The organism is Brasilonema sennae CENA114, from assembly GCF_006968745.1.
GTDB lineage: Bacteria > Cyanobacteriota > Cyanobacteriia > Cyanobacteriales > Nostocaceae > Brasilonema > Brasilonema sennae.
Genome location: NZ_CP030118.1, coordinates 1,590,022 through 1,705,364, shown reverse-complemented (window position 1 = coordinate 1,705,364; position 115,343 = coordinate 1,590,022). Strand labels below are relative to the sequence as shown.

Here is a 115,343-nt window from a genome sequence, read left to right as displayed (position 1 = left end):
TCGCGCAGCGTGTGCCAAAGGCACTCAGCGAAAATATGGTAGCCGTGGGAGCGTCAAAAGTTATCATCTTGTTTGTCCTTGATGCGTATCGGCAGAATTATAACCATATTTCTCATGCCCAACGCTTAACACCTTGGGCTAATCATTGTTAAGTACTGCAACAATAAAAACAGTCGTACCTGTAGTCTGCGGGTGCATCTTTACTCCTTGTACTAATTATTCATCTGTCATGACCACCTCTGCTTCCACTCCAGCATTTACTTCAACAAAAACGTGGATTTGGCAAGGTTTTCCCATTTCCTACCAAACCCAAGGAACCACTGGACCTGCTGTTATCCTCGTGCATGGCTTTGGTGCTTCTTGGTGGCACTGGCGGAAAAATATCCCTGTGCTGGCAGAACACTGTCGTGTCTATGCCATTGATTTGATTGGCTTTGGTGCTTCCGCTAAACCAAAGCCAAATGAAAAAATAGCTTACACAATTGAAACTTGGGGACAGCAAGTCGCAGATTTTTGCCGTGAGGTCGTGGGTGAGCCAGCTTATTTCGTTGCTAACTCCATCGGCTGTATTGTGGTGATGCAAGCGGCGGTGAGTTACAGTGAAGTCGCCTTGGGAGTTGCGTTACTTAACTGTTCCTTACGACTGTTGCATGATCGTAAGCGGGCAACTTTACCGTGGCATCGCCGTTTTGGAGCGCCAATACTCCAACGTGTACTATCTGTCAAATTAATTGGTGACTTCTTTTTCAATCAAGTCGCCAAACCCAAAACAGTGCGGAAAATTCTCTTGCAAGCTTATGCTGATTCACAAGCAGTTACAGAGGAGTTAGTAGATATACTGACAACACCCGCCCGCGATCCGGGGGCTGTAGCTGTTTTCCTTGCCTTTACCTCTTATTCCTCAGGTCCATTACCAGAAGATCTTTTACCTCAACTGTCGTGTCCCGCGATTATGTTGTGGGGAACTGTAGATCCGTGGGAACCTGTCGAGTTAGGTAGAGAGTTAGCCAATTTTGCGCAAGTGCAGAAGTTTTTTCCTCTAGAAGGCGTTGGACATTGTCCTCAGGATGAAGTTCCTGAGGTGGTAAATCCAATTATACAGGATTGGATTTTCAAGCTAACACGATAACATCAAAAGCCCTGAATTTTCTGCATAAATGAACAAAGCCAAATTCATGCAGATGGGGAAGTGTTAATTTATCTAGTTCCAGCTATGGTTCAACAGGGTTCTGATTGATTTGTGTTTGCCGCAACCAGTCCTTACCCACTTGGATACTAATATCAGAACCAAGATTACCGGTGCTTTCTACCCGCACTTCTCCAAACCCTAAAGTGTTGCGAATTGATTCGGCCGTGTTACCATCTCCTTGTTGGGCAACAATATGAGTTTCTTCTAGAGGTTCACCCCAGCTTTTGGCTACATAAACGTTGGTATAGCCAAGTTTTTGCAAAGCTTTTATCAATGTTTGGAGATTAGCTTTATCGTTACCCGTGCTGTTTTGAATTGCGACTCGCAAAGATCTTGGATTTACTACACCAGATACAGAATCTGTTTGTTGCACATCAAAGTACTGAGCCATCATGCTATGAATGCGCTGCCTATCTGGCATCCAGTAGCCCCCTTTTTGTTGGCCGAACTGGCCAGGTAGCATTAACATTTGCATATTGGAGCGATTTGTTCTTACCCCAAAACCAACTAGTGCTAATAGCTCCTCAAGTGTCAAGTTAGTATCAATGTGTTCTTTGACGACGTTAAGAACTTTAGGCAATTGAGCTACGGTTGCTGGGTTGACAGATTGATCCATCAGTGCTCGCATCACCATTTGCTGCCGCTGAATCCGACCAATGTCGCCATTTTCATCATGTCGGAAGCGCAAAAGTTGCAGTGCCTGATCGCCATTGAGATGCTGTTTTCCTTTCTTTAAATTGATGTATAAGTGCTGAGAGTCATCTTGATATTTCATATCCTTAGGTACGTAGACTGTAACTCCACCCAAAGCATCAATAAGCTTAGCAACTCCCAACACGTTAATCCGCATATAGCGGTCAATTCCTACATCATCTAACAAGCTACTCACAGTTTTGGCGGTTAAAGCTGGTCCACCAATCACATTTGCGGAATTAATTTTTTTTATACCATGCCCATCTATTTGTGTCCGAGTATCTCTGGGAATAGAAAGCATCATCACTTTTTTGTGCTCTGGATCAAATTTGGTCAAGAGCATAACGTCAGCAAGACCATCAAAAGAGTTGACTTGGGGCAGATATCTCAGATTTTTGGTTTGAGCAGGAGGATTTCGCACATCAGGGGGAAGTACGCTCATCCCCATGATTAAAATATTCACGGGGCGAGTTAATTGTGAAAATTTCAGTCCATCTCCAGCAATGCGATCGCTATCAAACACCGCTGCTTCATCTGGGCTTAAAGAAGCTTGCATTAAAGGAGTACCTGTTAAAGAAACTGCTAACAGTGCTCCTGCTGTTGCTGATACCATTGCAATCCCGCTCATAGCAACCCAAAACCACAGCCAACGTCCAGATTTGTCAGTGTTGGCATTTTTATCACTTGAGTTGCTAGTATCTGTAGAATAGTCGTCTTGCGCCGAAGTTCTTTGAATAGTCACGCTACTCCTCACACTTATCTGAATAAAATCTGGAGAATCTGTTGCTATGGAAACAGACAAATTAACCCATGATAGCTAACTCTTAGATTAACAATGATAAATTTTACACTTCAGTATGCTCCACAACACTTATTGGAGTAATTCTCCTATTTTTTCAGAAATCCGGAGAGGTTTTATTTGAAGTATGACAATCTCAAAAGAGATTTGACTAGACCTGTTAATAATAAAATGCATATTTTTTAGTAAATTAAGTAAAAACACTGTTAAGTCTTTTGATGACTAAAGAATTCTGACAGATATTTGTCAAGCGCTGTTTCGACAAAACGACTCATGGGCGTGGCTATCGCTTTAATCTGCTCTTAACTAAAGGAACAATTAACCAGATATTAATCAAAAACTACCCAGATGTGAGAAAGTTAGGAACGATTTGTAGATGCAATATTAAAAACTTTGAAGTTGCCGCCCCAGTTGCTAGTAAAAAGTAACCCAAAAGCCAGGAAAATACTAAAGTGATTGACAGATAAGTAACTCGAACTTGTTCCCGGCTTTGCTGATGATGGTAGAGTGTCCATAGTGAGGATAAAAAGTCTGTGACCGGAATCAGGTAGATAACCACCTGTCCACCAGAGGTGGGGGAGTCTTGAGAATGGTGAGAATTGTCAGATGATTCAAGAATTTTGATGATTGCTGAGTGCAATCCGAAATAAGAGGGATGAATCATAATGGTGTAGTCAGAGATAATAAGGTTGATAGAAGAATTTTATTTAGTTGTATCCAACAATTGGCAGATGCAGACACGCAAGCTCTTAAACTGGTGGGAAACACTTACACCCGTAGCACGATTCTTGACAATAACTCTATTCGCTCCACTGCTAGTGCTTAATGGTTGGGCGATTAGCGCAATTTTTCATTACTTTCACTCCCTAATTGTTATTTTAGTCGGGGCGTCAGTGCTAGCATTTCTGCTAAACTACCCAGTTAGCTGGATGCAGCGCCAAGGTGCTAGGCGAGAGCAGGTTGCTATTTTAGTCTTTCTACTCGCTTTGTCAGTTTTACTGGCGTTGGGTGTCACCCTTGTCCCGCTTGCTCTGACTCAGGCTCAGCAACTGGTGGCGCGTATACCAGAGTTAATAGATTCTGGGCGATCGCAGTTGATGATGCTGAACGAGAAAGCAGACAGCTTTGGTTTACCCGTCAACCTTGATGCTTTAGTTTCACAAATTAACGACCGTGTCAAGGGACAATTGCAGGCGATCGCTGGACAAGTTTTAAATTTGGCTGTTGTTACAGTCACCAGCCTGCTTGACTTTATCTTGACAATGGTATTAACTTTTTATCTCCTACAGCACGGAGATGAACTGTGGGAAAGTTTAGTATATTGGCTACCTGTTAAATTCCGTGAGGCTTTTTCAGATACAGTACGCCTGAGCTTTCAAAACTTTTTCATTAGTCAGTTAATTTCATCCACCTGTATGGCATCAGCCCTGATTCCCATCTTTTTGTGGCTGAAAGTTCCATTTGGCTTACTATTTGGTTTGACCATTGGTATCATGGCACTTGTACCATTTGGTGGTTCTGTAGGTATTGCTCTAACGACTTTGATAGTGGCACTACAAGACTTTTGGATGGGCACAAGGGTATTGGCTGCTGCACTTATTGTTCAGCAAATTCTGGAAAACTTTATTGCTCCGAGAATTTTAGGGAGTTTTACAGGTTTAAACCCTGTTTGGGTGCTTATTTCAGTTTTGACAGGCGCAAGAATTGGTGGACTTTTGGGTGTGATCGTAGCGGTACCCAGCGCTGTTGTACTCAAAACAGTTTTAAGCGCTATACGTCCTTACTCTTCTGTATCTAGTGGCAGTAATGTAGAAGTACTTCCTCAAGGAAGTTCAGAATCTAGCAATACGAAAAATGATGAGACTGCAGGGGATAGTATAACTGCAGATTCAAAGGCTCATTCTACTGAGGTAGCTGCACCCGTTTCAGTTGAAGTATCGCCTTCAACTGCTCAAACAAATCATCCTGGGGCAAATCCTTCTAAGACTGTGGCTCCACAATGGAACCCATAAACAATATGCTTCCTGTTTGATTATCCCGAATCGCACAGAAGAAGGGACGCTCAACAATCATTTGGAATGGCTCTTTTGGTGGCAAGAGCGCTGATAATGGCACCATTTGCACAGAAGTAGCAGCAGCAGCTTCTGTACCTTCCTCATTGACTTCAACAAAAGTTTTATGCTTGACTTCGCTTATTTTTAAATCCTTACCCATCGCGGAAAAATTTGCCTGATCGCTGAAAGCTTCACCCATACCTATGGCTGTTAGAGGATTTTTCAGCGTGACGTCATAGTTCATCTTAAAACGGGGTAAGCGAATAGACCCCTGTTGTTTGCTAAACTGAGCCATCCAATTTTCCCAATTCTCTGCATTTAGGTTTTGATAAAAACTTTGTAGATTAGAGTTTTGTTTGGGCAAGAAAATATAAAAGCTCATTTTAGCATCTTTTCCATACGGTAAGCTAACTGCCTGAAATTGTTGATTTTCAAAGTATCTATAGTCACCTGATTGTGACATCATTGGGTGTTGTTTCTGTTCACCTGACTGGAGATAAAAAGGATATTCTGCTGTTTGCTGTTTATCAAATTCATTTGTCCAGCTACCTTTAAAATAGATAGCGTTGATAAGAAATAGAACTTGGTCAGGTTGTATTTTTTCAACGATATTAGTGATTTTACCGCTTGTGTTCTGATTAACCCAGTCATTAATCACGTTCAAAGAACTCGCATCTGTGAAGTTAAGACTGGCAATTTTAGCTGTGTAAAAATCTCTATTTCGTTGCAGAAAATCTGGTTGAAAGCTAGCTTTTCTATTTCCCCAAAGCGAATTAGCAATTGTCAGCTGCACCTTTGGATCTGAGTTTTCTAATAGTTTTTTTAACACCACGTTAGAGGAATTAATTTGTTCTAAGTTCAACTCCTTAAACTCCAGTGCTTTAGCCATTGCTTCTTTTGTGCTGCCACTCGCGCCATTGTAGGTCATGGCAAGGGCGATCGCCACACTAGAAGGTGAAACAAAAATGTTTTTGCCACTATCGTTTTTCAAGACTTCTGAAAACAGTTTGAAGCCAAACTTTGTGTTGGCTGTAATAAGTTTACTATCAGGATTTAATGCTGGCTTCGATACTGGAGATTCTGAGCGAGGTGAACCCGACTGGGCAAATGCACTCGTGCTACTATTAACTTGAGAGCATCCTATAACACCCATTAGGACAACGCTCGCAGCCGCCAAAACGTAACGTCTGCCTAAACGAACTCCATAACGTCTTTGTAAGAAATTTTCCCCAGCATTGCTAAATTTATGCTTCATTTTACCACCATTGTCGCCAGAGTCTTTATTTTGACTATCGCATCTGGTGTGAGGTAATATCTGACCCGTTACAGTTTTGGCAACAGTGATTGTACAGTTTGAGGTTTTTTCCTGATTACGAATTTTGCTAATTAGTCAATAAGTATTAGTTCTTAGCTTTGATTTTTGACCACTGTTTGTGGCCCAATTTCCTACCTGACGGGTACACTCCACCAAGCTAAAGCGTAAGCCTGAGTTGCTTCGTTAACTTTCTTGCGAAATTGAACACGGATTTTGTACTGACCTGTTGCGGGAACAGGGCAAAAAATATGTTCAACACTGTCAACTTCACTGATTGAGGAACAGACAGCGTCAGCATTTCCATTTTTATCATCAGCTTTGACCAGATAAAGGTCGAGGTTGTTTAAGGCGCGATCGCGAAAATATTCTCCTGCGTCAAACTGACCGTTTTTATTCCTGTCGTTTAGCTCTACTAACCTATCCCAAGTTAAGGTGATAGAAACAAAACTCCCCTGCCTTAAGGGTTTTGCTAACTTATATTCTACAGATGCTTCTGCATTGACTGTGCGATAGTCCCAACCAAGAACTGGTACACTTTGCGTTGGATTCCATTCACCAGCGCTAAATTGTTGGTAAGCGCGAAACGCGTTCAAATGACCAGTTCCCATTTGGGAATCTAAAGGAATTTTTGGGTCTTTATATGCTTCAGTTGCCAACCAGTCTTTATTTTGTTTATCGATGAGCGTCCGCGTCATTCCTAAGCGCAAACCGTCGCCACTGTCTTGAATTTTATCAGCTGAGTTGAGCAGTACTGCTTTCATCACTTCATGTCTGCGAGATTCTATACTCCAGTTGGGTTGTTTTGTGCGCAGTTGTTTATCACCAAACTCCTGCAACAGAGCAACTGTAGCAGTCACCTGAGGCGCTGCAAAGCTTGTCCCCGTGACTTTATTCTTTTTCCCATCTGCATTTCGCAAGCCGATGTTATTCCCTGGAGCAACTATACCAATAGCACGACGTGGACCAAGATTCATCTCTTTTCCAGCAAGCCGCGTCACTAGTCCTTCATCAACAGCCGCCAAATTAGAAACATCAACTTTATTATAAATCCCTCCTCGACGGGATGAAAAAGCTACGTTGAGTCCGTTATAATTATCTGTAGGTATCGGAATGCCGCCCTTTCCCTGATTGCCTGCAATTATGTAAAGACTATTGTGGATGCGACTAGACCAGTCAATACATAAGGTGAGTAAGGCGTTGCCATCTAAAACAGCCTGAGGTCGTGGGTCACGGTTTAAAGGTTCGCCAAAGCTAAAGTTAATTGCGCGGATGTCTCCCCCATTTTGTAGTGCTACGTGCTGTGCTGACAAGCACTCTTGTGGTTGACCTAAGCTTTTTCCATAACCCACAGCAGATGAGTACAATCGTGCTCCTGGAGCTACTCCAGGAAATGCTTTATCTGTACTGACCATCATACTAGCGACATTGTAGGCGTGGGGGTCAACACCGCTATTTGACTTTGCAAGTTCATTGCGTAGGAATGCTCCTGCTATAGATACTGAGCGATTTTTAGAGACGGCTTTATCCAACCCAAACCTACCTGGACGCCCAATCTCTACCTGACCAATAGCAATCTTGCGGCCGATTAAATTATATGGGAGTTGGTGTAGTCTTAGAGCATCAATACCATTAGTGCCAAAAGGAGATTCCACAGCAGCAAGTACTGGCGCACTCAAGCAGCAAGCACCTAATCCCCAAATTATCCAAGTTTGTTTGTTCGCCATAGTCAGTTAGAAACCATGAGTTGTTATAAGATTCCTATTTAATTTGTGAACGCAACTCAGTACAGTTAAGCGTTCCTTGTTACCTACCTTAACTAGTAAATTCATAAACAAAACCGAATTCTACATTTGTTTGTTGTCAGAAAGTACTACTAACGACTAATTAATCCCCAGGAAGGAAAAAGTGGGGATCAGATAGATGAGCGTTTGCTCAAGTTTTGTTACAATACTGACAGATGAGGACGCTTTAAAACCCACGAGCCATGACCCAAACACAATCTAAAAAGCCCATTGTAATAGCTCCATCCATCCTATCAGCAGATTTTAGTCGTCTAGGAGACGAAATACGTGCTGTAGATCAGGCTGGCGCAGATTGGATTCATGTCGATGTAATGGACGGTCGCTTTGTACCTAATATTACGATAGGTCCTCTGATTGTGGAGGCGATTCGCCCAGTGACACAAAAGCCTCTGGACGTCCACTTGATGATTGTAGAGCCAGAAAAATACGTAGAAGATTTTGCGAAAGCAGGGGCAGATCACATCTATGTTCATTGCGAACACAACGCTTCACCTCACCTGCACCGCACGTTGGGACAAATCAAAGAAGCTGGCGCAAAAGCAGGAGTGGTTCTTAACCCCGGTAGTCCTTTGGATTTGATAGAGTATGTTCTAGAACTGTGTGACTTGGTGTTGATTATGAGCGTCAACCCTGGTTTTGGCGGTCAAAGCTTTATTCCTGAAGTTGTGCCAAAAATCCGCAAGCTACGTCAAATGTGCGATGAACGTGGTCTTGATCCTTGGATTGAAGTTGACGGGGGACTCAAGGCAAATAATACCTGGCAAGTTTTGGAAGCTGGGGCGAATGCGATCGTAGCTGGTTCAGCTGTGTTTAAGGCAAAGGATTATGCTGAGGCTATAGAGGGTATTCGCAACAGCAAGCGTCCTAGTCCACAACTCGCAACGGCTTGAACTATTAATTGACGAATAGTCATTAACTCAATTTTTCTCGTTCCCAGCCTCAGGCTGGGAATGCATAACTTGAGGCTCTGCCTCAATATAATCATTATAATCATTGGGAGGCTCAGCCGGCTGAGCCTCCCTTTAGGTCTTCCCATGCAGAGCATAGGAACCAGAGAAATAAATTTCTAAATATCCCCGTTTTATATCAGTTTCTTGCCCAACGGGTTCCCTTCCAAATACTGATAAATAAAGTTCCTGCAACCACAGCACCAAGATTCCATTTTACAGAAGTTTTAATCAAGCTTAACCCTCGAAGAGACTGAGTTGCTTCTGCTTGAGTTTTTATCTCTTGTTTAGCTTTTGAGACATCTGATAACAATTGCTCTTTTAATTCTTGAGGATTTTTATCTATTTTGCGACCTTGACTCTTGAAAAATTTATCTATCTGTTCGGGTGAGGCTTTAGTTACTTGCTGTTCTAATTGTTCAGCTTGATATATTTGTTGAGTCGATACAGTTTTTACTTGAGCGGCATTTTGACTGTTTAATCTAATGGTACTTACTAGTCCTAAAGGTATTAATAGAAAAAATAATATTCCCAATAATAAAGTTAACCAAGATAAAAACTTTAAAACAGGAATTTCCAATTTTGTTCGTGAATGTAACTCCCCAAAAAACACTAAAACTAGTCCAATTAAAGGCACTGGAACTTTTTCAACTAGCATCCCCATTGTTTGAAATTCCCATACAGGATTCATAAAGTTGGGCGGAATAAACATCTCAATGATGTCGAACAATGCCAATAATAATAAACCATAGCCCAGCGATCGCACTATTGTCATCGAGCCTTGCTGACTGAAGGCAAAGTCTTGTAGTTCTTGAACGACTGGAATAAATTTATCGCTATTTGATTTTGTCATTTTGCGAACCGAGTAATACAGAAAAAGTGACGATAATTTAGGACTTGGGAAAGCGTGGTTCCCACCATCGATACCAAGAAAACCAAGCGTTTTCTAAAACTTGGTAAGCTGCTTCTGGAGAAGAATTTTTGAAAGGAACTGATAAATGCGCCCAAAGACAACGGTTGTCTTGAAGTTGTTCCTGACTCAATATCCAGGACAATAAACGTTTCGGCTGGATTGCGTGGGTATGTAGATTTTGATTAAATTGTTCGTTAGTAAATGTACTGCCACCTTGAGGGTTGATACAGGCACTCAAGTAAGCTCGTTGCTTTTCTACTCCCAAACCATAGTAGCCGACTCCTTGTTGCTGACGTACAACTGCAGGGGAAGAGATAAAGGTAAAATCTCGCAGAAGCTGAACAACATCTCCATCCTTCAAATAACGCATTTCAATATCTAGAACCCAATTCTTGTTTAGGTATTGATAATGCTTTTGAGCTATGACTTTGTAAACCTTTTTTGTTGGCTGTGGTAGTGGACGACTGATAGTGAATTGCCATTGTGGTAAAGGAACCTCTTGAGGAAATGTAAACGCAGGCACTGTCTGTTTGTCTTTTGTGGGAAGAAACACTATAGTTCCTAAAACAAACAGGACACCACTCAGAGTGAATGCCAAAAGTGATATGCGTAATTGTTTCCAAATCATCGCTTCCAAATCATTACTTTGATGACTCCGTGGCGTCTTTATTTCTTAATTCAGACCTTCCAAGGTGAAACCAGCAAAATAATCCAAAAAGTAACACGGCAATCAGCGAAAATACCAGAGAACCATCTCCCTCATGCCAGTAATCAAAGACTTCCATATGTCCTTGCGCTACCAAGATAGCCATCAGAGCGACTCTTAAAGCATTCACAATAAACGCCAATGTGCCAGCTACAAACGGGATCAGAATTTTGTACTTCAAATTTTGAGGAAACATCAAGAGAAAAAGTAGGGCTAAGCCTACTAGTTGGAATATAAGCTCTATGCCAGAACAGCCAGAATAAACTTCTACGCTTCCAGTCGGAAGATAAATTAGAGTTCCATTTCGAGCAACTTCAAAACCTGTGTACCAAAGAATTAAAGTTGTAAATTTGGCAGTTAATAGGGATATATCAAGCCATGAAGATAATAATTTAGGTAAACTCAGAAAAAATAAAATGAATAATTCTGCTTTGTATTGCTTTAATCCCTTAAAACCAGAAGCCAACAGAGCAAGACCAATTGCCAAAATCACTGGTGAGAGGTACAAGAAAACACCAAAGCTTGTGAGGGATATACTTTTTATGAGTAACAGCGCAATTAGTGTTAGACCAAAAAAACTAGAGAAAATTTCACTTTCTAGATTTAAACTGTAGCGCTTTTCCCAAACTAAGGAAGATATAGCCGCCCAAAATAGAAAAGTCATGCCTAACAAGCTAGAATTATTAGCTTTCCAAAGCACAGCCAAATTAATTGCAATTAAGCCTGCTCCTATTGCTAATAGCCAGATTTGGGGGTATTTGAGTTGTGAGACTGTGAATTGAGAAGCTTTCATATCATGATGAATATAGCTCTTAGCCAGGGGTGTATTACCCCTGGCAAGTGATGAGATGGGTGTAGGAGATAGATTTTATTTAAGTTTTCCTACACTTTTGCAGTCTCTTTTTGTTGCTGCTTGTTGTATTTACGACGCAGAGCAACACCAAAACTACCTGCAGCTAAGGAACCTAATATGGTTAGAGGTTCGGGGACAGGTTGTTCTGAGGCAATTTCACGTCCTATTTTCTGTGTGACAGCATTTCCAAAGTCCGAGAAGTTATTTGCAGCAATGAGGAAAGAGCCAGAACCTCCAATAACATTGTTTCTGTAATAGGTATCTAGATTAGCCTCACTACCAAGAATTGGTAGACCGTTGATGACAATTCCTGCGTTAACTGCGTTATCTCGTGCTGCTCTGAGGTTTGCGTCTGAGGTAACATTTTCTGAACCATCACCTGACACATCAATAACTCTTCTGTTCCCAACATAATCATTATTGTCGAGTAGATTTCGAGCAAAATTAATGCCATTAGCAATACCAGTGCTACCGCTAGATGGTCTTGAAGTTGCTGCGATCAAATCAGCAAATGCATTAGCACTAGCAGCATCACTAATAAATGTCCAAGGCACTGATTGTACAGCACCACTAGACCAGTAGGATAGAGTCGCTGCAAGACCCCCTGGTAAAGCTGAAATTTGATTCTGAATTGTCGGATTTCTGAATGCGTTTACGTAACCTTGTTTCTGCAAGTTGAATTCATTGGTGTCAACGCTACCTGAGACATCGACAGAGAGCACTAACTCTGTGCCAACTACAGTGGCGGCAAAAGATGCTGACGGGGACAGCACACCCAGCGTCAACGCGGCTGTCCCCAGACCGATGACAGCCGCTCCCCATGTATACTTGTTTTGAAAGTATGTAGGCAAGAAATTCAGAGTTGCTTTGCCTATGCCTTGTCTGCTCCCACTTCGATTAACACTCGTCTGTCCGATGCTCAGTGTTCCTAAAGCAACATATTTTGCCTTAGAACAAACTTTACGTAACTTTCTTCTAACCTGAAATCTTGTCATTGGGCTCACTCCTACAAGTAGGTAAAAGTTGATGGTAGATTTACCCTGGAGTGAGATTTGCTCTTCACCTCAAAATAGTTGCACACAACAGTGCTGGGACGGGTTAGCGTTAACCTGTCACACACCTGATCACAAAACATCTATCAAACGCTGATCGCAAGTTCTATACTTGCCTCTCTTTCTGAGGTACTAGGGGTGTCTTCAGTAATGCTTCTGAAATTGCATAGTAATGAGTCTCACTGTTTAAGTAAGCAAAATCAACTATTTCTAGTTGTCTTAACACAAAATTTAAATTGAATGTTGTTATTACGTAAACATTAGATAGCATGAATAGTGAGCTTAGATCAAGCTTCTAGATGATTCATCACCTAGATTACTAGATAAAAATTTGGTAAATTTACCACTATCAAATAAAAAAGATGGGCATTATTGCCCATCCTACTACAAACTTAAGAACTCAACACTCAACTTTTATCGGTTATGACTCCCTAACCATTTAGCTGCAGCAATTCCCAAAATGGCTGCTACAACAGGATTGCTGAGAAACCTGATAATACCCGGTTGCTCTGCCAACACTTCGCGGAAGATCTCGGGATGGTTGTAATAAAAAACGAAGCCCGCGTTAGCGGACTTCGTTTGCGCGCTTTGATAGCGCAGGTAACTATAAGTTTTTAAGTTTAATAGCGTAGGTATTTGTTAAAATAAATACGCCATTACAAACGATCAAACCTAGTAGAAAAAGCATTAGTTCTATTTAAGCGCGTCTTTTACGTCATCTTTAACGTTTTCAACACCATGACGTACTTCGCCTTCTGCTTGCTTAGCCTGACCTTTCGCTTTATCTTCTGGATCGCCAGTAACGTTTCCTACTACTTCTTGAATTTTACCTTCAACATTTTTAGCTACAGCCTTTGCACGATCTTCTAAACTCATTTAGCCCTCCAGGAATCCTATCAATTACGTTTTAATGTTGATGATTAACTTTGAGCTTGTTTTTCATCACTCTTCCAAATTAGCTGAATTTTGTGACAACAGCCTTCCACCTCCAGATATATTAATCTCCTATGCTAAAAGAGAGAGGAAGACTTACTACTAACTATTCCTTTAACACTAGTTAGTTATGAAAAACTTTTGATGCGACTATATGGCAATCTGACTTAAAAATGGGTGTAAGGTGTAAGGGTGTAGTACAACGCGGCGTAAATAGGGCAACCATTTAAAATCCCTAAAAACCTCATCCCATAATACTTCTGACTTTTGACTTCTGACTTTTGACTACCGCCTTGCGGTAGTAGGGGTGTAGGAGAAAGACATTATTCATGGCGAGGTTTGTGAGATTTTCTCAGCAATGCTGACTTGAAAATAGAACGGGCTGCGCCCTTGCACTGTACAGCAACTCCTGACTTAGAAAAGGCTGCACGCTTACACTCTACAGAATAAAGAATCAATTTTCATCTGTTCTAGTGTTCTGTTCTAATGTCAGGAAGTACATGATGGCTATTTAATAATAATGTTTTATGAATAACTCTTAATGCCCCCTATTTGATTAATCAAAAACCCGGCATCTTTACGAAAACCGGGTGAATAAAGTTATGTGTACAGTTTTTATTTAATCAAGAAAGCCCATGAGAGATTCGGGATCGTCAATAGTATTTGATGCTATTGGGCGATTTCCCATGGCAGAGTATGTTTCATAAATGACGAGATCACTTGTACCAACTGGACGAGTTCCAGACTGGTTCATAGTGTGAGCAACTTCAAATAAGTGACCTGTAACTGGGCGTATACCCATTACATTCCTTGTCTCTACAACTTGCAAATCACTGGAGCTGACAGGACGTATTCCACCGACAGGTAGTGTATTATCTACTTCAACTTTACCTAGTAGTTCTATCCCTTTTTGCTGGTCACCACTGTGCTCTACTTGGTCCCAACTTTTACCCTGATTATTTTCCACTGTAGTTTCTCCGTTAAGCTTCAAATTTTTTCGCCGAGGACTTCTTGCTTCACCAGAGCTATTTATGCTCATTCATTCTCACCTGGTGCATTGTTAACTAATTTTACAAGATTCTGAGAAAGTTAAATTTTTCCTTAATATCTTTAGTTTAACTTTAAAAATATCGTGTAGGTATAATTATTTTGTAAGACTTATATTTTCAATATAAATCTAATATTTTTGTTAATTAAAATAAAGAAATGTTGCAGGTCTTATCGGTTACAGATTTCAAACTACAGATGAAACTTATTTATACAGTCAAAGCACCGATTGGATCGAAGTTGTTAGCATATTAAATAGAAGCAGCTAAATTAACTTCTATGACGCAATTTCACCTTCAACCTCCCTTTCAAGCAACAGGCGATTAACCACAAGCGATCGCCCAACTTGTCGATAGTATTTAGGCTGCTGATATTTTTAGTATTTTGGGCAATCATCTGATCAATAAGGTTGCAAGTGATGTGGAATAGTGGGCATCGCATCCTCAAAGCCCTAAAAACTAGCATTTGCAAACATGCGCTACTTTCAGCGTTGCCCAATAGCACTACCGTCACAAACAATGTTTACTTCAAGATTAGTAAAATATTTCCAGCTTTACAGAATATAGCACATTTTTGCTTTTAAGTATCAAATCATCTATGTAAGTACAGTACGGTCATCCAGTGTCAATAATTTTAACTGGATTCTGTTGGTACCTGCGAATAAACACTTAGATTTATTTGATCAATCCGGAATCATGAGTTACCTTATTGTTGTATAAATCACATTAAATGGCTTGTAGCTGAATAATCGATTGACGCTATAACCCTTGCTGCGTATTTTTTTGGGCATTTTTTCAGTGTATCAAGCCGATGAGTAATATAGAGTAGGTATGTAATTATGACGAGCCATCTGATAATCTATGATGAGCACAGACAACCACGTAGACTGAGCGAAAAAATCGGTGGTGGTGGACAAGGAGACATCTATCCACTGGCAGAAAATCCCAGTATTGTAGTTAAAATATTTAATCAAGAGAAATTGCAAGAAAGAGGACGTGAACTGAGGGAAAAAGTTTTCGTTCAAATTCGTGTGTTAGAAGACCTGATTAGCAGTCCCTATGTAACTTGGCCGCAAATAGAGGTTTTTGACAGCAACGACCAGTGGATGGGCTATGCCATGAAAAAAGCTAAAGGAATACCACTGAGTAAGTTAGCTCACCCGATGCTCTATTTAAAATACTTTCCAAACATAGATAGAAAAGGCATAGTGCAAATCTTGCTACATCTTTTAGATACCATTGACATTTTGCACAAAAAAGGAATCTACGTTGGCGACATTAACTTAGGGAATTTTCTTGCAGACCCTTCTACGTTTAAAGTTTATCTGATTGATACAGACAGCTATCAAGTCAAAAATGCTAGGACTTCCCAAATCTATCCTTGCCCTGTAGGTAGACCAGAGATGACACCCGTAGAACATCATGGCCAGCCGACAAGATTATCAGAACACTTGAAAGCGACTTATTTTCGTTGGCTATCTTGATGTTCCAATGCTTGATGTTGGGACAACATCCTTACAGTCAAGTTGGTGGTGGAAATCCGGTAGAAAATTTGCGAAAAGGTAATTTCCCCTATGGAAAAGGAGGCGCCAGACCAGGGGAGGTAGAAGCTGTACCACCAGGACCTTGGTTTATTATCTGGAGCCACCTGTCATTTAAGGTCAAAAACCTTTTCATTAGAACGCTGAAGGAAGGTGTTCGCGACCCATCAAGTAGAGCATCTATCGCTGAATGGCGAGATGTACTTCAACAATACTACTTTGCTATCCAACGAGGGCATATGACTTCAGAAATCAGACCAACAGAACGAAAACCCAGTCGAGATTGTGAAGATAGGATTGCTTAAAAATATTTTGTAATTGCCTTTTTTTTTGAATTATTTCTTGGAATTGAATTGATTTGGAGACAGCAATATGAGGATGTATCTCAATAACTCATATGGTGATTTAATTGAAAATCCAACGCCCCGTTGTGCATGTATGTTGGTCTTGGATGTCAGTGGTAGTATGTCTGGTGATCCAATTAGTTTACTCAGTAAAGGTGTAAATCAGTTTATTCAAGAAGTCTGTCAAGATGATTTTGCAAGCCTTGCTGTAGAAGTAGGAATCATTACTTTTGGTAGTACTGTAGATGAAGTAACTCCTATCCAATCGATTTTGGGAATTAGTACACCGACTTTTTCTGCTATGGGAAGAACACCGATGGGTGCAGCAGTTTCGAGAGCGATTGAAGTTTTAGAAAACCGCAAGCAGCAATACCAAAAACATGGTGTTCCCTATTATCAACCTTGGATTGTACTGATGACTGATGGTGAACCAACTGATGAATACCTCAAGGCTGCGGCTCAACTGCGCGAACTAGCAGAAGATAGTAAAATGCTGGTGTTTGGGATTGGTATAGGTGACCACTGTAACTTGAAGAAACTTGCTGAGTTTTGTCCCGCAAATCGTCCTCCAAAAAAATTAGCAGAGTATAGATTCAGGGAATTTTTCCAGTGGCTTTCTCAAAGTATGGCGAAAGTCAGTGTTTCGACTCCTGGAACTGGTGTTGAATTACCAAATACTAAAGGCTGGGATACCATTCAAATTTAACAGTTATCAGTTATCTCAGATCTTGCACCTCGACTTTAGTACGCCTTGAACTTAAGTTCAAGGCTGCATAGCCAAAGTCCGTTAAAACGGACTGAAAGACTCAGCCAGTCCGTTTTAACGGACTTGAACTTTGAGCCAAGAAATTTATTTCTTGGCGGACGAGAATTATGGTGCAAGATCTGATTTATCAGTTTCACTGTTTGAAAAAGGTAAATGGCTCTACACTGAGCATTATTTATTGCTCATGAGTCATCAAAAAGTGATGAACAACAAAGTTTCATGTAGGGTTGACGCTCTACAGAAAATTGTAATTAATTTACAAAACAATGGAGGCGAAAATTATGGCTAAAAAAGTCAAAAAAACAGATAAAAAAAAAGAAAAGTCTTTACGCTTGACAATTCAAGATTTTAGTGAGATTCAAAGAAAGTATCCTGATAGCATAGAAGCACTCAATTATGCTAATCATTATAAATCTAAAAATATTGCCTATATTAAGCTGACGGAATTGCATAATCAGCAAAAAAAATTAGGCAAAGATATAGTTCCAGACGTACTGATTGAGGAGATGACAAGTAACTGGGGAGATGATCACTTTCGGAGAAAAATTCAAGACAAAAATAAGGCATTCTCTTCAAAAAAGGAAGTGCCATGTGTGGAAGATAGTTTTTCAAATTTAGAAGAGATGAATGAGGCTGCAATCTTGACAGCAAAGAATGAAAAGAGTAATGCGGATCTCACAGATAATCAGACACACAAACCATTAGAAGATATCATTCCACAACAAGAAATTTCCACTGAAGAAGACAAAATACCAGAGAAAACAGAGTGGCGAGGTATTTATGCTACTACTATTGGTCGTTCTCATCTTCACTCTCATCCACAAGTACCATGTCAAGATGCAGCAAAAGCTATATCAAAGCCGCGAGCAGGTATTTTTGTGGCTGATGGTGCTGGAAGTGCGAGACTATCTCATTTCGGTTCTAAGGCTGTTGTTGAGGGCTTGGGTGAGTTTACTCATTCAATAGAATCTATTCATCAAAACATTTTAGACCGAGAACAAATACTTAATTGTAATGAAAGTAATGAAGGTAAAGAGTATGCGTATAAGTTTATAAAATATGCAATTGAAAGATTACGAGAACTTTCAGAACAAAAAGAATGCCGGGTTGACGACTTGAAGTGTACGTTACTGATGACGGTGTTAGGCAAACATTATTTATTTTGGCTGAAAGTCGGAGATGGCTTTATTGTTGTTGAAAAGGATAACAAGCTGGAGTTACTTGGTTCTGTAGGAAAAGGAGAATTTGCCAACCAAACTACATTTCTTAGCGAACGCTTGAAAGACGAAGCTATATATTATGGTTTTTTACCTGTTCAAAATGTGACGGGTATTGCTGCATTTACAGATGGTGCAGCAGAAACTTTAGTGAGTATGGATGGTTCTAGAATAGCAGGTGCGTTAAGTCATTTGGTCTTTAATAAAACTGGCATTGATGGCACTTTGAGGTAGCACTCTTTTGTTCTGGCTGACACGGGTAGCAGGTGCAGCGATGTAAAGATTGCCATTATCATCCTTCGCACCATGACCGGAGAAGTAGAACAGCACCAAGTCTTCTGAACTGCGGTTAGCAAAAAGGTTGTATATGGCATCTGCCATTGTGTCTTTTGTCGGATTCAATAGCAGGGTGATATCAGTTTCAGCAAAACCCCCTATGTCTGGATGCTGCAATACACGCTTCATTTCCCTAGCATCTCTGGTAGCGCTGGGCAAGGCTGACAGCCCTTGTTGATGATAATTGCTGACTCCAACCAGTAATGCTACCTTCTTCGCCATCTCTGACTCCTTATTCTCCAACAAATTCCTGGGCGGCTTTAATAGCTGCTATCAACTCAGCTTGGCTACTGGCTTTGGCTTTGAGAGTTTTACCATTAGCCGTGACTTCGATCTCAATCGTTTTCCCTAGTAGGCGATCGCCCAAAAGCCTCATGAAAGATTGAATCTTTGTTTTATTAACCTTAGCCGTCAGCACCCCCAGTAAATATCCACTTACAGACTTTGAGCCTTCTGGGGAATTCTCTACTGTCACAAGACCTGCATCTTCTACTTCAACCTCTTGTTTAATATCTTGTAGGAGATTCTCTGTTTTCTCTTGCAGTTCTGAATCTTCGAGACGATCATCTAAAAGCGTGAGTTTCACCTGAACATTTGACATGCAATTTATTTCTCCAACTGGTGGTGACTGAATTTACGGATTAATCAACGAATCCTCTGATGCTTACCTCTGACTTTGCCCTCAGCAAAATTCCCAGCACCCTCACTCTTTCCTCAAGCTCAAACACCCGCGTTAACACCTTAACCTTGGTAGTATGAGTTTCATATGGGGCTTTGCAGAAATTTTCCACCAATTCTCACGCCTTTGAGGGGGGGTGAGGAGGTGATTTTAACTTCTAAGTTATTTATGCTACACTAGTATTTCGTGGAGAGCTACGCTGAATGCCAATTTAAATGTAGATGCTAGACATGATGGTCTTTTTAGACACTTGACATATTATACCAAATTATACCAGTGGGTTGTCTACCCGTTATTGGTTGTTAAGAGCGGGTTTTGTTGAAAGGTTATTGATTTGTCTGGAGCAATAGAGGGGTAAACTTACACCACTTATATAAAGATTGCTTAGCATATAAAATAGAAGCAGCTAAATTAACTTCTATGACGCAATTTCATCTTCAAGCTCCCTTTCAACCGACAGGCGATCAACCACAAGCGATCGCCCAACTTATCACCAGCGTAAATAATGAAAATAGGTATCAAACTTTACTGGGAGCTACGGGAACAGGAAAAACTTTTACTATCGCCTCAGTGATTGAAAAAGTGGGGAAACCCACTCTCGTTCTTGCTCACAACAAAACTCTCGCCGCACAACTGTGTAACGAGTTGCGAGAATTCTTTGCTGAGAATGCAGTTGAGTATTTTGTTAGCTACTACGATTACTATCAGCCAGAAGCATATATTCCTGTCAGCGATACATATATAGAAAAAACGGCTTCGATTAACGATGAAATTGATATGTTGCGACACTCAGCAACGCGATCGCTCTTTGAACGCCGCGATGTAGTTGTTGTTGCATCTATTAGTTGCATCTATGGTTTAGGAATGCCCTCAGAATACCTGAAAGCTGCGATTCCCTTTCAAGTCGGTTTGGAAGTAAACCAACGGGAAATACTGAAAAACTTAGTATCCATTCAGTATAGCCGCAACGATGTGGAGTTAGGTCGCGGACGTTTTCGCGTCCGGGGTGATGTGTTGGAAATTGGTCCTGCGTATGAAGACCGAATTATCCGCGTGGAATTCTTTGGTGATGAGATTGACGCTATTCGCTACGTTGACCCTGTCACAGGTGAAATTATTAAGAGTGTAGAAGCGGTGAATCTTTACCCGGCGCGTCACTTCGTCACTCCAGAAGAAAGGTTAGAAGAAGCTTGCGATGCGATCGCAGCAGAACTCAAACAGCAAAAAGCACAATTAGAGGAAGCTGGGAAATTACTAGAAGCGCAACGCATAGACCAGAGGACGCGCTATGATTTGGAAATGTTGCGTGAGGTGGGTTATTGCAATGGTGTGGAAAACTATTCCCGTCACCTCGCAGGACGCCAAGCAGGGGAACCACCCGAATGTTTGATTGATTATTTCCCCAAAGATTGGCTGTTGGTCATAGATGAATCTCATGTCACTGTACCGCAAATACGCGGAATGTATAACGGCGACCAAGCACGGAAAAAAGTGTTAATTGAGCATGGGTTTCGTTTACCCAGTGCGGCTGATAACCGTCCATTGAAGGCTGAGGAATTTTGGACAAAGGTGAATCAGTGTATTTTCGTTTCCGCTACCCCCGGAAATTGGGAACTAGAAGTTTCTGAAGATCATGTCGCACAACAAATCATTAGACCAACTGGAGTTGTTGATCCAGAAATCATAGTCCGTCCGACAGAAGGGCAAATCGATGATTTGTTGGGCGAAATCAAAGATAGAGTTGACCGCCAGGAACGAGTGCTGATTACAACACTGACTAAGCGCATGGCAGAAGATTTAACTGAATATCTGCAAGACAACAGTATTCGGGTAAGGTATCTGCATTCGGAAATTAATTCGATTGAGCGAATTGAGATTTTGCAGGATTTGCGCGATGGTAGCTTTGATGTGTTGGTTGGTGTGAACTTGCTGCGGGAAGGTTTGGATTTACCAGAAGTTTCTCTGGTGGCGATTTTGGATGCTGATAAAGAAGGCTTTTTGCGTGCAGAACGTTCTCTGATTCAAACGATTGGAAGGGCTGCGCGTCATGTGCGAGGACAAGCGATTATGTATGCGGATACCTTAACTGATAGCATGATCAAAGCTATGGAAGAAACCGAGAGGCGTCGCAATATTCAAATGGCTCATAACCGGATGCACGGAATTACACCGCAACCAATTGTGAAGAAAAAATCGAGTAATGCGATTTTGTCCTTCTTAGAAGTGTCGCGGCGATTAAATGCAACTGAGTTAGATACAGTTGAGCAACATATAGATGAATTTCCCCTAGAAGAGATTCCAGGGTTGATTACTCAACTGGAAGCACAGATGAAAGAAGCGGCGAAAAAACTAGAGTTTGAAGAGGCGGCGAAATTGCGCGATCGCATTAGGCTGCTGCGGGATAAGTTGCTGGGACGCTAGATGCTTGCGGAGATATCTCGTACATTTCGCTACTGCATAACTGAGTCTTTAAACGAACTTATCGTTTCTGAAAGTGCTTCCCACAGGATTTGAACATCAATCTGTTGAGTGCGCCAGTTGGAGAATGCAGCTCGAATTGCTGGCACAGTTCCATAAACAGTTGGTGTTAGGAAAACCTTTCCACTATCGTGCAACATTTCCAGGAATTTTTTAATGGTGTCTAATCGAATCTCTTGCCCGTCAACTGACAAGGTAAAGCAGACGACATTCAGACGAACAGGAGCCAAAAGCTTGAAATCTCTACAACTTCTTATTTTCTCACCTAACAGTTGAGCTAACTCACAGTCTCTCTCGACGATGTCTTGATACCCCTGTGCACCATAAGCTATCAAGCTAAACCATGCAGGAAGTGCCCTGAATCGGCGTGAGTTTTCTGGAGTTAAGTGAACAAAATCAGGATTTTCAGCCGGGACTCCAAGATAAGCTGCATTATTTTGAAAGACTTCGAGTTGGAGATTTCGATGCCGTGTAAATTGCATAGCTGAATCATAAGGAACATTCAGCCACTTGTGAGCATCAATGGCGATCGAATCCGCAGTATCCAGTCCTTGTACCAGATGGCAGTATTTAGGTGAACAAGCTGCAAATCCACCAAAGGCAGCGTCTACATGTAGCCAAAAATTAAACTCTTGCTTGAGTGCTGCAATTCCCACTAAATCGTCAAAATCAGCGGTATTAACGGTTCCTGCATTTGCCACAACAATACATGGCTCCTGGCAACGACTCAAGTTTTTGGTGAGTTCGTCTAAGTCAATGGCTTCTCGTTCGGGTAAACAAGGAACAATTTGTAGATGACTTTTACCCATTCCAAGCATAGAAAGCGCTTTGCTGATGCACGAATGAGGTGAACCGCTGAAGATTTTGATAGCGGGCAAAGCATACAGTCCATTATGAGTAATATCGATCTTCAGCTGTTGAGCAATCCATTGTCTGGCTAATGCTAAACCCACAAAATTGGACATTGTCGCACCTGAGACAAATGTTCCGGAGTGGGAGTCTGATATCTGGAAGAGTTGGCGAAGGAAACTGATTGTCTCTCGCTCAACTTCAGGCGCAGAGGAATCTTTCGCACCGATGACATTTTGATCAAAGATACTCACAAGCCAGTCACCTGCAATCGCCGCAGGTGTAGAACCGCCAGTCACAAAGCCCAAGTAACGAGGACCGCTACTAGCAGTAATCCCTGCACCATACTTGTTGTTAAACGCCTCTAGAGCTTTCTCTGTACCAATCCCCTCTTTGGGCAAGGAAGCTATGTCATAGTTTGGAGGCACAACTCCAACGGGACGTTCGTTCAAACCTTGCAAAAATTGGGTTGCATGACTCAGAATTTTTCCGAGTATCGGGTTAAGGCGTGTGACATCGGTTTTTAAATTTCTATCCACTTTGTTTCACAAGCTGTGACTTTTAGTTACTAAGCCTACACAGAAATTTATTGTGTATGCAAATTTGATATCACTGTCCTTCGATCACCCTCAGCCATTTTTATTTTGATCGCTAACTGAACCGTGTGATAAAGTTACGTTACTTTTTTGGATTTTTAGCGCTAAATCAAGGACTTTCGTTTTAATACTGAGTGCTTATTTAGCATAATCTGTCTTAGCGCAAAATGTGGGTAGAAGAATTTTTGATGACTGAATTCAAAGTAACTATGACGATTACGCATCAAACTTATCCGATATGTTCATATCATCTCTTCAATCACCAGTCCAACAATGATATTTATTAAAAATAAACGTTTTAATGGGTAGTAAAAACGTGAACATCTCAAGTGAACGTGGCAGTGGCAGATATACATAAATAGATGTCACATACCTGAAACGTTAAAATGCCTTCTCCATTAGATTGGGGAAGGCATTTATTTTGAGCACTCAATTGCTGAATGGGATTCAAAAGATATATTAATATACCCCATATGCACGGACTGATAGTGTTTCAGGCACTGCAAAATCCTCCGACAACCAGATATTTTCCAGTTATTTTGATAGTTGCTAAAGTAGAGACACAAGATTTTAATCAATTTGAACAGTTAAACTTTGCAGGGGTAATTGCAAAGCTTTTTGACCTTTAAACTTAGCAGTGTAAGTGGCTGAAACACTGAGATGCTAATATCCAGCAATATAGATATGTAGCTAGCTTTCTAAAAATTTATTGCTGTCCTTCGATCACCCTTTGTTGCTCAGTATAAGAATCTTGTGTAGGTTCTTGTTGAGATTGTTCCTGTGGAGGTTCTTGTGGCTGAGGAGTGAGATATTCCTGCCATGCTCTAATTTGTTCTCGTGCAGCACTATAGGCATCAGTTCCTCTTGGAATCAGTCTGGCTGTCTCAATAGCTCTAGGAATATTAGATTCTCCTTGAGCACGAGCTATATCCAACAATTGCTGACTCCATTGGTCAATCGCGATACTTACATCACTGCGTAGGATGCTATTATCCGGTACTCTGTTTGCTAGCCTAATTGCTTGTGCCAAAGCTTCTGGAGTTCCGGTAACTGCGATTTCTCGTGCTTTGTTCCAGTTTTGTTTTGCACGAATTTGTCCTTGCCACTGATCTATAACTGTTTGTGCTTGACCAGAAAGTGCTCGTCCTGAGCGGATTTGTTGAGCTGTTGCAATAGCAGAGGGTAAATCGCCACTGTCAGCCAAGTTTTTTGCTTGGTCTAAGTAGGGCTGGTCTTGAATAGTTTGAATCTTTGCTGTCCAATTCCCAATTTTTCTTCGTGCTTCTGGATACAATGCACGACCTCGTTGAACTTGACTTGCCTGTGCGATCGCCGCTTGTAAAGAGTTAGCATCCTCAAGCATTGCCATTTGATCAGCTCGATCCAAATACGGACGGTCTTCGATTGTCTGTATTTGAGCAACCCAACCACCAATTTCTTTTTTTGCTTCCTCTGCACGAGGGTTGCCTTCTGAAATCAGTTGTGCTTCAGTGATAGCTGCTGCAAAATCTTTCACTGAACCAAGACTAGCCAGGTTTCTTGCTTTTTCCAAATGGGCGACATCTTGAATTTCTAGTTGCCAGCTAGCAATAAGTTCTTGCGCTTTTTCATATTTTGGTCTGGTTGCCTCTATTTGTTGAGCTTGGGCAATTGCTGTTTCTAGACCGGCTGTTGTCCCTAACCATGCACTCCTCTGTGCTTCAGATAAGGCAATAAAGTCTTGTATGTCCTTTTGATGTCCAGTGCTGGGGGGAATTTTTTGGGCTATCAAGATAGCTTGGTCTGGATTTCGTCCGTCCAGTTTTGCCTGTGCCAACTCAAGCATTTTATCTCCAAATTCCGAAAGAGCTTGCTGGGCCTTGGGATAAACGTAACTGTCTTTGCGAATCGACTCTGCCACCTTAATGGCTTTGAGGAGATTATCGACTGTTTTGTTTTCGGCTAAAGTTTTCGCTTTTCCTAACTGCTCACCATCTTCTCGGGCGCTGACAATTAATCGATTCAACTGGTCATATTTCGTCATCGACCAGTATGTATTATCTACACGCAACAATCTAGAAGCTAGCATGAACGCTTGATGCCATTTTTCGTCACGCATTTGGGCTTCTGCTTCAGTGTAGATGCTTTCTGCGCTTGACCAGATGGATTGCCATTTGGAAATTTTTGCTTCCACTAATCGATAAGCCGATTCCTCTTTTGGAACCTGGCGAGCTGTTGCGATCGCTTCGTCTAGCCGACCTGCCTGGAAACTCTGGTCTGCTAGTTGTAGAATCTCCCGTGACCAATCTTCTATTAAACGGTCAATTTCTTCACGAAGCGGGTGATTTTTTGGCAGTTCTTTGACTAGGGCGATCGCTTGCAGAAGGTCTTTTACCGTTTGCTTAGAAGCTGCCAACTGAGCGCAATTTAGCCGTACCGAAGCACTAGCCAATGGCCAGAAAATCGATGGGCAGTTAGGCGCAGATGGCAGCTTGAGTAACATTGCTGTTGCCATAAAGGCTATTCCGCTAGGAACCAACGCTAACAATAACGTCCACAACACCCACGATTTCGTCCATTTAGGCAATGTCCAAGAACTTTTACTGACTGGTACTATTTCTTGCGACTCTTTATCTAGAGACAGTTGATCCGAATCATTTTCTTTTGAGCGTTTCACAGACTCGATGATATAACTGCTTGTTGCGACTCCAGACGTTTGTGTTTCACTAGATTCTTGCCTTCGGTATCCTCTAGTCATATTGTTATCTGGCTCTCTTGCTTTGCCTGGTAACCAACTTTCTGGCATATCCCGCTCTGTCATCTCTCACACCAAAATAAACAATTAACTTTAGCGATCTGTTATAGCTCCAAAGTTTCGTCCCTGCCATCGTAACTTCCCTTCTGGATGAAGTTACTTCTTACATGATGATATGTCCTCCACTCATATCATGTATATCCTAGATAAAAAGTTTTCTTTTATACTTTACACCCCAGCCGACGCTTCTGCTTGCAAATCTACGACCAATTGAGCCAAGTCATCTCGACTTGCCTGGTAAACTGTACCACAAAAATCGCAAGTTGCCTCAGCCCCATTATCTTTTACAATCATGTCTTGCAGCTCGGCTTCACCCAACATCTTGAGTGCTCCTAGCACGCGGTCAAAGGAGCAACCGCAGTGGTAACGTAAAATCTGGGTTTCCGGAAAGATCGTAACTCCCATATCTCCCAGCAAGTCACCAAAGATGTCTGTCAAGGATTTTCCTGCTTGCAACAAAGGTGTAAATCCTGATAGTGCGGCGACTCGTGATTCCAAAGTTTCCACTAGAGCTTCGTCTCTAGCGGCTTTGGGTAAAACTTGTACTAGTATTCCTCCGGCTGCTGTCACTCCGTTTGCTCCTACGAACACGCCTAATACTATCGCTGAAGGTGTTTGTTCCGAACTGATGAGGTAATGAGCCACATCGTCCCCAATCTCACCAGAAACGAGTTCCACTGTACTAGAGTAAGGATACCCGTATCCAATATCGCGGACAACGTAAAGAAAACCTTTTCCTACTGCACCACCAACATCAAGCTTACCTTTGCTATTGGGAGGCAGTTCTACGGATGAGTTTCCTACATAGCCACGTACTGTTCCATCTAATCCTGCGTCTATCAATATACCACCCAAAGGTCCATCACCTTTGACGCGGATATTGACTCTCGACCCAGTTCGTTTCATACTAGAAGCCATTAGCAACCCTGCTGTCATCGTTCGACCTAGCGCAGCCGTTGCCACATAAGAAAGCTTATGTCTATTTCTTGCTTCTTCTGTCAAGCGTGTTGTTATTGCACCTACTGCACGAATACCGCCTTGTGCTGCAGTGGCGCGAATTAATTGATCCGCCATGAAAAAAAACCTATACCTTTAATTTCTTACCGAAATTTCCTGTGCAAAAAGCACCGAAAGATAATTATCTTAGTATAACAAAACTTAACTTAACTTAAATAGGTGGGTGATGAGTGGGTTGGAATGAGTGACAGTAACTTAGTGAATACATGTTGTGTTTGCATATCTTTTTTGCTTACTGTGTAAGGGTGTTGAAAGAAATTACAACTTTTTAATCAGCAATAAGCGAAACCTCACGATATGGTTTTTGGTTCTTCTTCCTGTTGGCTAGGAAGGTGTCGCTAATGAGACTTTGTAGAAATCTTTTGGAAATCCTGGACTTCGCCACATCAAGAAGCCCCCACCATAAACGGTACTCCGTTTTGGTGGTAAGTACTTCACTGCGGTTCGTTATACTAAAAAGACACTATCTCGCGCTTCCCGTAATCCTCGAAAAATGTTAGGTAATTATCAACAAAGCCAAATACGGATAGAAGTGGATGCATCCTTCAGTGCAATTCGCGACAGTCTGCTGCGTCCTACGGAACTAGAAAAATGGCTGCCCACAGGTCGCTTTGCTACTGGAATGCCAGAAGAACTCCATTCTGGAGTTGAGTATACTACCCAGATTGGAGCACTCTCGATTCATCATCAAGTAGATGTGGCACGTCCTAACTGTTTACGCTTGTTACTCTCTCAAGGAATAGATGGGTTTCATGAATGGTACTGGGGAGAAGGTTGGGTACAGTCTCGTTTAGAGGGAGTGACAGTTTTACCGCTTTCTTTGGGACAAACTTTAAGTTTGTTGAGTTTGCGTCAGTTTCTGGTAACAAAAAAACCTTGACAAAAAACCCAGCTTCTTAAAAAAGCTGGGCTTTTACAGTCTAGGATTTCAAATTTTTAGGAGGGATTTTGCAGTTGAACAGTACGTATCGATAGCTGTTGTGTCCGGTTACCCCTTTGCACTTTCAACTGCAATTGCTGACCAACACGACTATTTTCTACAATGTCAAGCAACTGTGTGCCTTTTGTGATGGGCTGTCGATCAACCTCAAGAATCACATCTCCAGGACGTATTCCCGCAGTTGCGGCTGGTGAATTGGGCACCACTTGCATGACTAAAACGCCATCAATTTCTGGCAATTGAATCGGAGAATTAGGGTTAGAGTTGAATTGTCTTGCCAATTCAGGCGTTATTTCTTGCATTTGCACACCTATAAATGGGTGAGCAATTGTTTCTCCTCGTTCCAGTTTAGTAGCAACTGTTTTAGCTTTATCAATAGGGATGGCAAACCCAATACCGGTTGCGTCACCACGAATGGCTGTGTTGATACCAATGACTTCACCTTGAGCATTCACCAGTGGTCCACCAGAGTTACCTGGGTTGATAGCGGCGTCGGTTTGAATGAAATCTAGGCGTTTGTTACCAATGCCAACTACACTACTGGAACGTCTGAGGGTACTGATAATTCCTAGAGTAACGGTGTTATCTAATCCTAAGGGGTTACCAACTGCGATCGCCCAGTCACCCACTTGTACCTTAGTTGAAGAACCCAAGGGTGCAATTGGTAAATCAGCACCAGCGTTAATTTTGACTACCGCCAAATCAGTCACTTCATCAACGCCTTGTACCTTTCCTTCAAAACTGCGTCCATCTTTGAGACGAACAGTCACCTTATCAGCCTTATCGACCACATGGGCATTCGTCAGAATTAACCCACTCTTATCAATGATAAAGCCAGAACCAAGACCACGTAATTGCTCGGGGGGCAACTGCTGTGGTGAACCGTTACCAAAAAATCGCCGGAAAAAGGGATCGTCAAAGAATGGATCAGAGCGTCGGGTAATTGTGCGCTCAGTGTCTATCCTCACAACTGCAGGTCCAACGCGATTTACTGCTGCTGTCACAAAGCTACTGCTACCAATAGCAGCAGTGGCTGGTGATTTCTGAGCAATAAGTTGTGGTGAGGCAGCACTGACAGAACTCGGTGCTGGTTCTGCTTGAGAGGGTGAGACTTGCAAAGTGCCAACAGTTAGCAAAACTCCCAAAATTACGGCTAACACATGAGTACTTAGTTGGCGTATTGACCGGAGTCGTTTGGAAAATCGCATAACCACAACCTTATATTTCAGCCTAATTGTTGTTTATACAGTGAAAAATCTCTCTATAGCTATTTTTACAGGTAGACTTGACAATTACTATCCATTGACGTTTGTTTCTGGCTTCATATTTCTATATTTCTCCCAAATACTTCAAAATAGGGGATTTGTTCTTGAATTTACTACTCCATCTGTGCCCACCCCCTCCTCTCTGCTCTAGGGTAGGATCTTATTTATTCGCAGCACCTATATGAAAACTTATGAATGGATCGAACAGATCAACAAAACAATCCCCACCCACATCACAGCAGGATGAGGATTTACTCTTTGACGATACAGACAAAGATCATACACCGCATATTCACAATCATGGACACTCGGCTCATGCTCACGTTCATAGCGAAGAATCTCTCCGGCGAATCGTCAATCGCCTTTCGCGTATAGAAGGGCATGTTCGTGGTATTAAGACAATGGTACAGCAAAGTAGCCCTTGTCCTGATGTTTTACTACAAATTGCTGCAGTGCGGGGAGCACTGGATCGGGTAGCACGGATTGTCTTGGATGAACATTTAACAGAGTGTATAGCAAGAGCTGCAAAAGAAGGCAATATTGAAGTTGAACTCGAACAACTTAAAGCTGCTTTGGATAGGTTTTTATAAACACACATGCTTTCCAAATCAAAAACTAGTGAAGATTATCAGTTTCACTATTCGTTCAGTGGTGATCCAAATAAACCACTGATTCTTTTTTTGCACGGATTCATGGGAAACAGTCATGAATTTGAGCCAGTAATTTTCTTAATATGTGATAAATTTTACTGCTTGACAGTTGACCTTCCGGGACATGGAGAAACTAAAGTTTTGCGTGGTGATGAGTATTATACAATGCCAAAAACTGCCCATGCCCTCATCAGCTTACTGGATAATTTAAAAATTACCCAATGCTTTTTAGTTGGATATTCAATGGGAGGGAGATTAGCTTTATACCTGGCTCTGCATTTTCCTCACCGTTTTCCTAAAGTTGTTTTGGAATCAGCCTCTCCTGGTTTATTAACAAAAGCAGAACGAGTAGAACGAGTTAAACGTGATGAGCAAATCGCCAGGAAATTAGAAAGAAGTGTTTGCAGAAATGATTTTGCTGCCTTTGTCTCTAATTGGTATAATCAAGAGATTTTTGGCTTGCTTAAAAACCATCCCCAGTTTCATCGCCTTCTAGAAGTCCGGTTGCAAAATCATCCAATTGAGTTAGCTAAATCACTACGGTTTATGGGTACTGGATGTCAACCTTCTTTGTGGAAAATGCTGATAAAAAATAAAACGCCTGTGCTTTTATTAGCAGGGGAATCGGATGAAAAGTTTATAGATGTCAATACAGAGATGACTAAAATTTGTGAATCTTGCCAACTAAAAGTTATTCAGACGTCCGGACATAATATTCATTTTGAAAATGTTAAGGCTTTTGTTGAGAATATTCAAGATTTTTTATCTAAGGATAACATTTGAAAACCATTGTCACCCACATCTTGGATCTTTGACGATAATCAATAAATATGACAAAAGAAAAAAAGAAAATATATGAAATAACTTCAGATGATTGAGTTATACTATTCAATGATAAAGAAATAGTCAACTTGTAGCAAACTTCAAACCAAGCAAGTTATGGAAAACAATCAATTATCTAATACTCACATTGAAAGTTTTCAACCCTTGTTAACTCCAGATGATTTGAAATCGAGATTACCTTTAACCGATTTAGCCAAAGAAACAGTTTTGAAATGTAGAGATGAGATAGAAAAAATTCTAACTTTTCAAGACAGAAGAAAGTTCATAGTAGTTGGTCCATGTTCTATCCACGATACAAAAGCAGCAATAGAATATTCAGAAAAACTTAAAATTCTTGCTGATCGAGTAAAGGATAAACTGTTGCTGATCATGAGGGTATATTTTGAAAAACCAAGAACAACAGTAGGATGGAAAGGATTAATTAATGATCCTGATATGGATGATTCTTTCCATATCGAAAAAGGTCTATGCATGGGACGTACCTTACTGCTAAAAATTGCTGAATTGGGATTACCCATCGGTACAGAAGCACTCGATCCTATAGTACCGCAGTACATTAGTGAACTTATTACGTGGTCTGCAATTGGAGCACGCACAACCGAATCACAAACTCATCGCGAAATGGCAAGCGGACTTTCAATGCCAGTGGGTTTTAAAAATGGCACTGATGGTAATATTAATGTGGCTTTGAATGCTCTCCAATCAGCTCAGAAACCTCACAACTTTTTAGGAATTAATAAAAAGGGACAGGTGAGCATCTTCAAAACCAGAGGAAATGCCTACGGTCATGTTATTTTGCGAGGCGGTAATGGTCAGCCTAACTTTGATGCAGCGAATGTCAAACAGGTGGAAGAAAAATTAAAAGAGGCAAATTTATCGCCGAGAATTGTTATCGACTGTAGTCACGGCAATTCAAGTAAACAGTATAAATTACAGAGTTCTGTCTTTGAAAAGATTATTCAACAAATAGTGGATGGTAATACATCAATAGTTGGCATGATGTTGGAATCCAATTTGTATGAAGGTCATCAACAGATTCCTAGCGATCGAGAACAATTACAGTATGGTGTTTCTGTTACAGATGGGTGTATTGGTTGGCAAGAAACAGAAGAAATTATTTTGGCTGCTCACAAAAACCTAAAATAGAAAGGTTGTGTTGCAAAAAGTTCTACCAATTCCAAAAACCAATGATCAACCGAGAGCTTTTTATGACACTGATTTTCCTGATGCCTTTAATTCTTCTCTCAACATTTTCTGATAAATCTGTGGTAAAGACTTGCTCACAGAATTAGTTTCTATACCATATCCCAAACTTGTCCAAGTAGGAGACAACCGGCGCAAAACATCTGGTAACTTTTCTTGACGTAGCTGTTGAGAAATATCAGTTCTCCAAAATCGAGAGTCACTTAACCAACGATAGACAACTACGTCTTGATACTCTGGTTCAAAACTATAAGAAGCCCAAAACAAAAATCGTCCTGGGCTTGGGTGATAACGTGATGCTATATTATACCATGTGAGATTAATAATTTGATATCTACCTGCTGCTGTAGAACAATTACCTTTGTTCACACCTGTAACAATAGTGACGCATATCTCAGGATGGCGGCTAAGGTTGTTAACGTGCTGTCCACCATACAACACTGAATAAGGACGGTTGCCACTTGCTTCACTTGCTGAGATGGTTCTCATCAAAGCACGGATATAAGGATCGCCCCCTTTCATAACTAAGGGAGGCTGTTTGTTGGCAAAGGTAGGATCGACATGCGATCGCAAATCTCCAAATATTGACCACTGCAACAAACATACGAAGCCAAGAAGTGCGGCTATTGGTGCTATGAGTTGTTCAACGCCGCCTTTGCGTTCTAAGCTTTTGTTCAGAGTCCGACTCCTTAAAAAATTAGCTGTTATTGCCATCAAAATATAACAACAATCTTCCACGCACTCATTCCGGAAAATAACCAGAAAATTAGTCAAAAGTCAATAGCCATTAGTGATTAGTTATTCGACTCTTGACCCCTTCGGGGTCAAGAGTCGCAGGTGACTGGCTGACTAAGCTGGCTCACTGCTTTGTACTAAGACTTAAGCGACATTAGCAAACAGTTCTCCAAAGCTTTTTGCGGGAGCATTTTCTTTGGCAACAATCTCGACAATTTTATTTTTTGCTGCGGGTTCAAACAGCGCTTCAACAGAAACCTGGGCTACTTTTTGTCGGGGAATGCTACCCTCGAACAATGTATCAGCGCTTTGCATCACGATTTGGTTGGAATTATCTTCATTCTTTAAACCACCCGGTCGGACAATTGTATAGTTTAGACTGCTTTTCTGGATGTACTCCTCAGCTTGCTTTTTCCAATACAAGATTAGCCAGAACAAGTTTAGGGGATGAAAAAACTGAGACGCAGCCAAAGAAGAAACTAAGACAATATGCTCAATTCCTTTAGCCTTTGCCGCATCTACCAAATTTTTAGTCCCTTCATAATCCACTTTATAAGGTCCTGTTGGATCAAAGCTTGGTTTTGCGCCAGTGGCACACAGTAGCACTGTGCTATCTCCCAAAGCAGCAGACAAGCTTTCTGGCTTTAACACATCCCCCACGACTAACTCGGCTTGAGCACCTAGAATACTCCTTGCTTTTTCTACATCCCTGACTAAAGCACGAACGGGAATATTCCGCGCTATGAGCTGTTGTACTATCCGGCGACCTGTTTCACCTGTTGCCCCTGCTACAAATGCTTTCATGAGAAACGCTATCCTGGAAAACTAGTATCTGTTTTTCAGTTTCCTATTTTAAAGATTCTGACCAAGATTTAGATGAACCACATGACAGATGATTAAGATTCCGTCAAAATGGAAATTCAGTACGAAATGTTTTATCTACCAGCCGAATTATTAATTTAGACAAACACTCTGACTATAAAAGAACGCTTTTATGGTTTCAAAGCACCCGGATTATCAATCCTTTGACACAACAGAAGCAATCTTATCTATGACATCGACTCAAAAAGCTGGAGACGTAACTCAAGAAGCAATAGGAACATCAACACGGTTTCACGGTCGTTATAAAGACCATATGGAAATGTATGCCACAGCTGGAACTGTTGCTGAATACCTCAATAATCACGGCTCATGGTTTTCGCGCTGTGCTGATCCCATGAAGGTGGAAGCATTAGGGAAAAATGGCTATGCCTTAGTTATTGGTCGTTTTGGCTCTTTTGGTTACGAAGTAGAACCAAAAATCGGTTTGGAATTATTACCTCCAGAAGAAGGAGTTTATCGGATTTGCACTATTCCCATTCCTGACTACCAAGCCCCTGGGTATGATGTGGATTATCGTGCTGCGCTACAGTTACAAGAAAATGTGGGAAGTAATTCTTCCACCTGCTTAAGTGAAATGACACAAGTTGAGTGGGAATTGGATCTCAGTGTTTATATTCATTTTCCCAAGTTTATTCAGCGACTACCCAAGTCTTTAGTTCTATCTACAGGTGAACGGTTACTTAACCAAGTTGTCCGCCAAGTTTCGCGCCGCCTAACTCGCAAAGTACAGGAAGATTTTCACCAATCCTTGGGCATTCCTTTTCCAGATGGTACCAAGAAAAAATAGTCACCGATCACATGTGCTTTAAGTTTCAAAGTATGCTCCGTCGAGCATACTTTGTTTTAAGTAGCGTGCCCTATGGGCATATGTTTGAGTAGGCAGAGTCAACACCGATTTGTTTTTCACCTATGACCCTTCGGGTTCGCCAGATGCCTGGCTGTCGGGAAAACCCCACATGCTATCTCCCAAGGGGAGACGCAATCATGCGAACAAGCCGGGAAACCCGGACGCCAGACGCCTACGGAGGGAGACCCTCCTGCAGCGCGGGCTCTCCAACGCAGTGGCTCCCCTCCCGCAGCACTGGTCTCACTAATGACTCATGACTATGCTCCAGTGATAAGTTTGTTGACAATTTCCATCCCACTGAGAGCTTGCAATGCAAAAAGAGCTACAATTACAAAATTTAACAAAATATGTGTTACACGCGCCCAGTTTGCGCCTTTTTGCATAAAAGGAGACAGGGAAGCTGAAATGGCAATTAGAGTTGTCATGCCAAGTCCTATGAGTAGGTGAGGCCCAACGAACAACTTACCATTGTTGATGTAAGTGACAGCCATCGCAGCAACAGCGCCTGTTACCATCAAGGCTAATATTACAGAGCCGATTTGGTAATGCTTAACGTTGTATTTACCTTTGATTAATTCTTTCTTTTCTTCACCTTGAGCATTTCTTGTCCGTTGGACTTGTAATCCCAGATATCCTGCATACAAGGAAAGTAGTAATAACACCCACATGATGATTGGGTGAACGAAGTTTAACGAAAACTTTACTGATGGTGAAAGTTCCATACCTAGTGTCCCTCTTCTTAAATCTTCATAAAAATTAGCATAACGCTTATTGGTAATGGGGAAATGGGATGATGAGAAGATGGGGAAAACACAGGACGCGCAGACGCGGGGACGCGAAAACGCGGAAAATCATCAGTGACTAATTGACGAATGACTAATGACTAAAAATAACGATGTCTTGCTGCTATCGGCTGTGAAAAATGGTGATATCAAGCAGGTGCAAGCACTGCTTAATGATGGTGCCAACGTAGATACGGGCGATCGCGATGGCACTACACCCTTGATGTTTGCTGCTCATTTCGGCTACACCGAAATTGGGCGATCGCTTCTTGATGCAGGTGCTGATTTCGACTTGAAAAGAAAGCGCTATAGGTTGACGGCTTTGATGTTAGCGGCGAGTGCTAACCAACTTGACATTGTAAAACTTTTAATTTCCAAAGGTGCGGATGTTAATGCGACCAATGAAGATGGTAGCACTGCTTTAATGGTTGCCGCCTTAAAAGGAAACGCTGATGTGATGCGAGTCTTACTTGCTGCTGGTGCCAAAGTTGATCTTAAAGATAAAGATGAGGACACGGCTTTTCAATTAGCAATACGCGCTGGACATGCTGAAGTTGTCAAATACTTACTAGAAAATAATGCAGATGTCAACTCCCAAAATGAAGAGGGGGAAACGGCATTGATGATTGCGGCAGATTTAGGACATTTGGAAGTTGTGCAAGCGCTGTTAGCAGCAGGGGCTGATGTTCAGGCGAGAAATCTTGATGGTGGTACGGCTTTATCAGCGGCGGCGGCGGCGGGATATAGTGCGATCGCAGCCGAAATACTCGCTCGCGGTGCTGATGTCAACGTCCAAGATCAAGATGGGGAAACAGCCTTGCATCTTGCTGTTGTTGAAGGTTATACCGATGTAGTAGAAGTCTTACTCAGCAAAGGAGCAAACGTAGAAATTAAGAATCATTTAGGAGATACACCCCTACTCGTGGCAGCTTTGCAGGGACACAGCCAAATTGTCGAAAAATTACTGCGTCAGGGAGCAAATGTAAATGAAAAAAACTTGGGTGAGCAACCGTTGATGCTAGCAGCAATCCAAGGATACACTGAAATAGTGAAAGCCTTACTAGATTATGGTGCTGATGTCAATATTCAAGGAGATGATGGAAAAACGCCTTTAATTAAGGCAGCAGAACGTAACCATCTAGGCGTGATACAGCAGCTTCTAGCAAAAGGAGCACAAGTAAATCCAACAGACTCAGCAGGTGCAACAGCACTGATGTGGGCAGCTTCGCGGGGTTATGACGAAGCAGTGCAATTGTTACTCAAAGCCAGGGCAGATGTGAAAATTAAAAACGAAGGTGGTTATACAGCTTTAATGCTTGCAGAGTTTAATCAGTATCCTAGCGTGGTGCGAAGCCTCTTGGCAGCAGGTGCACAGGAATAAGTAGGGATAAGTCCTACTCCCATTCCTCAAGGAATGCTTCAAACCGCACCAGCGCCGAAGGCATATTCTTTCGTCCAAATCCAATGCGAAAGTAGTTACCCGGAAAATCGTAAATGCGCGAGGGCATAAGAAGCACGCCTTGCTTATGTACAAGAGCTTCTACCAGTTCATCAATCGGGCGATGCGCCTTGTAGTGAACGAATCCGACACACCCTCCTTGAGGACGAACCCATGAGAAGCGATCGCCATGTCGGTGGAAAAAGTCGTCAAGGAGTCCAAGGTTTTTATCCACTATCTCGATGTTGCGACTCAGAAGAGCGTCTTTGCTTCGCAGAGCTATAAGCGAAAGTACTTCCGACGGTGCGCTGTTGCAGATTGACGTATGGTGTTTGGCTATTTCTGCTTGATGGAGGAGGTCTTTGTCTTGTGTGACAATCCACCCAATTCTTAAACCAGCAAGTCCGAACGCCTTACTCATGACGCCGAGGCTGACACCCCGCTCGTAGCGAACCGCAATTGGGAGACCCCATGTTGTCGAAGATAGACCTAGAAGGCGGTATACCTCGTCGGAGAAAATGTAGATTCCCCGTTTTCGGGCGAGATCGATAAGTGCCGATGCTTGATCATCCGTAAGTACCGCGCCTGTCGGATTATGAGGGAAATTTATGATAATGAGTCGCGTACTCGGCGTGAGAGCATCTTCGATGGCTTTGATGTCGATCTGCCACTTGTTCTCTTCCTTGAGTCGCACCGCAGTGACACGCGCTCCGAAATGACGAGGTAAGTCTTCGAGGGACTGATAGCAAGGAGTCAGAACAATTACGTGGTCGCCCTCTTTCACGAGAGCTTGCATACTACAAAATATTCCGTCTTCTGCACCTGCATAACACACTATGTTCTCTAAGTCAAGACCTTGATAGAGCTTGGCTATCTCGTTACGGAGAATCGGAAGACCTTTGACCTCAGTGTAACCAAGGTGGAGTCTGCTCCATAACAACTTCGATTCATCGTCAGCCAGCGAAAGAATCTCTTCGAGGGATCGAGATTCGGCATCACTGCAACACAGAAGATAGGGAGCGTTGAATTCCCATTGCGACAAGTATTCTTCCAGACGAAACACTGGCAATATCATGTTTTCCCCTGTCTTTCTTTCTTTCTTTCATTTGTCCGAAGTCCAATCTAGTAGCTCCAGTGCTTCTAAAAGATCGTCGAACAGGTCTACTTTAGCATTAGGTATTTCCTAAAAAGCGGCGCTGCTCTGAGCAACGCACTGCCTCGTCTTTGCGGTTTATTTTTTCATTATTCTGCGTAAGTCCTGGTTATTTATGATGGTAATATGTGAAGATGAATCCGATTATCTACCTGATGAAAAAGTATTGATAACTGTTCACAAATCAAAATCATTTTGCACTTGCTTGAATTAGATTTAATGTTGAATTTTGAATTTTAGCGTAGCGTGCCGTAGGCAGCAAATTTTGAATTCTTAAAGACCTATGCACGCAGTTTTTTATAGTTATCAAAAGCGGCTGTTTCCATTCCCTGGATGTAATATTGGTCAGGATCAAAGACTCCATGTGTTGTGATCATCATGGCATGAATTAATGCCTTTGCTTTGAGCAGTATTTCCTGAAACTCCATCTGGGGATCGCTAAGCGCCACAATACCGCCGCCAACGCCGATAGTGGTTTGCTCAGGAGTCAGCACAGCGGTACGAATGACAATATTCAAATCGGCTGAACCGTTCAATCCCAAAAAGCCGACCGCCCCTGAGTAAACTCCCCGTGCTGACTGTTCTAATCGATCAATAATCTCCAGGGTTCTAAGCTTGGGGGCACCTGTCATAGAACCGCCAGGAAAGGCGTTGCGAATGCAGTCTGTAGCGCTCATATCGGCGCGTAAATGACCGCGAATCGTCGTCACCAGTTGATGCACCGTGGCATAGGTTTCCACATCCATCAATTTGGGAACATGCACAGTGCCCACTGCACAAACCCGTCCGAGATCATTGCGAAGCAAATCCACAATCATCAAATTCTCCGCCCGGTCTTTTTCGCTGTTGTGCAATTGTTCACGCAAAATAAAATCTTCTTTGGGTGTTTTTCCACGTCGCAGCGTCCCCTTGATCGGCTTTGTTTCTACCCAACCTTGGCAATCAATCCGCAGAAATCGCTCTGGAGACGAGCATGCAATTGCTAGATCGCCAAACCGCAAAAATGCAGCGTAGGGAGCAGGATTGATGCGGCGTAATGAACGATAGAACGCCAGTGGATCGGGAGTCGTGTCTGTCTGAATTTGGTTTGTCAAACAAACTTGATAAGTTTCTCCTTCCTGAATTTCCTGCAAGCATGTTTGAATATCATCAAGGTAAGTCTGATGCGATCGACTTAATCGGAAGATAACAGGGGTCTGTTTCTTCTCAGGAACAATTGGCGACAGGGGAGCAAGCTGGTCAATCTGTTGTCTGATCCATTCAAACCACACTTCTGCTGTTGCTGTTTGTCCCTGCTGAATTAGACACAGTAAATAAAGGGTTTGCTCCTGATGATCGATCGCAATCATCCGATCAGCCAACAGGAACATTGCATCGGGTAAGGCAGAGGGGTGGTTTAATTGAGATCCGCACTCTGCTTTTAATTCATAGCCAAAGTAACCCACAAACCCGCAGTTGAAATCAAAGGGTAAATCATCAGATGGGCAGTGTCGCCGTTCAATTTCCTGGTGGAGATACTCAAAAATCCCCTCTGTCCGATAGCTTACGGTATCGGACTGTGTAAGTGTGAGTTTTTGCGATCGCGTCCGATAGTGAATCAGCAGACTGTTTTCGCCACTGCTATCTCCCATGAACGAGAAGCGAGAAAGATTCGGTTCAACACGACTGCTATCTAGCCAGAATGCATTTGCTGCTTTGCCAAACAGATGTACAAACATTTGCTCAGTATCGGGGCACAGATTCAGCTTGCGCGTACAAAGTTCAAATTCCTGTTGCTGTTTTTGGCCCGAAGAACTTGAAGGCATTGGAGCAGTTTCACTATCTACTGTCCAATAGTGTTTTCTGGGACTTTTGCCTCGATCTTTGGCAAATTTTAGAGTCATTTCTTTAAAATTCTCTAATAAGGTTTGTCCATACTGAGTACAAATTGACTCTGGATGAAACTGCACACCCCATAGCGGCAAAGATCGATGGCGCAGTCCCATCACAAGGTTGTCCTTTGTCCACGCCACTTTTTCTAAACAGTCCGGCAGGTCATTTGAAACCAGCAAGGAATGGTAGCGCACAACAGAAAAGGGAGAAGGAATTCCCTTAAACAGCTCAGTTCCAATGTGATAAACAACGCTCGTCCTACCATGCTGAACTTCAGGCGCATGAATAACTTTTCCCCCATACTGATAACCAAGTCCCTGATGTCCAAGGCAAACGCCTAGAAGCGGTACCGGTGTATTTTGAATAGCTTGACGACAGATACCAAAATCTTTTGGGTTCTCTGGACGACCAGGACCTGGTGAAATCACAATGTTATCAAATTCCCAGTGTTTGAGTTCATCCCATGCAACTTGGTCATTGTAAATTACAGTTGGATATTCTCCATTGACTTGTGCAATTAATTGGTAAAGATTAAAGGTATAAGAGTCATAGTTATCAATAATCAGGGTTTTCACGTTGCCATCCTCAGGACATTAGCAAGAGTTAGTCGGCAGTAGCACAGTACGAAGTTATACTGGCTTGAAAACATTAAGTTCATAAATTTCTGTAAATAAATCTTTTATAAATGTAGTTAATCTTGGTACCTCATCTGTAGAGGAAAATGAGGTCTTATGTTATACATTACTTTTGTCAAATACAGCACATGAATCAAAACAACAATTTACAGCAAACAGATGATAGTTTGCCTTTATGGTCTGCCGAAGATGTAGATTTGTCTAGTTTTAATGCCTTGAGAAGTCCGGATGATAAGCAAGGTAAACCAGTCAACGACATGAGGCAGTTGTTCCACAAGCAAGTCATCATAGATGATGAGACTGTTCTCGATGTGGAAACGATAAAAGTTCCAGGGTTTATCGGTATCGCGGACGAACAGAAAATTACAGATCCGAATGGAAGCAGCGTTTCCGGACACGAAGATATTGTGCAGTATCTTGATAAGTACGGTTTACTTATCTGTACTTTCCAATACAATAAAGACCGATATGGTAAAGCTATTGACCTGCGCAAACCACCAGAGGATCATGAGTTGTCAGATTTGGTGGAAATTTTTATTAAAAATGAAGGGCATCATTCTGGTGCTATTGTACCTGCATTATGGAACGGTGGAAGAACAAAGGCTTTTGGTAGCTTGAATGAACCAGACACTTACCATGACGGGCTATATGGACACGATGGGTTTATTGCTGTCGCTCAGCGATTAGTTTTTCCGGAATTTGTTACCCCACAACAAGCGCGTGGCTATACCGACAGCATGATCTGTTGGATGGCTTTAATGAACCCGTTTGTGGAATTCTCAGAAAATGATTTTAATGGAAACGATCCAACTCACGTGTGCGATGGCCCAACTCTCAAAGAATTTTTGCAAAACTGCGCCCTTGCTAGTCTTGGTTCAAAAGAGGCAATTGATTTCCTCAATAATTCAGAAAATAGAGCCTATTGTGCTGAGTTTATTTATATTTGTCTGAATACTCCTGTCTACCCGTTTAATAAGCAAGGGTTGACCTTATTATTGGATGGTGATAAAGCAAAAGCAACAGAAATACTCAAAATTCGCGACAAACAAAACAGCAGAAAGAAAAATATCCTCAGCAAAACCAGCGAAAACCTTCAATTCAAAGAGTTTAACATTCAAATGCCAGTGGTACCGGAGGACTTGCCACCTCTCGACGTTCTGATGGCAAAAAATGGACAACCACCTGAACCTAACAGCATTCCCTTCCCTCCTTTCACACTTTCTCAAGTACTGCGCCGTGCTTTCCGTACTCTATTAAAGCGCCAAGAAGATGTAAATAATACCAAAATTGCCAAAGCACAAGCCCAAATGCTAGGGTATTTAGAACCTTTAATTCTAAGACAATTGGGTATCATTACACCTCCTAGGGAAACAGAATCTCCTAATGAAGGTCTGATTTCCAGAATTCCTTTGGAGTTTTTCTCGGTTTCTCCTGCGCCTAATGATCCAAAAGTCAAAGCCGTTCGCGAGTTCATTGCTTTTGTACAAGAACAACTACAACGTAAGTTTGACAGTTATGAAGAATTTGACTTGAGTTTTGACCAAGTGATGGCAAAAGCAGATGAGTTGATAGGTAAAGATGGTGTCACTTATTTTATCCCGCCGCGTATTTACGTTGATTTGGGACAACATGAGGGTGATAACAATTTACCCAAAGGTTGGGGTTTTAGGTTAGAAACTATGGGGGCACTTATTTATCGGGGATTTATTCGGGGAACTGGTTCAAGTTCTTTGCCATCTCATGGAGGTGCTGATCCTGTAACTAACACACCGTCACATGAGAGAGATCATCAACCAAGTAGCAAGCAACCACCGAGTTCTATGGGTGGGAATAGGATGCACTAGGGGAACTTCACGACAGTTGATCGAAAGGGCTATTGGGGAAGTTTTTAGAGAAAATCAACTGGCAGAGAATGCAATTGCAGGTTTTGCGACTATTAATAGTAAATCTGAAGAATTGGGTTTACTAGAACTTTGCCAGCACCAAAATTTGTTTTTAAAAACCTTTCCGCCGGATGTTCTGAGTCAAGTCTGTGTCCCTAAGCCATCTCAAGTGGTTGGAAAAAAAGTAGGAACCTGTAGTGTGGCAGAGGCGGCGGCTTTGTGTGCAGCCTCTAACTTCACTTTTGTTGAGTCTTCCCAGATAATGGTGATTTCTGTAGGATTAGGGGTGAAGTTAGTCGTTCCTAAACAAATTTTCAGTTTGGAGGGGCTACCAGGAATGGTAACAATCGCTGTTGCCCAAGCCCTATCTTAGATTCTTACTTGACGACTAACACAGAACAATTGGCATCTTCCACCACTTGAGAACTCACAGAACCCTGGACAATTCGGTTCATACCAGTTAACCCGCGACTGCCAATGATAATTAAATCAGCTTTATAAATATTTGCAAGGCGAATAATCTCTTCTGGTGGGTTACCGGTAACAAGTTCTATATTGCTTTCAACTGGTAATAGTGTTTGGTAAGATTGCAGCTGTTTTTCAATATGAAAATAAGAAAATGTTAATGACTCTGGCTGAGGACGATCAGCGGGTAGTTCCATCTCCGATTCGGATGGAGAAAACACATGGCAGAGAATAACTTTGCTGTCTTTTTCCAGAACCAGTTGTTGTAGAGTGTGAATGACTTTGTCTGCAAGTTCGGAATCATCTAGAGCAACCAAAATAGTCTTTAGCACCGATGTCCTCTCCACAAGAGTAGACTTTTTACTTGACTTTTTCCGACTATCTGTTAATTATATCTTTCTTAAGAATATTGAAACTGTAATTTTATATGGATCACAAATATTGACTTGTCAAACGAGCTTGACAAATCGCCCCTTAGTTCTCGTACAAAAATTACCTTTTTATTGAGAATTATTCATGAAGGTATAAGGGTTAAATTATTCGTGAGGGATGACTGGCACAAATGTTGAAAAAGACTTGAGTCAGGAATAGCTATATAACTCACAAATGAAATAAGTTAATGGCTATACTCACTAGATCCAAGCTGTGGACATAATTTTGTATAGCCTTAAACTTTCAGTTTGAACCCATAGGCTGAGTTTTGCGTAATGTCTAAGGAAAAAATTAATAATTCAAATTCAAAATTACTCTTGCTTTTGGACTCGACGTCTGACAGAATCAGCATGAGAAGGCAAGCCTTCAGCTGTTGCCAGTACATCAATTGCACCAGCCACTTTTTCTAGTGCGGTTTGAGAGTACTGAATAATACTAGAGTGTTTCATGAAAGTTTCGACTCCCAATGCTGAGGCATAACGAGCCGCACCAGAAGTTGGTAAGGTGTGATTAGGTCCAGCTAAATAATCTCCTACGGCTTCTGGTGTGGAATAGCCCAAGAAAATAGCGCCCGCATTCCGAATCTGTTGTAGTAACTTCCAAGGATCTTCTACTTCCAACTCTAGGTGTTCGGGGGCAAATTCGTTTGAGAGTTCTGCTGCGGCTTCCAAGGTTTCTACAATCACTATTAAACCGTAGTGAGCGATCGCCTTTTCTGTAAGCAAGCGCCTTGGGTGATCCACAAGTTGTCTCTCCACGGCCACTTGTACGTTTTTTGCTAAAGCTGCATCCGTGGTCAGCAAAATTGCTGCTGCCATCGGATCATGTTCTGCTTGCGCTAACAAATCAGCGGCAATGTGTACAGGATTTGCGAATTCATCAGCAATAATGAGGACTTCGCTTGGTCCAGCTAAGGAATCGATGCCGACAGTACCATAGACGAGTTTTTTCGCCAAAGTGACGTAAATATTGCCTGGTCCTGTGATGACATTAACTTTAGGAATCGTTTCTGTACCATAGGCTAAAGCGGCGATCGCCTGTGCGCCTCCGACGCGATAAATTTCTTGTACTCCAGCTTCTTGTGCTGCTACCAACACTGCTGGGTTAACTGCTTTGTCTGGTCCTGGTGGTGTGACCATTGCCACACGCGGGACACCAGCTACCTTTGCCGGTATTGCGTTCATCAATACCGTACTTGGATAGGCGGCGCGACCACCTGGCACATATAACCCTGCTTTATCTACTGGTGTGTAGCGCTTGCCTAACACGATCTCATCATCGCCAAATTGTACCCAACTTTTGGGGACTCGCTGGCGGTGAAATGCATCGATTTGGCGGCAAGCAAGCCTGATTGCCTGGAGCAATTCCTTTGATACCTGTTGGTAGGCTGCATCCAGTTCTGAGCCTGTCACGCGCAGTTCATCTGGCTTGAGGGTTTGCTTATCGAATTCGGCGGTGTAATGCAGTACAGCGTTATCGCCTTGGCGCTTCACTGCTTGCAACACTTCCCGCACTGTTGCTTCTTTGTGAAGTACCTGTTCATCATGGGTGCGATCGCAGATCCGTTGTAGTTCTGCTCTAACGTCTGCCTGCTGAGTAATAATTCGCAGCATGGAGTAAGGACAATGCCAACTTGAGAAAATTCTTACCTGAGAATGAGTTTTGCTTTTAACCTCAAAGGGCGTGAAGCTAATCTAACTCTCTTCTCTAGCTTAACCTGGATTTTTTTGATACTTCCATGGCTTTAGGCACATGGTTCATCTCATAAGGCAACAAAACGAGGATATTTTTACTTGCCTTTTTTCGGACTTAACAGTAAGAGAGCCAAATAGACTCTTGGTACCAGCGAGTAGGGATACTAGTTCCCTGTCTCCTAGTGACTTTCACTCCTAAAGTTTACAGTCGGTCAACTATATGCTTATTCATCCGCTCCCCTTTTCGAGTCTAAGTAGAAACTGATTATGATTATTGGCTATTTTTACTTAACTTATCAACATATTTACAGAAGCGATGTGCTTAATTGCTGTATGTTAACTTTTGAACTCTAAACGTTCACATAATTCTATTGAGAGCAATAAATTTCTCTTTGGGAGGAACTACATTGACAGTGTTCACTCATCATAACCCTTCCTTAACTAAAGTTAGGAAATTTTAACAAGGATTTTGAATTCATAATTTGTAGCATAGCATTTTATCTTAGCACATTTAGAGAATTAACAACAAGCATGAACAACTGGGTTTTCATGAAATTGTAGACAAAAGAGAGTTGTTTCATTCAAGGATATATGCTTACAGGCTGTCTGTGTTCACTTAGTTTAAAAATATTTTTGTCAGTTAAATAAGGAAATGAGAAGTATGAATTTTTTTTATACAAGGAAACGGAAAAACTCAAAATTTCATCACCAGTTACTCATGGTGTCCGTAACTACGGTAATATTTATTGCGAGTATCATGAGTGACTTGCCTGCTCAAAGCCAGGTAAATGAGATAAATAATGAAATAGTTATGGAATTACCACTTTCAACTCGTGGCGCAAAAATTATCGATGCCAAAGGACGACAAGTTTTGCTAAGAGGTGTTAACTGGTTTGGCATGGAAACAGAAACTCATGTTCCGCACGGGTTGTGGAAGCGAAATTATAAGGAGATATTGGCACAAATAAAGACACTTGGCTATAACTTAATTCGCTTACCTTACTCTGTACAAGCGCTATTGTCACCTAAGATTAGTGGTATTGATTTCAGTATTGGTAGCAATCAAGAATTAGAAGGTAAAACTCCAATAGAAGTGATGGATTTAATTATTGAGGAGGCAGAAAGTCAAGGGTTACTCGTTTTACTTGATAGTCACTGTTTGAGTGATAAACGCATTGCCGAATTGTGGTATGAAGACAATTTTACAGAAGCAGACTGGATTAATACTTGGACAATGCTAGCCAATAGATACAAGAATCAAACCAACGTTATTGGTGGTGATCTAAAAAACGAACCTCACGGAAAAGCGAGCTGGGGTACTGACGATTTAGCAACAGACTGGCGACTTGCAGCAGAACGGGCAGGAAATGCAATTCTTGAGGTTAATCCTAACTGGCTGATTGTTGTGGAAGGAGTAGAAAAGAATGTTCCTACACAAAAGCTGCCTAACCATTGGCACGGTGGTAATTTAGAAGGAGTGAAGCGCTACCCAGTGCGTTTATCTCGTCGCAACAAGCTTGTCTATTCACCTCATGAATACGGCCCCGGAGTTGCGGAACAGTCTTGGTTTTCTGATCCAAAATTTCCGAAAGATCTTATCAATCGCTGGCAAATAGGATTTCATTATATTTCTAGTCAAAATCTTGCACCCATTTTTGTTGGTGAATTCGGTGGAAGGAAAGTAGATACAAATTCTAAAGAAGGAATTTGGCAGAACGAATTTGTGCAATATATTAAACAGAAACAATTAAGTTTTGCTTACTGGAGTTTAAATCCTAATAGTTCTGATACAGGGGGTATTTTATTAGATGATTGGCAAAATATTGATATTCCGAAACAGCAACTACTGTCCCAAATGCTGCCAGTTAGTTTTTCTCAAGTAGCACCTGTCTTAGTGGAAGAGGATACAGAAAAAATTATTCCCTCTACTTCCGCATCACAAAATTCTTTATCTTCTCTTGACCGTATTTCTTCCTCTTCTTCCCAACTAGCTGTTACTTCTGATATTTACGCAAATTGGCAAACAGGATTTTGTGTTAGCTTCAAAATCATGAATCAGGGAAATACGAAGGTTAACAATTGGCAAATAACATTTGATATGAAACAGGCTGCTATTAATAATTCTTGGAACGCTAACTTTAAACCTCAAGGAGCAACACAATATGCCGTAACTCCACTAGAGTGGGGACGGGTAATTGACCCAAATCAAGTACGTGATGTTGGTTTTTGTGCTAACAAAGTTGGTTTAGACTACCAACCGAGGGAAGTCAGAGTCAAGAGTCAAAGGTAAAAAGATAAGACTTTTTCTGGGGTAAGTAGTTGTTCAATTTTAATAATTTCTACAGAATTTTCTGTACGTGTATTACTGACACGCCGGGAATAATAACCTTCTTTTTCTGTGGTAAGTACTTGTTCTGTGTGAAGAGTTTTCACCTTATATGTACGTATATCACTGACACGCCGGGAATAATAAATTTAAATCGGGTAATTCGTGACGTAGGGATCAGGCAGCTATGCTGAAACTAACTAGGTGTAATCAGGAAAAGCGAACTGGAAGCAATGAGAACTGTAGGGCAAAGCCCTTGCCGTGGGGCGGATAGCATGCTTATCAAATCAGCTTTTTGTCAATTTTTAACTGTTTAGTTATTTCTACCACTCAGCACAAGTTATCAATTTTCTGAGGCTTTGTTATGTAAGCACCAAAGCCTTAATATCTCCGCGTAAAGGTAATAGTTTTCAAGAACTATTACAACTTTGCAATCAATATACTATAGGAATCCGGTTTGATTTGGTGAGACCAGTGCTGCGGGAGGGTTTAGCCAGGCATCTGGCGTATCTCCTCCACCAGACGCTCTTGCAACGCCGTAAGGCGTGCGCTCTGCGCACACCCAATAGCCGTAAGGCGTGGCGTTAGCCATAGGGTGAATTAACTTGTGGAAGTAGAGAACGCTTAACAGAAAGTGTACCTAGCTTCGTTAAAAATCAAAAATGAGTTCTATATCGCCAAAAACTTTGAAAAAAATGATAAAAACTCCTCAACATTGCTATCAGATTGCCCAAAGATCAAAGCAGGATCGAGAAATCTGCCTGCAACAGTCGCAAAAAATCAGAAAATTTGTGCCTTTTGAGTTAAAAAAGCAGGATATGTCAGACTGTTTTCTGATTTCTGAAAAACTCTATGGTCGCCAACATGAAGTTGAAACTCTACTGGCTGCTTTTGAGCGAGTAAAAAGCAGTGGAACAACTGAAATGATCTTAGTAGCTGGTGCCGCTGGTGTGGGCAAAACAGCAGTTGTTAAAGAAGTTCACAAAGCGATGGCTTCGTCAGGCATGACACGGACAATAAGTCAGAGACTTGACGCTACGCGTATCGCGCAACCGCGTAGTTACTTTATCCAAGGGAAATGTGACATATTACAACGTAACATTCCCTTGTCAGCATTGGTACAAGCTGTTGAGGACTTAATTGGACAATTGCTAAGTGAAACTGATGCTGAAATTCAACAGTGGAAAAGTAAGATTTTGTCAGCGTTAGGTGAACAAGCTCAAATCATTATTGATGTTATCCCTAAACTGGAACTCATTATTGGTAAGCAACCCTTAGTTCCTGAGTTATCTGGTATTACTCCCCAAGATACCTTCATTTTATTGCTGAAAAATTTTCTAAAATTATTTACAAAAAAAGACCATCCCTTGGTTATCTTCCTCGATGATTTGCAATGGGTAGATACATTTAATTTGACATTTATTAAATCATTGATGACTGGGAATTCAGATACTATAAGAAATAATAATCACTGTGATATTACGTTAAATAATCATACAAATCAGGATGACAACGAAGGGGGTTTACTTTTCATTGGTGCTTACCGTCATAATGAGATTTTAAAAACACATCCGCTATGTGTAACAAAAAATGAGCTAAAAAAAACAAACGTAAAAATTAACACTATGAATCTACAGCCATTAAATCAGGCTAATTCAAATCGTCTCATCGCTGACATCCTGTGTTGTTCAGAAGCGCTTGCTATTCCTCTCAACCAAATGGTATTTGCAAAAACTAAAGGCAACCCCTTCTTTATTCGTCGATTCCTTAAAGATTTATACGATAAGGGGCTAATGCAATTTAATTTTGATGTTGGTCATTGGGAGTGTGATATTACTCAAGTCAAGGCGTTAGCTTTAACAGATGATGTCATAGAAAGTATGAGAATTCAAGTAGAAAACTTACCAAAACATACTCAAGAAGTATTGAAATTAGCTGCTTGCATGGGGAAGTCTTTTGATATAAAAACTCTTAGCATTTTATATCAAAAGTCTGTAGTAGATACAGCTAGTGATTTGTGGGCTGCCTTAGTTGAAGGGCTAGTTATACTTGAAGTTGATAATAATAAGTTATTTTTAAATAAGAATACTTATTCAGGAACTATCTCTAGTCAAGAGGGGAAACAACAATTATCAAATACTAATTCTATACCTCAATACAAATTTATACATGAGCGAGTTCAGCAAGCTGCTTATTCTCTAATTACTGATTCAAAAAAACAGTCAATTAACCTGGAGGTTGGACAACTACTGTTAGATAACACTTCCATTGAACAACGGGATGAAAAGATTTTTGATGTGGCGAATCAGTTCAACGTAGCAGTGGCACTAATCACATATAAGACTGGCGCGACAAAGTTACAGCGATGAGTTCGAGTTAACCAGAAAAAACTATAAATTTCCATGAATTTCAAAAAGTTTAGCATAAAAAACTCGCCCCAGTTGAGGAATTCCTCTGATTGGGGCGAGTAAGTTAGTACAGCTTTTCATTCATAGGGGTTCCAAATGCTGGAGGTTGATCTTGGGTTGCCCGGAGTGCAACCCAACCTACAACAAATTGACGAATTCTATACCCCAGTTACTGTGATGTGTACTCACCAAGTTATTAAGCAGACGAAATACTACTCGTCGTCATCATCGTAATCGTCGTCTTCATCGTAGTCTTCTTCTGCGAAGTCATCAAGGTCAGTTTCGCTATCAGAAGGAAGCATCAAATCATCCTCATCCAATATGGATTTTTCTGGACTGCGTCTGAGACCAAAACCATCCCCGTTAACAGTGGGAGAATCTAATTGATAGCTTCGGGCTGTGCGGTCATCCAAGACCATATCGAGTGGATCGTCAACTTCATCCAAGACAGTGGTAGTCATATCAGCAGCATAGTCCTCGATCGCACCAGGTTCTTCATAAGCGTTAAACCCAGTACCTGCAGGAATCAGTCGTCCGATAATCACGTTTTCCTTTAAGCCGCGCAACCAATCAGACTTACCTTCAATTGCCGCCTCAGTCAAGACACGCGTTGTTTCTTGGAAGGATGCTGCGGAAATAAAGCTATCGGTATTCAACGATGCTTTGGTAATACCTAATAATACTGGGGTATACTGCGCTCGTGCACCACCAGTGATTGCCATCGCTTCATTGACTTGCTCGACTTGGCGCAACTCTACCAATTCTCCAGGCAGCATGCTGGTGTCACCACCATCATCTATCCGTACTTTCGAGGTCATCTGGCGGACAATAACTTCAATGTGCTTGTCCGCAATATCAATACCTTGGGACTGATACACTGATTGCACTTCGTTCACCAAGAACGTTTGCACCTTTTGCAAGGCATGGCTGGCGCAGGCATAAATTCCGTCTTCAGAACCCAGGCTGAAGAAGATGTCCAAAATTTCATGGGGATTAGAAGGACCATCAGTTAATGCTTGTCCGGCTGTGATTGGTGATCCATCTGGCATGATCAAGTTTTGTCCGGGTCCTAGAGGATAATCGGTGACCACACCATTGGATTCAACAACTTTCAGCGCGATCGCTTCATCGCCATCGCCGTAAACGACCTTGAGTTCTCCAGTACGACGTGCTAGTATACACGCCTCTTTTGGCTTACGGGCTTCAAGGAGTTCCTCAATTCTGGGCAAACCTTGAATGATGTCCCCAGTCTTGGCGCGTTCAAACACCAACAACACTAAGTTATCACCACGTTGTACTAGGTCGCCATCGTCTACCTGCAACACAGCGCCTCCACTGACTCGGTACGGACGACCAACACGGAGTGTAACGGAGTAGTTCACAGTAGTGAGTGCTGATTCCTCAGTAGGGGGTATTTCTCCTTGTGCCTTCTGGGCTTTTCTTTCTCCTTTCTGTAGTGCCAGGACTTGCCCAGATTGCTCGGCAAAGACTCCAGGAGCAATTTCTACACCTTCTACTACCAACTCACCGACTTTGACTTTGGGTGGGGAGCTCAAATTAGTCGTAGTCATGTCAGTGTGGCGCAACACTAAACAGCGGCGAACCGCCTCTGTTCCCTTTTGCACCCCCCGCACAATACCCCCTTCTTTACACAATATTTGGGTACGTGCGACGACAGAACTTGGGACTATTGTTTGTCCATCCTCTACTTCCAGGCTTGTCTGAGTACTGCCTTGGGTTACGTCAGCAGCTATATCCCGACGAAGCACCAAAGATTCCAAAATGACTAGTTGCAAGCGCTGAATTTCTGGATCCTCAACATCCGCTACTAATTCAATATCTGCTGCCAAGGGGGAAGCATTGTGGTCTTGTTCGCCTTCCTGCTCAATTTCCAACACCAGTTGGGTTCGCAGCAGTTCAACACCTTCGACGGTCTTGACACGCTCAGAATCTTTGTATGGCAGACGCTGTACTGCCCGCAATTGAATTGAACGACTTGTTTGTTGACTGACTGATGTGGTTGATGGCACATCAGGATTGTTGGGTACTGCAAACTCAACAACTGGACGACTTAACAGTCCTGGACCTTCTGGTGATTCCACATATTCGATGTAGCGCAACTCTGTCGCGACTTGCCCTAATAATTCTTCACCGGGCTGAATAAAGGTGCCATCTTTGCCCATCACTGCTTCTGGGTCGTCCACCATCAACAGTTCTCCTGGCTTAACAACCACTTCCCGGAGAATGTCGTTTTTCTGAGTGACTTCGATCACACCACTGTTTTGGCAGAAGATATCTTTCACGACTTCGGTGCCAGCTTCAACAAACTGACCGTCTTCTACCATTAGCAGCGAAATATCTTTATTCACTTCGTGGGTTTCTTCAGGAATCCAGAGGAGGGTACCTCCCTGCACTACCTCGTAACCCAGCTTTGCCTTACCTTTTTTCTGGACATCCACACCAGCGTATTTCAGCAATCCACCAGTGGTTGTGCGATAGCGGTCATCAATCAACTCAGCTACCACTTGACCATTTTGAACTTTTGTGCCTGGGGTTGCTCTCAGGTTAAAGACTTGGTTGTTTCCAGTGGTGACTAAGTAGTTGTTGCGACCTTGAGCGGTTTGCGCTGTTACTGTTGCTTGGTCTAAAACCACAGAAGCAGTGATAATTTCAATTTCCCGTGTTCCTTTACCTGGGGTTGCTTCAGGTAAGCGGACCACACCGCCATGTAACGTTGTTAACTTGGTTTCTGCTAGAACACCGTTGGATTCTATGGTGTCACCATTGTTGACCACCAACTCTGCTCCTGGGGGTAAGTTATAAACTTCCCCTGAGAGAATCCAAATCAATCCCCCCCGTGCTGCTGTTGTTGTGGTGTTTCCCTGACGGTCAGTTTTTTGTTCTGGCACAACATCGGCAAATTTGACTTCCCCTGCCATGTCAGAGGCGACATCTTTGACTGCTTTTTCTGTATTGATACGAGTTGTACGTCCACCGATCGCAACCTCAGCCACTAGCTGACCTGTTTTAATCTTTTGCCCATCAACAACGTAGAGTGTTGAACCTTGGGTCACAGCAATGTCTTGAGGCGTGGGGGAGCCAGCGTTGTCTGTTACTACTTCTAAAGTAATGTTGCCATTGGCTTCTACATACAGGGCGTCTTCCCCGTGGCGGGTGCGGTAAGCCCTTGTCCGCAATTTACGTGGCAAGCGAACGGTACCAGCGGATTCTGCACGGACTTGTTTTGCTACTTCACCAGAGAAGACACCACCTGTGTGGAAGGTACGCATTGTCAGCTGGGTACCAGGTTCACCAATACTTTGTGCCGCAATAATACCTACAGCTTCGCCAAGATCCACCATCTTAGCGTGTGCCAAACTCCAGCCATAGCAATGTTGGCAGACGGATCGCGCTGCTTCACAAGTCAAAGGAGAACGCACGACGACTTCTTTGACTCCGGCCTTATCAATTTTGCGTGCCAGTTCATCGGAAACGGGGCTATTACGTGCTGCAATAACTTCTTTTGTTTTTGGATGCACGACATCCTCTCCAATGACTCGTCCCATTAACCTTGTGCCAAGGTTAATCAAGACTTTCTCACCTTCTGTCATAGCTCGCAAAGGAATTCCCCTGGTGGTACCGCAGTCAAATTCTCGAATAATCACATCCTGCGATACGTCCACCAAACGGCGGGTAAGATAACCAGAGTCAGCAGTCCGCAAGGCTGTGTCTACTAGACCTTTTCTCGCACCGTAAGACGAAATAATGTATTCTGTTACGGTCAGTCCTTCGCGGAAGTTTGTTTTGATCGGCTGGTCAATAATTTCTCCTTGGGGATCCGCCATTAGTCCTCGCATTCCGACCAATTGGCGCACCTGAGAAATGTTACCCCTTGCTCCAGAGAATGCCATCATGTACACGGAGTTAAGGGGGTTATTTTTCTTGAAGTAGTTGACCACTTCGTCTTTGAGGGCTTCAGAAGTACCGTTCCAAGTGTCAATCACTTTTTGGAATCGCTCTACTTCGGTAATTTCTCCACGTTGGTAGCGTTCTTCTGTTGCACGAATTTCAGCTTCGGCGGCTTCTAGAAGCGATCGCTTGGAAGGAGGAACCATCAAATCATCAACACTGATGGAAACACCTGCTTTGGTCGCGTAGCGGAATCCCAAATCTTTTAATTTGTCTGCCATCATTGCTGTCCGGGCCGTACCATAATGGATGAACGACCAGGAGATAAGGTTCTTCAGTTGACCTTTGTCAACGATGCGATTCCGAAAAACCATTTTGTCATTAGTCATGAGTCATTAGTCCTTAGTCATTAGTCATTGATCAAGGCGAGACAGTATGGGGGTTTCCCCCTAGCAACTGCCTCTGGTAGAGTCAAGGATCAACACGTCATTGGTCAAAAAAACTTTGAACTCTTAACTTTTTGACCCTTAGGGGTTTGCCAGTTGCTGTAGCCTGACCGACACTTTGGGCAGTGCTGCTTCGCTCCCGCACTGGCTCACTTTTGACTCTGCGTGACGGTTAACTGGCGATCGCTTCTTGAATTGCTTTATTATAAATAACGCGACCTGGTGTTGTACGTATATACTGAGACATCATGTTTCCCTCAGCATCTTCTCTGACTCGACGGAACTTATACAGCAAAGTCCGGCTACCATCGTCATTGGGTTTAACTTCAACCGGTTCTATATCTGGCTCACCTGTCTCGACTTCGCCGTCATATCGCACATAGATGTAGGCATGGAGGTCAATTTGTTGCTGTTCGTAAGCCATGACAACATCATCAAGACAAGTAAAGTACCGTCCTGCGCCTTTTGTTGCATTAGGATTTTCTGCGGTTAAGTAATATGCCCCTAAGACCATGTCTTGGCTAGGTGTAATAATTGGTCTACCAGTTGCTGGTGACAAAATGTTGTTAGACGCCAGCATCAATAACCGTGCTTCCGCTTGAGATTCCAAAGATAACGGTACGTGTACCGCCATTTGGTCACCATCAAAGTCAGCGTTAAATGCTGGACAAACAAGTGGGTGGAGCTGAATTGCTCGACCTTCTACTAAAATTGGCTCGAAAGCTTGAATACCCAAACGGTGCAGCGTCGGCGCACGGTTGAGCAGAACAGGGTGTCCTTCTATCACTTCTTCTAGAACATCCCAAACACTCGGGTCAGAACGAGATATCAACTTTTTCGCAGCTTTGATGTTATTCACCATTCCGCTACGAATCAGCCGATTGATGACAAACGGTTGAAATAGCTCAATTGCCATTTCTCGTGGCAAACCGCACTGGTGGATGTTAAGCTTTGGTCCGACGACTATCACGGAACGTCCTGAGTAGTCAACCCGTTTACCGAGTAAGTTTTGCCGGAAACGTCCTTGCTTACCTTCGATGATGTCGGACAAGGACTTGAGTGGTCGGTTGTTTGCGCCTACGACCGTGCGTCCCCGACGACCATTGTCAATCAAAGCGTCCACTGCTTCTTGCAGCATCCGCTTTTCGTTGCGAACAATAATCTCTGGAGCCAAAATTTCTTGCAGGCGTGCCAAACGGTTGTTGCGGTTAATCACTCGGCGATATAAATCATTCAAATCGCTCGTCGCAAATCGTCCACCGTCCAACTGCACCATTGGGCGCAAATCTGGGGGAATAACGGGAATCACAGCCATAACCATCCACTCAGGCTTAGATCCGGTGGCGATGAAGTTGTCAATCACCCGTAGCCGCTTAATCAGCTTCGCCCGCTTTTGACCTTTGGCGGTCGTAATTTCTTCCCGCAAGGATTCAGCTGATTCTTCTAAGTTAATATCGGCGAGCAACCGCAACAACGCTTCTGCACCAATACCGACCTCTACCCCAGCAAGCGTCGAATCTTCTGAGTAAATTTGGTCTTCGATTTCCAGCCACTGGTCTTCACTCAGTAACTGTTTGTAAGTTAAGGTTTCAGCATTGCCAGGACTGAGAACAACATAGGAATTGAAATAAACAATTTGCTCTACATCCCGCAAAGGCATATCTAGCAGGATAGAGATATAGCTGGGAATGCCTTTGAGATACCAAACGTGAGCGACTGGTGCGGCGAGTTTAATGTAACCCATGCGGTGGCGGCGCACTCGTGATTCAGTCACTTCCACGCCACAGCGTTCGCACACAATACCTCTATGACGCACTCTCTTGTATTTGCCACAATGGCATTCCCAATCTTTAGCTGGACCAAAGATGCGCTCGCAGAACAAGCCATCCATCTCCGGTTTTAAAGTACGGTAATTTATTGTCTCTGGCTTTGTGACTTCACCAACTACCTGACCATTCGGCAAAGTTCTCTCACCCCAAATCCGAATGCGTTCTGGTGATGCCAAGCCGATTTTTACGTAGTCAAACTGATTATTTTGGGCTACTCTCATCTTTCGTCTAAACTGTGTTCTAAGTTATTACTTCTGAGGTACACGGCTGATAAACTCCGTGTTGGTGTGAGTATTTAGTTGTTAGTTATCAGTTCTCAGCTATTACTGTTCACTAATAACAATTTACCCTCTGGGTTTGCCTTTAGCACATACGGCACAGTCAGGCTGTATGTGTTAAGGGTGCCGTAGGCATACACATTGCGTGTTCTTATGTGCGAGTATCTGCTTATGCCTACGCTACAAACACCGGCGCAGCCGTGGCGTAGGCATATGGTTTAGGAAAACGCTACGCATGAACAGTACTCGTCTGAGTGTGGAGTGATTACCCTATGGCTAACGCCACGCCTTACAGCTATCGGGAACGCCCGTCGCCTGCCCAGGGAAACCCTACCAAGATCGCGCTGGACTCACCAGATGCCTAGAGATGGAAACCCCTTCGGGTTCGCCCTTCGGGTATCTCCTGCCCAGACGCTACTTTGTAAGTCCCAAAGGGACACGCTTACGCGTTCGCTCGATTCGTGCGCTTGCGCTTACGCAGTCGCCTCTGTCGGGAGACAAGGACTGGGCAGTGCTGTCTCACCAGATGCCTGGCTGTCGGGAAACAAGAACCGCAGCCGGTTGTCGTCACCTCCTGCTGCACTGGACTCACTGTTCACTATTTATTCCTCATCTTCCATCGACTCGCGCGACAAGGATTCATAGGTTGGACGTGGAGGTGTACGGCGATTTCCTTGGTCCGTCATCAAATCGACTTCGACATCCAAAGAACTACCGTCTGTCTGCGTCTCTACCTTGTGTACGGCAATATCCAAGCCTAGTGATTGCAGTTCTCGCATCAACACTTTAAAGGATTCTGGTGTTCCAGGTCGAGGAATTGACTTCCCTTTGACGATCGCATTGAGGGCTTCATTTCGTCCTTGCATATCGTCTGATTTGACGGTGAGCAACTCCTGCAAGGTGTAAGCAGCACCGAAGGCTTCCAGTGCCCACACTTCCATTTCACCGAACCGCTGACCACCTTGTTGTGCTTTACCACCCAAGGGTTGCTGGGTCACGAGCGAGTATGGACCTGTTGAACGGGCGTGGATCTTGTCGTCCACCAAGTGAACCAGCTTCAACATATAAGCGACACCTACAGTCACTGCTCTGTCGAAGGGTTCGCCGGTACGACCGTCATATACCAAGATTTTTCCAGGGTCATCTGGGTTAAAGACCCAGTTTCTGCCTGTTTCGTCCCGTGCTTCTTGCAATTTGCCATGTACTATGGTTCGAGATGATTCTTCGCCATACATTTCGTCAAAGGGGGTGAGTTTAAACCGCACTCCCAGGTTTTGACCAGCCCAACCCAACAGACATTCAAACACTTGTCCAACGTTCATCCGGCTTGGTACGCCCAAAGGATTAAGGACAATGTCTACTGGTGAGCCATCTGGCAAGTACGGCATGTCTTCGAGGGGCAAGATTTTGGAAATAATTCCTTTGTTACCGTGACGTCCTGCCATTTTGTCGCCGACTTGGATTTTACGCTTCTGCGCCACATAAACCCGAACGACCATGTTTGCCCCTGGTGGCAGTTCATCGCCTTGTTCGCGTGTAAACAAGCGTACGTCTACAACGCGTCCTTTTTCACCGTTGGGGACTCGCAGGGAATTGTCTCTGACATCCCGTGCTTTTTCACCGAAAATTGCCCGCAACAGTTTTTCTTCTGGTGGCTGGTCAGATTCACCTTTTGGTGTCACTTTTCCTACCAGAATGTCCCCGGATTCTACCCATGCCCCAATGCGAATGATCCCCTGTTCATCCAATTGACGCAAAGCATCTTCACCTACGTTGGGAATTTCTCTAGTTATTTCTTCTGGTCCCAACTTGGTTTGTCTTGCCTCAATTTCATATTTTTCAATGTGAATTGAGGTGTAGATATCATCCTGCACCAGACGTTCCGAAATCAAAATCGCGTCTTCGTAGTTATACCCTTCCCAAGGCATATAGGCGACGACAATATTTTGTCCTAGCGCCAGTTCGCCTCCTTCGGTAGAAGAACCATCCGCCAAAACTTGACCTGCTACAACGCGTTCACCCATGTAAACTAACGGTTTTTGGTTGAGACAGGTATCTTGGTTGGAGCGATGATATTTGGAAATGTGGTATCTAAGGTCTGAGGTATTAGATTTGGAAGAATGCTCGCGTGCGGATGAGCCAGTGCCCTGCTGACTCAGCGCGGCAGTTGGCTTTCCATCAGTTGAGGCAACCCGTGGACGCACACGAATTTCTGTTGCGTCTACATAGACTACTTCTCCGTCGGTACGCGATACAATCACCATACCAGAGTCTCTTGCTGCTTGAGCTTCTAAGCCTGTTCCTACTAAAGGACGCTCTGGTTTAAGTAGGGGGACTGCTTGCCGTTGCATATTCGATCCCATCAGGGCGCGGTTAGCGTCGTCATGCTCCAAAAATGGAATCATGCTAGTAGCAACAGACACGATTTGCACAGGCGATATTGCTACGTAGTCCACTTGCTCTGGCGTGGTTGAGGAGAATTCCTGACGATAACGTACTGTGACTTGCGGTCCGATGATGTCAGCATTTTCATCCACTGGCAAGTCGCCTGCAGCAACGCGCAGGTCGTCTTCTTCATCTGCAGTCATGTAAACAGGTGGTAAATCAAACCGCACCCGTCCATTTTCTACTGCTCGATAGGGTGTTTCTAGAAAACCATACTGGTTAACGCGAGCATGAGTTGCCAAGGAACCAATCAGACCTGCGTTGGGACCTTCTGGAGTTTCCACTGGGCAAATGCGTCCGTAGTGGGATGGGTGAATATCCCGTACCGCAAAACCTGCACGTTCGCGGGTTAGACCTCCAGGGCCTAGTGCGGATAAACGGCGTTTGTGGGTCAGTTCTGCCAGAGGATTTGTCTGATCCATGAACTGCGACAATTGGCTAGACCCAAAGAATTCTTTAATGGCTGCAACCAAGGGTTTCGGGTTCACTAAGGAAGCTGGAGTCAGTACTTCAGCATCAGATACGGTCATTCTTTCGCGAATGATACGTTCTAAGCGGTTTAAACCGACTCTTACCTGGTTTTGCAGCAATTCGCCCACGCTTCTGACTCGGCGGTTACCCAAGTGGTCAATATCGTCAGTGTTACCAATATCAAACTCAAGGTTGATCAGGTAATCCACTGCTGCCAAGATATCTTGGGGAGTTAAGACCCGCATCGGTTCTGGCACTTGCAAGCGCAGTTTCTTGTTCAGCTTGTAACGTCCAACGCGGCCAAGGTCGTAGCGTTTGGGATCAAAGAAGCGCGAGTCGAGAAGTTGTTGTCCTCCTAACACTGTGGGCGGTTCACCGGGACGCAGTTTACGATACAACTCCATCAGGGCTTCTTCTTCAGAGAATTGCCCTTCTTTCTCAATGGTTTTTTGGAAGTATTCTGGGTGGCGTAAGGCGTCGAAGATTTCGTTATCTGACAACCCAAGTGCCTTCAGAAGCACTTGCGCTGACAGTTTGCGAGTTTTGTCAATACGTACCCAGACTAAGTCGTTACGGTCTGTTTCAAATTTCAGCCAAGCTCCTCGGTTTGGGATTAAACTAGCTGAATAGGTACGCCGCCCGTTTTTGTCAATTTCTGATTTGTAGTACACTCCTGGCGATCGCACTATCTGGTTGACAATCACCCGCTCAGCACCGTTAATGATAAACGTGCCTCGGTCAGTCATCAGAGGCAGATCCCCAATAAAAACTTCTTGTTCTTTTATTTCTCCGGTTTCTTTATTGATCAAACGAGTCGGGACATACATTTGTACCGCGTAGGTACTATCCCGCCGTTTTGCCTCGTCTACACTGTATTTTGGCTGTTTTAGTCTGTAGTTTTGACCCAAAAAATGCAGTTCCAGTTTGCCAGTGTAGTCTGTGATCGGACTAAAGGAGTTGAGTTCTTCTATTAGCCCTTCTTCTAGAAACCAGCGGAAGCTGGAACGCTGAATTTCTATTAAGTCGGGCAACAAAAAGGCGGGTTCCATAATTGTTTCGTTTGTCATGCCTCTACCTTTGTCAACCTAAGTTTTTTTTAATGGTGTGTGGTAACTTCTCCTGACACCGCCTACTCACGAGCAGGTGTGGGCAAACGGAGCAATTAAAGCCGCGAATAGGAATTTTGGCAAGGGGATAATTACCCATTTTGCAGCCATTAGTTGCCAATTTCCATTAGCTATCAACTTTTTTACTGAATTCAAATGGTATAACTTTTTGTTACTTTGTCTTGTTTTCTTCACTTCCCCCCTCCAGAAAGCGCATTCTACCTAAGCAGCGTCACATTGTTTTAGCTTGTACGTAACTACCTGGGTTTCAACCCAGAGGGATAATATCCTTATGCTCAGAGGACAATATTCCCCTGAGCCTACTTTGTCTATGGATAGCTTGCCTTGGCGGGTGGTGGCCACACGGTAATTTGTTTAACAATTTTCTATAGGAAAAATATGAAACTACTGTTTAGAGAGCAGGTCTAGATGACCAATAATTGAAAGTTATAGTCGTCATGGAATTTGAGCATCCAGTTGTAGAGATTAAAAGGATGGTTAATAAGCTTAGCTTGACTTAAGTGTCAGATTCAATAGTTGCTTCCTTAACCATTATGGCTTATGCAAGTCTATTTTGGAGGAAATCATAATACCATATTTTAGTCCTCCTAAAGTTTGAGTTTTCCATTTTCTAACTTTCTGCACTATGGGAGATGTTCTATATTGTTAAGCCAAACAATTCACAGGCATTTCGGGTAGTCAGAGTTGCGATCGCATCAACAGTTTCTCCCCGCACTGCTGCGACTTGTTCTGCAACATAGCGGACGTACGCTGGTTCATTGCGCCGTTCACCTCGTTTTGGGACGGGTGAGAGAAAAGGACAATCTGTTTCTATCAACAGGCGATCGCTCCTAACCATAGCTGCTGATTGTTGAATTTGTTTGGCGTTTTTAAATGTCACTGTTCCGCTAAAGCTGATGTAGAAGTCCAAGTCAACAAACCATTGGGTTTCTTCTGGGCTTCCACCCCAGCAGTGCATGACACCCCGCACACTTTTTCCTTTGAGGTTTATCCATTTTTGCAGTATTTGCCTTACCTGTGCCGCTGCATCACGACAGTGGATAATGACGGGTTTATTGAGTTGGGCGGCGATCGCTAACTGTGTCTCAAAAACCTTCTGCTGTTGCTCTTCGTTATCTGCTTTATAGAAATCCAGCCCCGTTTCCCCAATTGCTACGACTTTAGAGTCAGAATTAGCAAAACTTATGATTTCATCTGCTGTTTGTTCCTTCCATTTTGCTGCATCTAAAGGATGTAACCCTACAGCAAAGCTCATTTCTGGAAAACGGTGAGCCAGATCTTGAATGCCTTGAAACTCAGAGGGTTCTACACAGGAGTGTACCAGATGTACGACGCCTGCTTGTTGCCATCGCGATCGCACTGCTTCTAAATCCGGCTGGAAAACGTCAAAGTTTATGTGAACGTGAGTGTCTATCAGCTGCATTGCTTATCCTTCGTCTTTTGCCTTTAGTCCTTGATACCGACTCCTACCACTTTGCACTCATTCTAATTTCAAAAAGCTTGCATCATAAGCTTTTCATTCATTATGTATAAGCGCTGCGCGCTCGCTTGTCCTGCGAACAGGTTCCCCAGCAGAAAGGAACTAGCGCTCTATGGCTTAGCCATAGGGTATAGGTGCTTTCTTTTCGCATTCCAAAACTCGGGACTCAAGACTACAGATTATTGACTACTGTGCGCTTGCTGCTGCTTGTGTGTGCACTTTTAGCCTCTGAGCCAATTGTGACTTTTTCCTGGCTCCATTGTTAGGATGAAGTACACCTTTTTTCACCGCTCTATCGATTTTGCTGTAAGCTTCCGACATTCGGGTCATGGCTTCTTGTTTTGATTCCGGGCTTTGATTTGTCCCATAGGCATCTACAGCAGCGAAGTATTTTTTCATCAGGGTTTTCACTGCCGATTTATATGCTTTGTTACGCAGTCGGTTACGTTCTGCGATTTGGGCGCGCTTGAGAGCAGACTTTGTATTCGCCACAGTCAGTTCCAGAAAGACTATTGATGTATAAACACACTACTAGGCTTACTAGTTTAACATTCTTTTTGCAACTTTTAGGGTAACAGAGAAAATTTTCATCAACAAATAATTCACAACTCAAAAACCAAGAGCCAGAATACGTCTGGTGCGACTGGTTGATTCATTCTTCGTTGGTCGGAGAACTTGTTCCAATTCTATTGCCCCTGCTTTATTAACCGCAGCGAAATCGAGCGATTTCTTCGGTTGCTCTGCTTTGTGAATGCCTATTTTTCAGGACAATTTACGACCGTAGTTGTACACTTCTTCTTCGCCCTCGCGGTCGATAATCGCCCAATGTACTGTGTTGAGTTCAGGAATTTGTAACATAAATATCCAGTTAGCTTCTATGCTTTCGCCTTCTGTTGGGAGCATCGGTGTCTGTTGCGTACACAGGGTAATTTTAGTGGTAGGTTTTTGCATATAGTGGTAAGACGAGGGTTCATGATCGCCATTAAAATAAGCGTATGGGACACCCACAGCAGCAGCATTAGCAGCAATCACCTTTGTAACCGAGCCTTCTTTTGTGTCGTCACCTGCAAAGCCTACAAAGCTATAGTATGCTTCGTGCAATGCTTCCTCAAAAGTTACCTGACCGCCTAAAGCTTTCTGTGTCTTAATCGCTTCTGGGTCTGCTTCTAGGATCAGATTGTCTAAGCCAAGGGATTTTGTCAGATCGGATAACTTCTGACTTTGCTCAGTATAAGCATAGCTAGACATCAAATTTCCCTTTTCATCATACAGTCGTCCTTCATCTGAAGAGTTATTCCAAACAGAGCGTTTGCTACCGAAAGAGAAGCCGCCTGACTCAGGATGTACCTCGTTAGTGTAAACTCGACACTCAGTTCCTCTTTTTAATACTGCCCCAGTCGGAAAACAGAATTCTTGATTGCGATTTATGCTTTGAATTTTCCAGCCCGATATATCTATATCAACCAGCCCCTCGTTGACAATAGCAATATATTCGTCCGCTTCAGTAGATTTAACACTTTCGTCCGAAAAAATCCTCGAAATCCTGACATGGGGTGTCGCATTTGAGAGATCGAGTATTGCATACAGCCCTTCTCCATCAGGACTTCTGACGAGAATTTGATTTGCCTGCTCGTCTGGTTGAAAATCTATAATCGAACTGCCATTGCGTTGATAGAGAGATTTAACTCCAGCAAAAATCGGATGATCGCTATTAATTGGTTGATTTCCTGAAATCCCGTTATAACGCTCATGAAACTGTAAACCAACTTCCCAAAGAAACCAGTTAAAGTTATATGCTTCAGCATAGTCTTCATTTTCCGTCTCAGCAGCTAAGTAAACGTTCCCTCCGGCTTCAAACAAATCTGTGAGTCTATCCCAAATACAAGTGTCATGTGAAAAAATCCCATCCACATCTTCTGGGATATCGTATCCAACAGTCCATCTATGACCAGCTTTAGTCATTGTCTGTGCTAAAGCCGATTCAGATTCGGCTAAATCCGGATCCAAGTAAGAATGAAACTTGCCTGGACGACCGCCCGTGAACCAATTAGCAATATTTGTTGCAAAAATTGCCGCGTCAGGAGATTTTTCAAATCCAAGGTTACTTAAAGTTGAAGCATCATTAGCGAGAAGTATTTTGCCTAATTTTTTGTTCATTTGAGCGGCTCCTAAGTTTCAAGTAATAAAGATTGACAAATGAACTGTTCTGTTGTTACGGAAAATATATGCTTTGAACCTCCCCTGCTTCCGAATTATCGTTTCCCGTCAGTTTCTTTATCTTAGCGATCGCATGATTGCGGGGACCTCGCGTCTTTCATCAAATTTCTCTTAGAAACTATATTGTGAGCATTTTGTCAATGCGTAATTTTTATGGTCTTGAGTCATCATTATAATACTCAAGAAATAAGCATATTCATTGAGTATTATAAGTAAAAAAAGTACATATATTCCGAAATTTTGTAATCTCTACAAAACAATAATTGCTGAAGAAAAAGCGCCAGATAAATTTAGGATATACTATGGCTCTCAAAACACTTATAAATTCAAGTGAGTGAGAAACTGAGGCGCTTTTTTTCAGCATCGAACATGAGCAGGTTTCAAAGGTGCTTTGGTTTGTCTGAGTGTCGTTGGTTAGCGTAAAAATTCAGAAGATTTCAAGGGAGCGTTAGTTTGTCTGAATTTCGCTGATCGCAGAAAAGAAGCGTTTGAACTCAAAGTAGACGCTTGGAGGATTTCAGGTGGATTTCCCAAGGTATTATTCAAATCTTCTGGTTGTTCGAGAGGAGGTGTTGTTTTGCCTACAGGTAGAGATATCGGTAAAGTTTGATGTGCTTGTAAGTAGGGTTCGCCTTCGTTTGTAAAGCGAACCTGTTGAGCATCAAGTTGCAACTTTGATTTTTTTAACTGATCAGCAGGCTCAAAAGTCGCAACAAAGGTGACGTTGCTATCTGGACGTAATTTCATTTGTGTTTGATAAATTTGCCAAGGTTCCTGGAAACGACCGTCCGCTGCAACTTGCCAAAGATTAAGGTTTGTTTGCCACTGTCCCTGCTTAACTTCAACAACTTGGCGAGCGAGAATTGAACGATTATTATTCGCATCATCATTCAAAACTCCTGCTTGTTGTCCTGCTATTGGAACTAAGTTGCGAACTGCGACGATTGCAATTTTGCTCGACTCAGGTAGATTTGTACTACCTGCCAGGTTGTATATCCCATTACTTCCTGCGGGTTCCACACTTTTGATTTCTAGTTGCACTTGTTCTTGTGCTTTTTTACTACAGCTAGAAATGCTCGTTAGTAACACCAAAAAAATACTTATTAGGGTGATATTCAACGATAAATTGGAACTATTTGGCGAATATACGCGTAAATGTGAATTTTGCATAGATAAATGAGGCTTTTTCCCAATTAAAAACAACATAGATTATATTTTCCCTTATTTTTTATACAAAAACTAAAACAAGTAAAGCTTTTACCACTTTTTTATCAAGTTAATTAACAGTTAAAAACTTGTAGAATTTCGTTAAAATACTCACACTTTCTGATAAAGTGGCGACATCTTGTAACAAATGAATCTTAGTTGTTTATCAGCTAGACCAATGAGACCCACAGTATTGGATTGTCATAAATGTACTCGACCAAAACAGTGGAATAGAGCTTATTTTCTGCTTCTGAGTGCCTCAATCTCCATTTTTTGGATAATGGCAGTGAAAGATGCGTGTTTGGCTCAACAAAATCCACACAATCAACAGTCGAGCAATGTCCAGTTTGGGGAATTATTACAAGTACCCAAACCACCTGTATCTAGCAAACGACAAAAATTAAAGCCCCAGACAGTGCCTCCACCACCTGGTATATCAAGCCAAGCAACGGACGTAGCTGTTGCATCAAGAGGAAAACCTTCGTCTGAAAGTGTAAAGACACCTACAGATGACATTAAGCAGTTGGAGAGTGGCTTTATCCAACAGCAAAGGCCTGTAAAAGTCCCAAAAGCACCAGTGAAGGCAGTTCCACCTCTCAAGAATGTAGTGGCACAAAATGCCCAAGAACAAATTCGTCAAATTTCTGGAGCTACCAGTCTAGGACAACCAAACATCCAAACTGCACCACTCCCACCACCCTTTGGTACAACAGTTACGCAAGAGTTCACTGCACCATCGGCACCATCGGCACCCACTTTCAACCAGGTACTACTCAACTCTCAACCACAACAAGCTCCTCTACCACCACTTCCAGGTACTCCGACACCTACGTTCAATCAACCCATAAATTCTCAAACAGCAACACCGTTTACTCCTGGTCTAACTCCTCAACTCCTCAACCCTTCGGCTCCGCTCAGGGTAAACCCTCAAGCAATAACACAGTCATCAGTTTCAACGACTCCTACAACACAAACTTCCAACCAACTTCTCAACTGCCAAGTCGTATCGTCACCAACAGTTTCAGGTACCGGTGCACCTACCTTTAATCAACTCTTAAACTGCCAAGCGACAACACAGTCAGCGATTCCTAACACTCCTGCATCTACCTTCAATCAACTCTTAAACTGCCAAGTCGCAACACCTTCATCAGGAATTTCTACATCAACTAATCAGTACTTGAATTGTCAAGTTGTCTCCTCGTTACCAGTTACCGAAACGGTACCACCGCCACAAACTCAAGCACAGACAACTCCCACAGTTCCAACACCGCCATCGATATTACCGCCATCTCCAACACCGCCATCTGCAACACCAAATACTCCACAACCAGTGGATAGAAGTCGCCCCTTACTAAGAAGTACAGCTTTGCAGGAACCTTCTTTACAGGTTCAAGGAGTGTACATAACTCAAGGAAGTGATTCTGCAGCACGGGGGCGACTCTCAGGAGTGTATCCAGTCACCCCTCAACTGTTGGTTGGGGCTACTTTGGATTTGGTGACTGGAGAAAACCTTCTTGTTGACTCCCGTGGAGAAGGGTTGAACATCAACGAGCTTTTTATTGCCACTTCCGTAGGAGGAGCGCCCAATCTACGTTTCGTCTTGGGACAGTTAGATTTAACGTCTTATTTTGACCGGAACAGCTTTGCTAAAGATGGGGCAAGTCAATTCTTTAATCCGATTTTCCAGACAAACCCGGCGTTGTCAGCAACGGGAATTGCTTCTCGGACTGGGTTACTTGTGAACTGGAGTGTGACTGATAATATCGAAGCCAAAGCAGCAGTTTTCTCGTCATCAAATAAAATAAGTGACTTTGCTTTGGATGGATTTGCTGGAGAAGTCGCAGTCCGTTACGGTAATGCGATTATTCGCGGGACTTATTCCACCGATCGCGATGCTGGTATTCGTGATACTTTCCCTGAAAGCTTTGGGCTTGCCAGGGATACACAACGCACAATATTTGGACCTCAAAAAAATGACCGCGAAGAAGCATACGGTTTGAATGCTGAAGTTTTTGTACCTGAGTTGAAACTAGGTATTTTTGGACGTTATGGGCGTTACGAAAACCGTGATTTGGGCAAAGGGGCAGATACTTACTCATTTGGACTCAGTGTTTTGGATTTGTTTACCCCAGATGACCGTTTGGGTTTGGCTTACGGACGTGCTTTATCAAACGACAGCTTACGCCGTGGAGATTATCCAGACGTGTTAGAGCTTTTCTACGATTTTGAATTGCTTCCTAGTCTGCGGTTAGGTTTTACACTTCAAGGACGAGATGGTTTTGAGGATACAGTGCTCGGTGTTAGGGTGCGTACAGAATTTGATGTGACTCCAAGAGGGAGAAAATCTCAATGAGTCAAAAACACAAACGCAAAACTAATCCCTGCTCAAATGTGGGAACGAGTGTCCAAGACATCAGAACAAAAAGTCTTTCTGGTTTGATCGTGATCACTGCTTCATTGTCTATTTTGAGCTATGTCTTCAATGTTCCATTGTTAAATAACATTGCTCCTGCTCAAGCGCAGAAGTCCTCGTCAGCAGTGCAACGAGGTTACAATCTGCTTAAAAAAGGGTGGGTTAATGATGCCATCAAAGCTTTTGGGCAAGCTATAAAGCAAAATCCACAATCTTCACAAGCCAAGATCGGGTTAGCAATTTCTTATAACCGCGCTGGACGTATTACTGAAGCTTGGGATGCTTATCAACAGGTGCTAGCGCAAGATCCGAACAACCAAAGTGCGCTCAAAATTGTTGGGATCATGGGCACTTATCGCCCAGAGTGGCAAGTACGAGGGATTGAAGCTCTCAATACTTTGTTAAATACCAATCCTAACGATGCACAAGCCCGTTCTTACCGCGCCTTGTTGTACACCTACCAAGGAAAGGTCAACGAGTCGCTGGCAGATTATCAAATAGTATTGGAAAAGAATCCCACCTCAGAAACTATCCTTGGTGCTGCTCAAGCTTACAGTTATAGCCGCAACTACCAAAAAGCTTTGGAGTTGTTCAACCGCTATCGAGTGGCTGGCAAACCGATCACTGGATTTGCTGCGGTAGCCTACGCTAGTACCTTGCGAGAAACTGGCAATCCAAAAGCAGCAGTACAAGTTTTGGAAGGACAGTTACAGAGTTCCAAAAGTCTCGACAAATTAGCGATTGAAACGCGTTCAGAACTTGCCAAGGCGTATGTTGCTAATCAACAGTCACAGCAAGCTTTTGCGGTATTGGAGCCAATAAAAAATAGACCAGAGGCGATTTTACCTTTAGCACGTTCTCTCAATGAGATTCGTTCCTCAAGCAATAACCCTGCCATAGCACAGCAAGTTGCAACTTTGTACCGTCAGGCGATCGCCAACTCTCCCAACCCCTCGCCCGCCTTGTTGCGAGAAACCGCTGATGTTTTCACCGGCTTACCTCAAGGAGAGCAAACAGCACTACAACTTTATCGCCAAGTGGCTCCACAGTTCCCGAATGATAAAAGTTTAGTGGTGCGGCAGTTAGTCCTAGAGAATAAATTGGGACAACTTGGCAAAAGTGACTTAAAAAGGCGTTTGGTCGCTGAAGTTAACCCCCTACCCTCAGATCAGGCGCAATTGCAACAGATCGCTCTTGCTCTATCAGACGTTGATGCCCCTGATCCAGAACTGTTGCCTTTATACCAAACTCTTTCACCAAGGGTAAACGTACCATTTTTAAATTTCCGCATCGCTCAGATTTATCTACAACAGAATGACACAAGTAACGCAAGACAAGCTTTGGCAGCTTATACAGCAACACCAGAAGGAGCCAAAAGCCTTGCACCCCAATTGCTAGCAGCAGAAATTGAGCGACGGGAGGGCAACTTAGAAGCCAGTGCTCAACGTTTCCAAGCTGTATTGACAACTAAGTCAGGAGGTGATGACATTACTGATGGAGCTTTACGTGGACTCGCAGGTGTACGAATACAACAAAAACGGTTTGATGAAGCTTTGACAGCTTATGACCAATTGATAATCCGTCAACCACAAAATTTGACAACTCAGTTGGGACGAACTAGTATCGCCTATCAAGCCAAGAAGATTTCTGAACAGGAGGCGAATGCTGTCCTCAGTAATTGGTTAGCTACACAACCTGCGACGAATGCACCTCCAGAACTTTTTAGTTTAGTAGGAACATTGCCAGCTCAACCACAGCGTGAACCTCTGTATAATTATTTAGCTCAAGTTGACCCAAGTTACTTGCCAGTGCAACTGCGTCTGGTACAAGTTATAGCAAAACGCAATCCCACTCAAGCGCAAGCACGGGTGAAACAGTTGATTGCTCGTCTCCCTAAAGACGCGAACACGTATCAGTTACAAGGAGATTTGGCACGAGCGATTGGTGATTTGGATTTGGCTGGCAAGGCGTACGAAAATATCTTGGCACAGCAACCAGATAATATAGATGCCCTTGCTGCTTTAGGAGGAATTCGTTTTGAACAACGGCGCTTTGATTCTGCACGGCAAATTTACTCTCAAGTTGTAGCACAGAAGCCACAAGATAAGGATGCACGTCGCGCCCTTGCTGGCTTAAGTGCTATTGCTGATCAGCCCTTAACAGCGCTGACACAGCTTGAGCAACTCGAAGTAGAACAAATTTCCCAAGGCGCAAGCGATGCTGAAGTTTCTCGTCAAAGGCAGCAAATACAAGAAGATTTCTTGCAACGACGTGGCTTTCAACCCTCTTGGGAGAACTATGAGCGCAGAGGGAAATGAGAGAGGGTAAAACACGGAGATTTGCCCTTATTTCTACATCTGTTTGTGTTCCCTAAGTCTCCGTGTCCCCTTTGTTCTCTGTTAAAGAATGCGATACCTAGCAAATTCAGCAGTTATTGTTAGCATGATTGTTCTCAACTCCTGTAATTTAGGTTACTCAGTGATAAAGACGAAAGTATCGGATGACAAGACTCCGGTAGAGACAGTTCTGCCATTGAATGGTAGCGAAAGCGAAAGTAGCTCTAAGTATGTCGCTGCTTTACCGAAATCCATTCCTAACCGGGACTTACTGGCTCAAAGCTGGGAAGTCTATCGCCGGAGATTTATTCAGGGTGATGGTAGAGTTATCGATTATGAAGCGGGCGATCGCTCTACAAGTGAAGGTCAGGCATATGCCATGCTACGAGCAGTCCTGATTGATGATCCTGCCACTTTTGCTACTACCTTGAACTGGGGAGAAAATAACCTCCAACGACAAACGAATGGCAAACGGACAGACAACTTGTGGGCTTGGCAATGGGGACGAAATGCAGATGGAAAGTGGGGTGCGATCGATGGTAACTTTGCCAGTGATGGCGATATTGATGCGATTACCGCTTTGATTCTTGCCTCCAGGCGTTGGAATCGTCCTGAATATCTCAATTTGGCAAAAGCAAAACTGCAAGATTTGTGGAATCTTTCCATTGTAGTAGGACACCAAGGAAAGCTCTATTTGCTGCCTGGTCCTGCACCAGCATTTGTTCCGAATGCTTCTACCCTTTATCTCAACCCCTCTTATTTCGCTCCCTATGCTTTTCGGCTATTTGCCCAAGTTGATCCAGACCATGATTGGTTGAGTTTGGTCAATACAAGTTACGAAGTTCTAGAAAAATCAGCGCCACTTTCTGCTGTCGGGTTACCAAGTGATTGGGTGGCTCAAGATACCAAAACAGGAAAATACCAACCCTTGCCGCAGACAAGCCAACTTCAGAGTTTGTATGGCTTTGATGCTTATCGAATTTGGTGGCGCTTGTCGCTGGATGTGGCATGGTTCAATTCACCCCAAGCGCGGCGTTATCTCCAGACAAATAGTAAGTATCTGCAACAGCAGTGGCGTGAGCGATCGCGTTTACCAGCACGCATCGATCTACAAGGCAAAGGATTGGTGGATTATGAAGCGACAGCACAATACGCGATGCTTTACGCCGCTTGGCAGTTCGTAGAACCACAACTAGCGAAGGAGTTACTTGAGAAAAAAGTGCTACTTCAATACAAACAAGGCATTTGGGATGATAAATCCGCTTACTATACGCAGAATTTGGCTTGGTTAGGTCTGTTGTCTCCTTCTGTAGTTCCCCAGCAACTACTCAAGAAGTAGCAAAAGATTTTTCTTGATTGATTTTCTTATTAAAAATAGTGTTCCCTTTTATAGTGTTCTTTTTTATAGTGTTCCCTTTTGAGTTCAATAAATAACAAGTTTTAAGTGGGTACATCTCGCCAACCAAACTCACACAAATCACAACCACAAAACCAGAAAAAATCCTACTATCCCTGAAGTGACACCGTCATATGAAGTCGTTGTTTCATCCTTCCAAAATCAGCACAAAAGCAATTATTTTGACTTTTTGCTTGTTACTGTTTCCTACTTCATTACCAAACGCTCAAGCTCGTAGCGAAGAAGGTTTACTAGAGGATAACTCACAAAAAAATAGTGAAATTTATCAGCGGCAAAAGTCTTCTGAAAAAAAGCAAACTATTTTGTTGGCTCAAGCAAAAAAACCCAAAGTCGATAGCCTAGAAGAAGAAGAAAAAGAAGACACAAGCGAAAACAAAAAAGAGGCTGATGATCCAAAGAATTTGATAACGTACAACCTGGAATTTAACCGCAGTCCGATTGTCGGCAACCGTATGCGTCTACGAGGACTGAATGCGGAAGCCCGCCTTGGCTTTAACCGTCCTCGTGGCTGGAAAATCGGAAAGCTTCAAGCTTTAATTAAATTCCAGCACTCACCATCACTGTATGCCAACCGTTCTAATCTAACGGTATTTATCAATGACACTGCCGTAGGCAGCATATCGCTCAACCGTAAACAGTCCCAAGTTGGTCAGGTGCTGATCAATAATATTGATCCTAAGCTGCTTCAGGACTACAACGAAATCAAGTTTGTTGCTCAGCAAAATACATCACAACAATGTAGTGATCCTCATGATCCTAATTTGTGGACGGATATTCTGCCAGATTCCAAATTAATTTTCGGTTTCAAAAGGCAGCCAATTCCTCTCAACTTTACCCGCTATCCCTATCCTTTCTTTGATCAACTCGGCTTAGAAACTAACAATATTGTTTACGTCCAACCAAATCAAGTCAATCAATATTGGTTGACAACAACCGCTCGTTTGCAAGCGGCATTTGGTAGATTTGCAGATTTTCGCCCCATAAAAACGAGCTTGGTATCTGATATAAAGAGTGTAAAACCTGAACAGCGGTTAGTGATCATTGGCACTCCGAGTGAGCAGCCAGCTTTAACCTCTTTGAAATTACCTCTTTCTATAGCTGGTACTCAAATTCTCGATATCAATCAAAAACCTATACCAGAAGATACAGGAGTGCTGATCGCAGCGACGACAAAAGAAAAAGATGGTACACCTATCTTAATTGCGACTGGTAATGGACCAAAGGGTGTGGCAAACGCAGTACAGTTTTTGGTGCAGCCAGACTTGCGAAAAACGGGAACAGGTTCAATCATTTTTGTCAATAAAGTTAAAGAAGCGACAACACCTGAACCTCGACAATGGCCTCGTTATATTCCAGAAGAAAATAATTTTAGACTCAGCGACATAAGAACTCCACTCAATAATGAAGGTTTTGGTGATGTGACTGTGCGTGGTTCAGCAACAGCGCCTGTTACAATTGATTTCCGCACTTTACCTGATGACAGATTTTTGCGTGGCAGTTCCATGAACCTAGTTTACAGCTATGGTCCACAGATGAACCCGAGAACCTCTGCGCTCGAAGTGTTACTCGACGGCAGATACATTGGCGGGACACGTCTGACTTCAGATTCTGGAGAAACCCGCCAAACCTTGAAAGTTGATTTACCAGCAAGCTTGTTGCAGTCCAACTCTCAACTCCAAGTGTTCTTCCGGATGAATCCCAAAGAACCATTTGACAAGCAAAAATGTCTGAGCGCAGCAGATCAACAGTTAATAGGTACACTTCATGCTGATACAAGCTTCGAGTTAAAACGGGAACCTTCTGTACAACTTCCAGATTTAAAGTTGTTGCAATTTGGTTTTCCGTTTGCTGCACCTCAGGATTTATCTAGAACGGCGATCGTCTTGCCACAAAACCCATCTAATACAGATATACTCACCTTGCTAGCATTGAGCGAACGTTTGGGACGGCTGAGTCAAGCAGAGTCTATCAAATTCCAGGTTTATACGCCAGAATCAATTCCTGACTCAGTTCGCAAGAATGACCATCTTGTGGGAATTGGTACGCGGGATAAATTTCCTTTTCCGGAAGTCTTTAGATCCACTGGCTTTAACTTGAGTCAAGGATTCTCTCGCGTATTAGCTCAAGGTACGATTCAAACTCCACAGGATTCACAAGGTTTGATTAAGCAAATTGTTTCCCCTTGGAGTAACGAGCACGTCATTCTGGCTTTAACAGCTCAGACAGAAACTGGTTTACAGCGAGTACGACAAGTGGTTGAGCAAGACCCGTTGTTCTTCCAATTAAAGCAGGATACAGTGCTAGTTGGTAGCGATAATAACAATCCATCTCCCTACGATACAGGCGATTATCAACTACAGTTTATCCGTAGTGCTCCCTCAAAAACTCGTGTAGAAAATACCAATTTACTCAGTAAGACATCGCGCTTGCTGCAAGAAAATTGGCTCCTGCTACCTATCGGTATTGTAGGTGTCTCGCTTTTACTTTATGGAATTATTCAGTTGTATCTCAAGCGCCTTGCTGGTGCTGATAGGAATTAATTGTCACCGCCGATACACGCGGATCTAACAGACAATTCTCTGCATTTATCTGCGGTTGAAATCCCAATTTGAAAATCTAAAATCCAAAACCGAAAAATGTCTTCTTCATCAAATTCCCCTAATCGAGGGCGTTTTAACTTAAGTCGATGGCTCATTGATCTCACGCCCCGATTTTTTGACCGCGCTTTAGAAAATGTGGGTGCCAAACAGTTTAAGTGGCTTGTTTTGCTGCTTCTGGTTCTTTCAGTTCCACTGATGATTGCCCCCCTACGAATCTGGCAACAAGCAGTCATTGGCTTGTTTTTGGTAATACTTGGTCAATTGATCATGCGAGCTGAGGATCAAGAGTCTTCTGCGGAAACTAGCCAGTATTATCACTTATTTATGGTGTGGCTGAGTTTGGTAACAACGTTGCGTTATTTGTTTTACCGCACAAGTTACACTCTTAACTTTGATGGCTTGCTTAACAGCATTGTTTGCTTATTTCTGTATGCTGCTGAACTGTACGCTGTTCTCACCTTGGTACTGGCTTATTTTCAAACCCTAAGAATCAAAGAACGTCAGCCGGTTAGTCTTTCTAACATCCCTCAAGAAGAATGGTTCAATGTCGATATTTACATTCCCACCTTCAACGAAGATGTTGAAATTGTTCGCAAGACTGCTTTATCAGCAATAGCTTGCGATTATGCCCCTGGTAAAAAAATGATTTATGTCTTAGATGATGGTCGTCCAGAAAGGTACCAAGAAAACGACCCACGTCGAGAGAAGTTCCGGGCAAGACGAGAACAGATCCGGCTAATGTGTGAAGAAATTGGTTGCACCCACATGACGCGGGACAACAACAAGCATGCTAAGGCAGGTAATATCAACAATGCCTTTAACAAAACTGATGGTGACTTAGTTTTGATTTTAGACTGCGACCATATCCCCTCGCGTCAATTTCTGCTGAATGCAGTAGGCTTTTTCTACGATCCAAAGGTATCGTTTGTCCAAACCCCCCACTGGTTCTATAATCCTGACCCCTTTGAGCGCAATTTGCTCACTCGTGGTAGCATCCCTGTAGGTAATGAACTGTTTTATAAAGTGCTGCAAAAAGGCAATGATTTTTGGAATGCTGCCTTTTTCTGCGGTTCAGCAGCTATAATTCGCAAGTCCCACGCCTTGGAAGTTGGGGGAATTGCCGTTGAAACTGTGACAGAGGATTGTCACACAGCACTACGGTTGCACTCTCGCGGTTACAAGTCTGTTTATTACGACAAAATCATGGTAGCTGGGTTAGCCCCAGATACGTTCTCTTCCTATGTCGGTCAACAAGTGCGCTGGGCTAGGGGTATGGCGCAGATTCTGCGACTGGAAAACCCTCTGTTTAATCCCTGGCTGAAATTAACGATTCCTCAACGGATTTGTTATTTCAGTGCGACTTCGCACTTCTTATATGGATATCCCCGACTGGTGTATGCAGTTGTTCCCACCTTGTTCTTATTGTTTGGTATCAATCCCATCCGAGGTCTAGGTTTGGAAACTCTGGCATACGCCGTACCACACATTCTTCTGGCTTTATTCACCAACCATCTCATTTACAAAAACGTCCGGTTTTCTTTTTGGAACGAAATTTTTGAATTTGTTATGGCTTTCCAAGCGGGGTGGGTGACGATGTTGGCGCTGATCAACCCCAAACTTGGTTCATTTAACGTGACTGACAAAGGAGTGAGTATTAGCAAACGTACCTTTGACTGGCAGTCAATGCGTGGTCTAATAGTCGTGAGTGTGTTTGTTAGCGCTTCCTTATTTGCTGTTCCCTACTGGTTGCTACTTCGTCCAGAGGATTGGCAAGCAGTTTTAGTCAATACCTTGTGGTCAGGTTTTAATTTGATTCTGCTGATCGCAGCATTACTGGTTGGCTTTGAACAGCCGCAAGTGCGTGCTTCTCACCGTTTGCAGCGACGCCTTAATGTGGTTATTACTAGTGGTAACTACACATTTAGGGGCGAAACAGTCAATATCTCAGAAACTGGAGCGTTGATTTCTTTAGAATCTTGGCCTAATTTACCAGATGAAGTTGATGTTGAGATCATGGGAGATTTTACTGCTCGTGTCTCCCTCACAGCAAGGGTTGTGCGAGTTTCTCCTGTAAGTGATGAAAAGACGCTTTTGGCAATTGACTTTGTCAGTCCTAACCGCGCCCAAATGGATAATTTAATCCTGATTTTGTATTCTGATGTACGAGAGTGGTATTCTCAGAAGCGGGAGTCTGTAGATCAACCAATGACTTCTCTTGGCTTCCTTGCTACCAGTCTGACTCGCTCTTTTCGGGATCTCAAACCCATCATCCGTAACCAGGTACGCAAACGGGTGAGTGCCGTTGGTGAACTTTACTGGGATGGTCATTTCTTCCCTGGAATTGCCACAGAACTAGGGGTAACAGGTTTACGGCTGGAAATGCGGAGTAAAAAATCCAAATCCGGTAATAGACTGCTTGGACAAGAAGACTTGCACAAGATGCGAAATCTCAAACCACTCGTTGGTTTGCTGTTGAGTCGAGAGGAGGGGAATCCCTCACCTAGTAAGTTGGTTGCTGAAATTTTTGTGGTGAAAGAAGAGATAGATGACAGGATTGTCATTGATTTAAATTTTCCGACAGAATTCAAGCAACGCCAAGGTACTAAAATTAAACAGCTTTTGCAAGTGTTGTAGAAGAGGTTATTGTCAAGTGCCTACACTGCATACTTTATGTAGAGTGTAGGCTTCCAGTTTCGCCCACCCTCCGGGCGTTGGAAACCCAACCAAGAGCGCTGGTCTCACGGTTGCTGCCTTTAAATAATTTTGTGGCAAGAAGGGAGTAGAATATCTCCAATACTTCATCTTTTTTCAGTTCTTAACAAATCATTGCAAATCAAATGCGTTTATGCAATTTGTAGAAAAGTTATTATTACTTATGAGTTTTGTCAGCAAGCATGACTACTAAACCTAACTAATAACCGTTTTCAACTTTCTTTATGACAACAGAAATAAATATTCCTTCTTTAACCAATATTGAGTACATTCCATATATTGACGAGAACGGTCAATTGCCAGAACAATTGCAAGGTAAAATTGGAGTATACGCAATTTTCGATCAAGAAAAAGTGTTGCAGTTTGTAGGATATTCCCGTGATGTTTATCTCAGCTTGAAGCAGCACTTAGTACGTCAACCCAAAAATTGTTATTGGGTGAAAGCTGAAACAATTGAACGTCCTAATCGTACGATTTTAGAAAAGATAGAGCAAACTTGGATTGCTGAAAATGGCACTGTCCCTACTGGAAATCAAGATAATAAAGACAAGTGGACGCAAGCGATAGATGCCAAAGCAACCATGACGCCTGAAGAACAGGCAAATTATAACAATCCTGCCAATGATGAAATAGCGCAAACTAAAATCATTAAAAATGTGGCACGTCGCGTAGAAGCTGAAATCATAGCAGTTTTAGAATTACGTGGTTTACAAACACAAATTCGCTTTCATCCTAAGTTGAAAGAAAACGGCTTGTTGGATTTGAAATAAGACCGTTGCATATTTACTGTAACTGACTGTAGAGGTATCAGGTATAGGGGGTCATTACCCACATTTACTAAGATGTATGGTCTGATGTTTCCGTCGCCTAATGTGGCATTTTGGCAACCAGATTGATTTTGTGAGCAGTATTGTAGCTGTTAATAGGTGATTGCACCAAAAAGCAATCAGAAAGCTAAAACTCCTCTTTTCGGTTAATGACGAGCCTGGTACTGTACGATACTAAATCAGTATTAATCGTTATGCTTTCATGGTTTGCATCCTCCCCAGGCTTGTCACCTGGGGATTTCTTTGGTCAATTTAACTTGTACGAGATTTAACTAGTAATGATGTTAAATTTTTTCATCTAGTTTCTTTTTTCCTGTTCTTCTTTTTTAGGGATGTAAATGTGAACAAGAAAATTCAGATCATCGGGGAGCATCATGTGAATATGGACGATGAACGCGGTAGTGGTAGATTTTGCTTAGAGGTGTTGAGATTAGCTAATCTGTACTTCACCAACAAAGTATCTGTGTGGGATTCCAGTTTTGCTGTAAAGGGCAGTGCTCTTTCTGGTAACTTGCAAACATCATCCTCTCAACCGACAAACAAGCAAATTTCTCTCTCAAGTGCTTTGGAACTCAAACAACCAGGAATCTTATTCTGTGCTTGGCAAAGGATTCAACAAAATTTTGCAGCAATTCCCGTTCTGTTTACAAATAATTTCGGGATTTCGGCATTGGTTGCGGAGTTTTTCCAAAAAAGGGTTCAAACCCCTCTCTCTGATATGAGCAATATGGGTCTAATATCAATTTAGAGAGTTTATTGGAGAGTTTGTTTTTGCAGTAGTTACAAAATCTATAATCTATCACTAGCCATGAAGTACCTTTGGCGGTGGGTTTCCAGTTCGGTTTGGTTTGATGCAAGTATACTAGTTTGTCGCAAGACACCATGTTGATAGTGGCTTGTAGAAAATGCTCTTAATATTTAGTTGAGAAGCTCTAATAAGGGTTTTTAAAGAAACTCTAACTCACGAGCCACATAGTTGCGTTATCAAATCGTGGACTTTTTTCCAGTTAGCAATAGTTAATAACAAGAAAATTTAGATTCAACCAATGCCTCTAGTTTTTCTAGACTAGATTGCTGTTTTTGTCTGAAGTTTTTAAGGTTGATTCTGGTTACTTGTTGACGTACATATTAGCACGTTCAAAGACAAAACGATCAACACTTTTTGGTGTGAGTTGGAAAATAATTATCAGGCAAGCACTACCAGCTAGCGCCTTGCATAAATATTTGCCTTTTCCTTAAATCAGTGCCACCTGTCAGCCACACTCGCTGTATGCGTATGGTGAGACAAGCTGCTGCTTTCAGGGAAACCTTAAAAGTAGGCTAGTGGCTTAGAACTGCTACCACTGAGCGAAACCTTACGTGATAACTGGTAAAGTGACATGTTCATCGCTTCATTCATGCAAGTATGAATTGTGTGAATAGAGGTAAGCTTTTGTCTGGCACTACCTTTTGTCAGTGCGAAGTCCAGAAATTATGCTTGTAAAAAATCTGAACATCTGCTGATTACAACGACAGTATCTATCGATTACAAAAGAAGCAGACATGAATCAGTTAATGACAACTGTATCAATTCGTGTCTTATGGATGTCATAGGAGGTTTTCTTGTTAAAGCGACAAACTAAAACATACCGCACAGCACTTGCACCGTGGGCTGTTGTTCACTTGGTTTCACCAACTGAGCGAATTGTGATGAATCGATTCCGCAGCCGCAGTGATGCCGATGGTCATCTTACAATTTTGCAGCGGCTGATGCCACAAGCTGATTTACGAGTGATTGTTGACGTAGAGCAAGACAATTAAAAAATTTCGACATTACTTACAGATCTAGGAACGGATACCTAAACGCTGTATAATCCAATGATGAGAAAACTGCCATCTTCCGTAATTCCCTCTTGCACTTGGAGTCGTCCCATCGGTTTAGGTTGGGACGAACCTTACACAGTCCGTTATGCCAGCAATATTGATGATGGTTATTGGCACGGTATGCCTTTGGGCGGTTTTGGTGCAGGTTGTATTGGTCGTTCCTCACGGGGAGATTTTAATTTGTGGCACATTGACGGCGGTGAACATGTATTCAAAAACATCCCCGCGTGTCAATTCAGTGTATTTGAATCTTTTGGCTCATCCTCGCAAGCCTGCGCTTTGTGTACTGAACCTCCTGAAGACGCAAGCCTTAGAACATGGCAGTGGTATCCGGGAAGTAAGAAAGTAGGGAGAGAAGAAAACAGTGAGGAAGTGAAACAAACTTCTGTGACTCCCTCATCACCCCAATCCCAAACGGGAACTTATCACGCTCTATACCCTCGTAGCTGGTTTGTTTATGAAGGGGTGTTTCAAGCAGAGTTAACCTGTGAGCAATTCTCTCCTATTTGGGCAGGAAATTATCAACAAGCAAGCTATCCAGTCGCGGTGTTTCTGTGGACTGCACACAACCCAACTCATGCACCTATTAGTCTTAGTATCATGCTCACTTGGGAAAATATGGTTGGCTGGTTTACTAATGCTGTGAAATCTCCTCTGGTTCGGGTGCGGGATGATGGAAGCCCAGTTTATGACTATCAGCCACGTTTAGGCGAAAGTCAAGGTAATTTTAACCGGATAGTTGAAAACAACGAAAGTATTGGATTGTTGTTGGAGCCGGTTAATATGACTGAACCCCCTCAAGAAGGAGAGGGACAGTGGTGTATTGCTACTCGCAAACAACCAAATGTTGAAGTCCAGTACCACACGCGTTGGAATCCAGTTGGGACTGGGGAAGAAGTCTGGCAAAGCTTCGCCCAAGATGGCTCTTTGCCTAATCACGTCGATAATACTCCAGCAGCAGAAGGTGAACAGATAGGGGTGGCTCTTGCTGTACGTTTCACTCTTCAACCAGGCGAAACTCTCGAAATTCCCTTCGCACTGACTTGGGATTTGCCGATCACAGAATTTGCCGCCGGGACTACATATTATCGCAGATATACCGACTTTTTTGGTAAAAGTGGAAAGAATGCTTGGACAATAGCATCCACCGCTTTAGCAGAATATCATGTTTGGCAACAACAGATTCAATCTTGGCAACAGCCAATTATTGAGCGCCAAGACTTGCCAGACTGGTTCAAAATGGCTCTGTTTAATGAGCTTTATGATCTGACCAGTGGTGGAACTCTCTGGAGTGCGGCAAGTGATCGCGACCCTGTTGGTCAGTTTGCCGTATTAGAGTGCTTAGATTACCGCTGGTATGAAAGTTTGGATGTGCGGCTTTATGGTTCTTTCGCCCTCTTGATGCTGTTTCCAGAACTAGAGAAGGCGGTGATACGTGCCTTTGCACGAGCAATTCCCAGTTGTGACGAGACACACCGTATTATTGGCTACTATTACGTGATTGGTGCGGAAAGTCCGATGGCAGTTCGTAAAACCGCAGGCGCTACACCTCACGATTTAGGTGCACCAAACGAACATGTCTGGGAGAAAACAAATTATACAAGTTATCAAGATTGCAATCTTTGGAAAGATTTAGGTTGTGATTTTGTATTGCAAGTGTACCGAGACTTCCTGCTGACAGGTGCTGACGATGTGGAATTCCTGGCAGAGTGTTGGAATCCTGTTGTGCAAACTCTAGACTACCTGAAAAGGTTTGATAAAGATGAAGATGGTATTCCGGAAAATTCTGGCGCACCTGACCAAACTTTTGATGACTGGCGCTTGGTAGGAGTCAGCGCTTATTGTGGTGGGTTGTGGTTGGCGGCAATGGAAGCGGCGATCGCCATTTGCGATATTTTATTAAACTCCATAGACCAAAAGGAAAACACCTCTACACAGGAGTGCGATCGCCCTTGGAAAGCATCCATTGACATAGAGGAATTGGTTCAACAAAAGTCTATCTACGAAACTTGGCTGACACAATCTCGCCCTATTTACCAAGAAAAACTCTGGAATGGGCAATACTATCGACTGGATAGTGAGAGTGGATCTGATGTGGTTATGGCAGACCAGTTATGTGGGCAATTCTATGCTCGTTTGTTGGGTCTACCGGATATTGTACCTGTTGAGTGCATCCTCTCTGCTTTAAAAACTGTTTACGATGCTTGTTTCCTCAAGTTTTACGATGGGAAGTTCGGTGCTGCTAACGGTGTTCGTCCTGATGGTTCCCCAGAGAACCCCAACGCAACTCATCCCTTGGAGATTTGGACGGGAATAAATTTTGGATTGGCGGCTTTTCTTGTGCAAATGGAAATGAAGGATGAAGCTTTTAGGATTGCATACGCTGTGGTGCAGCAAATTTATGAGAATGGGCTACAATTCCGCACACCTGAAGCTATCACTGTTGTTGGTACTTTCCGTGCTAGTACTTATCTTCGTGCTATGGCAATTTGGGCAATTTATTTGCTCATTGATTAGCCATAGGTTACAGGTTAGGGATTTTTACCTGCTGTCTATTTTCTATGCGAAATTAACATTTTATACCTAACAATTCAAGTCGTTTTTATCTGTCAGACAATATTTTTTCACCTCTTTCCGGACTTGAGCTACTAACTCCAGAAGTATTATTTAGGACTGCTCTTATAATATATCGATTCACACCGAGTTTTAAGGGCTTATAAGTAGGGAGTTACTGTTGAACAATCTAAAAACTAGTAGCTTGAAATACATGAAAAACTAGTAATGTAGAGAAATGTTTACAGATGACAAGTTTCCGGGTAGGGAGTTTCTTTCAATTCAAAATTGCTGTAAATCTTTTTTGAAAGGCTTCTCAATCTTTTCGCTTCAACACAAAACAACATTGTCCAGTTTATTTAAACACACAGACGAAACGATGAATATATTTTCGTCGTGAACAGTTCACTGAGAACAGAAATTTATAGGTAAAGAGCAGTTCTTTCCAAGGTTCAGAGTTCAAAAGCTGCTGAAACCATAGCAAATATTGATTTTTACCAACAAGCAATTCATCTGTGCCCTTGAATGATCCGGTTATGGCGTCGCTATCTTTTTATTCAACAACAGAGTTCATCAGATTGTGGTGCAGATTATCTGGCGATGATTAGCTGTTGTAGTGGTAAATGTTAGTCGCGATCGTTGCTTGAAACGCCACTTGCTAGCCAGCGCCAGTACGTCTGTGTAATTCCTACAGACAGACTACACCAAAGTGTAGCCTGTCATAAACATACTTCAAGGGTTTTAAGGATAGCAAATGGCGTGTGATTAGTGTGAAATATTTTCCCTTCTACACGGCTTCTTTACATCCTACTCAGTACTAAGAAACAACTGAACTGTGTAGCGTCAAAATTTCAAATAAATACAAGTATTTTTTAAATTTAGCGAGCAGCATATTGTACGACTTCTCCTTTTTGACTGAAAAATTCAAGAAATCTACACAGTCGCAGTATGCTACTTTTGCTTTCTCAAATACCTTAGACAGTGTTTGGTTGTAATTAAGACAGTCTATCTCTAAAAAGTCTTAAAATTTTACCATGAATATGTCATGTAATCAGAATATATCAGCATTATTTTAAGATTTTTTGTGCCAAGTCCATAACAAACTCATCGTAGATTTGGATTTGCCTGTGAAAATGAAAATTTAACTATGTGGTGGATCTTAAGTGAGATAACGATAACAATATGTTTTCCGGCAATTGTAAAAAATATTCTCACGAATTCTCTCTAGTAAAGATTGTCTAAATGCTACTTTTGCTGATATATTTTGAAAGTATTAGAACATTTACTCACATCTCAAATCTAGATACTTCTTGAGGAGATAAAAGCCTTACATTCAGTGTGTATGAGGGGTATTACCCCCTAATATCTAACACTTTAGACAGAAAACGTAAAGTTGATAAAAATTGAGTTAATCTAGAAAGATAATCGAAATAACGTTGAAAAAAAATAATTTAGGAGATGACATTTACGGAAAAAAATAGTATAAATACGAATATGGGGATTAAGGATTAGGGATGCTTAATTTTTCTCATCAACCCTAAAAAGTATGCTATTTTACTTAATGACTCCTAATTATTTGGTATAAAAATGGAAGTTAGTTGTAACAGAAACAAATAACTTAATTAGGGGAGAGTAAAATTTTAAAAAGATAAAATTGCATCTACGGAAACCCACTAGAAAATTTTTCAGAGCAGATATATAACATGGATAAGGTAAATTAAGTTCTCTGGTAAAGTAAGCAAAAGTTACAGTCGATAACTCACCAGCAACTGAGTGGTCTGGAAATCAAAATTGTAAGTTTAATAACCCTCTATTGTATTGTGTCCGTCTGTAGAAATTGCTTTTTTAAAAACTAGCTGCTGAATTTCATCGAAACATAACATCATTCCGGCTTAGCAGCAAAAAGACTTGAATAGAAAGTCAGGTTTGGGATCATCAGGACAGATCATGAACAGTATCATCAGGTCAAATGCAGTGGAAACCTTAAGCACAACAGAGAATACAGGGATAAATTTTCATAAGTTGTATCCCTGCTGTGATTCGGTTTCACAAACAGCATTCATCTACGCAAATCATTTAACTTCAATAAAAGAGGCTTTACCAAAAGCACCTATAGAGACACGCTTCCCGAGGGTTACAAAGCCTCAAATAGCAAATAAAAATGCAGGATATTGCTCTACATCCTTAGAGACATTGCTTGATCAACTACCTTTAACCGTTGCTCATTTAGTGACGTTGAGGAGCATAACTTTTTTTACAACGGTTGTTGTTTGGGCGTGGACAGGAAAGATTCAACAGGTCAGTCATGTTCGAGAAAAATTTGTAGCACTAGATTCGCCTCACAAACTTCAGCTACAAGATCTGAGCAAAGTCCTTAAGACTGGAGTTAAAGAAGTTCAAGAGTTCAAAACAGGTCAGGTTGTTGCAGAATTTGACACAGAGCCTTTGCTTTCAAAAGTTGAAGTGCAAAACCAAGATTTAGCACCCGACCAAACACACTTCAACCACATCAAAGATTTGATGGCTCGAACTCGAACACTTGCTCAAACTCGTGCATTAGCCAGAGCACAAGAGAACAAAGCTGGCTTAGGAGCATCAGATAAACTCGAACCACAAAACGCAGAAATGCCAACACAGCCTACAGAACGACTAAACCAAAGGCAGATTCAGCAATTGGTTATGGGAATGACTAACTTGCAAAATAAAAAAGTGCAAATCAATCTTGATGCATTTAGAAAGGTCGATTTCAGTACTAGTTAAAAAAGCTACATCTATTCTCTCAACACCAAAACTCCCAGCCGCTGCAAAATAGTTCCCTATCGCCCTATCACTGATATTTCCTTTAAAGCAATGCAATATCTGCAAACAGGCAAGAACAGTTGATATACCTTCAATTGAACACAAATAACCAAAGAAACTGATCAGCTAATTTACTTTCACAACAACACAAATACCATGAACCAAAATATGTCTTGCAGTCATCAGTTAGATAAAAAACTTCCTCCAGAACAATTCGACCAAGTCGTTGAGGCTATTCTTGCTGGTAAGTATTCCTGGGCTTGTGTTCTTATGCTACGTTTTGCAGGCTACAATCCTCTACATTACATTCCCTACCGTACTTACAACCGACTGCTTAAAGAAAATTCTCATGTTAGTAGGTCAAATCAACAGGAAAACGAAAATCTCAAAGTTACTAATATCTCTTCTGACAAAAGGTCCCAAAGCCATCTCACATCAACTAACTGCCTCAGCAAAATTAAAGATAGACCATTACTTGAGGTGGTTGGTAAGAAATAAACAAAAACCCGTGGTGGGAATTTGGAACAGTGGTTAACAACACAAGTGGACGAATATGAATCCACCAGTCCTGAAATGGCTTCAGAACAAGTTAATCTTTTCTCTTAAATTCTGTAAATTCAATTACACACTTGCTGGAGTAAATAGATTCACAAAAGACACATCTTTGAGTTGTTTAGTATCTGCCATGCTGATTTACAGCGATTTTCATCTATTTGAACCACTATTTTTTATAGGGGTACAAGGCATTGCGCCCCGGAGAGTGTGGTTTATTTACCCGAAAACTGCTGTAATATCTATAGCATGGCGGTTTTGAAGTTAAAAACCGAAGTTGTGGAGCAAAAATCTCACCCCTGTCCCCTTATGCCCAATGCCCTATGCCTTAAAGGCAAGCTACTTTGCGAACGTGGGAACTCGGAGTACCCGTCTTTTTGCCTAACAGAGGGTGTCCGTGAGGGCGGAGTAAGCTGATACGTACTTGGTTAAAAATCTAGAGTTTCTCTAAGTTTTAGACTTTAACTGATCCATATTCTGCTATGGATAACTTGATAAGTAACTACGCAATTTAGATAACTGACAGCTTTTTATTTTAAATATGCCAAAGTGGCATATTGATACAACCTATTTTGTATAAATTATAAATAACATCAAAGAAATCGATTGATGCCTAAAATTTATTCTAAAGGAGAGAAGAAATGATTATATATAATTTTTCTTAACTGTTAAATATGTCGAATCTGTTGCCGAAATCGTCAGCATCTTGTAGAGTATATAACTTCTACACGTAGACCAACAGATCCAAAGTTGCAAATGGTGGTTCTTTTTCACAAAAAGTCTCAGCAAAGAGAAATTGGAGTGGTATCTTCCCCCAATCCAAAGATGTAAGGCTGCTACCTAATCTATTCTAGGTTGTAGCAAAGCTGACAGAACTTTTAGTGTGAAAAACGAAATAGCAACACCAGACTGTTGTCAAGGCTTGTAGAACTTATAGTTTTTTCTTACTTGTGTGTGAATAAGTGTCATCCTACTCCTCCCAAAATAGGACTGTCACTGCGCAAGTTTACTTGTAATTTATGTAGAAATCACTGGAAGCTCAAACGATAAGTTAGCTTCCAGTTTTTGTTTTAATACGGTTCGCTTAAAGCTAAAAACACTGAAACAATCTAGATTGAGCAGGACACTTGTGTGCCAAAAGTTGTCTGTTGCTTACGTTTCCTCCCAAGCGCACAACCCCATAAGTCTTATCAAAAAGAACTCAGAACTCAGAACTGAGGAATCAGAATAAGAAAGAAAGAAAGACAAGCGCATAAATTGTAGAGTTCAGCGAACGGAAGTCTTTGAGTTTAAAACCCCACCGTCTATACGGTCGCCAGTACTGCGGGAGGGCTTTAATGAGCTTTGTCGAAGGGTAACCCTGGTGCAGGATAAGAGCGTTGTATTCAATTGGTTGGGTGCTGCACCGATCCAATCATATTGCTGGGTTCTGCCTTCTGACAACTGAATTCTTCTTCAAGTATCTGGGCTTTAGGCAGTCGCAAAGGCGCGGGAAACTCATCATTCGCACGCTCCGTTTCTTCCAGAGGGAAAATGCCTAATGCTATCGTCTGGGAAGCGGCTCAAAGGGTGTCTACAAGCCGGGACATGCACCGCAGGTGTATTCAACGAGGGTTTAGTCAAGGAGATAGGCTACCAGCCCTTCCTCGGAACTGCTCACTGTCTCACCACTACGTACGTACCGCTACATACGTAGGCATCTAGAAAGAAGCCAGGCTGAGAGCAGATTCACTTGAGGCAACCTGTGCTAGTAAAGATATTACTTTTTCGAATTATGTTTTGTTAATACTGTCAATACTACTAAAGTATGAAATTCTTATGCTTTAGTTAGTTACATGAAAATCACTTGTGTAGTTGACGTTTAAAGATACAACTTTTTACTTTTGACTTTTTCTCAAAATGTATTATTGGTTACTCAATGCCAACTTTTATTTCAAATTATTAAAAAATAATATGAATTTAGATTTTTATACACAAAAATTTTTTTTTACACAAACATTAATATAAAATAATGATAAAGTTAATATATTTTTTTTCAAAAGTAAAGATGAAGAATAAAGACTTTATAAAGACCTCTTGACAAGAGGTACGAAAATTTACTAATAAATTGTTTGGTAGTTTCATTGAAGGAGTGTGCTAGATTAATTCCTGGAGTTGTTTTTTTATCACTCCCAAGTCTCATAACCCATATTCCTGATTGAAGAGCAACCTAGTAGGTGCTCCATTGGTAGGTAAAAATTATATTCTTGCCTGCAGTCACCAATTTCTCGCTGCAGGCGCGAAAATAACGAATTTATACTGTTCCGACAGCAAAGTTAACTGTTTTTCTTTTCTGAAGTTACCTGGAAGTTCCTTGTAAACAGAATTCACCCTGAGCCAGACAGACTCAGATCTTTGCTCTGCCAAATTCTGATTAGTTCTTAGGTTTCGGTTGGATTTTGATTCAATTTCAGATACAGTGGCTATCTTGCAGGATACTTAGAAGGAGTCCTTCGACTCATGATCAAGTAACTGCTTGTATACTCTCTAACATCATATTAACAACATAGTGTTGTATGTAAAGGATCTAACAGCCATGTTTTTCAGTTTGTTGACTCAGGGATGCTTACTGCCATTTACTAATAAAATTTATTCTTACTTTGTTAGTCGGTGCGTCTTTATAGCTTTCTCTTTAAATTCAAATAAATTTGATGTGTTTGCAACTCTTTGATTACTCTATTCGTTGCGGTTACCCCAGAAACCGGAAGATAGAAGAATCAAAGTATATAAACCTGGGATAGCCCCCCTAAACCCCATAACAGTAGGGGAGCGGTTCCCAAGGTTAGCTATACGTCAAACACACAATTAATTAGCTTCCCAGGACTAATTAAGTATGTGGCTGTCAACCCTTTGCGCGGGAACTTGCAACAGCTACAGCGGATTCATGTGCCCACTTTTTTGACGTTAACTAATATTATGTTACACCAGATAACTCAACGGCAAGCTTTTGCAAGCTTAAATAGCACTATTGATAGATGGGTGTATGCTACTCTGCAACTGCTGGCTCAACGAGAGTGTAGTTTACGGTCAACCAGTTTAGTTGAGAGTAAAGACTGAATTGTTGTGGAGGAAGAAACGAAATGTCATCAGAATTTTTGCAGCAACTGTGTCAACAACTTGCTGATGCTTTTGAGCAGGTTGTTTCACAACAGGAACTAGCAGGGTGTATTGCACAGGCAGAAATCCTGGAACCAACACCCACAAAGCAGTTTTTGCAAACAACAGACAGTATTGCCGGAATTTATATAGTTCTTCGTGGCAAAGTCAGACTCTTAGATAGCGCAGAGAACTTAATCACAACCCTAGGTACAGGTTCTTGCTTCGCAGAAGCCACCTTGTTTCCAGAACAAGACTTTTTACCATATATTGCCAAAGCTTCAACTAACCTCAAGCTTTGCTATCTCAAACTAGAGATATTAAAAGCTTTGATAGATAATAATCCCAAGTTTCGCGATCGCCTACTGCAACGCGCTCAATTATGGGACTTACTACTGCGATGTCGGCAAAATTCGCAAATCGAGTGCCCGCCACCAGATGTACCAGAAATACTAAAAGGTTTATCTTATTTCTCTCAACACTTTTTGGATAGCAACCAAAAAATATCGCTACCCAAAGATAGTAAATTGTGGCTGGTGTACAAAGGAGAACTGCGACATACAAATGGTCAAAGTTTGACACCAGGACAAATTATTACACACTCAGATCAGGGAGATTGGCAAACAACTGAGCCAACGATCGCCTACGATCTCAAAGAAACACAATGGCAAACAGTAATTGAACACGCTCAGCAATTAGCACAGTTGGTAGAACCCGAACAAGGTTCACCCGCACCTCAAGAACAGAAGTCACGTCCTCGCAAATCAAAATCAGAACAAATTACTCCTTCTGGAAACGTCATCCCTTTTCGCCACCGGGAGTCAGCGACAACAAGACAAGAGCCACCAAAAAAATCACGCCCTTACTTTCCAACTCCCAAAGTCAAAGTCGGGCAAGCGTGGGGACAACTAACCAAAAGCTACCCATTTTTTGCACAGCAAAGTGCTGCTGATTGTGGTGCCGCGTGCCTGGTAATGATAGCACGCTATTGGGGCAAACGCCTAAATCTGAATCGACTGCGGGAGTCAGCTAACGTCAACAAGTCTGGTGCATCACTCAGTGCTTTAGCCGCCACCGCCGAAAATGTTGGCTTTGCAACCCGTCCCGTCAAAGCCAGCTTTGATAAACTAGCACAACAATCCCTACCAGCGATTGTCCATTGGGAAGGCAAACACTACATCGTCCTCTATGAAATTACCTCAAAGCGAGTGATTGTGGGTGACCCTGGGATTGGTCAACGCATTCTCAGCCCAAAGGAATTTCAGGCAGGTTGGACTGGATACGCCTTATTGCTGCAACCCACATCTGTACTCAAAGAAACAGAAGATGACAGCACAGGCATTTGGAGGTTTTTTGAGCTACTCAAACCCCACACTTGGGTACTACTGGAAGTTTTCTTTGCTTCAATACTAATTCAGGCGTTTGGGCTAATCACGCCCCTATTTACCCAACTACTTTTTGATAGAGTCATTGTTCAGGGTAGCACCTCTACATTAAACGCTGTCTGTGTTGGGTTGATCATATTTGGTTTGTTCAGCATCGCTGTGAATGGCTTAAGGCAATATCTTTTAGCGCATACAGCAAACCGTGTCAGCATTGCACTGTTGGTAGGTTTCATCAAACATACCCTACGCTTACCTTTATCGTTCTTCGAGTCCCGCTACGTCGGAGATATTGTCTCTCGCATCCAAGAAAACCAAAAAATTCAACAATTCCTGACTGGCGAAACGCTGTCAATCATTCTGGATTTGTTGACGGTGATTATTTATGCAGGATTGATGTTTTGGTATAACTGGCGGATGGCACTTCTAGGGTTAATGACTGTACCGCCATTTTTTATCCTGACACTAGCTTCTACAAACATCTTGCGTCGGATGTCCAGAGAGATTTTCAATGCAGGCGCGGAACAAAGCAGTTATCTGATTCAAGCCCTCACAGGTATTCGTTCTGTGCGTTCAATGTCAATTGAACATACCGTGCGTTGGCGTTGGGAAGAACTGCTGAATACTTTGACCAAAAAATCTTTTAGCGCACAGATTATTGGCAATAACCTGCAAATTATTAGTGGTGTCATCGACACTGTGATGCATACGGCATTGCTATGGTACGGGGCCTCGCTAGTGATTAATCAAGAACTCACCATAGGACAACTGATTGCTTTTAATATGTTATTGGGCAATGTCCTTAGCCCTTTCAAACGACTTAGCGTGGTGTGGAATCAATTCCAAGAAATTGTGATTTCTGTGGAACGCATCAACGATGTCCTGGATGCAGAACCAGAAGAAGACTTGCAAACTAAACCCCGCAAGCCTTTGCGTCAGATGCGCGGTCACATTCGCTTTGATAATGTCACTTTCCGCTATCACTCAGAAAGCCAGACGAACGTCCTGGAAAATCTCAGCTTTGAAATTAAGCCGGAACAAACAGTTGCGGTGGTGGGACGCAGTGGTTCAGGAAAGACAACCTTGTCAAAGTTAATGTTGGGTCTATATCCTGCAAGCGAAGGCAAGGTCTTAGTCGATGGTCACGATGTCAGTAGTATCACTCTTAAATCCCTGCGACAACAAATGGGTGTGGTAGACCAAGATACTTTCTTGTTTGGTGGTACAATTCGAGAAAACATTGGTATCGCCCATCCAGAAGCCTCTTTAGAAGAAATTATAGAAGCAGCACGTTTGGCTGGAGCAGATGAATTTATTCAGCAGATGGCAATGGGTTACGACACCGAAATTGGTGAAGGTGGTGGGATGCTTTCTGGCGGACAACGCCAACGTCTGGCGATCGCCCGCGCCTTGCTAGGTAATCCCCGATTTATAATTTTCGATGAAGCCACCAGTAGCCTGGATGCAGAATCCGAACGAATCATTCAGAACAACCTAAAAACTATTCTTCAAGGACGCACGAGTCTGATTATTGCTCATCGCCTTTCCACTGTCCGCAACGCTGATTTAATTCTGGTGTTAGACCGAGGTGTCTTGATCGAAAGCGGGACACACGACGAATTAATCGTTAAAAAAGGACATTATTACTACCTGAATCAACAACAACTTGCTCATGTAGGTTAAGTTTCTACAGTTAGCAGTGATCACCTAAATGATGATCATTGATTTCGCGAACCATTAGCCGAAAACTATTAGGACTTACGCACTGTACAAAGAAAAATGTGGATTAACTAAACTGCAACCGTTAATGACGTTTTTCTTGAAAACCATGTACAAAATACTCACCAAATCCTCATATTTCATGTGTATATTGCAAATGACAATTATCATTGAGCCGAAATAATGCGTCTTAAAAAAAGTTCAAACCTAAGATTTGACTCAATTCACATAATCAATTTTTTGACAATGCGTAAGTCTTAACTATGCCAAACACATCTCGTGATCCCTCATCTGGAGTTCCGCCCCAGTCAGATCCGCAGAAAAACTACATTCCTTCAGCCAAAAGTGCGGAATCTACTGAGTTATCTAAGCATACAGAAGCAACAGATGATACACAAAATTGGTTTTCTGGAACCGAAGAACTGTTAGATGCTTTACCTAAAGTTTGGACGCGTTCTTCGCTGTACTTGTTGACAGCTTTTGCCCTGATTGTCTTACCTTGGGCGATGTTCTCAAAGGTTGATGAGACAGAGAGTGCTAGAGGACGTCTTGAACCTAAAGGTGCAACCCAAAAATTAGATAGTCCAGTCGGTGGAAGTGTCACTGCTGTCAAGGTCAAAGAAGGCGAAACTGTAAAAGCAGGTCAAGTTTTATTGGAACTGGACTCACAGGTTGTCAAAACTGAACTTAACCAGGTTCAAACAAAGTTGGACGGACTCCAAAATCGGCGAAAGAGCTCAGAGCTACTCAAAAATCAATTAACGCTTTCTGTGCGTACTCAGCAACAACAAAACCAAGCTCAACTCTTAGCAAAGCAGTCTCAAGTGGACCAGGCGCGACGGAATTTAGATACTCTCAAATCCGTTTATAACTTACAGAAAGAGGAAAAACTGGCCAAAGTAGCCCAAGTGCAGCAAGCTCTTGATTCTAGTAAGTCAGCTTATAAGTTAGCAGAAGTTCGTCTTCAGGCCTCTCAAGAAAAAGTCCCACGCTATAAAAAAGCCTATCAAGATGGTGTCATGCCACAAGAGCGTTTTGAGGAAATCCAACAGTCTGCAAAGGAAAACTACGAATACCTTCTGCGAGCGAAATCAGATATTGCTCAGACTCAGTCGAGCTTAAAAGAACAACAAAGCAGTTATCAAAGAACCATTCAGCAAGCTCAGTCTGAAATCCAGCAAGCACAACTCAAAGCGGAGGAAGAACAACGCAATTATCAAAGCCTGGTTCATACAGGTGAACTTGCACAACTCAAAGCAGAGGAACAACTCAAAGAACTGCAAGCACAAATTGATTCTGTTCAATCGGAAATTTCCCAAACTCAAAGTCAATTAACAGCCTCAAATATTCAGTTGCAGCAACGAGTAGTGCGATCGCCTATTGATGGTGTGATTTTTGAATTTCCCACTACCAAACCGGGAGCCGTACTACAACCAGGTCAAAGAGTTGCTCAAATTGCACCATTACAAGTTGGTGTAGTACTCAAGGCTGTGATACCAAACCAGCACAGTGGCTTCTTAAAAGCGGGTATGCCTGCCAAAGTCAAGTTTGATGCTTATCCTTTCCAGGAGTATGGCATTGTGTCAGCAAAAGTTAATTGGATTTCTCCAGACTCCAAAGTTACCCAAACGCCTCAAGGGAATGTAGAAAACTTTGAGTTAGAAATTACTTTGGATAAACAGTATATCGAGAATGGCAACAAACGTCTTCAATTCATTCCTGGACAGACTGCAACCGCTGAGGTGGTTATCCGCCAGCGGCGTATCATAGACTTCATCCTAGATCCATTTAAGAAATTGCACAAAGGTGGCTTAAACGTTTAGTCAAAAGTCAACTTCAACAGTGAACAGTACCAGCTGCAATGAACAAGGGGTGGATGAGTCCGTTTCCTACCTGATAACTGGTAACTGATAACTGATAACTGTTTTAAATTCCCAGGAGAATCGTCTCGTGTCAGAACCTTTGACCATTTCGTCCTCAGACCTGATTCAGAGTTTAAAGCTTTCTTGTCAAATCCCTGATGTTGTGCAAGCGATCGCAACCCAAAAAATTATTGCATCAGCTGCCCAAGAAGCAGGTATTCAAGTCTTAGAACAAGAAGTTCAACAGGAAGGAGATAGATTACGCTTTGCCAAAAAACTAGTCAAAGCTCAAGACACTTGGAACTGGCTCAAAAAACATCATCTCTCTCTGCCTGAGTTTGAACAATTGATCCATAACAAGGTACTAGCCACTAAGTTAGCTCATCACCTCTTTGCTGGGCATATAGAACGCTTCTTTTATGAAAACCAACTCAATTACGTTGGTGCTGCCACATATGAAGTCATCTTGGATGACACAGACTTAGCTCTAGAACTGTTTTATTCTCTGCAATCAAACGAAATCATTTTCCAAGAAATAGCTCGTGAATATATTCAACAGCCTGAACTTCGACGTGCTGGAGGATATAAAGGAATACGACGTCGTAAAGATTTTCGACCAGAGATTGCAGCGGCTGTGTTTGCTGCTACTCCACCGTCCCCTCTCAAGCCGATTTCAACCTCCAAGGGAGTTTATTTGATTTGGGTAGAGGAAATTGTTCAACCTATCTTGGATGAGCAGTTGCGTGAGCAAATTCAGCAGGAATTGTTTGATCATTGGTTGAAGGAACAAGTTACATCGATGGAAATCGTTACTGATTTAGATGTAGGTTTTCAAGCATCAACAGAACTGCCTAAGCAAGCTTGATTTCCTTATTCAGTAAAAAAATTTTAACTTTCTAACCAATTTGCTAGCGACTTATCCTACTTTTATGCAGCAGGATATAGGGGTTTCTTTTTTCTAAAAAAGAGCTAACACTCTTTTCTGAGCATAAGAAACAAGAGCATGAGCAATTAAAAACATTACACAAGGGGAAAAACTTAACATTACTTACTTTCAATTTGACTGACACATTAACTTTATAAAAAGCCAAATATATTTCATTAAAGTCGATACAATTAGCTTTGTATTGGCTAATTTGTTGTTTTTAGCTATATAAAAAAAGATAACTTTAATAAGTCAAAAATATTAATTTTTTTATTTATATAAGTGAAAATTATAAACATTTTTTCGAAAAATAGTTGACTTATAAATTGAATGTTGTATATTTATAAATGTAAGCAAAAAACGCTTACACAAATTCCCAGAACAAAAACACAAAACATAATTTCCCAGGAGAAACCCCATGATTATTTCTGATTTGAATCTTTTGGAAACCGTTGAAGGCGCTGAAATTGTTGGTGGTATCGGCCTCACCAAAAATGTTAACCTGACCACAGGTTCAACACAAAATTTTAACGTTAATATTGCTCTGTTGGCTAACAAGAGCATCACCTCTTCCCTGACTAGCACTGTAAACGCTGTAGGTAACTCATCTATCAACATTTACGACAACACTGCTTCAGGTAACAACTCATATACTGAATCTAATGTCACCAATACTGTGATTGCGGGTGTAGGTTCTGAATCTGCTGGTGTCTTAACAGCTGGTGCTAGATTATAGTATATACTCCATAAGGGGTATAAAATGTTGACATTTTTTTGTCAATAAAATTATGAAAATGCTGAATATTTTATCTTTTTTTAGATGAAATATTTCAGCATATTTCTATTTGACAGCAAAACTGTCCAACTGCTCTTTATTGATGAACTCAGTCAAAAGTGAATTAAAAACATAGAAAAGCAATGTTGATCTTGGATCTCGATTATTTAGACTCTGTTTCTGAAGAAAATACCATGCATTTACATGGTGGTGGGAAGGCTTTAGCATTTACTGCATATTTGGCACGTGCTTTTGGTCCTTCAACCTACACTGGTACTCTTGCTGTAAATCAAGCAGTTGCTGGCACTAGTAGTCCTTCGGCTAGCAGTTATGCTGAAGCGATTGCAATTTCTGGAGGTAGTTCTGCGAGTAGCTCTGCTACTAGCGTTTTTTCTCTTTCCTCTGTTTCAAATTAACTCAACTTGTCATTAATCTGGCTTACCAAGAATATCTAAACTGAAATCATTTGGATGAAGTGTAACATGGATCAATTAGAAATCATTGACTTAGATTTTTGTGAAGTCGTAACTGAAGAAGATCTTCACGTAACAGGTGGATTACGGCTCGCTGATTTATTTAATCTGTTACCACAATTAGAAGGTTACGAAGTAACAGACGTAAGTTCCGATGACAAATCTGTTATAAAAAAATTAAGTAAACCTGGAGTTGTCGGATATGAAGTCTTAACAGATGATGGCAAGTTTAAATCTCGTTCCGTTACGTTATTTGCAAACAATTCTAATGGAACAATTGCTGGATCTTTTATAAGGAGTGTTTCATCAACATAACATAATAAAGTGAGTTGTCAGAAACGCTAAGGGTGTATCGCTAACTAAAAGCACATTTGCAATAAGTCTATAAAACAACAAACGGTTGGTATAATTATGGAAGAGCATGAGAAAGTTGTCGTTAAACGGATAGTCTCACCAGATGGCAAAGTTGTTGCGGAAGTAAAAGATTTTGTTAAAGCATCTGGTGATGGTAAAACTAAGATTATTCAAAGCGTTTCAGTAAAAGTTTCATCTGATAACAATTCCAGCAGTTCTTCACAATCTGGGTATAGTTCTATTTCTTGTGGTAATTAACAGGGAATAAGAACAGTTAGCACTTTAACTTCGTGCAATTTTGAGCTATTAACAATATCTTTACGTAAACCCAAGTGCATGCAATCATGCTTACGCTGTAAGGCGTGCCGTAGCCATACAAAGGAGCGTCTGGGCAGCAGATACACTTAGCATGCCCGTAGCGGCTCAGGATTTAGGACTGCTATTTTCTGGAACTTTTACAGCAAAATTCGCCAGGGAGCATCTGCACTCAGCTATCGCTGTTATTTTGCAGACAAACTTTACAATTGGAGAAAAGTTGAAGTTCATGGCATCAGAAACTGTATTTTTACAACCAACCAATACAACTCCTAATCCCAACCCTAATTTTGCTAACGCTACAGGGCTTTTTACTCTGTTCAACTATAGTCAACCTTCAGCATCTTTTTTGACTGCCTCGCAAGCGGACACATTGGTTCGCGGTGGGGTAGCTACTGCTATTGGTGACGCTAAAGCTATTTTCAACAATGATCCAACTTTCTCTGTACTCTTCAATGACAGTACTGGGATTGGTTTAGATGGTCCGTATGCAGGAAGTTCCAACAGTCAAACTAAAGTTGTTGCTAATTTTGCAGTTAAGGCGAATCTTGCTTTCCGTTTCGATTTTTTAGCAGATGTCGCACTGACAGCTAAAGAAATTGAAAATCCGAATGCTGAATATAACGAGGCTAAATCGAAAACTGCTTTCGTGGTGTTAGACACCAAAGATCCCAATAAACCCAAGGTCTTAGATTATTTTGGCATCACTGGTAACTTAATTTCCTCTAAAAAAGTTGGCGAACTGAAGTTTGGTGGTAGTAAGAATGTCAACATTGCCACTCCCAATCAAACTCGTGATGTTGATGGCAACAATGGGCAAGACTCCGTCACAGGCAAGTATAGTGGAACTTACCAGCAGACGTTTAAGCAAGATACCAACATAACTGTAGTGGAAATTCAAGCCACTGCAGTTACCTTTTTGGGGGATACTTTAATCGGCAATCTGGGAAAAGATGTCACATATGGCACGATAGGAGATGATAAACTGAGTGGCAGCGATGGTGCTAGTAAAATATATGGCAGCCTAGGAAATGATACTCTGGATGGAAACAAAGGTGATGATATCCTCGAAGGAGGTCCAGGCAATGATCGGCTATATGGAGATGCAGGTAATGATAAACTCAGTGGTGGTTCCGGCGATGACATCCTGACTGGTGGTCGTGGTAGTGATGTGTTGGTTGGTGGCGACGGCTATGACCAATTTGTATTTAAAGGTGGCGATAATTCAAGTAGTGACTACGACATCATCAAAGACTTCCAGGTTGGTACCGATAAGCTAGTATTCCAAAACTGGACTCTTCTGAGTCCTGATAAATGGTTAAAAGAGATGTTTTCTCAAGGTAACATAACCGATACCAAGGATGGTGTTCTCTTCGATTTTGAGCGTGGATGGACTGAAGGAAAATTACTGCTTGCGGGTGTAAATTCCAGTCAAATTAACTCTCAATCAATAGTGTTTACTTGGGGTTTTTAGCGGCTAATTGCTCTCTAAAACATCGACTTAGTATTTAAAATTGCTGTAGTGAATTGCCATTATCGGAAAATTTTTGAGCCAATAAGCCAATAGAGTTCAGTTAAGGCAAATATAGAACTTGTAGGTTGGTTGAAAAACGAACGCGACTGCGTGTCCGCAGGACAGAAACCAGCACTTACCTTTGTTCTGTTGGGTTGGGTGATCGTTGATCCAAGCTACTGTTTTCTTAATTAGGAAATTTGAGGCTATAAGCGCGATCTGCCGTTCGCGTAGCGTGCGCTTTGCGCTTAGGGAGCAGCGTTTGCGCAGCGCCCCCTTAGGGGCTAGCTATCGCCCTTATTTACCCAAAGGGTTTTCTTCCAGAAAACCCTCTGGGCATAGGGGAGGCGAAGCGATCGCTTATTAAATAGCTCGATCTCATCTGGGTACAGCCATGAATACTGAAAATATTTTAGAATCTAACATTAAGTCTTTGATCGTAATCGCGACGCAGAAGCATCAGTCAGGTCAATTGGATGAAGCTGAATCGCTATATAAACAAATATTACAATTCCAACCCCAATTAGAAAACCAATATTACGCGATCGCAAGTTGCAATTTAGGAAGTTTATTTGAGCAGCAGGGTAAGTTAGACGCAGCGTTGAAGTCCTATCAAGAAGCATTAAGACTCAAACCTGACTATGCTGATGTTCATTACAATTTAGGAAATGTCTTCCTGCAACAAGGCAACTTAGAAACAGCGTCGAAGTCTTACCAGCAAGCGTTAAACGTTAAACCTGACTATGCTGAAGCTCATAATAATTTGGGAAGTGTCTTCCTACAACAGGACAACCTAGACGCAGCATTAAAGTCCTATCAACAAGCATTGAACATTAAATCTGACTATGCTGAGGCTCATTACAATTTAGGAAATGTCTTGCTGCAACAAGGCGAGTTAGAAAGAGCGTTGAAGTCTTATCAGCAAGCATTAAGCCTTAAACCCAACTATGCTCAAGCAAAATTTGGCATTTGTACGGTTCAGCTACCAATTATTTATTCCAATTTTGACGACATTCAGTTGAGGCGAAATAATTATCAGCAATGTCTCCAAAATCTGGCTTACCATTATCAAGCCGCTACTCCCGAAGAAAGGACAGAGGGGGCTAAAGCGGTCGGTTTCGTACAGCCTTTTTATCTGGCTTATCAAGGTTTAAATAATCGTCCTTTACAGCAAATATATGGGGAAATGATTGCTGGGCTGATGTCGAATCGCTGTCCCCAATACAGCCAAGCTATTCCCCTACCAGATTTGCAACCGAACGAAAAAATTCGCATCGGTTTTGTTTCCAGATTTTTTTACAATCATTCTAATTGGAAAATCCCGATTAAGGGTTGGGTAGAAAACCTGGATAGAAGTGAGTTTGAATTATTTGGATATCATACTGGTTCCAAACAAGATCAGGAAACTCTAATAGCAGCGAAAGTTTTTGATAAATTTACTCAAAAACGATTGTTGTTAGAACAATGGTGTGAAACCATTCAAAAAGACAAGTTACACATCCTAATTTTTCCAGAATTTGGGATGGATCCGCTGACAGTGAAGTTGGGTTGCTTAAGACTAGCTCCCATTCAAATCACATCTTGGGGACATCCGGATACAAGTGGGTTACCAACGATAGACTACTACTTGAGCAGTGAGTTAATGGAACCAGAAAACGCTCAAGAACACTATACAGAAAAGTTAGTTAGGTTGCCCAATCTATCGATTCATTACACGCCATTGGCGATTCAACCTCAAGTCATAAACAAAAAAGAAATAGGCATCAAAAATGACGAATTAATGTTCTGGTGCTGTCAAGCATTATTCAAGTATTTACCGCAACATGATGATGTCTTTCCTCGAATTGCCAAAGATTTAGGTAGTTGCAAGTTTGTATTTATTCAAAATAACAGAGGTGAATGTGTGACCGAAGTCTTTGAGCAGCGGTTAAGCCGTGCTTTTAAGGAATTCGGACTCAATTATCAAGACTACTGCATCTTTTTGCCTTATATGGATAGCAGGAGGTTTGCTGGAATGGCAGCTATCGCCGATGTCTTCCTAGATAGCATTGGTTGGTCGGGATGTAATTCGACTATGGACGCGATCGCCCATAATATTCCCGTCGTCACCTTGCCAGGAGATTTGATGCGGGGACGCCATACCCTAGCAATACTCAAAATGATGGGCATAGAAGAAACCATTGCTGCGACTAAAGAAGATTATGTGAAAATTGCAGTTCGTCTTGGGCAAGATTCTGAATATCGTCAATACATTAAGAAGCAAGTTGCTGACCAAAAATATAAGTTATATCATGATTTAAAACCAGTTAGAGCACTTGAAAATTTTCTTTTAAATGTAGTTGGTAAAAAAACCAGAATCCATCAATTTAATCGGGATAGTGATTCAGATTCAAATGTTCAATATCTCATCAACCGAGCTATTGATAAACATGAGTGTAAAGATTTTTATGAAGCGGAATCTCTCTACAAGCAGATATTAAAAATTCAGCCCACTTATGTTCTCGCTCAAATATCCTTAGCACAAGTATTGCAAGCGCAAAATAAATTATGTGAGGCGACCGAAGCTTACCAAAAAGTTTTAAATCTCTACCCAAATCCCCTAATAGCCTCTATTGCGCTGAACAACTTAGGAAATATCCTTAAGGAACAAGGTAACTTAGAAGTAGCGATCGAGTCTTACCAGAAAGCTTTACAAATTAACCATAACGATGCCTCATTTTATTATAACTTGGCAACAGCACTCTGCGACCAGGGTCTTTTAGAAAAAGCCGTAGAGTATTACCAGCAAGCCTTAAACATCCAACCTGATTTTGCTGCAGCCAAACTTGGCATTTGTATGGCTCAGCTACCGATTATTTATTCCAATTTTGACGACATTCAGTTGAAGCGAAAGAATTATCAGCAATATCTTCAAAATTTAGCTGAGCACTATCAAGTAGCAACTCCCGAACAAAGAATAGAGGCGGCTAAATCTGTCGGTTTTCTACAGCCTTTTTATCTGGCTTATCAAGGCTTAAATGACCGTTGTTTGCAGCAAGTCTATGGTGAAATGATTGCTGGGCTGATGTCGAGTCGCTATCCCCAAGGTCGCCAAGCTATTCCTCTACCAGATTTGCAACCGAACGAAAAAATTCGCATCGGTTTTGTTTCCGCATTTTTTTACAATCATTCTAATTGGAAAATTCCAATCAAAGGGTGGGTAGAAAATCTGGATAGAAGTGAGTTTGAATTATTTGGATATCACACGAGTCCCAAACAAGATCAGCAGACTCAAATAGCAGCGAAAGTTTTTGACAAATTTACTCAAAAACCATTGTTGTTAGAACAATGGTGTGAAACCATTCAAAAAGACAAGTTACACATTCTGATTTTTCCAGAATTTGGGATGCACCCAATGACAGTTCAGTTGGGTTGTTTAAGACTAGCTCCCATTCAAATGACATCTTGGGGACACCCGAATACGAGTGGGTTACCAACAATTGACTACTACTTGAGCAGTGAGTTAATGGAACCAGAAAATGCTCAAGAACACTACACAGAAAAGCTGGTCAAATTACCCAATTTATCGATTCATTACACGCCTTTGGCAATTGAATCGCAAGCAATCACTAAAGGGCAAATTGGTATTGCTGAGGACGAAATCATGTTCTGGTGCTGCCAATCATTGTATAAGTATTTACCCCAACATGATGATGTCTTTCCTAAAATTGCCAAAGACTTATCTAAGTGTAAGTTTGTCTTTCTTGAAGCACTACAAGGTGAATATCTTACCGAAGTCTTTCGTCAACGCTTACGACGAGCTTTTGAGGAATTACGCCTGAATTATCAAGACTACTGCATCTTTTTGCCTCGCTTAGATGTCACAGAGTTTGCAAGCACGAGCGCGATCGCCGATGTCTTCTTAGATAGCATCGGTTGGTCGGGATGCAACTCGACCTTAGAAGCGATCGCCCATAATATACCAGTCGTCACGTTACCAGGAGATTTAATGCGGGGACGGCATACCCTAGCTATACTCAAAATGATGGGCATAGAAGAAACTATTGCTGCAACTAAAGAAGATTATGTGAAAATTGCAGTTCGTCTTGGGCTAGATCCTGAATATCGTCAATATATTAAAAAGCAAGTTGCTCAAAATAAGCACAAGTTATATGGCGACTTAAAACCAGTTAGAGCACTGGAGGATTTTCTCCTCAAGGTGGTCAATAAGCCAAGACGATTTGGCGCGCAAGAAGTGGCTCAAACGCTTCAACTCGCAGTTCAACACCATCGAGCTAATCGCTTAGACGACGCACAAAAGCTATATCATCAAGTTCTGGAAAAACAACCTAACCACCCAGAAGCTTTATACAGTTTGGGTATGCTGGCGATTCAGTTGGGGCAGCCTCAAAGCGCCGAACAGTGGCTGAGTGCTGCTTCCCAAGCTCAGCCTGATTCTGTCAAGACGTGGTTTAGTTTAGGTAATTTGCGTTTAGGTCACGGGCAGTTTGCCGAGGCAGCGATCGCCTACCATCAAGCTCTCACCCTACGACCAGACTCATTACCAATTTACAACAACTTGGGCTATGCTCTGCAACAACAAGGATTATTTGAGCAAGCAATTAACTGCTACCAAAAAGCCTTAGAATTAAAACGGGACTTTACAGAAGCAGAAGTGAATTTGGGCAATGCACTTCATGCCCAAGGTAAGCTCTCAAGCGAAAAGCAGATCTACTACGCACAATTAAATCACAAATTGGGTATTGCCCGGGAGAAAGCCGGAGATTTAAAAACTGCTGTTGCTTATTACAAGCAAGCTCTCACCCTACAACCCGATTTGCTAGAAGCTCATTACAATTTGGGGATTGTACTGCATGAACTTGGGGAGTTAGAAGAGGCTAGAGCTTAGTATCAAAAAGTTCCAGAACTTAATCCTAACTACCCGGAAGTTTATCCAAACTTAAACAAGATTTCCCAAAAGCAGAACCAACTCAAAAACGCGATTTCTACTTAACAGCCTCCCAGATTCCAACCTTCATATCAACAGGAGATTTAATATGAAGATTAATCCAGCAGGACTTGTTGACGTTACAAATCAGGTGGCGATCATCACTGGCGGTGGTCGAGGTTTGGGTCAAGCATATGCCATTGCTCTGGCTGCAGCTGGGGCGTCAGTGGCTGTGATCGCGCGCTCTGCGGATCAGCTTGAGGAGACCGTATCATATATTACAAAAGCTGGTGGCAGAGCGATCGCACTGACGGTGGATGTGACTGATCAAGCAGCAGTAGAGCAGGTTGTAAGCCAAATCGAAGAGCAACTCGGACCTGTTGATTTGCTGATCAATAATGCAGGCGTTTTGTCCCCACTAGGACCAGTCTGGGAGATTGATCCTCAAGAGTGGTGGCGAAATATGGAAGTGAATTTACACGGACCATTGCTGTGCACAAGATATGTTTTGCCGAGCATGATCGCCCAAAGACGAGGGAGGATCATTAATATAGCAAGTGAAGCTGCCTTAGTAGGTTGCGCTTATCTCTCGCCTTATGTGGTCAGCAAAACCGCCTTAATCCGGTTTAGTGAAAACTTGGCTCTTGAGACAAAACAGTATGGGGTGAGTGTGTTTGCTATCTGCCCTGGGGCGGTTCGGACTCAGATGATAGACGTGGCGTTCTCGGCCGAAGGACAGAAGTGGATTCCCTGGTCTAGTAAAATATTTGAAAAAGGTCTAGATGTACCGCCGGAGTTAGCGGTGGATCTTGTTCTGCGATTGGCATCTGGTAAGTATGACGAGTTGTCCGGGCAATACATGCAGGTCAGCGACGACCTGAATGAGAGGCAAAAATGGAGTCGGGAACTCAGAGAAAAAAGCTTGTATGCACTCAGATTGAACCGATTGCAGAGCGTTCCTGAAGTTGATATGAGCAGAATTTCTGCAATCCTGCAACTTGCTGTTGAACATCATCGAGCCAATCGCTTAACCCAGGCTGAGGAAAGTTACCATCAGGTGCTGGGAGAACACCCCAACCACCCGGAGGCATTATACGGGTTAGGTATGCTAGCGCAGCAAAGCGGTCACCTCCAGTCGGCGGAACAGTTTCTGAGTGCTGCTGTTGGTGTGCAGCCAGATTCTGTCAAGAGTTGGTTCAGTTTAGGGAATTTGCGTTTAGCTCAAGAGCAATTTCCAGACGCAGCGATCGCTTACCGTCAAGCTCTTGCCCTACGACCAAACTCACTAGCAATTTACAACAACTTGGGCTACGCTCTGCAACAACAAGAACTGTTTGAGGAAGCAATTAACTGCTATCAAAAAGCCCTAGAGTTAAAGCCGGACTTTACAGAAGCAGAAGCAAATTTAGGCAATGCACTTCACGCCCAAGGCAAGCTCTCAACCGAAAAACAACTCTACTATGCACAATTAAATCACGAATTGGGTATTGTCCGGAAAAAAGCAGGCGATTTAAAAACTGCTGTTGCTTATTACAAGCAGGCGATCATCCTACAACCCAATTTAGTTGAAGCTCATTTCAATTTGGGGGTTGTGCTGCATGAACTTGGGGAGTTAGAAGAGGCGATCGCCTGCTATCAAAAAGTTCTGGAACTCAATCCCAACTACCCGGAAGTTTATCAAAACTTAGGCAAAGTTTATCAACAAAAAAACCAGTTACAGGAGGCAGCTGCTGCTTACCGACAATGGTTAAAGCTGATTAATCCCCACTACGCCAAAGCTGTAGAAGCTTATCAGGATACTGAAACGACTCCGGAAAGTTCAGTTACACCACCGATTCCCCAAACAGAGGTCACTGTCGGAGCTTATCAGTTTCCAGCGATTCCACCCGTTTGTGACAGTGAGAAACCGCGACCTTTTTGGAGTGTGGTTATTCCAGTATATAACCGCACTGACTATCTTCTCGAATGTCTCGCTAGCGTACTAGCACAATGGCCAGGAGAAGAGGAGATGGAAATTCTGGTTATGGAGAATGCTAGTCAGACACCTCTGTTTGAAATGGTAAACAGTATCGGCAAAGGAGTCGTGCGCTACTACCGCAATCCAGAGAATATTGGCGCCATCAAAAATATGAACGCAGGTATTGCTCTGGCTCGCGGTCAGTGGATTCATGTTATTCCCGACGATGACTATGTCCTCCCTGGTTTTTATTCCCAGTTAAAGCAGAGTCTAGAAGGGTGTTCAGAGTCTATTGGAGCAGCTTTTACAGGTTATGAAAATATTAATGACAAAGAAAAAGTGATTCGCTTCCAGCAAGTGTGTGGAGAATATAAAGGCGTAACTCAAGATTGGCTGTGGAAAATTGGAGTGGCTAATCCATTAAATATGTCGGCAGTTGTGATTCGTCGGTTAGCTCATGAACGGCTAGGAGGCTATCTTCCTGAGTTGAGCTTCACTTCTGACTGGGAACTTTATAAACGCATTGCTACTTCTTATGATTGGTGGTGTGAGCCTAGTATTTTGGCGCGTTTCCGTGAGCATTCTAACAGTATAACTAGCGATCTTTTATTATCTGGGACTCAGATTATATCCATCCGCCGTGCGATCGACATCTCGGAAAGTTATCTGCCATCTGAACTGTGTACCGAGATTACGGCAAAATCCCGTAGCCATTACTTTAACTATTGCCTGCAATCCACAATAATTCCACTGCAAGCTGGGAATGTAGCCCAAGCGTGGCAGATGCTTGAGGAAGTTCTCAAAATTGATCGCTCTTCTATTGCGATGGCTAAGTTATTTACCTGGCTAACCCAAGATAAAGTGTCTTTGCTGCGGGATGAGATTGCCCAAAGGTGTAATCTCACTCCCCCTAAATGACAGTGTGGCAAAAGTTTAAATGTGTTTATCACTAAAACAAACTTGATATCCCAACCATCACCAAGGCCCCAATTCCGGAAGTTAACATTTACGCTTAACTAAGATACGCTCACTGATTTTTCAATTGTGTTAAAAACGGTATGTCGTGAAGTTCTAAAGAGAAAAATAAACTCTTATGAACGAAAATATTGATGTTATTTTTGTTAAACAATGTTGATTCTTTTGAGCCATTCCGATATAGTATCAAAGTGAACAAAAAAGGCTAGAAAGAAAATAACTAAAGAAAAGTGAGCATGTTCTTGGAACAAAGTACCATGAGCATTTCTGCTTGATACTACATTCATAAAAAGCAAGTTATTTGACAAAAGTTTGCTTGTTTCTCTTGACTATAATTCTACAAGAATTATCAGGATAATCGGTGGTACTATTAAGAACTACAAACAACTTGTAGTCAGACGGAAAATCTAAACTAATAGCAAGATTATTGTCGGATGAAAAAGTTTTTCCAAGACATCTACCCAGAGTCAAAGTCAGATTAGTCAAAAGTTTAAATCAGGGTTGCATATAAATAACAAATCCAGCAGTTCCTCACAATCTGGTTATGATTCGATTTCTTGTGATAATTAGCAAGAAATAAGAATGTATAGATTTTCTAAAACTCACATCTACCAATCCAAAGGAGCAACATATGTCTGACAATGATCAGCAAGCTTTAAATGACAAAGCAGTACCTTTTTTCGCCCGCTATTTAGAAGGACAATTCTGTGAAGACTTGTCTGAAGAAGAAATGGAAACCGTTCATGGCGGTTTGACAGCAGTTTCTGCTCCTGCCAAAGATGAAATAGCCACCACTTTGAAATATCCATCTGATAATGAAGACGGTGGAGGATTCACTAAGAAGTATCCCTCAGATAAAGACGACGTGGGTGGTGGAGGATTCACTAAGAAGTATCCATCAGATAGTGATGAAGCTATGACGCAAAAATATCCATCAGATGGTGATGATCAAATAATTGCTATAGATACCGTAAAATAAAGCCTTGAGGCTGTCTTTGTATGTACCTACCGCGTGAGATTGTTTTATTAATCACTCATAGTGGTGATTTGTAACAATAGCATAGAGTTGAACAAGCCCTATGAAAAAAGGGGTGCAACCGTTCCACCTCGACACAGATCAATTTCTACTTGCTGTGCAACTCAAAGTTCAACTCAGCAATTCTGGGAGTTGATTATAGGCTGGAATATGGTAACAACTCTATCAGCACAAAGCAGGTGCAAGCTGTTTGGATGCGTCGCATTTGGCAACCTTATTTAGGTGAAGAATTGGCTCCAATACGGTTCAGTTAGTGGTGTTTAGTTTTGTTAAGATCCCCCAACCGACGCCAGGTGCGACAACGGGGGGAACCCCAACGCCAGATACCTCTGTCGGGAAACCCTCATCAAGTACTGGCTCACGCCACATCCCTCAACGCGCTTAACCCGCGCACGGTGAGACAGCGCTGCAGGAGGGTCTCCCTCCGTAGGCGACTGCGAACCCGAAGGGCAGTGGCTCCGCAACGCACTGGCTCCCCTTAAAAAGGGGGCTTAGTTCCCTCCTTTTTAAGGAGGGCTAGGGAGGATCAATCCTTAACTGAACCGTATTGGAATTGGCTCCACAGTTCAAAGCAGCCTGTGCTAAAGAGTCATTCGCGACTTTAGATGGCTTTTCTCAGATCTTGCACCATAATTCTCGTCCACCAAGAAATAAATTTCTTGGCTCAAAGTTCAAGTTCGTTAAAACGGACTCTTGTTAGTCTTTGAGTCCGTTTTAACGGACTTTGGCTATGCAGCCCTGAACTGAAGTTCAAGGCGTACTGACATGGTATTTCAAGAAGAAATTCCCAAACACAAAAGCGAGATTTGGGCTATCCGATTTATGAGGCGATCTGCCGCTATGCTGTAGCACTAGCCCCAAAAGGGGCGCTACGCAAACGCGATCGCAGACGCCCTGATCACAAAATCATAAAACCTTTTTTCAAGTTAATAAATAAGACTTTTTTAATCACGATTTAATATGACAGTTTTAATCATTACTCATAGCCAAGACAACGAAAGCATTCCTCTGGTGATGAACGCAATAAAAGCTCAAGGAGGAAAAGCATTTCGTTTTGACACAGACAGATTTCCCACAGAAGTTCAGCTAGATGCTTACCACACCAAAGAATGTGAAAAGCTGATTCTTACAAGTGACGAACAAAAGCTAGATTTGAGTGAGCTTTCTGCAGTTTGGTATCGGCGAATTGCCATTGGGTCAAGAATTCCTGGTAAGATGGACGCGCAATTGAGACAAGCTTCACTTCAAGAATCTCGCGTCACCATTCAGGGAATGATTGCTAGTATCAAAGGATTCCAGCTCGATCCCCTGCAAAATGTCCGTTTAGCCGAAAACAAGCAACTACAGTTGCAAGTCGCACGGGAACTTGGTTTAGATACCCCACGCACCTTGACAACAAACAATCCAGAGACAGTAAAGCAATTTGCTCTGGAGTGCGAGCAAGGAATGATTGCGAAAATGCTTTCTTCTTTCGCAATCTACGATGAGAAAGGCGAAGAACAGGTTGTTTTTACGAACCTAGTCAAAGATGAGGATTTAGAAAATCTTCAGGGACTGCGTTTCTGCCCAATGACGTTTCAAGAGAAACTGCCAAAGGCGCTAGAGTTGCGCACAACAATTGTCGGACAGCATATTTTCACTGCGGCTATCGACTCACAACGCAATCAAAAAGCTCAATACGACTGGCGACGACAAGGACTTGCTTTAATCAACGCTTGGGAGTCCTACAATTTGCCAGCAGATGTCCAGAAGAAACTTCTCGAACTGATGAGTTACTTCGGTTTAAATTATGGGGCAATTGATATTATCTTAACACCTGACGGACGCCACGTATTCCTGGAAATTAACCCTGTTGGGGAATTTTTCTGGCTAGAACGCTCTCCTGGCTTACCAATTTCGCAAGCAATTGCTGAAGTTCTTCTCACTTACCAGAAAGCACCCTCCGGGTTCGGGGGTAACTCACTTCGTACTCGCGGTAGCCAGAACCAAGCTACGGTGTAAGCATTGGGGAAAGGGGAAATTTTTCTTATTCTTTTCCCCTTACCGTTTACCCTTTTCCTACAACTGCTACGAAGTCTATTGTGAGCAAACGAGTCGCATCAATACGTTGTTACTCAGACCTTTTAATGCGATTAATTTCCCTTTGCAACTCTTCAATTTGTCGCTGCAAAGTTTCTACTTCTTGATTTTGGGGAGTCTGTGATTCTACATTGACTGCACCTGCAGCCGTTGCTCGCTGATAATTACCTTTCTTAATTTGCTGATATTCTTCTGAGGTTGCCCACTGGCGCAGGTAGTGTATCCGTTCTACAGCGAAAGGATGACCAAGCATTGTACCACCAGCGCCATTGTAAATCAAAAATTTGTATATTTGATTCAGTCCATCTGCATCGAGTGCTTGGTAGTCTTCTGACTGGCGGATAAATTCTTGCAAACTACATTCGTTCGCATATTTGATACTGCCTCCAGAGACTTTCATCATAGAAGTCATAACAGAGTTTAAGTCATCCGTCACTAACAATGCTGCACGATCTGCTGACAACTCAGCTTTACGTCGCCACTCATAAAAAGCGTAAATCAAACCTTGAGTGACAAAATTACCTATACCGAAGGTCAACTCCCCTATCGCAGAAGCAGCACTCATTGCCCACATCGCCATTTGAATTAGAATAGTATGACCACATTTAATATGCCCCAGCTCATGGGCTAGCACCGCCCTAATTTCGGCTTCGCTTAGCAAGTCCAATGTCCCTGTATTTATCACTATATAAGGATGCTCTTGCCCCAGCGCGTAGCTGTTTGCTTGGGGATTTTGCTCAACAAAGAGTGCTGGTTCTGGATAAATATCCAAATCCCGCACACATTCCCGAAAGATCTGGTAAACAGTGGAATATTGGCGTGGCCCGACTTGGATGGTGTTACCCATTAAATAGACTAACTGGGGGCGTTCGACAAAAAATTCCACAAATTTACGGGCGATAAAATCAAATCCTGGTAAATTACGCAAGGCTTGTTCTGCTTGGCGATCCAGAGGATGCCTGAAAGCTTCGCTGGAGATTCCTGTGTAAGTTGGCATAATTGGTGGGTATTTGGATACTAGTTAGTGGTTAATGGTTACCATAACAATCAGCAATGAACAACCAACAATTAACACATAACAATTCATTCCTGAAACTGACAACATAATAGTAATGGGGCTAAAAGCAACTCAAAAATCACTTTACTTTGTATGGGATTAAAAGCGTGTGATTGAAGCAGAAGTTCATTTGTCATTACATAACTTCCTGCGATCGCAGGCAGGTTTCCCTTCGTGGCCACATCATTTGACAATGGCACGGTTAGTGGCTCGCGCCTTGCGCCTAGGACGTAGCGCCCTTATTCAAGTCGGCGCAGCTTGCGGCTACCAGGGACGGTATCGCACCAGCTTTGTGGCTTCGGCATTAATGTGGCACGGTCCTGTGATTATTGTTGCCCCTGAAGATGTACAGCAACGACTGACGAAAGTAGAAATACCCCGCCTACAACAGTGGCTGCAAGTTAATAAAGCAATCAGAACAGGTGAGACTTGGCCTGGTGGTGAGTTCCAAGGAGTCTTTTTGATCTCTCCCTCGGCTTGGTTAAAAGCACAGCTGAGTAAAAAGAATAATTTTCCTAGTGGCATCCCCACAATTATTGATGGAGTTGACGATTTGGAAGATTGGGTACGTTCTGAACTTACTGTGAGCTTAGAAGCACTCTCTTGGGAGCAACTCATGCTTGCCCAGCCAGCCCAAGCTGAAGTTATTCGTTCTGCACGGGCGCAACTCATACACGAACTGTTTAAGCACCCTGCAAATCCCTACGAATGTTATCTGATTTCTCCAGCCCAAGAAGAGATTTTGCTCCGTCTTTATTCGGCTTTAGATATCTCTAGCCTACCGGATAGCTGGAAACAATTCTGGGAGCAATTTCAACACAGAAACGAAAATCTTCTTTCTCCCTCATCTTCTCCATCTCTACTTTGGGCAACTATTGCCCGTCGCCAAGGTTTATTTTCTTTGCACTGTGTGCCCATTGAATTAGGAAAAATACTATCACCCATTTGGCAGCGCCAGCCTGTGGTGTTTATTGGCAGTGCTGTAGAACCAGAAACTGAAGCCCCCTTATTTCGCCAGCGCTTCGGGTTGGAAGATGAGTTAACTTGCCTCAAGTTTTCCTCAGACAATCAAACAGAAGCGATTCAATTGTACATACCTTACCAGTTACCCTTACCCAACACGCCAGAGTTTCAGCCAGCGTTTCTTCATAAAGTTATGACGCTGGTTTGCTTAAGCGCGACAGCACCAGGATTGACAGTTGTGCTTGTGGGGGATGTACCGCTAAAAGCCCAAGTCGGGACAATTCTTGCCTCTGAGTTTGGTTCACGGGTACAGGTGGAAAAAACTTGTTTGGATGAAAATGGTATTTTGGTGAGTGGCTGGGAATTTTGGCGTGAGCATCAAAAGGTTTTGCCTGCTCCCCAGCTTCTGGCGATCGCTACTTTACCCTTGCCATCTCTAGAAAACCCGTTAGTGGCAGGTCGAGTGGCGCACTACAAGGGGTTGCATCAAGATTGGTTTCGTTTGTACTTGTTGCCAATTGCTATGAATGAATTGCAACGGGCGATCGCCCCATTGCGCGAAAGTAAAGGGATCGTTGCTTTGCTAGATAGTCGCGTGATTATCCGTAGTTATGGTGCTCAAGTTTTAAGTGCTCTGAGTCCTCTGGCACGCATTAACTACCTTGATCCCAATCTGTTTTCCTCTGTCACAGAGCAAGATTGAGCTTAAGTCCTCTAAATTATTCAGTATTTTTTAGCTCTTGCTTCAAGCAAGCGCTATTATCAGCAGTATTCAGGGATTAATTTTTAAATTATGGGTGAAGCAAAGCGTCGTAAAACTACAATGGGAGAAAAATACGGTCAAGATACAACCAGAATCTTGCCGTGGGTTCCGATCTCCAAAACCCAAGCAGAAAAATTCGTCACATGGTCAACTCGATTTACCTGGATTGGTATTGGTGGTTTGGTCGCCGCTTGGGTGATAGTTCGTTTCATTGGTCCGGCTTTCGGTTGGTGGCAAGTTGTCTAAACCCAAGCTTGGATAACTTTCTAACAACGATTCAAAGTCTCAACACAACAGCTAGGAAAACCTGGCTGTGTTATTTTTTTCTTTGTGAATTTATTTACTAGAAATTAACTGACTATAATATATGCAGTATACTGAGAACAGTTATGAAAGTAAATTCTATGTAAAAAACCTATTCCTATTAACATATCTCAAATTTCAGGCATTGCATATACTTTTTAAAATGCTACTCGTTCTTCTCTGGAATGGCTCTTTTAAAGAGTATAAATAGTAACTCAAAAGATAGTCAAAAAAATATCTGCCGAAATGGCAACATGGTTATCTTGGGTTCAGTTATTGTCAGTGTTAAGTCAAAGGATTTAGGTTTTACACTAGGGATCGTGGCTCAGGGTATCTCCTTTTACAGATAGTCACCCTCGGCGTTAGCGGTTTCCTAGGGAGCTTGATACGCGACTTACCATAAAGGAACAGGTGTCGCTATCTCATCTAAAGACGCTGCTTTGAACAACCGGGCAAACTACGCCACTTGCTACAACGGGACGGCAGGAACTCCACTTGGGGAGCTAGCCCTGTGCCTAAAGCAGCGCCTTGCAGAGCCAGTCCTACAGCACTGGTCTGACAGCAACGCAGTGGCTCCTCAAGTCGCAAGTGCTTATCCGCAAGACATAGTTTGGAGAGGCAGTTTCAGGCGCTCAACAACTCTTGACAGCGCACTGCTGACAGCAATATAGTGGTTGCTCTATCGTATTCCCGACTACTAGATACTTTTTCCAAGCGAGAATCAAAAAATAGCTACGAGCATCTACCAGTTTCATCAGATTCTATGGATAAGTTGCTACCAATAGCTTCAAATTTTACATTCCTTAACGACTGTACAGACGTTTAACAAGATAATCACCTCTTAAAACAGACTGAGAAGACGTATGTCTGCCTTGTTGGGACAAAGGGTAACTAGCATAGCTAAAAATAGCGGATAAAAGTACAAGAGGGGCATTTGATCAACTTGACTTGTACCAAATATGAGTTAATCTTATAGCGGAATTGTTTTCACTTACCATCTACTTTGACGAGAATCTATAAAAACAAGACAAGGTTAGCAATTCCATCCGATATTTGAGATCTACAAACTGAATACTTTGATACGGCACACGAAATTTACATCGACTACCCTAAGCTAGGTAGCCAATTCATAAATATATATCTGTGAATTGTAATGGATAGTTTACAATACCAATTGGTGCAGGAATCTAAAGAAAATATAAATGTTACAAATAACTGTGGTGTTTGGAGGGAAAAATGTTTTTGAGACTAGCACAACAACATCGGCAATTCGTCCAAGACTTAGTGATGAACTTGCAAGCTTTAGCAATTGTCTTAGAGAGGCGTGGATATCCTGCGTCCTGCTACACCTGTGGTGACCAGATGAATAGTGCTTCATTTATGGTTAGCCTGGGAGAAAACCATCTAATTCGGTTTTTAGTCTCTGATTATGGGATCACTTGGACAGAAATGCGGGATGACCGCGAATTAATGAAGTTAGAAGGTGCAGAGGCTGTTAACCAGTTACAGGAACTTGCCAATATAGTCAAGCATCCTGTACCAACCAGCGTAGGTAATAAACTTTTAGCTAAGCGGTGTTAGACAGTAAAAAGTTAAGAGTTGAGAGTTAAAAGTTAACAGTTAAAAAATCGTAACAGTGGCTAATAACTCGTAACTCATAACTTTCATACGTTATCTTAGAGCTTCATTGACATTGCTGCCACTGTTTTTGTGACATTAAGGCGTTATATGTATTGAGTATTGTAAAAATTAATTGCCATACTTAATGATTGCCCGCAGCCTATGAATGTCAGTCAGCAAGCCATCTCAAACAATGACAAATCGTTTGGGATAAGAACGAGTCGTCCCCAATAGTAGGAGTGACTAAGGCTGTCAACCCCTAAGCCCTGCGGACAAGCTGCGCGTTAGCCTCCGGCGTGCGCTCTGCCGATACGCTTAATTCACGGTATTGTTGCACGACCAGGACACCAGATACTCCTGTTGGGGGGATCCCAAGACCCCACTGGCTCATGAATCCAGGAGCTTGAATAATTAGCTTGTGCATTTTTCCGTGTCCATGAATCAATACATTCAGATGTATCCTTTTATTTTTCGGTCACCCAAGCTTTTATATTGATTGTGCGTAAATTTTGATTCTGTAAAAGCAATTTGTACTTATTGTAAACCTTGAGTTTTTTTGGTCAACTAGCCTAAGAGTAGTAAGTTATAAAAAGAACTTATAATAAACTGAGTCCTGTTATCATCTACAGCCCACAACGAAGCCATAACAGATAGAGCGCCAGTTTTTTAACATCTGATAACCAAAGCCTAAAATTTCCTCACCTAAAGAAATACCGGAGTCCAAAACCCACCAAGTTTGAGGTTTGATATAGAACTTTAAAGCTGAGTCCTCCGGACACGCACTCGCGTTCGGCTTCGCTCAGCTTTAACGTCGAGCGGAGTCGAGACGTTAAAGGAATCTGGAGCAGTCATGTCACTTAGCTTATGAAGAAATTGCACTATATGCGTGTAATTTTATATGCTATTCCAGATTTGGAAAATCTATCTTTGTCTCCAAAAAATTTGATATGTCAGAGGAAAAATCACAACAACCACAACTCCAATCAACTACTGCAATTGATACTCCAGCAAGCAGTTCCTTTGGAAATTGGTTTGAATATTCTATAAGAGTCTACCCGCATCATACAGACTATGCAGGTATTGTCTGGCACGGTTCCTACATAGCTTGGTTGGAAGAAGCACGAGTAGCATGCTTGCGAGCGATCGGTATCGAATATGCTGATTTAGTCGCTTTGGGCTGTGATTTACCAGTTGTAGAACTCTCGATCCGCTATCACCGTCCGCTTGCGTTGGGTGCAACAGCGGTTGTAAGAACGCGGATGGCTGAGGTGACTGGCGTCCGTATCAACTGGGACTATGCAATTGAATCACCAGATAAGCAAGAATTATACGTTACTGCTCAGGTGACTTTAGTGGCAGTAGATCGAGAAAGAGGTAAGATTATGCGTCAGTTACCTAGTACTGTTATGGATGCCCTGGTACGGCTTTCAGGATCAAAAAATAATTAACTCATCCGTTTGATTAAAGAACGGAAAAATCCGCTTTTAATAAAACGGTAGTCTGATTTCTAAAGCACCCGTGCTCTGTGCGTGCGGTTACGCTGAGTCCCAAGGGGACTCAGCGTCTCCAAAGAAGACATGAGAACGTGGTTGAACACAGCACAAAAAACTAATGACTAATAACGGGCAATATCCAAAAGTGATATTACCTAACCCTCAGGACTTGAGAGAACCCTTGAAGTAGCTGTATTATCTGATGCCAAATATCTTGAGGGCTAATTCCCAGACCAGCATGCAAAATAACAACAGTAGTAGCACTAATAAACGCAGTTCTCACTGTCGTTCTCACCACATTTCTTAATACTGTGTAGACAATCCAAGACACAATCAGGGTAGCAAACATAGATACACCTTTTTCAAATACAGTCTTACCAATGAAGGTATCAAAACAGAGAAAATTTCATGAGTGTAACCGTGACACACATAAAGTCTTTCTTCAGGAATTCAGTAGTGCTGAGCGTTAAGGAGCCACTGCCGTGCCGGCTCTGGCATCCATTGTCCCGCAGCGTGCACCCTACTTGCCCCACTTGGGGAGGACAGTGCCGGGGGTAGTCTCCGAGGTCTTGGGGGTCTCCCTCCGGAGCCACTTCTGTGCGGGGGTTCCCCCCGTTGAAGAATGTGGCGTCAGGCGACTGCCGAAAGGATCTCCCGACAGTCGCGCACCTGTCCGTTAAGTCCAGCCCCGTGCGAACCCGGAGCGAGGTTTTCCCTGTTGTCCCCAGTGGCATTTTTGAGTAAAACTCCACAACGATAGTCCGCAGTATCGGATCAACTTACTGCTCAAAGACTACAGATGTGAAAGCCTTAAATTAAGTATTCCGCAACCCCAGTTAGCACCAAAAAAGCAGCAATTGGCGTG

Annotated in this window: 83 protein-coding genes and 1 pseudogene (1 of these 84 running past the window's edge); 50 read left to right on the top strand and 34 right to left on the bottom strand. The window is 42.3% G+C overall.

Annotation, left to right across the window (positions count from 1 at the left end):
* Together DP114_RS07195 and DP114_RS07190 are read left to right on the top strand one after the other, a co-directional pair.
* Positions 1-152, top strand: the 3' portion of a protein-coding gene (locus tag DP114_RS07195) for a hypothetical protein (protein WP_169265840.1). 31 nt of this gene lie to the left of the window's left edge; 152 of the gene's 183 nt are visible here — the last part of the coding sequence; the start codon falls outside the window, past its left edge; it ends in the stop codon at positions 150-152.
* Between the two features lie 77 nt (positions 153-229).
* Positions 230-1,129 carry an alpha/beta fold hydrolase gene (locus DP114_RS07190; protein WP_169265841.1) on the top strand — a complete coding sequence of 300 codons (900 nt, stop codon included), beginning with the start codon at positions 230-232 and terminating at the stop codon, positions 1,127-1,129.
* 82 nt (positions 1,130-1,211) lie between these two features.
* Here the strand turns inward: DP114_RS07190 and DP114_RS07185 are convergent, their stop codons facing one another.
* The gene (locus tag DP114_RS07185) at positions 1,212-2,624 is read right to left on the bottom strand and encodes an LCP family protein (protein ID WP_171975783.1); all 1,413 of its coding nucleotides are present in this window, start codon (positions 2,622-2,624) and stop codon (positions 1,212-1,214) included.
* A gap of 397 nt (positions 2,625-3,021) precedes the next feature.
* On the bottom strand, positions 3,022-3,345 hold the full coding sequence (locus tag DP114_RS07180) for a hypothetical protein (protein WP_246163082.1): 324 nt from the start codon (positions 3,343-3,345) through the stop codon (positions 3,022-3,024).
* A 67-nt stretch (positions 3,346-3,412) separates the two neighbouring features.
* Here DP114_RS07180 and DP114_RS07175 point away from each other — a divergent pair, with 67 nt between their 5' ends.
* Positions 3,413-4,693: an AI-2E family transporter gene (locus DP114_RS07175; RefSeq protein WP_171975782.1), complete on the top strand. Its 1,281-nt coding sequence runs from the start codon at positions 3,413-3,415 to the stop codon at positions 4,691-4,693.
* On the opposite strand, the gene DP114_RS07170 is transcribed toward DP114_RS07175, so the two are convergent.
* A complete protein-coding gene (locus tag DP114_RS07170; protein WP_171975781.1) occupies positions 4,662-5,990 on the bottom strand; it encodes a serpin family protein in 1,329 nt (442 codons plus the stop codon). The genes DP114_RS07175 and DP114_RS07170 overlap by 32 nt on opposite strands.
* 191 nt (positions 5,991-6,181) lie before the next feature.
* Positions 6,182-7,774: a S8 family serine peptidase gene (locus DP114_RS07165; RefSeq protein ID WP_169265844.1), complete on the bottom strand. Its 1,593-nt coding sequence runs from the start codon at positions 7,772-7,774 to the stop codon at positions 6,182-6,184.
* 260 nt (positions 7,775-8,034) lie between these two features.
* Here DP114_RS07165 and rpe point away from each other — a divergent pair, with 260 nt between their 5' ends.
* On the top strand, positions 8,035-8,742 hold the full coding sequence (rpe, locus tag DP114_RS07160; RefSeq protein ID WP_171975780.1) for a ribulose-phosphate 3-epimerase: 708 nt from the start codon (positions 8,035-8,037) through the stop codon (positions 8,740-8,742).
* Positions 8,743-8,938: 196 nt separating this feature from the next.
* Here rpe and hpsJ-A read toward each other — a convergent pair whose 3' ends face one another.
* The 7 genes and pseudogenes from hpsJ-A to DP114_RS07130 all read right to left on the bottom strand — a co-directional run bounded on the left by hpsJ-A (position 8,939) and on the right by DP114_RS07130 (position 14,295).
* Positions 8,939-9,652, bottom strand: coding sequence for an HpsJ-like protein, cyanoexosortase A-associated (hpsJ-A, locus tag DP114_RS07155; RefSeq protein ID WP_171975779.1), 714 nt, complete (start codon positions 9,650-9,652; stop codon positions 8,939-8,941).
* A gap of 37 nt (positions 9,653-9,689) precedes the next feature.
* Positions 9,690-10,340, bottom strand: coding sequence for a cyanoexosortase A system-associated protein (locus DP114_RS07150; RefSeq protein ID WP_171975778.1), 651 nt, complete (start codon positions 10,338-10,340; stop codon positions 9,690-9,692).
* Between the two features lie 13 nt (positions 10,341-10,353).
* On the bottom strand, positions 10,354-11,211 hold the full coding sequence (gene crtA, locus DP114_RS07145; RefSeq protein WP_171975777.1) for a cyanoexosortase A: 858 nt from the start codon (positions 11,209-11,211) through the stop codon (positions 10,354-10,356).
* 89 nt (positions 11,212-11,300) lie between these two features.
* Complete coding sequence (locus DP114_RS07140) at positions 11,301-12,266, bottom strand: PEP-CTERM sorting domain-containing protein (RefSeq protein WP_169265848.1); 966 nt, start codon at positions 12,264-12,266, stop codon at positions 11,301-11,303.
* A gap of 471 nt (positions 12,267-12,737) precedes the next feature.
* Positions 12,738-12,947: pseudogene (locus tag DP114_RS36235) on the bottom strand (hypothetical protein); the annotation flags it as partial.
* 69 nt (positions 12,948-13,016) lie between these two features.
* Positions 13,017-13,199, bottom strand: coding sequence for a CsbD family protein (locus DP114_RS07135; protein ID WP_169265849.1), 183 nt, complete (start codon positions 13,197-13,199; stop codon positions 13,017-13,019).
* A 676-nt stretch (positions 13,200-13,875) separates the two neighbouring features.
* Positions 13,876-14,295, bottom strand: a complete 420-nt coding sequence (locus DP114_RS07130) for a hypothetical protein (RefSeq protein ID WP_169265850.1) — start codon at positions 14,293-14,295, stop codon at positions 13,876-13,878.
* A gap of 846 nt (positions 14,296-15,141) precedes the next feature.
* Here DP114_RS07130 and DP114_RS34325 point away from each other — a divergent pair.
* From DP114_RS34325 to DP114_RS07110, 5 genes are all read left to right on the top strand, one after another.
* Positions 15,142-15,786, top strand: coding sequence for a hypothetical protein (locus DP114_RS34325; RefSeq protein ID WP_216669975.1), 645 nt, complete (start codon positions 15,142-15,144; stop codon positions 15,784-15,786).
* A gap of 14 nt (positions 15,787-15,800) precedes the next feature.
* Complete coding sequence (locus DP114_RS34320) at positions 15,801-16,148, top strand: hypothetical protein (RefSeq protein ID WP_216669974.1); 348 nt, start codon at positions 15,801-15,803, stop codon at positions 16,146-16,148.
* A gap of 67 nt (positions 16,149-16,215) precedes the next feature.
* A complete protein-coding gene (locus tag DP114_RS07120) occupies positions 16,216-16,893 on the top strand; it encodes a vWA domain-containing protein (protein ID WP_246163081.1) in 678 nt (225 codons plus the stop codon).
* A 130-nt stretch (positions 16,894-17,023) separates the two neighbouring features.
* On the top strand, positions 17,024-17,242 hold the full coding sequence (locus DP114_RS07115) for a hypothetical protein (protein ID WP_169266063.1): 219 nt from the start codon (positions 17,024-17,026) through the stop codon (positions 17,240-17,242).
* A complete protein-coding gene (locus DP114_RS07110; RefSeq protein WP_171975776.1) occupies positions 17,235-18,404 on the top strand; it encodes a PP2C family serine/threonine-protein phosphatase in 1,170 nt (389 codons plus the stop codon). Before DP114_RS07115 ends, DP114_RS07110 begins: the two co-directional genes overlap by 8 nt.
* On the opposite strand, the gene DP114_RS07105 is transcribed toward DP114_RS07110, so the two are convergent.
* Together DP114_RS07105 and DP114_RS07100 are read right to left on the bottom strand one after the other, a co-directional pair.
* Positions 18,354-18,728, bottom strand: coding sequence for a caspase family protein (locus DP114_RS07105; RefSeq protein WP_171975775.1), 375 nt, complete (start codon positions 18,726-18,728; stop codon positions 18,354-18,356). The two genes, DP114_RS07110 and DP114_RS07105, sit on opposite strands and share 51 nt — an antisense overlap.
* Positions 18,729-18,738: 10 nt before the next feature.
* A complete protein-coding gene (locus DP114_RS07100; protein ID WP_211178519.1) occupies positions 18,739-19,107 on the bottom strand; it encodes a hypothetical protein in 369 nt (122 codons plus the stop codon).
* A gap of 498 nt (positions 19,108-19,605) precedes the next feature.
* Between DP114_RS07100 and uvrB the strand changes: the two genes are divergently transcribed.
* Positions 19,606-21,606: an excinuclease ABC subunit UvrB gene (gene uvrB / locus DP114_RS07095; protein ID WP_171975774.1), complete on the top strand. Its 2,001-nt coding sequence runs from the start codon at positions 19,606-19,608 to the stop codon at positions 21,604-21,606.
* 29 nt (positions 21,607-21,635) lie between these two features.
* Here the strand turns inward: uvrB and DP114_RS07090 are convergent, their stop codons facing one another.
* The 3 genes from DP114_RS07090 to hslO all read right to left on the bottom strand — a co-directional run bounded on the left by DP114_RS07090 (position 21,636) and on the right by hslO (position 26,976).
* Positions 21,636-23,051, bottom strand: a complete 1,416-nt coding sequence (locus DP114_RS07090; RefSeq protein ID WP_169266059.1) for a pyridoxal phosphate-dependent decarboxylase family protein — start codon at positions 23,049-23,051, stop codon at positions 21,636-21,638.
* A 763-nt stretch (positions 23,052-23,814) separates the two neighbouring features.
* Entirely contained in the window at positions 23,815-25,908 is a 2,094-nt protein-coding gene (locus DP114_RS07085) for a chromosome segregation ATPase (RefSeq protein ID WP_169266058.1), read from the bottom strand.
* 162 nt (positions 25,909-26,070) lie between these two features.
* Positions 26,071-26,976 carry an Hsp33 family molecular chaperone HslO gene (hslO, locus tag DP114_RS07080; RefSeq protein WP_169266057.1) on the bottom strand — a complete coding sequence of 302 codons (906 nt, stop codon included), beginning with the start codon at positions 26,974-26,976 and terminating at the stop codon, positions 26,071-26,073.
* Positions 26,977-27,412: 436 nt separating this feature from the next.
* Here hslO and DP114_RS07075 point away from each other — a divergent pair, with 436 nt between their 5' ends.
* Positions 27,413-27,799, top strand: coding sequence for a hypothetical protein (locus DP114_RS07075; RefSeq protein ID WP_169266056.1), 387 nt, complete (start codon positions 27,413-27,415; stop codon positions 27,797-27,799).
* A 56-nt stretch (positions 27,800-27,855) separates the two neighbouring features.
* Here the strand turns inward: DP114_RS07075 and DP114_RS07070 are convergent, their stop codons facing one another.
* Entirely contained in the window at positions 27,856-29,067 is a 1,212-nt protein-coding gene (locus DP114_RS07070) for an HhoA/HhoB/HtrA family serine endopeptidase (RefSeq protein WP_169266055.1), read from the bottom strand.
* A gap of 248 nt (positions 29,068-29,315) precedes the next feature.
* Between DP114_RS07070 and DP114_RS07065 the strand changes: the two genes are divergently transcribed.
* From DP114_RS07065 to DP114_RS07055, 3 genes are all read left to right on the top strand, one after another.
* Positions 29,316-29,714, top strand: a complete 399-nt coding sequence (locus tag DP114_RS07065; RefSeq protein ID WP_169266054.1) for a metal-sensing transcriptional repressor — start codon at positions 29,316-29,318, stop codon at positions 29,712-29,714.
* A 6-nt stretch (positions 29,715-29,720) separates the two neighbouring features.
* Positions 29,721-30,557 (top strand): 2-succinyl-6-hydroxy-2,4-cyclohexadiene-1-carboxylate synthase, encoded by an 837-nt coding sequence (gene menH / locus DP114_RS07060; protein WP_169266053.1) that lies wholly within the window; start codon positions 29,721-29,723, stop codon positions 30,555-30,557.
* A 156-nt stretch (positions 30,558-30,713) separates the two neighbouring features.
* The gene (locus DP114_RS07055) at positions 30,714-31,763 is read left to right on the top strand and encodes a 3-deoxy-7-phosphoheptulonate synthase (RefSeq protein ID WP_169266052.1); all 1,050 of its coding nucleotides are present in this window, start codon (positions 30,714-30,716) and stop codon (positions 31,761-31,763) included.
* A gap of 60 nt (positions 31,764-31,823) precedes the next feature.
* Here DP114_RS07055 and DP114_RS07050 read toward each other — a convergent pair whose 3' ends face one another.
* Complete coding sequence (locus tag DP114_RS07050) at positions 31,824-32,534, bottom strand: glycoside hydrolase family 24 protein (protein WP_169266065.1); 711 nt, start codon at positions 32,532-32,534, stop codon at positions 31,824-31,826.
* 165 nt (positions 32,535-32,699) lie between these two features.
* Positions 32,700-33,359 carry an NAD(P)H-binding protein gene (locus DP114_RS07045; RefSeq protein ID WP_169266051.1) on the bottom strand — a complete coding sequence of 220 codons (660 nt, stop codon included), beginning with the start codon at positions 33,357-33,359 and terminating at the stop codon, positions 32,700-32,702.
* 190 nt (positions 33,360-33,549) lie between these two features.
* Between DP114_RS07045 and DP114_RS07040 the strand changes: the two genes are divergently transcribed.
* Complete coding sequence (locus DP114_RS07040; protein ID WP_169266050.1) at positions 33,550-34,224, top strand: DUF1997 domain-containing protein; 675 nt, start codon at positions 33,550-33,552, stop codon at positions 34,222-34,224.
* A 317-nt stretch (positions 34,225-34,541) separates the two neighbouring features.
* On the opposite strand, the gene DP114_RS07035 is transcribed toward DP114_RS07040, so the two are convergent.
* Entirely contained in the window at positions 34,542-35,006 is a 465-nt protein-coding gene (locus DP114_RS07035) for a DUF4079 domain-containing protein (protein ID WP_169266049.1), read from the bottom strand.
* Between the two features lie 157 nt (positions 35,007-35,163).
* Between DP114_RS07035 and DP114_RS07030 the strand changes: the two genes are divergently transcribed.
* On the top strand, positions 35,164-36,447 hold the full coding sequence (locus tag DP114_RS07030) for an ankyrin repeat domain-containing protein (RefSeq protein ID WP_171975773.1): 1,284 nt from the start codon (positions 35,164-35,166) through the stop codon (positions 36,445-36,447).
* Between the two features lie 13 nt (positions 36,448-36,460).
* Here DP114_RS07030 and DP114_RS07025 read toward each other — a convergent pair whose 3' ends face one another.
* Together DP114_RS07025 and pabB are read right to left on the bottom strand one after the other, a co-directional pair.
* A complete protein-coding gene (locus DP114_RS07025; protein ID WP_171975772.1) occupies positions 36,461-37,579 on the bottom strand; it encodes an aminotransferase class I/II-fold pyridoxal phosphate-dependent enzyme in 1,119 nt (372 codons plus the stop codon).
* 359 nt (positions 37,580-37,938) lie between these two features.
* Entirely contained in the window at positions 37,939-40,104 is a 2,166-nt protein-coding gene (gene pabB, locus DP114_RS07020) for an aminodeoxychorismate synthase component I (protein WP_171975771.1), read from the bottom strand.
* Positions 40,105-40,292: 188 nt separating this feature from the next.
* Between pabB and DP114_RS07015 the strand changes: the two genes are divergently transcribed.
* Together DP114_RS07015 and DP114_RS07010 are read left to right on the top strand one after the other, a co-directional pair.
* On the top strand, positions 40,293-42,008 hold the full coding sequence (locus DP114_RS07015) for a hypothetical protein (protein ID WP_171975770.1): 1,716 nt from the start codon (positions 40,293-40,295) through the stop codon (positions 42,006-42,008).
* A 16-nt stretch (positions 42,009-42,024) separates the two neighbouring features.
* Positions 42,025-42,420 carry a cobalamin biosynthesis protein gene (locus DP114_RS07010; RefSeq protein WP_318284428.1) on the top strand — a complete coding sequence of 132 codons (396 nt, stop codon included), beginning with the start codon at positions 42,025-42,027 and terminating at the stop codon, positions 42,418-42,420.
* Positions 42,421-42,424: 4 nt separating this feature from the next.
* On the opposite strand, the gene DP114_RS07005 is transcribed toward DP114_RS07010, so the two are convergent.
* Together DP114_RS07005 and hisD are read right to left on the bottom strand one after the other, a co-directional pair.
* Complete coding sequence (locus tag DP114_RS07005) at positions 42,425-42,844, bottom strand: universal stress protein (protein WP_169266044.1); 420 nt, start codon at positions 42,842-42,844, stop codon at positions 42,425-42,427.
* A 411-nt stretch (positions 42,845-43,255) separates the two neighbouring features.
* Positions 43,256-44,557: a histidinol dehydrogenase gene (gene hisD / locus DP114_RS07000; protein WP_169266043.1), complete on the bottom strand. Its 1,302-nt coding sequence runs from the start codon at positions 44,555-44,557 to the stop codon at positions 43,256-43,258.
* 838 nt (positions 44,558-45,395) lie between these two features.
* Between hisD and DP114_RS06995 the strand changes: the two genes are divergently transcribed.
* Positions 45,396-46,928, top strand: a complete 1,533-nt coding sequence (locus tag DP114_RS06995; protein WP_370469270.1) for a cellulase family glycosylhydrolase — start codon at positions 45,396-45,398, stop codon at positions 46,926-46,928.
* Between the two features lie 478 nt (positions 46,929-47,406).
* Here the strand turns inward: DP114_RS06995 and DP114_RS06990 are convergent, their stop codons facing one another.
* Positions 47,407-47,556 carry a hypothetical protein gene (locus DP114_RS06990; RefSeq protein ID WP_169266041.1) on the bottom strand — a complete coding sequence of 50 codons (150 nt, stop codon included), beginning with the start codon at positions 47,554-47,556 and terminating at the stop codon, positions 47,407-47,409.
* A 103-nt stretch (positions 47,557-47,659) separates the two neighbouring features.
* On the opposite strand from DP114_RS06990, the gene DP114_RS06985 reads away from it, so the two are divergent.
* On the top strand, positions 47,660-49,333 hold the full coding sequence (locus DP114_RS06985) for an ATP-binding protein (protein ID WP_246163080.1): 1,674 nt from the start codon (positions 47,660-47,662) through the stop codon (positions 49,331-49,333).
* A 251-nt stretch (positions 49,334-49,584) separates the two neighbouring features.
* Here the strand turns inward: DP114_RS06985 and DP114_RS06980 are convergent, their stop codons facing one another.
* The 8 genes from DP114_RS06980 to DP114_RS06950 all read right to left on the bottom strand — a co-directional run bounded on the left by DP114_RS06980 (position 49,585) and on the right by DP114_RS06950 (position 64,663).
* Positions 49,585-53,670, bottom strand: coding sequence for a DNA-directed RNA polymerase subunit beta'' (locus DP114_RS06980; RefSeq protein WP_171975766.1), 4,086 nt, complete (start codon positions 53,668-53,670; stop codon positions 49,585-49,587).
* Positions 53,671-53,899: 229 nt separating this feature from the next.
* Positions 53,900-55,777: a DNA-directed RNA polymerase subunit gamma gene (locus tag DP114_RS06975; protein WP_169266038.1), complete on the bottom strand. Its 1,878-nt coding sequence runs from the start codon at positions 55,775-55,777 to the stop codon at positions 53,900-53,902.
* A 530-nt stretch (positions 55,778-56,307) separates the two neighbouring features.
* On the bottom strand, positions 56,308-56,433 hold the full coding sequence (locus DP114_RS35705; RefSeq protein ID WP_256379347.1) for a hypothetical protein: 126 nt from the start codon (positions 56,431-56,433) through the stop codon (positions 56,308-56,310).
* Between the two features lie 3 nt (positions 56,434-56,436).
* Positions 56,437-59,817 carry a DNA-directed RNA polymerase subunit beta gene (gene rpoB / locus DP114_RS06970; protein WP_169265271.1) on the bottom strand — a complete coding sequence of 1,127 codons (3,381 nt, stop codon included), beginning with the start codon at positions 59,815-59,817 and terminating at the stop codon, positions 56,437-56,439.
* Positions 59,818-60,514: 697 nt separating this feature from the next.
* Positions 60,515-61,300: a TatD family hydrolase gene (locus tag DP114_RS06965; RefSeq protein WP_169265272.1), complete on the bottom strand. Its 786-nt coding sequence runs from the start codon at positions 61,298-61,300 to the stop codon at positions 60,515-60,517.
* A 243-nt stretch (positions 61,301-61,543) separates the two neighbouring features.
* Positions 61,544-61,849 carry a 30S ribosomal protein S20 gene (gene rpsT / locus DP114_RS06960; RefSeq protein WP_169265273.1) on the bottom strand — a complete coding sequence of 102 codons (306 nt, stop codon included), beginning with the start codon at positions 61,847-61,849 and terminating at the stop codon, positions 61,544-61,546.
* A gap of 270 nt (positions 61,850-62,119) precedes the next feature.
* Positions 62,120-63,514 carry a lamin tail domain-containing protein gene (locus tag DP114_RS06955; protein ID WP_171975765.1) on the bottom strand — a complete coding sequence of 465 codons (1,395 nt, stop codon included), beginning with the start codon at positions 63,512-63,514 and terminating at the stop codon, positions 62,120-62,122.
* A 474-nt stretch (positions 63,515-63,988) separates the two neighbouring features.
* Entirely contained in the window at positions 63,989-64,663 is a 675-nt protein-coding gene (locus DP114_RS06950; RefSeq protein ID WP_246163263.1) for a hypothetical protein, read from the bottom strand.
* 295 nt (positions 64,664-64,958) lie between these two features.
* Between DP114_RS06950 and DP114_RS06945 the strand changes: the two genes are divergently transcribed.
* The 25 genes from DP114_RS06945 (at position 64,959) to DP114_RS06825 (ending at position 108,201) form a co-directional block, all read left to right on the top strand.
* A complete protein-coding gene (locus tag DP114_RS06945; protein ID WP_171975763.1) occupies positions 64,959-67,133 on the top strand; it encodes a carbohydrate porin in 2,175 nt (724 codons plus the stop codon).
* A complete protein-coding gene (locus DP114_RS06940) occupies positions 67,130-69,511 on the top strand; it encodes a tetratricopeptide repeat protein (RefSeq protein ID WP_171975762.1) in 2,382 nt (793 codons plus the stop codon). The genes DP114_RS06945 and DP114_RS06940 overlap by 4 nt, the downstream gene beginning before the upstream one ends.
* 88 nt (positions 69,512-69,599) lie before the next feature.
* Positions 69,600-70,868 carry a glycosyl hydrolase family 8 gene (locus DP114_RS06935; RefSeq protein ID WP_171975761.1) on the top strand — a complete coding sequence of 423 codons (1,269 nt, stop codon included), beginning with the start codon at positions 69,600-69,602 and terminating at the stop codon, positions 70,866-70,868.
* A 191-nt stretch (positions 70,869-71,059) separates the two neighbouring features.
* Positions 71,060-73,486, top strand: coding sequence for a cellulose biosynthesis cyclic di-GMP-binding regulatory protein BcsB (locus DP114_RS06930; protein WP_171975760.1), 2,427 nt, complete (start codon positions 71,060-71,062; stop codon positions 73,484-73,486).
* A gap of 96 nt (positions 73,487-73,582) precedes the next feature.
* A complete protein-coding gene (locus DP114_RS06925) occupies positions 73,583-76,180 on the top strand; it encodes a glycosyltransferase family 2 protein (RefSeq protein WP_169265280.1) in 2,598 nt (865 codons plus the stop codon).
* Positions 76,181-76,482: 302 nt separating this feature from the next.
* Positions 76,483-77,028 carry a GIY-YIG nuclease family protein gene (locus tag DP114_RS06920; RefSeq protein ID WP_171975759.1) on the top strand — a complete coding sequence of 182 codons (546 nt, stop codon included), beginning with the start codon at positions 76,483-76,485 and terminating at the stop codon, positions 77,026-77,028.
* Between the two features lie 397 nt (positions 77,029-77,425).
* Complete coding sequence (locus DP114_RS06915) at positions 77,426-77,833, top strand: hypothetical protein (protein WP_169265282.1); 408 nt, start codon at positions 77,426-77,428, stop codon at positions 77,831-77,833.
* An 854-nt stretch (positions 77,834-78,687) separates the two neighbouring features.
* Positions 78,688-78,885 carry a hypothetical protein gene (locus tag DP114_RS06910; RefSeq protein ID WP_171975758.1) on the top strand — a complete coding sequence of 66 codons (198 nt, stop codon included), beginning with the start codon at positions 78,688-78,690 and terminating at the stop codon, positions 78,883-78,885.
* A gap of 60 nt (positions 78,886-78,945) precedes the next feature.
* Positions 78,946-81,465, top strand: a complete 2,520-nt coding sequence (locus DP114_RS06905) for a GH116 family glycosyl hydrolase (RefSeq protein ID WP_171978133.1) — start codon at positions 78,946-78,948, stop codon at positions 81,463-81,465.
* Between the two features lie 1,983 nt (positions 81,466-83,448).
* On the top strand, positions 83,449-84,261 hold the full coding sequence (locus tag DP114_RS06900) for a putative HlyD family type I secretion protein (RefSeq protein WP_171975757.1): 813 nt from the start codon (positions 83,449-83,451) through the stop codon (positions 84,259-84,261).
* A gap of 195 nt (positions 84,262-84,456) precedes the next feature.
* Positions 84,457-84,798, top strand: a complete 342-nt coding sequence (locus DP114_RS06895) for a HetP family heterocyst commitment protein (RefSeq protein WP_169265285.1) — start codon at positions 84,457-84,459, stop codon at positions 84,796-84,798.
* Between the two features lie 2,928 nt (positions 84,799-87,726).
* Positions 87,727-87,948 (top strand): hypothetical protein, encoded by a 222-nt coding sequence (locus DP114_RS06890; RefSeq protein WP_169265286.1) that lies wholly within the window; start codon positions 87,727-87,729, stop codon positions 87,946-87,948.
* A gap of 23 nt (positions 87,949-87,971) precedes the next feature.
* Entirely contained in the window at positions 87,972-91,052 is a 3,081-nt protein-coding gene (locus DP114_RS06885; protein ID WP_169265287.1) for a peptidase domain-containing ABC transporter, read from the top strand.
* Positions 91,053-91,351: 299 nt separating this feature from the next.
* The gene (locus tag DP114_RS06880) at positions 91,352-92,911 is read left to right on the top strand and encodes a putative HlyD family type I secretion protein (protein WP_171975756.1); all 1,560 of its coding nucleotides are present in this window, start codon (positions 91,352-91,354) and stop codon (positions 92,909-92,911) included.
* Between the two features lie 127 nt (positions 92,912-93,038).
* Positions 93,039-93,815, top strand: coding sequence for a peptidylprolyl isomerase (locus tag DP114_RS06875; protein WP_171975755.1), 777 nt, complete (start codon positions 93,039-93,041; stop codon positions 93,813-93,815).
* Positions 93,816-94,293: 478 nt separating this feature from the next.
* The gene (locus DP114_RS06870; protein WP_169265290.1) at positions 94,294-94,611 is read left to right on the top strand and encodes a hypothetical protein; all 318 of its coding nucleotides are present in this window, start codon (positions 94,294-94,296) and stop codon (positions 94,609-94,611) included.
* Between the two features lie 182 nt (positions 94,612-94,793).
* On the top strand, positions 94,794-95,066 hold the full coding sequence (locus DP114_RS06865; RefSeq protein WP_169265291.1) for a hypothetical protein: 273 nt from the start codon (positions 94,794-94,796) through the stop codon (positions 95,064-95,066).
* Between the two features lie 66 nt (positions 95,067-95,132).
* On the top strand, positions 95,133-95,438 hold the full coding sequence (locus tag DP114_RS06860; RefSeq protein WP_169265292.1) for a hypothetical protein: 306 nt from the start codon (positions 95,133-95,135) through the stop codon (positions 95,436-95,438).
* 96 nt (positions 95,439-95,534) lie between these two features.
* On the top strand, positions 95,535-95,735 hold the full coding sequence (locus tag DP114_RS06855; protein ID WP_169265293.1) for a hypothetical protein: 201 nt from the start codon (positions 95,535-95,537) through the stop codon (positions 95,733-95,735).
* Between the two features lie 151 nt (positions 95,736-95,886).
* Positions 95,887-97,266, top strand: a complete 1,380-nt coding sequence (locus DP114_RS06850) for a calcium-binding protein (RefSeq protein ID WP_171975754.1) — start codon at positions 95,887-95,889, stop codon at positions 97,264-97,266.
* A gap of 433 nt (positions 97,267-97,699) precedes the next feature.
* Positions 97,700-102,193: a tetratricopeptide repeat protein gene (locus DP114_RS34315; RefSeq protein WP_216669973.1), complete on the top strand. Its 4,494-nt coding sequence runs from the start codon at positions 97,700-97,702 to the stop codon at positions 102,191-102,193.
* A 148-nt stretch (positions 102,194-102,341) separates the two neighbouring features.
* On the top strand, positions 102,342-105,107 hold the full coding sequence (locus DP114_RS06835) for an SDR family NAD(P)-dependent oxidoreductase (protein WP_171975753.1): 2,766 nt from the start codon (positions 102,342-102,344) through the stop codon (positions 105,105-105,107).
* A 688-nt stretch (positions 105,108-105,795) separates the two neighbouring features.
* Entirely contained in the window at positions 105,796-106,143 is a 348-nt protein-coding gene (locus tag DP114_RS06830) for a microviridin/marinostatin family tricyclic proteinase inhibitor (RefSeq protein WP_169265297.1), read from the top strand.
* Between the two features lie 149 nt (positions 106,144-106,292).
* The gene (locus tag DP114_RS36230; protein ID WP_339379321.1) at positions 106,293-106,454 is read left to right on the top strand and encodes an MvdC/MvdD family ATP grasp protein; all 162 of its coding nucleotides are present in this window, start codon (positions 106,293-106,295) and stop codon (positions 106,452-106,454) included.
* 706 nt (positions 106,455-107,160) lie between these two features.
* Positions 107,161-108,201 (top strand): MvdD family ATP-grasp ribosomal peptide maturase, encoded by a 1,041-nt coding sequence (locus DP114_RS06825; protein ID WP_171975752.1) that lies wholly within the window; start codon positions 107,161-107,163, stop codon positions 108,199-108,201.
* Positions 108,202-108,310: 109 nt separating this feature from the next.
* Here the strand turns inward: DP114_RS06825 and DP114_RS06820 are convergent, their stop codons facing one another.
* The gene (locus DP114_RS06820) at positions 108,311-109,276 is read right to left on the bottom strand and encodes a M48 family metallopeptidase (protein WP_169263516.1); all 966 of its coding nucleotides are present in this window, start codon (positions 109,274-109,276) and stop codon (positions 108,311-108,313) included.
* 169 nt (positions 109,277-109,445) lie between these two features.
* Here DP114_RS06820 and DP114_RS06815 point away from each other — a divergent pair, with 169 nt between their 5' ends.
* The 5 genes from DP114_RS06815 to DP114_RS06795 all read left to right on the top strand — a co-directional run bounded on the left by DP114_RS06815 (position 109,446) and on the right by DP114_RS06795 (position 114,433).
* Positions 109,446-111,002 (top strand): ATP-dependent DNA helicase, encoded by a 1,557-nt coding sequence (locus DP114_RS06815; RefSeq protein ID WP_171975751.1) that lies wholly within the window; start codon positions 109,446-109,448, stop codon positions 111,000-111,002.
* A gap of 90 nt (positions 111,003-111,092) precedes the next feature.
* Positions 111,093-111,308, top strand: coding sequence for a DUF2839 domain-containing protein (locus tag DP114_RS06810; RefSeq protein ID WP_169263514.1), 216 nt, complete (start codon positions 111,093-111,095; stop codon positions 111,306-111,308).
* 497 nt (positions 111,309-111,805) lie between these two features.
* A complete protein-coding gene (locus DP114_RS06805; RefSeq protein ID WP_169263513.1) occupies positions 111,806-112,036 on the top strand; it encodes a hypothetical protein in 231 nt (76 codons plus the stop codon).
* A gap of 565 nt (positions 112,037-112,601) precedes the next feature.
* Positions 112,602-112,946: a DUF1815 family protein gene (locus DP114_RS06800; protein WP_169158050.1), complete on the top strand. Its 345-nt coding sequence runs from the start codon at positions 112,602-112,604 to the stop codon at positions 112,944-112,946.
* A 986-nt stretch (positions 112,947-113,932) separates the two neighbouring features.
* Positions 113,933-114,433, top strand: a complete 501-nt coding sequence (locus DP114_RS06795) for an acyl-CoA thioesterase (protein ID WP_169263511.1) — start codon at positions 113,933-113,935, stop codon at positions 114,431-114,433.
* Positions 114,434-115,343: the final 910 nt, after the last annotated feature.

Bases quoted from the DNA above. Each gene is read 5' to 3' on its own strand.
- DP114_RS07190 (WP_169265841.1), top strand. From the start codon at position 230: ATGACCACCTCTGCTTCCACTCCAGCATTTACTTCAACAAAAACGTGG.
- DP114_RS07180 (WP_246163082.1), bottom strand. From the start codon at position 3,345: ATGATTCATCCCTCTTATTTCGGATTGCACTCAGCAATCATCAAAATT.
- DP114_RS07175 (WP_171975782.1), top strand. From the start codon at position 3,413: ATGCAGACACGCAAGCTCTTAAACTGGTGGGAAACACTTACACCCGTA.
- DP114_RS07170 (WP_171975781.1), bottom strand. From the start codon at position 5,990: ATGAAGCATAAATTTAGCAATGCTGGGGAAAATTTCTTACAAAGACGT.
- DP114_RS07165 (WP_169265844.1), bottom strand. From the start codon at position 7,774: ATGGCGAACAAACAAACTTGGATAATTTGGGGATTAGGTGCTTGCTGC.
- rpe (WP_171975780.1), top strand. From the start codon at position 8,035: ATGACCCAAACACAATCTAAAAAGCCCATTGTAATAGCTCCATCCATC.
- hpsJ-A (WP_171975779.1), bottom strand. From the start codon at position 9,652: ATGACAAAATCAAATAGCGATAAATTTATTCCAGTCGTTCAAGAACTA.
- DP114_RS07150 (WP_171975778.1), bottom strand. From the start codon at position 10,340: ATGATTTGGAAACAATTACGCATATCACTTTTGGCATTCACTCTGAGT.
- crtA (WP_171975777.1), bottom strand. From the start codon at position 11,211: ATGAAAGCTTCTCAATTCACAGTCTCACAACTCAAATACCCCCAAATC.
- DP114_RS07140 (WP_169265848.1), bottom strand. From the start codon at position 12,266: ATGACAAGATTTCAGGTTAGAAGAAAGTTACGTAAAGTTTGTTCTAAG.
- DP114_RS07135 (WP_169265849.1), bottom strand. From the start codon at position 13,199: ATGAGTTTAGAAGATCGTGCAAAGGCTGTAGCTAAAAATGTTGAAGGT.
- DP114_RS07130 (WP_169265850.1), bottom strand. From the start codon at position 14,295: ATGAGCATAAATAGCTCTGGTGAAGCAAGAAGTCCTCGGCGAAAAAAT.
- DP114_RS34325 (WP_216669975.1), top strand. From the start codon at position 15,142: ATGACGAGCCATCTGATAATCTATGATGAGCACAGACAACCACGTAGA.
- DP114_RS34320 (WP_216669974.1), top strand. From the start codon at position 15,801: ATGTTGGGACAACATCCTTACAGTCAAGTTGGTGGTGGAAATCCGGTA.
- DP114_RS07120 (WP_246163081.1), top strand. From the start codon at position 16,216: ATGAGGATGTATCTCAATAACTCATATGGTGATTTAATTGAAAATCCA.
- DP114_RS07110 (WP_171975776.1), top strand. From the start codon at position 17,235: ATGGCTAAAAAAGTCAAAAAAACAGATAAAAAAAAAGAAAAGTCTTTA.
- DP114_RS07105 (WP_171975775.1), bottom strand. From the start codon at position 18,728: ATGGCGAAGAAGGTAGCATTACTGGTTGGAGTCAGCAATTATCATCAA.
- DP114_RS07100 (WP_211178519.1), bottom strand. From the start codon at position 19,107: ATGTCAAATGTTCAGGTGAAACTCACGCTTTTAGATGATCGTCTCGAA.
- uvrB (WP_171975774.1), top strand. From the start codon at position 19,606: ATGACGCAATTTCATCTTCAAGCTCCCTTTCAACCGACAGGCGATCAA.
- DP114_RS07085 (WP_169266058.1), bottom strand. From the start codon at position 25,908: ATGACAGAGCGGGATATGCCAGAAAGTTGGTTACCAGGCAAAGCAAGA.
- hslO (WP_169266057.1), bottom strand. From the start codon at position 26,976: ATGGCGGATCAATTAATTCGCGCCACTGCAGCACAAGGCGGTATTCGT.
- DP114_RS07075 (WP_169266056.1), top strand. From the start codon at position 27,413: ATGTTAGGTAATTATCAACAAAGCCAAATACGGATAGAAGTGGATGCA.
- DP114_RS07070 (WP_169266055.1), bottom strand. From the start codon at position 29,067: ATGCGATTTTCCAAACGACTCCGGTCAATACGCCAACTAAGTACTCAT.
- DP114_RS07065 (WP_169266054.1), top strand. From the start codon at position 29,316: ATGAATGGATCGAACAGATCAACAAAACAATCCCCACCCACATCACAG.
- menH (WP_169266053.1), top strand. From the start codon at position 29,721: ATGCTTTCCAAATCAAAAACTAGTGAAGATTATCAGTTTCACTATTCG.
- DP114_RS07055 (WP_169266052.1), top strand. From the start codon at position 30,714: ATGGAAAACAATCAATTATCTAATACTCACATTGAAAGTTTTCAACCC.
- DP114_RS07050 (WP_169266065.1), bottom strand. From the start codon at position 32,534: ATGGCAATAACAGCTAATTTTTTAAGGAGTCGGACTCTGAACAAAAGC.
- DP114_RS07045 (WP_169266051.1), bottom strand. From the start codon at position 33,359: ATGAAAGCATTTGTAGCAGGGGCAACAGGTGAAACAGGTCGCCGGATA.
- DP114_RS07040 (WP_169266050.1), top strand. From the start codon at position 33,550: ATGGTTTCAAAGCACCCGGATTATCAATCCTTTGACACAACAGAAGCA.
- DP114_RS07035 (WP_169266049.1), bottom strand. From the start codon at position 35,006: ATGGAACTTTCACCATCAGTAAAGTTTTCGTTAAACTTCGTTCACCCA.
- DP114_RS07030 (WP_171975773.1), top strand. From the start codon at position 35,164: ATGACTAAAAATAACGATGTCTTGCTGCTATCGGCTGTGAAAAATGGT.
- DP114_RS07025 (WP_171975772.1), bottom strand. From the start codon at position 37,579: ATGATATTGCCAGTGTTTCGTCTGGAAGAATACTTGTCGCAATGGGAA.
- DP114_RS07015 (WP_171975770.1), top strand. From the start codon at position 40,293: ATGAATCAAAACAACAATTTACAGCAAACAGATGATAGTTTGCCTTTA.
- hisD (WP_169266043.1), bottom strand. From the start codon at position 44,557: ATGCTGCGAATTATTACTCAGCAGGCAGACGTTAGAGCAGAACTACAA.
- DP114_RS06995 (WP_370469270.1), top strand. From the start codon at position 45,396: ATGAGTGACTTGCCTGCTCAAAGCCAGGTAAATGAGATAAATAATGAA.
- DP114_RS06990 (WP_169266041.1), bottom strand. From the start codon at position 47,556: ATGGCTAACGCCACGCCTTACGGCTATTGGGTGTGCGCAGAGCGCACG.
- DP114_RS06985 (WP_246163080.1), top strand. From the start codon at position 47,660: ATGATAAAAACTCCTCAACATTGCTATCAGATTGCCCAAAGATCAAAG.
- DP114_RS06980 (WP_171975766.1), bottom strand. From the start codon at position 53,670: ATGACTAATGACAAAATGGTTTTTCGGAATCGCATCGTTGACAAAGGT.
- DP114_RS06975 (WP_169266038.1), bottom strand. From the start codon at position 55,777: ATGAGAGTAGCCCAAAATAATCAGTTTGACTACGTAAAAATCGGCTTG.
- rpoB (WP_169265271.1), bottom strand. From the start codon at position 59,817: ATGACAAACGAAACAATTATGGAACCCGCCTTTTTGTTGCCCGACTTA.
- DP114_RS06965 (WP_169265272.1), bottom strand. From the start codon at position 61,300: ATGCAGCTGATAGACACTCACGTTCACATAAACTTTGACGTTTTCCAG.
- DP114_RS06955 (WP_171975765.1), bottom strand. From the start codon at position 63,514: ATGAACAAAAAATTAGGCAAAATACTTCTCGCTAATGATGCTTCAACT.
- DP114_RS06945 (WP_171975763.1), top strand. From the start codon at position 64,959: ATGAGACCCACAGTATTGGATTGTCATAAATGTACTCGACCAAAACAG.
- DP114_RS06940 (WP_171975762.1), top strand. From the start codon at position 67,130: ATGAGTCAAAAACACAAACGCAAAACTAATCCCTGCTCAAATGTGGGA.
- DP114_RS06935 (WP_171975761.1), top strand. From the start codon at position 69,600: ATGCGATACCTAGCAAATTCAGCAGTTATTGTTAGCATGATTGTTCTC.
- DP114_RS06930 (WP_171975760.1), top strand. From the start codon at position 71,060: ATGAAGTCGTTGTTTCATCCTTCCAAAATCAGCACAAAAGCAATTATT.
- DP114_RS06925 (WP_169265280.1), top strand. From the start codon at position 73,583: ATGTCTTCTTCATCAAATTCCCCTAATCGAGGGCGTTTTAACTTAAGT.
- DP114_RS06920 (WP_171975759.1), top strand. From the start codon at position 76,483: ATGACAACAGAAATAAATATTCCTTCTTTAACCAATATTGAGTACATT.
- DP114_RS06905 (WP_171978133.1), top strand. From the start codon at position 78,946: ATGAGAAAACTGCCATCTTCCGTAATTCCCTCTTGCACTTGGAGTCGT.
- DP114_RS06900 (WP_171975757.1), top strand. From the start codon at position 83,449: ATGAACAGTATCATCAGGTCAAATGCAGTGGAAACCTTAAGCACAACA.
- DP114_RS06895 (WP_169265285.1), top strand. From the start codon at position 84,457: ATGAACCAAAATATGTCTTGCAGTCATCAGTTAGATAAAAAACTTCCT.
- DP114_RS06885 (WP_169265287.1), top strand. From the start codon at position 87,972: ATGTCATCAGAATTTTTGCAGCAACTGTGTCAACAACTTGCTGATGCT.
- DP114_RS06880 (WP_171975756.1), top strand. From the start codon at position 91,352: ATGCCAAACACATCTCGTGATCCCTCATCTGGAGTTCCGCCCCAGTCA.
- DP114_RS06870 (WP_169265290.1), top strand. From the start codon at position 94,294: ATGATTATTTCTGATTTGAATCTTTTGGAAACCGTTGAAGGCGCTGAA.
- DP114_RS06865 (WP_169265291.1), top strand. From the start codon at position 94,794: ATGTTGATCTTGGATCTCGATTATTTAGACTCTGTTTCTGAAGAAAAT.
- DP114_RS06860 (WP_169265292.1), top strand. From the start codon at position 95,133: ATGGATCAATTAGAAATCATTGACTTAGATTTTTGTGAAGTCGTAACT.
- DP114_RS06855 (WP_169265293.1), top strand. From the start codon at position 95,535: ATGGAAGAGCATGAGAAAGTTGTCGTTAAACGGATAGTCTCACCAGAT.
- DP114_RS06850 (WP_171975754.1), top strand. From the start codon at position 95,887: ATGCCCGTAGCGGCTCAGGATTTAGGACTGCTATTTTCTGGAACTTTT.
- DP114_RS34315 (WP_216669973.1), top strand. From the start codon at position 97,700: ATGAATACTGAAAATATTTTAGAATCTAACATTAAGTCTTTGATCGTA.
- DP114_RS06835 (WP_171975753.1), top strand. From the start codon at position 102,342: ATGAAGATTAATCCAGCAGGACTTGTTGACGTTACAAATCAGGTGGCG.
- DP114_RS06830 (WP_169265297.1), top strand. From the start codon at position 105,796: ATGTCTGACAATGATCAGCAAGCTTTAAATGACAAAGCAGTACCTTTT.
- DP114_RS06825 (WP_171975752.1), top strand. From the start codon at position 107,161: ATGACAGTTTTAATCATTACTCATAGCCAAGACAACGAAAGCATTCCT.
- DP114_RS06820 (WP_169263516.1), bottom strand. From the start codon at position 109,276: ATGCCAACTTACACAGGAATCTCCAGCGAAGCTTTCAGGCATCCTCTG.
- DP114_RS06810 (WP_169263514.1), top strand. From the start codon at position 111,093: ATGGGTGAAGCAAAGCGTCGTAAAACTACAATGGGAGAAAAATACGGT.
- DP114_RS06800 (WP_169158050.1), top strand. From the start codon at position 112,602: ATGTTTTTGAGACTAGCACAACAACATCGGCAATTCGTCCAAGACTTA.
- DP114_RS06795 (WP_169263511.1), top strand. From the start codon at position 113,933: ATGTCAGAGGAAAAATCACAACAACCACAACTCCAATCAACTACTGCA.